106 protein-coding genes (1 of these 106 cut by a window edge) are annotated in these 114715 nt (G+C 68.9%); 57 read left to right on the plus strand and 49 right to left on the minus strand.

The window, feature by feature from the left end:
* The first annotated feature begins 105 nt into the window (after positions 1-105).
* Positions 106-1020 carry an alpha/beta hydrolase gene (locus NVU01S_RS39445; RefSeq protein ID WP_043681482.1) on the plus strand — a complete coding sequence of 305 codons (915 nt, stop codon included), beginning with the start codon at positions 106-108 and terminating at the stop codon, positions 1018-1020.
* Here NVU01S_RS39445 and NVU01S_RS39450 read toward each other — a convergent pair.
* The gene (locus NVU01S_RS39450; protein ID WP_043681485.1) at positions 1017-1616 is read right to left on the minus strand and encodes a TetR/AcrR family transcriptional regulator; all 600 of its coding nucleotides are present in this window, start codon (positions 1614-1616) and stop codon (positions 1017-1019) included. The two genes, NVU01S_RS39445 and NVU01S_RS39450, sit on opposite strands and share 4 nt — an antisense overlap.
* 76 nt (positions 1617-1692) lie before the next feature.
* Between NVU01S_RS39450 and NVU01S_RS39455 the strand changes: the two genes are divergently transcribed.
* The 4 genes from NVU01S_RS39455 (at position 1693) to NVU01S_RS39470 (ending at position 7474) form a co-directional block, all read left to right on the plus strand.
* Positions 1693-2451 (plus strand): alpha/beta hydrolase, encoded by a 759-nt coding sequence (locus NVU01S_RS39455; protein WP_052281366.1) that lies wholly within the window; start codon positions 1693-1695, stop codon positions 2449-2451.
* Between the two features lie 78 nt (positions 2452-2529).
* Positions 2530-4782, plus strand: coding sequence for a serine/threonine-protein kinase (locus NVU01S_RS39460; protein WP_043681488.1), 2253 nt, complete (start codon positions 2530-2532; stop codon positions 4780-4782).
* Between the two features lie 19 nt (positions 4783-4801).
* Positions 4802-5110 carry a hypothetical protein gene (locus NVU01S_RS39465; RefSeq protein ID WP_043681491.1) on the plus strand — a complete coding sequence of 103 codons (309 nt, stop codon included), beginning with the start codon at positions 4802-4804 and terminating at the stop codon, positions 5108-5110.
* 114 nt (positions 5111-5224) lie between these two features.
* On the plus strand, positions 5225-7474 hold the full coding sequence (locus NVU01S_RS39470) for a tetratricopeptide repeat protein (RefSeq protein WP_043681494.1): 2250 nt from the start codon (positions 5225-5227) through the stop codon (positions 7472-7474).
* Here NVU01S_RS39470 and ybiA read toward each other — a convergent pair whose 3' ends face one another.
* The gene (gene ybiA / locus NVU01S_RS39475) at positions 7475-8041 is read right to left on the minus strand and encodes a riboflavin biosynthesis intermediates N-glycosidase (protein ID WP_043681497.1); all 567 of its coding nucleotides are present in this window, start codon (positions 8039-8041) and stop codon (positions 7475-7477) included. It lies immediately after the preceding gene.
* Between the two features lie 35 nt (positions 8042-8076).
* Here ybiA and NVU01S_RS39480 point away from each other — a divergent pair, with 35 nt between their 5' ends.
* From NVU01S_RS39480 to NVU01S_RS39490, 3 genes are all read left to right on the plus strand, one after another.
* Positions 8077-8835, plus strand: a complete 759-nt coding sequence (locus tag NVU01S_RS39480) for a tyrosine-protein phosphatase (protein ID WP_052281370.1) — start codon at positions 8077-8079, stop codon at positions 8833-8835.
* A gap of 267 nt (positions 8836-9102) precedes the next feature.
* The gene (gene erm / locus NVU01S_RS39485) at positions 9103-9963 is read left to right on the plus strand and encodes a 23S ribosomal RNA methyltransferase Erm (protein WP_043681503.1); all 861 of its coding nucleotides are present in this window, start codon (positions 9103-9105) and stop codon (positions 9961-9963) included.
* Entirely contained in the window at positions 9960-11126 is a 1167-nt protein-coding gene (locus NVU01S_RS39490; RefSeq protein WP_043681506.1) for a lactate 2-monooxygenase, read from the plus strand. Before erm ends, NVU01S_RS39490 begins: the two co-directional genes overlap by 4 nt.
* A 52-nt stretch (positions 11127-11178) precedes the next feature.
* On the opposite strand, the gene NVU01S_RS39495 is transcribed toward NVU01S_RS39490, so the two are convergent.
* The 8 genes from NVU01S_RS39495 to NVU01S_RS39530 form a co-directional block, all read right to left on the minus strand.
* The gene (locus tag NVU01S_RS39495; protein ID WP_043681554.1) at positions 11179-13236 is read right to left on the minus strand and encodes an AMP-binding protein; all 2058 of its coding nucleotides are present in this window, start codon (positions 13234-13236) and stop codon (positions 11179-11181) included.
* 581 nt (positions 13237-13817) lie between these two features.
* Positions 13818-14723 (minus strand): ectoine hydroxylase, encoded by a 906-nt coding sequence (gene thpD, locus NVU01S_RS39500; protein WP_014985951.1) that lies wholly within the window; start codon positions 14721-14723, stop codon positions 13818-13820.
* A gap of 6 nt (positions 14724-14729) precedes the next feature.
* Positions 14730-15128, minus strand: a complete 399-nt coding sequence (locus NVU01S_RS39505) for an ectoine synthase (protein WP_014985952.1) — start codon at positions 15126-15128, stop codon at positions 14730-14732.
* On the minus strand, positions 15125-16402 hold the full coding sequence (gene ectB, locus NVU01S_RS39510; protein WP_043681509.1) for a diaminobutyrate--2-oxoglutarate transaminase: 1278 nt from the start codon (positions 16400-16402) through the stop codon (positions 15125-15127). Before ectB ends, NVU01S_RS39505 begins: the two co-directional genes overlap by 4 nt.
* Positions 16399-16995, minus strand: coding sequence for a diaminobutyrate acetyltransferase (ectA, locus tag NVU01S_RS39515; protein WP_244467532.1), 597 nt, complete (start codon positions 16993-16995; stop codon positions 16399-16401). Before ectA ends, ectB begins: the two co-directional genes overlap by 4 nt.
* Before the next feature lie 84 nt (positions 16996-17079).
* A complete protein-coding gene (locus NVU01S_RS39520) occupies positions 17080-18159 on the minus strand; it encodes an ATP-binding protein (protein WP_052281367.1) in 1080 nt (359 codons plus the stop codon).
* Entirely contained in the window at positions 18146-18859 is a 714-nt protein-coding gene (locus NVU01S_RS39525; protein ID WP_042253396.1) for a response regulator transcription factor, read from the minus strand. The genes NVU01S_RS39520 and NVU01S_RS39525 overlap by 14 nt, the downstream gene beginning before the upstream one ends.
* 403 nt (positions 18860-19262) lie before the next feature.
* Positions 19263-19670: a hypothetical protein gene (locus NVU01S_RS39530; protein ID WP_244467533.1), complete on the minus strand. Its 408-nt coding sequence runs from the start codon at positions 19668-19670 to the stop codon at positions 19263-19265.
* A 219-nt stretch (positions 19671-19889) separates the two neighbouring features.
* Here NVU01S_RS39530 and NVU01S_RS39535 point away from each other — a divergent pair, with 219 nt between their 5' ends.
* Entirely contained in the window at positions 19890-20129 is a 240-nt protein-coding gene (locus NVU01S_RS39535; protein ID WP_043681512.1) for a hypothetical protein, read from the plus strand.
* A gap of 20 nt (positions 20130-20149) precedes the next feature.
* Here the strand turns inward: NVU01S_RS39535 and NVU01S_RS39540 are convergent, their stop codons facing one another.
* From NVU01S_RS39540 to NVU01S_RS39555, 4 genes are all read right to left on the minus strand, one after another.
* Complete coding sequence (locus NVU01S_RS39540) at positions 20150-20935, minus strand: SigB/SigF/SigG family RNA polymerase sigma factor (protein WP_043681515.1); 786 nt, start codon at positions 20933-20935, stop codon at positions 20150-20152.
* The gene (locus NVU01S_RS39545) at positions 20925-21440 is read right to left on the minus strand and encodes an ATP-binding protein (protein ID WP_244467534.1); all 516 of its coding nucleotides are present in this window, start codon (positions 21438-21440) and stop codon (positions 20925-20927) included. Before NVU01S_RS39545 ends, NVU01S_RS39540 begins: the two co-directional genes overlap by 11 nt.
* Before the next feature lie 123 nt (positions 21441-21563).
* Entirely contained in the window at positions 21564-22238 is a 675-nt protein-coding gene (locus NVU01S_RS39550; protein ID WP_043681517.1) for a PAS and ANTAR domain-containing protein, read from the minus strand.
* Between the two features lie 98 nt (positions 22239-22336).
* Positions 22337-22750, minus strand: coding sequence for an STAS domain-containing protein (locus NVU01S_RS39555; RefSeq protein ID WP_043681521.1), 414 nt, complete (start codon positions 22748-22750; stop codon positions 22337-22339).
* Positions 22751-23026: 276 nt separating this feature from the next.
* Between NVU01S_RS39555 and NVU01S_RS43885 the strand changes: the two genes are divergently transcribed.
* Together NVU01S_RS43885 and NVU01S_RS39560 are read left to right on the plus strand one after the other, a co-directional pair.
* Positions 23027-23179, plus strand: coding sequence for a hypothetical protein (locus NVU01S_RS43885; RefSeq protein ID WP_156161974.1), 153 nt, complete (start codon positions 23027-23029; stop codon positions 23177-23179).
* 150 nt (positions 23180-23329) lie between these two features.
* Positions 23330-24553, plus strand: a complete 1224-nt coding sequence (locus tag NVU01S_RS39560; protein ID WP_043681570.1) for a glycosyltransferase — start codon at positions 23330-23332, stop codon at positions 24551-24553.
* 181 nt (positions 24554-24734) lie between these two features.
* Here the strand turns inward: NVU01S_RS39560 and NVU01S_RS39565 are convergent, their stop codons facing one another.
* Positions 24735-25316, minus strand: a complete 582-nt coding sequence (locus tag NVU01S_RS39565; protein WP_043681524.1) for a DUF6328 family protein — start codon at positions 25314-25316, stop codon at positions 24735-24737.
* A gap of 218 nt (positions 25317-25534) precedes the next feature.
* On the opposite strand from NVU01S_RS39565, the gene NVU01S_RS39570 reads away from it, so the two are divergent.
* The 4 genes from NVU01S_RS39570 (at position 25535) to NVU01S_RS39585 (ending at position 27660) form a co-directional block, all read left to right on the plus strand.
* The gene (locus tag NVU01S_RS39570) at positions 25535-26509 is read left to right on the plus strand and encodes a glycosyltransferase family 9 protein (protein WP_043681528.1); all 975 of its coding nucleotides are present in this window, start codon (positions 25535-25537) and stop codon (positions 26507-26509) included.
* A 65-nt stretch (positions 26510-26574) separates the two neighbouring features.
* Positions 26575-26916: a hypothetical protein gene (locus NVU01S_RS39575; protein ID WP_043681532.1), complete on the plus strand. Its 342-nt coding sequence runs from the start codon at positions 26575-26577 to the stop codon at positions 26914-26916.
* 71 nt (positions 26917-26987) lie between these two features.
* On the plus strand, positions 26988-27446 hold the full coding sequence (locus tag NVU01S_RS39580; protein ID WP_043681535.1) for a hypothetical protein: 459 nt from the start codon (positions 26988-26990) through the stop codon (positions 27444-27446).
* A gap of 19 nt (positions 27447-27465) precedes the next feature.
* Positions 27466-27660: a hypothetical protein gene (locus NVU01S_RS39585; protein WP_043681538.1), complete on the plus strand. Its 195-nt coding sequence runs from the start codon at positions 27466-27468 to the stop codon at positions 27658-27660.
* Between the two features lie 21 nt (positions 27661-27681).
* Here NVU01S_RS39585 and NVU01S_RS39590 read toward each other — a convergent pair whose 3' ends face one another.
* The gene (locus NVU01S_RS39590) at positions 27682-28773 is read right to left on the minus strand and encodes a DmpA family aminopeptidase (RefSeq protein WP_043681540.1); all 1092 of its coding nucleotides are present in this window, start codon (positions 28771-28773) and stop codon (positions 27682-27684) included.
* 129 nt (positions 28774-28902) lie between these two features.
* Between NVU01S_RS39590 and NVU01S_RS39595 the strand changes: the two genes are divergently transcribed.
* Positions 28903-30387, plus strand: coding sequence for an FAD-dependent oxidoreductase (locus NVU01S_RS39595; protein ID WP_043681543.1), 1485 nt, complete (start codon positions 28903-28905; stop codon positions 30385-30387).
* Positions 30388-30562: 175 nt separating this feature from the next.
* Here NVU01S_RS39595 and NVU01S_RS39600 read toward each other — a convergent pair whose 3' ends face one another.
* Together NVU01S_RS39600 and NVU01S_RS42970 are read right to left on the minus strand one after the other, a co-directional pair.
* Complete coding sequence (locus tag NVU01S_RS39600; protein WP_244467535.1) at positions 30563-31090, minus strand: AAA family ATPase; 528 nt, start codon at positions 31088-31090, stop codon at positions 30563-30565.
* A gap of 5 nt (positions 31091-31095) precedes the next feature.
* Positions 31096-31908, minus strand: a complete 813-nt coding sequence (locus NVU01S_RS42970; protein ID WP_167829465.1) for a GNAT family N-acetyltransferase — start codon at positions 31906-31908, stop codon at positions 31096-31098.
* Positions 31909-32065: 157 nt separating this feature from the next.
* On the opposite strand from NVU01S_RS42970, the gene NVU01S_RS39610 reads away from it, so the two are divergent.
* Positions 32066-32578 (plus strand): hypothetical protein, encoded by a 513-nt coding sequence (locus tag NVU01S_RS39610; RefSeq protein WP_156161975.1) that lies wholly within the window; start codon positions 32066-32068, stop codon positions 32576-32578.
* Positions 32579-34811: 2233 nt separating this feature from the next.
* On the opposite strand, the gene NVU01S_RS39615 is transcribed toward NVU01S_RS39610, so the two are convergent.
* The 12 genes from NVU01S_RS39615 to NVU01S_RS39675 all read right to left on the minus strand — a co-directional run bounded on the left by NVU01S_RS39615 (position 34812) and on the right by NVU01S_RS39675 (position 50747).
* Complete coding sequence (locus NVU01S_RS39615) at positions 34812-36710, minus strand: CocE/NonD family hydrolase (protein WP_052281446.1); 1899 nt, start codon at positions 36708-36710, stop codon at positions 34812-34814.
* Positions 36711-36792: 82 nt separating this feature from the next.
* The gene (locus tag NVU01S_RS39620; RefSeq protein ID WP_043682861.1) at positions 36793-37428 is read right to left on the minus strand and encodes a double zinc ribbon and FHA domain-containing protein; all 636 of its coding nucleotides are present in this window, start codon (positions 37426-37428) and stop codon (positions 36793-36795) included.
* Positions 37429-38715, minus strand: a complete 1287-nt coding sequence (locus tag NVU01S_RS39625; protein WP_043682864.1) for a vWA domain-containing protein — start codon at positions 38713-38715, stop codon at positions 37429-37431.
* Positions 38712-39803: a PP2C family protein-serine/threonine phosphatase gene (locus tag NVU01S_RS39630; protein WP_043682870.1), complete on the minus strand. Its 1092-nt coding sequence runs from the start codon at positions 39801-39803 to the stop codon at positions 38712-38714. The genes NVU01S_RS39625 and NVU01S_RS39630 overlap by 4 nt, the downstream gene beginning before the upstream one ends.
* Positions 39800-42184, minus strand: coding sequence for a serine/threonine-protein kinase (locus tag NVU01S_RS39635; protein WP_209444913.1), 2385 nt, complete (start codon positions 42182-42184; stop codon positions 39800-39802). The genes NVU01S_RS39630 and NVU01S_RS39635 overlap by 4 nt, the downstream gene beginning before the upstream one ends.
* The gene (locus tag NVU01S_RS39645) at positions 42181-43359 is read right to left on the minus strand and encodes a hypothetical protein (protein ID WP_043682872.1); all 1179 of its coding nucleotides are present in this window, start codon (positions 43357-43359) and stop codon (positions 42181-42183) included. Before NVU01S_RS39645 ends, NVU01S_RS39635 begins: the two co-directional genes overlap by 4 nt.
* A complete protein-coding gene (locus NVU01S_RS39650; protein WP_043682875.1) occupies positions 43356-44330 on the minus strand; it encodes a glutamate ABC transporter substrate-binding protein in 975 nt (324 codons plus the stop codon). The genes NVU01S_RS39645 and NVU01S_RS39650 overlap by 4 nt, the downstream gene beginning before the upstream one ends.
* Positions 44327-45586, minus strand: coding sequence for a GlnX family signal transduction membrane protein (locus tag NVU01S_RS39655; RefSeq protein ID WP_244467569.1), 1260 nt, complete (start codon positions 45584-45586; stop codon positions 44327-44329). Before NVU01S_RS39655 ends, NVU01S_RS39650 begins: the two co-directional genes overlap by 4 nt.
* 171 nt (positions 45587-45757) lie before the next feature.
* Positions 45758-47176 (minus strand): MFS transporter, encoded by a 1419-nt coding sequence (locus NVU01S_RS39660; RefSeq protein WP_063776083.1) that lies wholly within the window; start codon positions 47174-47176, stop codon positions 45758-45760.
* 90 nt (positions 47177-47266) lie between these two features.
* Positions 47267-48310 (minus strand): AraC family transcriptional regulator, encoded by a 1044-nt coding sequence (locus tag NVU01S_RS39665; RefSeq protein ID WP_052281450.1) that lies wholly within the window; start codon positions 48308-48310, stop codon positions 47267-47269.
* Between the two features lie 145 nt (positions 48311-48455).
* Positions 48456-50015, minus strand: a complete 1560-nt coding sequence (locus NVU01S_RS39670; protein WP_052281451.1) for an alpha/beta hydrolase — start codon at positions 50013-50015, stop codon at positions 48456-48458.
* Between the two features lie 84 nt (positions 50016-50099).
* Positions 50100-50747: a pentapeptide repeat-containing protein gene (locus NVU01S_RS39675; protein WP_043682878.1), complete on the minus strand. Its 648-nt coding sequence runs from the start codon at positions 50745-50747 to the stop codon at positions 50100-50102.
* A 1274-nt stretch (positions 50748-52021) separates the two neighbouring features.
* On the opposite strand from NVU01S_RS39675, the gene NVU01S_RS39680 reads away from it, so the two are divergent.
* Positions 52022-53188 carry a serine hydrolase domain-containing protein gene (locus tag NVU01S_RS39680; RefSeq protein ID WP_043675818.1) on the plus strand — a complete coding sequence of 389 codons (1167 nt, stop codon included), beginning with the start codon at positions 52022-52024 and terminating at the stop codon, positions 53186-53188.
* A gap of 1253 nt (positions 53189-54441) precedes the next feature.
* Here NVU01S_RS39680 and NVU01S_RS39685 read toward each other — a convergent pair.
* Complete coding sequence (locus tag NVU01S_RS39685; RefSeq protein ID WP_043675816.1) at positions 54442-57741, minus strand: acetyl-CoA carboxylase family protein; 3300 nt, start codon at positions 57739-57741, stop codon at positions 54442-54444.
* A 396-nt stretch (positions 57742-58137) separates the two neighbouring features.
* On the minus strand, positions 58138-59643 hold the full coding sequence (locus tag NVU01S_RS39690; protein ID WP_043675814.1) for a flavin-containing monooxygenase: 1506 nt from the start codon (positions 59641-59643) through the stop codon (positions 58138-58140).
* 322 nt (positions 59644-59965) lie between these two features.
* On the opposite strand from NVU01S_RS39690, the gene NVU01S_RS39695 reads away from it, so the two are divergent.
* From NVU01S_RS39695 to NVU01S_RS39720, 6 genes are all read left to right on the plus strand, one after another.
* Positions 59966-60703: an ABC transporter permease gene (locus NVU01S_RS39695; protein WP_043675888.1), complete on the plus strand. Its 738-nt coding sequence runs from the start codon at positions 59966-59968 to the stop codon at positions 60701-60703.
* On the plus strand, positions 60676-61473 hold the full coding sequence (locus tag NVU01S_RS39700; RefSeq protein ID WP_244467376.1) for an ABC transporter ATP-binding protein: 798 nt from the start codon (positions 60676-60678) through the stop codon (positions 61471-61473). Before NVU01S_RS39695 ends, NVU01S_RS39700 begins: the two co-directional genes overlap by 28 nt.
* On the plus strand, positions 61470-62474 hold the full coding sequence (locus NVU01S_RS39705; protein WP_043675811.1) for an ABC transporter substrate-binding protein: 1005 nt from the start codon (positions 61470-61472) through the stop codon (positions 62472-62474). Before NVU01S_RS39700 ends, NVU01S_RS39705 begins: the two co-directional genes overlap by 4 nt.
* Positions 62475-62487: 13 nt before the next feature.
* The gene (locus NVU01S_RS39710) at positions 62488-63633 is read left to right on the plus strand and encodes an LLM class flavin-dependent oxidoreductase (protein WP_043675808.1); all 1146 of its coding nucleotides are present in this window, start codon (positions 62488-62490) and stop codon (positions 63631-63633) included.
* 138 nt (positions 63634-63771) lie between these two features.
* The gene (locus NVU01S_RS39715) at positions 63772-65157 is read left to right on the plus strand and encodes an APC family permease (RefSeq protein ID WP_043675805.1); all 1386 of its coding nucleotides are present in this window, start codon (positions 63772-63774) and stop codon (positions 65155-65157) included.
* A 115-nt stretch (positions 65158-65272) separates the two neighbouring features.
* Positions 65273-65683, plus strand: coding sequence for a YybH family protein (locus NVU01S_RS39720; protein ID WP_043675882.1), 411 nt, complete (start codon positions 65273-65275; stop codon positions 65681-65683).
* A 47-nt stretch (positions 65684-65730) separates the two neighbouring features.
* Here the strand turns inward: NVU01S_RS39720 and NVU01S_RS39725 are convergent, their stop codons facing one another.
* Complete coding sequence (locus NVU01S_RS39725) at positions 65731-66309, minus strand: EF-hand domain-containing protein (protein WP_043675802.1); 579 nt, start codon at positions 66307-66309, stop codon at positions 65731-65733.
* Positions 66310-66669: 360 nt separating this feature from the next.
* Here NVU01S_RS39725 and NVU01S_RS39730 point away from each other — a divergent pair, with 360 nt between their 5' ends.
* The gene (locus tag NVU01S_RS39730) at positions 66670-68184 is read left to right on the plus strand and encodes a calcium-binding protein (RefSeq protein WP_156161743.1); all 1515 of its coding nucleotides are present in this window, start codon (positions 66670-66672) and stop codon (positions 68182-68184) included.
* Between the two features lie 384 nt (positions 68185-68568).
* Here the strand turns inward: NVU01S_RS39730 and NVU01S_RS39735 are convergent, their stop codons facing one another.
* The 3 genes from NVU01S_RS39735 to NVU01S_RS39745 all read right to left on the minus strand — a co-directional run bounded on the left by NVU01S_RS39735 (position 68569) and on the right by NVU01S_RS39745 (position 70913).
* Positions 68569-69036 (minus strand): SRPBCC family protein, encoded by a 468-nt coding sequence (locus NVU01S_RS39735; RefSeq protein ID WP_043675797.1) that lies wholly within the window; start codon positions 69034-69036, stop codon positions 68569-68571.
* Between the two features lie 489 nt (positions 69037-69525).
* Entirely contained in the window at positions 69526-69975 is a 450-nt protein-coding gene (locus NVU01S_RS39740) for an SRPBCC family protein (RefSeq protein WP_043675794.1), read from the minus strand.
* A gap of 59 nt (positions 69976-70034) precedes the next feature.
* The gene (locus NVU01S_RS39745) at positions 70035-70913 is read right to left on the minus strand and encodes a siderophore-interacting protein (RefSeq protein WP_043675791.1); all 879 of its coding nucleotides are present in this window, start codon (positions 70911-70913) and stop codon (positions 70035-70037) included.
* A gap of 142 nt (positions 70914-71055) precedes the next feature.
* Here NVU01S_RS39745 and NVU01S_RS39750 point away from each other — a divergent pair, with 142 nt between their 5' ends.
* Both NVU01S_RS39750 and fabG read left to right on the plus strand, forming a co-directional pair.
* Positions 71056-71661 (plus strand): HAD family hydrolase, encoded by a 606-nt coding sequence (locus NVU01S_RS39750; protein ID WP_043675879.1) that lies wholly within the window; start codon positions 71056-71058, stop codon positions 71659-71661.
* Positions 71637-72431, plus strand: a complete 795-nt coding sequence (gene fabG / locus NVU01S_RS39755; protein ID WP_052280942.1) for a 3-oxoacyl-ACP reductase FabG — start codon at positions 71637-71639, stop codon at positions 72429-72431. Before NVU01S_RS39750 ends, fabG begins: the two co-directional genes overlap by 25 nt.
* Before the next feature lie 16 nt (positions 72432-72447).
* Here the strand turns inward: fabG and NVU01S_RS39760 are convergent, their stop codons facing one another.
* A complete protein-coding gene (locus NVU01S_RS39760) occupies positions 72448-73167 on the minus strand; it encodes an SDR family oxidoreductase (RefSeq protein WP_043675785.1) in 720 nt (239 codons plus the stop codon).
* Between the two features lie 100 nt (positions 73168-73267).
* Here NVU01S_RS39760 and NVU01S_RS39765 point away from each other — a divergent pair, with 100 nt between their 5' ends.
* Positions 73268-74116: a helix-turn-helix transcriptional regulator gene (locus NVU01S_RS39765; RefSeq protein ID WP_043675782.1), complete on the plus strand. Its 849-nt coding sequence runs from the start codon at positions 73268-73270 to the stop codon at positions 74114-74116.
* A gap of 31 nt (positions 74117-74147) precedes the next feature.
* On the opposite strand, the gene NVU01S_RS39770 is transcribed toward NVU01S_RS39765, so the two are convergent.
* Complete coding sequence (locus NVU01S_RS39770) at positions 74148-76430, minus strand: ATP-binding cassette domain-containing protein (RefSeq protein WP_043675779.1); 2283 nt, start codon at positions 76428-76430, stop codon at positions 74148-74150.
* A gap of 185 nt (positions 76431-76615) precedes the next feature.
* Between NVU01S_RS39770 and NVU01S_RS39775 the strand changes: the two genes are divergently transcribed.
* Positions 76616-76903, plus strand: coding sequence for a hypothetical protein (locus NVU01S_RS39775; protein WP_029900499.1), 288 nt, complete (start codon positions 76616-76618; stop codon positions 76901-76903).
* Complete coding sequence (locus tag NVU01S_RS39780) at positions 76900-77307, plus strand: hypothetical protein (RefSeq protein ID WP_042262152.1); 408 nt, start codon at positions 76900-76902, stop codon at positions 77305-77307. Before NVU01S_RS39775 ends, NVU01S_RS39780 begins: the two co-directional genes overlap by 4 nt.
* Positions 77308-77385: 78 nt before the next feature.
* Here NVU01S_RS39780 and NVU01S_RS39785 read toward each other — a convergent pair whose 3' ends face one another.
* Entirely contained in the window at positions 77386-78270 is an 885-nt protein-coding gene (locus tag NVU01S_RS39785) for an LLM class F420-dependent oxidoreductase (RefSeq protein ID WP_043675775.1), read from the minus strand.
* A 161-nt stretch (positions 78271-78431) separates the two neighbouring features.
* Between NVU01S_RS39785 and NVU01S_RS39790 the strand changes: the two genes are divergently transcribed.
* The 4 genes from NVU01S_RS39790 (at position 78432) to NVU01S_RS39805 (ending at position 81592) form a co-directional block, all read left to right on the plus strand.
* Entirely contained in the window at positions 78432-79523 is a 1092-nt protein-coding gene (locus NVU01S_RS39790; protein WP_052280941.1) for a hypothetical protein, read from the plus strand.
* A 105-nt stretch (positions 79524-79628) separates the two neighbouring features.
* Positions 79629-79937 carry a nuclear transport factor 2-like protein gene (locus NVU01S_RS39795; protein ID WP_029900504.1) on the plus strand — a complete coding sequence of 103 codons (309 nt, stop codon included), beginning with the start codon at positions 79629-79631 and terminating at the stop codon, positions 79935-79937.
* A gap of 45 nt (positions 79938-79982) precedes the next feature.
* A complete protein-coding gene (locus NVU01S_RS39800; RefSeq protein ID WP_082032209.1) occupies positions 79983-81125 on the plus strand; it encodes an alkaline phosphatase family protein in 1143 nt (380 codons plus the stop codon).
* A gap of 143 nt (positions 81126-81268) precedes the next feature.
* On the plus strand, positions 81269-81592 hold the full coding sequence (locus NVU01S_RS39805) for a hypothetical protein (protein ID WP_043675772.1): 324 nt from the start codon (positions 81269-81271) through the stop codon (positions 81590-81592).
* 1 nt (position 81593) lies between these two features.
* Here NVU01S_RS39805 and NVU01S_RS39810 read toward each other — a convergent pair whose 3' ends face one another.
* A complete protein-coding gene (locus NVU01S_RS39810; protein WP_043675769.1) occupies positions 81594-82016 on the minus strand; it encodes an MmcQ/YjbR family DNA-binding protein in 423 nt (140 codons plus the stop codon).
* Between the two features lie 133 nt (positions 82017-82149).
* On the opposite strand from NVU01S_RS39810, the gene NVU01S_RS39815 reads away from it, so the two are divergent.
* The 3 genes from NVU01S_RS39815 (at position 82150) to NVU01S_RS39825 (ending at position 85397) form a co-directional block, all read left to right on the plus strand.
* Positions 82150-83385: a transcriptional regulator gene (locus NVU01S_RS39815; protein WP_052280940.1), complete on the plus strand. Its 1236-nt coding sequence runs from the start codon at positions 82150-82152 to the stop codon at positions 83383-83385.
* Positions 83386-83484: 99 nt separating this feature from the next.
* Positions 83485-85002 carry an acetaldehyde dehydrogenase ExaC gene (gene exaC / locus NVU01S_RS39820; protein ID WP_043675766.1) on the plus strand — a complete coding sequence of 506 codons (1518 nt, stop codon included), beginning with the start codon at positions 83485-83487 and terminating at the stop codon, positions 85000-85002.
* A complete protein-coding gene (locus NVU01S_RS39825; protein WP_043675763.1) occupies positions 85002-85397 on the plus strand; it encodes a DUF779 domain-containing protein in 396 nt (131 codons plus the stop codon). Before exaC ends, NVU01S_RS39825 begins: the two co-directional genes overlap by 1 nt.
* A gap of 98 nt (positions 85398-85495) precedes the next feature.
* On the opposite strand, the gene NVU01S_RS39830 is transcribed toward NVU01S_RS39825, so the two are convergent.
* Complete coding sequence (locus NVU01S_RS39830) at positions 85496-87049, minus strand: succinic semialdehyde dehydrogenase (RefSeq protein WP_043675760.1); 1554 nt, start codon at positions 87047-87049, stop codon at positions 85496-85498.
* Between the two features lie 379 nt (positions 87050-87428).
* On the opposite strand from NVU01S_RS39830, the gene NVU01S_RS39835 reads away from it, so the two are divergent.
* From NVU01S_RS39835 to NVU01S_RS39850, 4 genes are read left to right on the plus strand one after another with little or no spacing between them, the layout of a single operon-like run.
* A complete protein-coding gene (locus tag NVU01S_RS39835) occupies positions 87429-89780 on the plus strand; it encodes a sensor histidine kinase (RefSeq protein WP_043675757.1) in 2352 nt (783 codons plus the stop codon).
* Positions 89781-89782: 2 nt separating this feature from the next.
* Positions 89783-90208, plus strand: a complete 426-nt coding sequence (locus tag NVU01S_RS39840; RefSeq protein ID WP_036561466.1) for a roadblock/LC7 domain-containing protein — start codon at positions 89783-89785, stop codon at positions 90206-90208.
* Positions 90205-90579, plus strand: coding sequence for a DUF742 domain-containing protein (locus NVU01S_RS39845; RefSeq protein WP_029900513.1), 375 nt, complete (start codon positions 90205-90207; stop codon positions 90577-90579). Before NVU01S_RS39840 ends, NVU01S_RS39845 begins: the two co-directional genes overlap by 4 nt.
* The gene (locus NVU01S_RS39850) at positions 90560-91159 is read left to right on the plus strand and encodes a GTP-binding protein (RefSeq protein ID WP_014986023.1); all 600 of its coding nucleotides are present in this window, start codon (positions 90560-90562) and stop codon (positions 91157-91159) included. Before NVU01S_RS39845 ends, NVU01S_RS39850 begins: the two co-directional genes overlap by 20 nt.
* Before the next feature lie 13 nt (positions 91160-91172).
* On the opposite strand, the gene NVU01S_RS39855 is transcribed toward NVU01S_RS39850, so the two are convergent.
* From NVU01S_RS39855 to NVU01S_RS39875, 5 genes are all read right to left on the minus strand, one after another.
* Positions 91173-92012, minus strand: a complete 840-nt coding sequence (locus tag NVU01S_RS39855; RefSeq protein ID WP_043675754.1) for a fructosamine kinase family protein — start codon at positions 92010-92012, stop codon at positions 91173-91175.
* Complete coding sequence (locus NVU01S_RS39860; RefSeq protein WP_043675751.1) at positions 92009-92779, minus strand: helix-turn-helix domain-containing protein; 771 nt, start codon at positions 92777-92779, stop codon at positions 92009-92011. The genes NVU01S_RS39855 and NVU01S_RS39860 overlap by 4 nt, the downstream gene beginning before the upstream one ends.
* A gap of 169 nt (positions 92780-92948) precedes the next feature.
* Positions 92949-93617: a YdcF family protein gene (locus NVU01S_RS39865; protein WP_043675750.1), complete on the minus strand. Its 669-nt coding sequence runs from the start codon at positions 93615-93617 to the stop codon at positions 92949-92951.
* A 209-nt stretch (positions 93618-93826) separates the two neighbouring features.
* On the minus strand, positions 93827-95029 hold the full coding sequence (locus NVU01S_RS39870; protein ID WP_043675747.1) for a PucR family transcriptional regulator: 1203 nt from the start codon (positions 95027-95029) through the stop codon (positions 93827-93829).
* Between the two features lie 264 nt (positions 95030-95293).
* Positions 95294-95923 carry a TetR/AcrR family transcriptional regulator gene (locus tag NVU01S_RS39875; RefSeq protein WP_014986030.1) on the minus strand — a complete coding sequence of 210 codons (630 nt, stop codon included), beginning with the start codon at positions 95921-95923 and terminating at the stop codon, positions 95294-95296.
* Positions 95924-96044: 121 nt separating this feature from the next.
* Here NVU01S_RS39875 and NVU01S_RS39880 point away from each other — a divergent pair, with 121 nt between their 5' ends.
* On the plus strand, positions 96045-97406 hold the full coding sequence (locus NVU01S_RS39880; RefSeq protein WP_043675744.1) for an ABC1 kinase family protein: 1362 nt from the start codon (positions 96045-96047) through the stop codon (positions 97404-97406).
* A gap of 1 nt (position 97407) precedes the next feature.
* Here the strand turns inward: NVU01S_RS39880 and NVU01S_RS39885 are convergent, their stop codons facing one another.
* Positions 97408-97668 carry a phosphopantetheine-binding protein gene (locus NVU01S_RS39885; RefSeq protein WP_043675742.1) on the minus strand — a complete coding sequence of 87 codons (261 nt, stop codon included), beginning with the start codon at positions 97666-97668 and terminating at the stop codon, positions 97408-97410.
* Between the two features lie 162 nt (positions 97669-97830).
* Between NVU01S_RS39885 and NVU01S_RS39890 the strand changes: the two genes are divergently transcribed.
* Positions 97831-98946: an FAD-dependent oxidoreductase gene (locus tag NVU01S_RS39890; RefSeq protein ID WP_043675739.1), complete on the plus strand. Its 1116-nt coding sequence runs from the start codon at positions 97831-97833 to the stop codon at positions 98944-98946.
* An 11-nt stretch (positions 98947-98957) separates the two neighbouring features.
* Here the strand turns inward: NVU01S_RS39890 and NVU01S_RS44430 are convergent, their stop codons facing one another.
* Together NVU01S_RS44430 and NVU01S_RS39900 are read right to left on the minus strand one after the other, a co-directional pair.
* Entirely contained in the window at positions 98958-100202 is a 1245-nt protein-coding gene (locus NVU01S_RS44430) for a wax ester/triacylglycerol synthase domain-containing protein (protein ID WP_043675736.1), read from the minus strand.
* Entirely contained in the window at positions 100199-101134 is a 936-nt protein-coding gene (locus NVU01S_RS39900; protein WP_052280939.1) for an ACP S-malonyltransferase, read from the minus strand. The genes NVU01S_RS44430 and NVU01S_RS39900 overlap by 4 nt, the downstream gene beginning before the upstream one ends.
* Positions 101135-101299: 165 nt before the next feature.
* Here NVU01S_RS39900 and NVU01S_RS39905 point away from each other — a divergent pair, with 165 nt between their 5' ends.
* From NVU01S_RS39905 to NVU01S_RS39970, 14 genes are all read left to right on the plus strand, one after another.
* Positions 101300-102319: an AfsA-related hotdog domain-containing protein gene (locus NVU01S_RS39905; RefSeq protein WP_082032208.1), complete on the plus strand. Its 1020-nt coding sequence runs from the start codon at positions 101300-101302 to the stop codon at positions 102317-102319.
* 13 nt (positions 102320-102332) lie between these two features.
* Positions 102333-103649 carry an FAD-dependent oxidoreductase gene (locus NVU01S_RS39910; protein WP_043675730.1) on the plus strand — a complete coding sequence of 439 codons (1317 nt, stop codon included), beginning with the start codon at positions 102333-102335 and terminating at the stop codon, positions 103647-103649.
* Entirely contained in the window at positions 103646-104767 is a 1122-nt protein-coding gene (locus tag NVU01S_RS39915; RefSeq protein WP_043675727.1) for an FAD-dependent oxidoreductase, read from the plus strand. Before NVU01S_RS39910 ends, NVU01S_RS39915 begins: the two co-directional genes overlap by 4 nt.
* Entirely contained in the window at positions 104764-105381 is a 618-nt protein-coding gene (locus tag NVU01S_RS39920; RefSeq protein WP_043675724.1) for a hypothetical protein, read from the plus strand. The genes NVU01S_RS39915 and NVU01S_RS39920 overlap by 4 nt, the downstream gene beginning before the upstream one ends.
* A complete protein-coding gene (locus tag NVU01S_RS39925; RefSeq protein WP_156161741.1) occupies positions 105381-106154 on the plus strand; it encodes a class I SAM-dependent methyltransferase in 774 nt (257 codons plus the stop codon). The genes NVU01S_RS39920 and NVU01S_RS39925 overlap by 1 nt, the downstream gene beginning before the upstream one ends.
* A gap of 94 nt (positions 106155-106248) precedes the next feature.
* Entirely contained in the window at positions 106249-107616 is a 1368-nt protein-coding gene (locus NVU01S_RS39930; RefSeq protein ID WP_052280937.1) for an aminotransferase family protein, read from the plus strand.
* Positions 107617-107679: 63 nt separating this feature from the next.
* Positions 107680-108330, plus strand: coding sequence for a phosphopantetheine-binding protein (locus NVU01S_RS39935; protein ID WP_052280936.1), 651 nt, complete (start codon positions 107680-107682; stop codon positions 108328-108330).
* 3 nt (positions 108331-108333) lie between these two features.
* Positions 108334-109662 (plus strand): beta-ketoacyl-[acyl-carrier-protein] synthase family protein, encoded by a 1329-nt coding sequence (locus NVU01S_RS39940; RefSeq protein ID WP_043675722.1) that lies wholly within the window; start codon positions 108334-108336, stop codon positions 109660-109662.
* Complete coding sequence (locus NVU01S_RS39945; protein WP_043675719.1) at positions 109655-110962, plus strand: beta-ketoacyl-[acyl-carrier-protein] synthase family protein; 1308 nt, start codon at positions 109655-109657, stop codon at positions 110960-110962. The genes NVU01S_RS39940 and NVU01S_RS39945 overlap by 8 nt, the downstream gene beginning before the upstream one ends.
* Entirely contained in the window at positions 110962-111450 is a 489-nt protein-coding gene (locus tag NVU01S_RS39950) for a hotdog family protein (protein WP_052280935.1), read from the plus strand. The genes NVU01S_RS39945 and NVU01S_RS39950 overlap by 1 nt, the downstream gene beginning before the upstream one ends.
* Positions 111399-112745 carry a beta-ketoacyl-[acyl-carrier-protein] synthase family protein gene (locus tag NVU01S_RS39955; RefSeq protein ID WP_052280934.1) on the plus strand — a complete coding sequence of 449 codons (1347 nt, stop codon included), beginning with the start codon at positions 111399-111401 and terminating at the stop codon, positions 112743-112745. Before NVU01S_RS39950 ends, NVU01S_RS39955 begins: the two co-directional genes overlap by 52 nt.
* Before the next feature lie 14 nt (positions 112746-112759).
* The gene (locus NVU01S_RS39960; protein WP_052280933.1) at positions 112760-114097 is read left to right on the plus strand and encodes a B12-binding domain-containing radical SAM protein; all 1338 of its coding nucleotides are present in this window, start codon (positions 112760-112762) and stop codon (positions 114095-114097) included.
* The gene (locus NVU01S_RS39965) at positions 114094-114534 is read left to right on the plus strand and encodes a holo-ACP synthase (RefSeq protein WP_052280932.1); all 441 of its coding nucleotides are present in this window, start codon (positions 114094-114096) and stop codon (positions 114532-114534) included. Before NVU01S_RS39960 ends, NVU01S_RS39965 begins: the two co-directional genes overlap by 4 nt.
* Positions 114531-114715, plus strand: the 5' end (the start) of a protein-coding gene (locus tag NVU01S_RS39970; protein WP_043675846.1) for an SDR family NAD(P)-dependent oxidoreductase. It continues 577 nt past the right edge of the window; only the first 185 of its 762 coding nucleotides appear in the window; the start codon lies at positions 114531-114533; its stop codon lies beyond the right edge, outside the window. The genes NVU01S_RS39965 and NVU01S_RS39970 overlap by 4 nt, the downstream gene beginning before the upstream one ends.

Consider the following 114715-nt stretch of genomic DNA (forward strand, 5'->3'; position numbering starts at 1 on the left):
GGCCTGCCGGAACGTTCCGGCCCTGGTGCAGACTCGATTTCCCGTGCCGGATCGGCAGGCGAATGCGAGTTGTGGCCGGTGATCGGGTAATTCACGGTGGAAGGCATGGAACGCCCTGATTACGCGAGATTTCTGCCGGCCGAGTACCGCTCGGAACCCCTGATCGAGCCGCTGTCTACCTGGTGGCCGTGGCGAGGCAGACGGGTGCACATCGCCCGTGCCGTCGATCCGGCGGCGACGGTTCGCATGATGATCATTCATGGGGGCGGCGGGTATGCCGGAGCGCTCTGGCCTTTGGCGGCACTCGCCGCCCGCACCAGGATCGAGGTGCTCGCACCGGATCTGCCGCTCTACGGCGATACGGTCGAACCGGACCCGGGCTCCGTCCGCTACGGGGACTGGGTGGAATTGCTCGTCGACCTGGTGCGCGCCGAACAGGCGGCGGACACCCGCCCGCTGATGTTGTTCGGGGCGAGCATGGGCGGCATGCTCGCCTACGAGGTGGCCGCGCGCCACGGCGGCATCGCGCACGTGCTCGCCACCTGTCTGCTCGATCCCGCCGATCCGGTCGCGCGCCGCGCGGCCGTGCGGTTCGCCTGGACCAGCGGATTCGCGCCCACCGCCCTGCGCGCGGCCGATCCGCTGTTCGGCCGGCTGCGCGTGCCCATCCGCTGGCTGGCCGACCTGCGCAACATGAGCCTCGATCCCGCGCTGTCCCGGCTGTGCGCCACCGATCCGAAAGGCGGCGGTGTGCGGGTGCCGCTGCGCTTTCTTTCCGGCTTCCTCGACTATCGGCACACGTCCCCGGAAACGTTCGCGGCCGCGCCGCTCACCCTGGTGCACCCGGCGAACGATCGCTGGACGCCACCGGAATCGTCACTGCGCTTCCTGCGGCGCATCCCCGAGCGCACCGCGGTCGTGCTGTTGGCGAACTGCGGCCACTACCCGATCGAGCAGCCCGGCCTCACCCAGCTGGAAGACACCCTCCGCGCGGTGGCCGAGACCGTGCGCAGCGCCTAGGGAACATCAAGCGGCGCAAGGCGTTCCATCAGCTCCATCAGCTGGTCGACGTCGATCGACTGCCACAGCAGCACCCGGTGCAGGTGCGCGTCGACGGCGTGGAACAGCATGGCCGCGGTCAGCGCCGGGTCCGCACCGCCGCGGCCACAGCGGTGCAGGTGAAAAGCGATCTCGCCGATCGCGTGCGCCTCGAACTCCTGCAGCGCGACGAGGTCCGTCGCGGCCCGCGGCGCGAGCCGGTGCATCAGGCGGTGCAGGCCGGGGTGCTCCCGGTGCGCCGCCACGACCACGTCGAGCACCGCGCGCATCGACCGATCGAACGGCGGCCGCTCGGCGCGCAACTGCGCGAACACCACCTCGAGCCGACCGGCGGCGTCGCGCACGTGCCGCTGCGCCAAGGCGTGGACCAGCGCGTACTTGTTCGGAAAGTACTGGTAGAGCGTGCCGATCGAGACCCCGGCCCGCGCCGAGATCTCATTCGTGGTGGCCGCGATCCCGCGCCGATCGAAGAGCTGGGCGGCAGCCTCGAGCACGAACTCCACGGTCACCACGGACCGCGCCTGCTGCGGCCGCTTCCGCACCCCGTCGACACTCACCCCTTCACTCTCCCGCCCCCACCCCGATTGTCAACAGCAACGGTCGGCCACGCACTCGTCCGGTTACGATGCGGGCATGGGGGTGCATGAGCAGGTCACGTATTCGGTGCTGCGCGGTTTCCGGCCACTACTGTTGGATCTCTATGCGCCGGAAGGGATTACGCGGCCGCCGATCGTCGTCTGGATCCACGGCGGCAGTTTCTCCGCCGGTGATCGGCGCTGGTTGCATCGCACGTTTCCGGACAATGCGGTGTTCGACGAGTTGGTCCGCGCCGGGATCGCGTGCGCGTCCATCGACTATCGCCTGAGCATGGAGGCGACCTGGCCCGCACAGCGCGACGACGTGGCGGCGGCGATCGAGTTCTTGCGCACGCACGCCGACGAATACGGCTACGACGGCGAACGGTTGGGCACCTGGGGCGATTCGGCGGGCGGACATCTGGCCTTGACCGCGGCCTTGACGAACTCGCGGGTCAGCGCCGTGGCCGCGTGGTACCCGATCACCGATATCGCCGCGATGACCGCGGGCGACGAGTCGTTCTCCCCGTGGCTCGGCGGCTGGCCGTCCCGCATGCCGGAGATGGTGGCGCAGGCCAGCCCGATCACCCATGTCACCGCCGCCGCACCGCCCTGTCTGCTGGTGCACGGTGACGCGGACACGGTGGTGCCCGTCGCCCAGAGCGAGCGGTTGGCGGACCGTCTGCGCGAGGCCGGGGTCGCCGTGGCGTATCGCCGGATCGCAGGCGCCGGACACGGGTTCGAGGGATATGCCGATGTCGCCGGGCTGATCGGCGAGACCGTCGGCTTCTTCGGTGACCGGCTGAGCCGGCCCTGACGGGGTCGCGGACTGTTTCGCTGAGCTTTTGCGGGCAAACGTCCGGTTTCCGGGTGGGGGCGGGGATACCATGCGCAGATGGCGCACCCCGCCCCGCCGGTTCCGGGGGCGACGGTCGCATCGGACCGTCCGCCCGCACACTCGCGCGGCACCGGGGTGGCCGCGGTGGTGGAGCGCTTCGCCGACGCTTGGCGCGACAGCGACGAGCCGCCGGACCTACGGGCGTATCTGCCCGACTCCCCCGCCATCCGGCGGGTGTCGCTGATCGAATTGATCAAGGTCGATCTCGCCCAGCGCTGGGGCCGCGGCACGGCGCCGAAACGGCTCGCGGAATACGTCGACGAGCTGCCCGAGTTACGCACCTGGCCGCTACCGCCGGACCTCATCTACGAGGAGTTCCACATCCGGCGCCGCGCGGGCACCTCGGTCCAGGTGACCGAGTACACCGCGGCGTATCCCGAACAGGCCGAGCAACTTTCGGAAATGCTGGCGACCGACGACTATCACAGCACGCTGATGTCGGCGGCCGAGCCGGTGCGGCTGGACGACTTGGCGGCCGGGCAGCAGATCGACGACTTCGACCTCATGACGGGACTCGGCCGGGGTGCGTTCGCCCGCGTCTTCCTGGCCCGGCAGCGATCGATGCAGCGATTGGTCGCGGTGAAGATCTCCCGCGACAAAGGCACCGAGCCACAGACTTTGGCGCAGCTGGACCACGACTACATCGTGCGCGTGTTCGACCAGCGGGTGCTGCACAGTCGCGAACTGCGCCTGCTGTACATGCAGTACGTGCCGGGCGGCACCCTGTTCACCGTGCTCGAACGGGTGCGGGCGACACCGCCCGGCCAGCGCACCGGGGCGCTGCTCATCGAAGTGGTCGACGCGGTGCTGGCGGGCAAGGGCGAGATCAGGCCGAGCGAATCACCGTTGCGCGCGGAACTGGCCGCCCTGTCCTGGCCGGAGACCATCGCCTGGCTGGGCCGCCGGTTGGCCGAGGCGCTCGACTACGCGGGCAAAGCCGGTGTGCTGCACCGCGATATCAAACCCGCGAACGTGTTGCTCACCGCCGACGGCGTGCCCAAGCTGGCCGATTTCAACATCAGCTTCAGCGGCAACGTCTCCGGGGACAGCCCGGTCGCCTATTTCGGCGGCTCGCTCGCCTACATGTCGCCCGAGCAGCTCGCCGCCGTCCATCCGGACCGGCCCAGTTCGGCCGAAGATCTCGACACCAGAAGCGATCTCTACGCACTGGCCGTGCTGCTGTGGGAATTACTCACCGGCCGAAAGCCTTTCGACGACGACGGCGTGACCGGCGGCGATCGCACGGCATTGGACGGCATGCTCGAACGCCGGTCGGGCAGCCCGAAAGCCTTGCCGTATCAGGATCTTCCCGCCGACTGCCCGGCCGCCCTGCGCCGAGTCCTGGTCCGCGCGCTCGAGCCCGACCCGGACAAACGCTGGCCGAGCGGCGCGGACATGGCCCAGCAACTGGCGGTCTGTCTTGACGCGCGGGCCCGCGACCTCGCCGACCCGCCGCCCGGCAGTTGGCGCCTGCGCGCCCGGCTGCTCATGCACCCGATCATGGCGCTGGCCATCGCCGTGCCGAACGCGCTGGCCATCTGGTACAGCTACCACCACAACCGCACGCTCATCATCGGCAAGCTGGACGCCCCCGCACAGCATCGCTTCGACCAGATCGCGGTGACCACCTACGCCCTGTGCTTTCTCCTCGGCTTCGTCGTCACCAATGTGCTGCTGGCCGAGCTGTGGCGGATCTCGCGTGGTTTACGCCGCGGGAAGAACTACGACGCGCGGACGCTCGCCCGGGCGCGCTCGGACACCCTGTTGCTCGGCAAACGCAACGTGCTGACCTGTTTCGCGCTGTGGGTGATCGCGGGCGTCGTCGTCCCGGTTTCGGTGCAGGCCACGGGAAATCACCTCACGGCCGAGTCGTACGTGCACTTCTTCCTCACGCAGATCGTCTGTGGCGCCATCGCTATGGCCTACCCGTATTTCATGGTCAACTTCTACGCGGTGCGCTCGCTGTACCCGATGTTCCTGCCGCACGGCGGGCTCGGCGGCGCGGACGGTCGCCGCCTGCGTCAGCTCGACCGGCGCAGCACCTATTTCCTGGCGATCGCCGCCGCGGTGCCGCTGCTCGGCGTCGCGGGCGCGACTTTCATTCCGGGCGAAGACATTCCGTCGGTCATCGTGCCGCTGCGGGTGCTGTGCGTCGGCAGCGCGCTCGCCTTCGTCGGCGTCTACTGGTTGTTCCGCATGCTGGAGCAGGATCTGGCGGCGCTGCAGCGCATCGTCGCCCGCCGGGATTGACGATCCGGACGGGCACTGCGTGGCGCGGACGCGCCACCATACCGGTGCGGACATCACAGCCGTTGCGTTGCTCGCCGCACAATTTCCGGAACTCGCGCCCGTGTTGTCGGCGTTGCCTGCCGACCGCGGGCTGGTCGCCGGCATCGTGCGCAAGCGGGACGGCTCGCTGAACACCCCGGCGAACCGCGACACCGTGCGCTGTGAGCTGGACGGACGCGCCGCGATACCAAGATCCCGCAGCCACTGGGCGCAGCGGCGACTGGTGCAGGCGCTGGATCGCAGCGCCCGGACAACCGATGAACTGCTCGGTACCGGCGCACCCCGGTGACGTTGCGGGCGGGCAACGGATTGCTGCGCCATTCCCGGCGGGTCCGGGTACGGTATATCCGCCGCAACAGCACAGCGACGGCACGGCCGCATTCGGCGGAAAGGCGGACAGCACATGAACGAGACGTATTCGTCATGGGCTGGGCGGAATTCACCCGAGGACCTACCGCTGGCCGATCGCTATCAGAGCGCGGAACCCATCGTGCTACGCGGTAGCAAGATCTATCCGATGTACACCGAGCAGGTCGGCCCCGCGCCGACCGCGGTGACGCTGACGCTGCTCTCCGCCGCCCCGCCGCCGGGGTTGCGCGGGCTCGGGATGGGCGTGTCCGTGGTGAACGGGTACGTCGCGTTGAACGGGCGCCGGCTGGCCGGCGTCGACGTCTGGTCCGACGCGCTCGTCGGCGGCATCACCTTCGATATCGTGGGCACCGGCTCCGGCACCCTGGTCACCCTGACCCCGGTCTGGGTGGACGCGTTCGGCGAGCAGAAGTCCTGGGTCGGCAACTACGGCATCGTCATCGAGACCACCCCCGACGATCGAATCGTGCTGTGGTGCAGCATCGGCGAGGGGCCCGCCAACTTCGCCAACCTCGTACTCGAGGTGCAGAGCGCGCCCATCGCCCAATACGGCGGCGACTCGGTACCCGCCTCGCCGACCGACACCGCCCCCACCCGCCCGCTGCGGTCGATGCCCACCCCGCCCTCGGGCGAACTCCCCGCCATCCCCGCACACGCCCCGGACCCCGGCTCCATCCAATCGGTCCGCCCGCCCGCCCCCAACGGTCAAGGCCGGACCCTCGCCGAACCCGGCTCACCCCACGCCGCCCGGACCAACCCGCCGAGCGCACCCACTCCGGCCACGCAACCATTCACAGCGCCCCAGGCGGGAAAAGACCCCTTCACGCCCCCACCACTTGCCGAACCCCCGACCGGAAACACCCCGCCTCCGCGGTTGCCCCACCCCGACGAACTGGGGTGGAACACCTCGTCGAGCCGACAGACGCACGCGGGCGAGTTCCCCGGAAGTGTTCCGCCCACCCGCCCCTACACCGAGGCACCAGCCGACAACGGCGCACCCGCGCCGTCGCACACCGATGCGCCTGCCGGAAGCAGCGCTGCATCCCAGCAGTCCCACGCGCCCGGAATGCCCGAAACCCATTCTCCCGCCGAGCAGTTGCGCGCCGAGGGCTTCGCCGGAAGCCGATCACTCGCTCAGCAACTCCACGCCGAGGGGCTGTCCGCGAACAACTCGGCCGCCGCACCACCCCGCACCGACCGACCGCAGGCAAACGACACGTCCGCCGAGCAACGGCCCGCCGGAAGCTCCACCGGAACCGACGCTCCGGCACCACAGCCGTGGGCCGACAGTTCCATCGGAGGCAGCGCTCCCACCCGCCAACCCCCGCCCGACGGCTTGGCCTGGAACTCCTCGCCCGGCCAGCAGGTGCACGCCGCGGACCACACTCCACTCGCCCGACCCGGCACCGAGGGTCCGGCCGAAAGCGGCTTCCCCGCACCGCAGCAGCGAGCCGAAGGCTCCCTCGGCAACGGCTTCGCAGGCTTTGTGGGGTCGACCGGAAACGGTTCGCCCGCACCGGCGCGCTCCGAAGGCCTCATCGGAAACAGCTTCCCTTCGCGGCGCATTCAGCCCGACGACTCGGCCGGGAATGGTCCACCCGTGCAGCAGCAGCGCGACGCAGACCCCGCCGGTCAAAACTTCGGTGACCGGCAAGCACAGGCCGAACGAGCGGCCGGGCCCGCCGCAGCACAGATGCCCGCGACAGAGCATCCCGGAGGCAGTTCCTTTGCCCGGCAAGCGCACGGCGACGGACCCCTGCGCAACGGGCAGTTGCCGCCGAGTCCGCCGCTGTCGCGGGCGGCGCAGGCGCATCGGGACGGACAGGCGCGGAACACCGTGCAGCCGGCGAGCCGACAGGCGCGTGCGGAGGGCCAGGTGCCGCCTGCCATGCCCGCGGCTCAGGCGCAGGCTGAACCGCAGACCGCGCCGCCGCCGAGTCCACCTCCCCCGCCGGACGACGCCGTCACGGTGGACACCGGCTATCGGGCCGCCCTGTACGACTTGGGCGTCGCCATGTACAGCCGCGGCGAAGAGGACCAGGCGTGCGGCCTGTGGGCGCAGGCTGCCGAGGCCGGTCATCCGGGTGCCGCCTACGACCTGGGGGTCGTCCGCTTCCGGCGCGGCGATCTCGAGGACGCCGAGCGCTGGTGGCGCACCGCCGCGGATCGACGCGAGCCGCGCGCGATGGCGGGCTTGGCCGAACTGCTCGACCGGCAAGGCAATTACGCGGAGGCGCGGGTCTGGCGCGTGTGTGCCGAGGAGGAACGTTCGACGAACGCCTGATCAGTTGCCCGGCTGCCCGCCCCGCAGTTGGGCACGCGCGGCCATCAGCGCGAAGCCGAGCAGGTTGAGCCCACGCCACTGCGCGGGATCTTCGGCCCGCGGATCGTCGGCGGGCAGCCCGATCCCCCACACCCGGTCCACCGGACTGGCCTCCACCAGCACCCGATCGCCGGTGCCCAGCAGGTACGCGGCGAGTTCGGCGTGCTGTCCGAATTTCGCTACGTTCCCGCGCACCACGGTCTCGAACCGGTGCGCGCGCCACACACCGCTGTCGAATCCGCGCACCTGCCTGCCGAGTTCTTTCGCCTCTTTCGGGGTGGGCGCGGCCAGCACGCGGGCGGCGTTCTCGCTGTCCCCGAACAGCACCGCTTTGCCCCACATCATGTAGTGCTCGGCGGACTCGAAACGCGCACCACCCGCGGTGAATCGCACCGGCCACCATTGACTCAGGCAGCCGGGACCGAGCCGCCCGTCCCGCTCCGGCTGATGCCCCCAGAACCACAGGTAGTCCACCTTCTCCCCGGCCGCCGTCGCGCCGACCAGGTCTCCCACCGACCGCAGATCCATGATCGAAAGTGTGCCTTACGCATAAGGTCCGAGTGGTGAACAGACACATCTCGTTCGTGCGACTGCACAATTTCCGCGATCTCGGCGGGTATCAGAGCCGGGACGGCCGGATCGTGCGGTGGCGACGCCTGTTTCGCTCCGATTCGCTCGGCAAGTTACAGGGTGCGGACTGGCAGCGGTTCCTGGAGCTGGGCATCGATACCGTCATCGACCTGCGCTATCCATGGGAGATCGAGGCCAAAGGCCGCATCCCGGACCACGATTCGTTCCGCTACCACAATCTCAGCATCGAACATCGCCCATACGATCAGGCGGCCCTCGGCCCCGAGATCGAGGTGGGGCCGTTTCTCGCGGAGCGCTACCTGGAGGTCGCCTACGACGGCGTCGCCGAGATACGCGAGGCCGTGCACGTGATCGCCGCCGCCGAGGGCCCGGTGGTTTTCCATTGCGCCTCCGGCAAAGACCGCACCGGTCTGCTGGCCGCGCTGGTGCTGGCCTTGCTCGAGGTGCCGCAGGAGCAGATCGTCGCGGACTTCGCGGCCACCGGCCTGGCGACCGAACGGCTGGTCGCGGATTGGCGGGCCGCCCGCGCCGGCGCGATGCCGCGCTGGCCGGGTTTCGGGCAGGCGCCGCCGGAGGTGATGCAACTGTTCCTCGCGGCACTGGCCGCCGACCACGGCTCGCTGCACGGCTACGCGGTGCGGCTGCTCGGCGTCGACGAGGAATTGATCGCGGGCCTGCGCCGGAATCTGCTCGAAACGTCCGCATCGGCGGGCGTGCTAGCGCGCGAATAATTCGGTCGCGGGACAACGCGGCGGTGCGGTAGCTTGCCGCACGTGGGCACATTGTTGACGAACGGAGCGTGCGCGGTCGGCGCGTATTTCATCCGGCTGCGCGCGGAGGCCTGGGCTCTGCCAGCGCACCGCACCGCTCCGGTGTCCCGACTGTCCTGATCGGGAGCTACGCCGACGGTCGCTAGCGACCGTCGGATCTCTGTGCCCTGGCATGGGTCCGGGCGAATCACCTTTCCCTGATTCGACCACTCCGTTCGGAGGACACCCATGTCCCGCCATCGTTCCCTGCCGCGCGCCCGCCCCGCGCGCACCCGCAAACGCCTGTCCCAGAATTTCCTCACCGATACCGGCGCCGCCCGGCTCATCGTGCGCTCGGCGGCCTTGCGCGCCGAGGACCTCGTGCTGGAGATCGGCCCGGGTGACGGCATGCTCACCCGGTACCTGCTCGGCGTCGCCGGCCAGATCCGAGCCTACGAGAAGGACCCTGTCTACGCGGCCAGGCTGCGCGGCCGGTATGCGGGCGATCCGCGAATTCAACTGTTCCACAGAGATTTCCGCACCGTGCCGGCCCCGGCGGAGCCGTTCGCGGTAGTCGCCAACGTGCCGTTCGGCGTCACCACCGATATCGTGCGCTGGTGCCTGGCGGCACGGCAGCTCACCTCGGCGACCCTGCTCACCCAGTACGAGTTCGCCCGTAAGCACACCGGCGACTACGGCCGCTGGAGCAAGCTGACGATCACCCACTGGCCCACTGTCGCAATGGAATTGGGCGCCCGGGTGGGCCGGGCCAGCTTTCATCCGGTGCCGAGCGTCGACGCCGCCGTGCTGCGGCTGCGGCGCCGCCCCAACCCGTTGCTGCCCGCGGCAGAGCTGGCCGACTACCGCCAGGTGGTCGAGCTGGGCTTCTCCGGCGTCGGCGGTTCGGTGGCGGGTTCGCTACGGACCCGTTTCCCCACGCGGACCGTGCGGACCGCCTGCCGCGCCGCGGGCATCGCGCCCGACGAGCCGGTCGGACCGATCGACCCGCAGCGCTGGCTCGCCCTCTATCGCGGATTGCGCGGCAACTCTGTCCGCGACAGAAACGTATCGGATACATTTATGTATCAGACAAGGAAGGGCGGCCGGTGACCAGCAACTTCGGTGACTACCAGTTCGAGATCTACCTGCAGGGACTCAGCGGGGTGCAGCCGAGCTTCCCGATGACCCACAGCGAACTGGAAGCCCGCGCGCAGGCCGCGCTGGCACCGGGGATCTGGTCGTATGTGGCGGGCGGCGCGGGCGACGAACTGACCCAGCGCACCAACGTGACCGCCTTCGAGAAGTACGGCATCGTGCCGCGCATGCTGCGCGCCACCAAGGTCCGCGACCTCTCGATCGAGCTCTTCGGCATGCGGCTGCCCGCGCCGGTCTTCATGTCCCCGATCGGCGTGGTCGGCCTCTGCGCCCAGGACGGGCACGGCGATATCGCGACCGCGAAAGCGGCGGCGCGCACCGGCGTGCCGATGGTGGCATCCACCCTGACGGTCGATCCGCTCGAGGAGGTGGCCGGTCACTTCGGCGACACCCCCGGCATGTTCCAGCTCTACACGCCCACCAACCGCGACCTGGCCGAGAGCCTGATCCGGCGCGCGGAGCAGGCCGGGTTCAAAGCCATTGTGGTGACACTGGATACGTGGGTGACCGGTTGGCGGCCGCGCGATCTGAGCACCTCGAACTTCCCGCAGTTGCGTGGGCACTGCCTGGCGAACTACTTCACCGACCCGGTGTTCCGCGGCCTGCTGGCGAAGAGTCCCGAAGAGGATCCGAAGACCGCGATTCTCACCTGGGTCGCGCTGTTCGGCGGCGCGCCCACCTGGGACGACCTGCCCTGGCTGCGGTCACTCACGGATCTGCCGTTGATCCTCAAGGGAATTTGTCATCCGGAGGACGCGCGGCGCGCCAAGGACGCGGGCATCGACGGCATCTATTGTTCGAATCACGGTGGCAGGCAAGCCAATGGCGGGATCCCGGCGATCGAGCATCTGCCCGAGATCGTCGAGGCCGTGGACGGATTGCCGGTGCTGTTCGACTCCGGGGTCCGCTCCGGCGCCGACATCATCAAGGCGCTCGCGCTCGGCGCGACCGCGGTCGGCATCGGCCGCCCGTACTCGTACGGCCTCGCGATCGGCGGGGTGGACGGCATCGTGCACGTGCTGCGCACGCTGCTCGCGGAGGCGGATCTTATCATGGCGGTGGACGGCTACCCGACCATCGCCGACCTGGCCGACGACGCGATCCGGCGACTGCACTGATCGATTGCGGCCGAGTTGTTCTGCCGCACAGGGCAACTCGGCCGCGCCGAGCTCAGCTCGGCTGAATCAGCGTGCGCTTGAGGATCTTTCCGGTCGCGTTGCGCGGGAGTGCGTCCAGGAAGGTCACGTCGCGCGGCACCGAGAAGCGGCTCAACCGGTGCCGGATGTAGTTGCACACCATATCGCGATCCAGGCCGAAGCCCTCTCTGGTCACCACGAACGCGGCGAGGCGCTGCCCGTACTCCTGGTCCGGCACGCCGACCACCGCCACCTCGCTGACCTGCGGCAGATGCGAGAGCGCCTCTTCGACCGGGCGCGGGAAAACGTTCTCGCCGCCGGAGATGATCATCTCGTCGTCGCGACCCGCGACGAAGAGCAGGCCGTCGGCGTCGAGGTAGCCGAGATCACCGGTATCGAGCATGCCGCCCCATTCGGTGGGCGGCTTCGCGTCGGTGTAGCCGTCGAACAGCATGTGGTTGAGCACGAAAATGCGGCCGGTCACCCCGCGCGGCACCGGGCGCAATTCTTTATCCAGCACAGCGAGTTTCGTGCCCAGCGGCGGGCGCCCCGCGGTGGTCGGCGCGGCCCGCAGATCGGCCGGATCGGCGATGGTCGCCCAGGACACCTCGGTCGAGCCGTACACGTTGTAGAGCACGTCGCCGAAGGCGTCGAGAAACTTCACCACCGTCGGACCGGCAAGGGGCGCACCACAACTGGCCACCACGCGCAGACTCGACGTGTCGTAGCGATCGCGCACGTGCGCGGGCAGATCCAGGATCCGGTTCACCATCACCGGCACCACGATCAACGCGGTGACCCGGTGCTCCTCGATCAGCCGCAGGCAGTCCTCGGCGTCGAACCGTTCCGGCAGCACCACACTCGCCCGGATCGGCGTGCTGATCTGCAACGCGGCCAGGCCCCAGGTGTGGAACAGCGGCGCGGGGATGAGCATCGTCTCGTCCATCCGCATCGGGATGCGCGAGAGCAGCGCCGCCACGGTGCCGAAACCCTTCGGCTGCGGCCGCTGTGCGCTCTTGGGTGTGCCGCTGGTGCCCGAGGTCAGCACGATCAGCCGGCCGGGATGGCTGGGCCGGGCGAAGGTCGGCGCGTCGAGCGCGATGAGGTCGTCGACGGTGTTGCGGTCGTAGCGGGTCAGCTGACCGGTCGCGAAGCGGGGGACGGACGCGGCCAGATATTTGGTCAGCGGCTCGTATTCGTCGTCGAGGAAGACGGCGGATAGGCCGTGCCGGTCCGCGACGTCCTCGATCTGCCGGGCCGAGAGGCCGGTGTTCAGCAGCACCGTGTCGACGCCGAGTTTGCCGGTGGCGACCATGCATTCGACCATCGTGACCCGGTTGCGCGAGAGTAGCCCCACTTTGTCCCGCGCGCCGATGCCGAGCATTGCCAGCGCCGAAGCGAGTTTGTGGGTGCGATCGTGCATTTGACCGAACGTGCGCGCGGAAACGCCGTCCACTACCGCGAGCCGATTAGGCGAATGCCCGGCAGCGGCCGCGTAACCACCCGCCAGCGTGAATCCCCAGCGGGCCAGCCCGCCCACCTGTTTGAGCGCGCGGTCGGGCCGGTAGGTGCGCACGACACCGGTGGTCACCATCTGCTTCAACGTGCCGACCTGCTGTTTCGTCGGCGATTCCTCGCCGTTGACGAGCACCGAGGTCGGCGTGCCGAGGACCGCGTCGACGATCCGGGTCAGACCGGCCGTGGTCCAGGCGATCACGTCCGCGTTGTCCTGCTCGGCGATCCAGGGATGAATGCGCCCGGCGCCGAAGTAGGTGATGGTGACCCGCGTCGGCTCCGCCTCGTCTTCCCCGCGCAGCCGCACCGCGGCGAAACTGCCCAGGCCAGGGCATTGCAGCTCGAAACTTTCCAGCTCCTTGCCGACGACCAGCCGCAGCGCGGGCACGGTGAGTTCGGTCTGCGCGTACCGCGCGCGGATCAGCAGCACCGGGTGGGTATCCGAGGTTTCCGCGCGCTCACAGTCGCCGATTCCCTGGAACATGCGGGCGTAGGTCTGCGGGTCCATGAAAAAGTCCCACAGCGCTTTTCGTGCGGCTGCGAACTCCGCGTCTATTGTGATGACATCCGTAACCAACTGCGTGCTTTTCTGCATGGGCCGACCGAGCGGTCTGCGTCGGCATGGTCACGTAGTTGTACCCATCGGTAACAATTAGGTCAAGTACGCAACGCATTGCCATCGATTAGCCAATTAGCTGGTCAAATGCCCATTTTTGGCCGAATCACCTATCGGCCACAGCACAGTGCACAAGGTTCGCGAAATGCCCGCGCGATTGCCGAAACCCCGCTATGCGACCGAGAACTTCACGCGCGCAATGCCGGTCGACCTGCGGTTCGGCATGCGGCACCCGCCGAGCGCACGACGGCATCCCCGCCGACCTTGTTCGGCGCACCAAGACAGCAGTGTTGGCCGAGATTTTGCCGGGGTCAGAAGATCTTTCGGCGCGTCCGGGCCGGACACGAGTGCCCTGGCTGGTACGGACTACCCCCGCGCTCACCTGAGTAACCACTGGCCCCCGCGTCGAAACACGCTCGCGCAGCGGATCGTACCGCCGATCCGGCGACCGCGCGCGGCGAGCGGAACCCGGCCGGATCCGAAAGGCGCCCTTCGCCCGCGCGAACGCGGCGAAGAGCGCCTTCGGTCGGCGATCGGCCAGGTCAGGCGGACAGCGGTGTGAAGTCGCGGCTGCCGATATAGCCGGGCCGCGGCGCGGGCGCGCCGAACGGCTCGACCAGGGTGTTCTCCACGCTGTTGAACACCAGGAAGATATTCGAGCGCGGGAACGGGGTGATGTTGTTCGACGAACCGTGCATCAGGTTGGAGTCGAACAGCAGCGCGGAGCCGGCCCGCCCGGTGAACTGGCTGATGCCGTACTGGTTCGCCAGCGTGGTGATGTCCTCCTGGGTCGGCACGCCGATCTCCTGCTCCTGCAAGGACTCCCGGTAGTGCTCGGCGGGCGTGCTGCCCAAGCACGGTACGAACGTGCGATGCGAGCCGGGCATCACCATCAGGCTGCCGTTGATCGGGTAATTGTCGGTCAGCGCGATGGACAGGCTCACCGCTCGCGGCGCCGGCATGCCGTCCTCGGCGTGCCAGGTCTCGAAATCGGAGTGCCAGTAGAAACCCGTGCCACGAAAGCCCGGCATGTAGTTGACCCGGCTCTGGTGGATGTACACCTCGGAGCCGAGCACCTGCCTGGCCAGCCCGGCGACCCGGGACTCGCGGACCAGGTCCGCGATCGCCGCGCTGAGCCGGTGCACCTCGAAGACCGACCGCACCCGGTTCGACGCTTTCTCCACGATCACGCGTTCGTCGTCGCGCAATGCGGGATCACCTGCCAGCCTGCCGATCTCGGCGCTGAAATCAGCGACCTCGGTGGGCGTGAGCAGTTCGTCGATGCTGGCGAAGCCGTCGGTGTCGAAGGCCGCGAGCGCCGGGCTCTCGACCCGGCCCCACACCGTCGGATCGGTGCGATCCAGGTGCGTGGCCGGTGCATCGATCCGGGTCGGGTAACGATCGATCCGGTCCGTCGAGGGTCGAGTTTCAGTGTGCTGCAAAACCATTACCGCCTATCCCCCGATCGTCGCGGCAACGAGCGGGTACGCGCCGGTGCTGTCGTGGACCTCCTGCCCGGTGACCGGAGGATTGAACACGCACATCATCCGCATCCGGGTGCGGGCCGAGAGCTGGTGGCGCTCGTTCCCGTCCAGCAGATACATCGAGCCGGGACCGAGCTCGTAGGTCACGCCGTTGTCGAGATCGGTGAGCGTGCCCTCACCCTCGATCAACCATACCGCTTCCACATGGTAGCGATAGTGGAACTCGTGCGTGCTGCCCGCATCGATGGTGGTCTCGTGGAAGGAGAAGCCGACGCCGTCGCCGCCGAGGATGATGCGCTTGCTGCGCCAACCCTCCCCGGCCACATCGCGTTCGGTATCGGTGATCTCGGCAGTGGTACGTACGATCATGCGATCGCCCCCATTCCATTGCAGACGGTGTCCACGGCGCCGGTGAGAATGCTCAGGCCGTGGTCCAGTTCCTGGTCGGTAATCGTCAACGCGGGCAGCAACTTCACCACCTCGTCGGTGGAACCCGAGGTCTCCACCAGCAAGCCGCGTTCGAACGCGATCTGGCACACCTTGCTCGCCTGCGACGGGTCGTCGAACACCACGCCGTGCACCAGGCCGCGGCCACGGGTCGAGACGCCGGAGACGTTGCCCGCCAATTCCGTCAGCGTACTCGCGATGCGTTCGCCCTTGGCGAGCGTCGCGGTCTGCAGGGTGTCATCGGACCAGTAGTGCCGCAACGCGACATCGGCCGTGACGAAGGCCGGGTTGTTCCCGCGGAAGGTACCGTTGTGCTCGCCCGGCGACCACTGATCGAGCTCGGACTTGAACAGCACCAACGCCATCGGCAGTCCGTAGCCGCCGATCGACTTCGACAGCGTGACGATATCGGGGGTGATGCCCGCGAGCTCGAAGGAGAAGAACGGCCCGGTGCGGCCGCAGCCCATCTGCACGTCGTCGACGATCAGCAGGATGTCGCGGGCCTCGCAGAGCCCGGCGAGGTGCCGAAGCCATTCCGCGCGAGCGACATTCACGCCGCCCTCGCCCTGCACCGTCTCCACGATCACGGCCGCCGGGCGGTCGAAGCCCGAGGAGGTGTCGTCGAGCACCTTCTCCATCCACTGGAAATCGGCGGTGGTGCCGTCGAAGTAGCCGTCGTAGGGCATGTGTGCCGCGTGCACCAGCGGCACACCGGCGCCCGCACGCTTGGCCGCGTTGCCGGTGACCGAGAGCGCGCCGAGGGTCATGCCGTGGAAGGCGTTGGTGAAGCTGACGATCGTCTCCCGGCCGGTCACCTTGCGGGCCAGCTTGAGCGCGGCCTCGACCGCGTTGGCGCCGGTCGGGCCGGGGAACTGCACCTTGTAGTCCAGCCCGCGCGGCGCGAACACGGTGTCGCGCAAGGTTTCCAGCAGGCTGCGCTTGGCCGAGGTGGACATGTCGAGCCCGTGCGTGATGCCGTCGCTGGCGATGTAGTCCAGCAGCGGCTGCTTGAGCACGTCGTTGTTGTGGCCGTAGTTCAGCGCGCCCGCGCCTGCGAAGAAGTCGAGGTAGTCCTTACCGTCCTCGTCTCGTAACCAGCTGCCCTTGGCCTTCGAGAAGACCGCGGGCCAGGCGCGGCAGTAGCCGCGCACATTCGATTCCAGACTCTCGAAAATGCTCGTGTCGGCGGTGATCATCGGTGGTCCTCCTGCGTTGTGCGAGCGATCGGTGCGATGAGATAGAGGTCCTCGGACTCATGGCTGTCCGGGAAGACGCCCGTATCGAACAAGGGGCGCTTGGTCATTCGGGCGTCACGCTGCCGGGCGACCGAGCCGAACAACGCGATGGACGCGGCGTTGTCGGGCGAGATCGTCGTCTCCAGCGTCGTAACACCCTGGGGTGCAACGGTGTTCAGCAAGGCGTGCAGCAGTTCGGCTCCGGTGCCCCGGCCCCGCTGCGCTCGGTCGACCGCCACCTGCCAGACGAACACGGTGTCCGGTGCCTGCGGCCGGAGGTAGCCGATCACGAAACCGACGACGCGGCCCTGCACTTCGGCGACCACCGTGGTCTCCGCGAAGTCGCGGCACCACAGCAGGTAGGCGTAGCTCGAATTGACGTCGAGGACCTCGGAGTTCTTCGCGATCCGCCACAGCTGGGCGCCGTCCTCGACGCGTGGCTTGCGCAGAACCAACTCGGTCCGGTGGCGGCCGGGGTCCGGACCCAGCGCGGCCGCGGCCTGCTCGACACGGGATCGTTCGATCTCCGCGGTATTCAACGTTGGCACTGACATACAACTCCCTGGTCGGGCCTGTAGTACTTATCCAGGCTTACGAATCAACTTTGAGCTGACCTGGTCGAGTTCATTACGGTTGTGTTACGGCTCGATTGCGCCGACGCCCGGCAAAGTGGCGACGAACCGGGCGCCGCCGCCCGGCCGGCTCACGCATTCGACCTGGCCACCGTGCTTGGCGACGGTCTCGGCGACCAGCGCGAGGCCGATGCCGGTCCCGGTCGCCGACCGACGACCGCTGCGCGCGGTCGCGAAACGTTCGAAGATGCGCACCCGGTCCGCCGGCGGTACACCGGGGCCCGCGTCGTCCACGACGATCACCGCCGCGTCGCCCAGTCGATCCGCGGCGACCGCGACCACGCCGCCACCGTGCAGGTCCGCGTTCTGCAGCAGGTTCACCACCGCCCGCTCCAGTTCGAGCTTGCGGCCGAGCACAACGACATCTTCGTGCACGGTCAGCAGATCGGGCGCGTAGCGACGCTCGGCGAGCGTGTGCCGCAACAGATCTCGCACCGACAGCGGTTCCTGGTCGCCGCGGTGCATGCCCGCCTCGACCCGCGCGAGCGCGAGCAGGTCGTCGAGTAGCCGCCGCAGATGATCGACCTCGTCGGTGACCAGCACGAGCGCCCGCTGGGAACGCTCGGGCAGATCGTCGCGATGCCGGTTGAGCACGTCCACACTGGCCATCAAAGTGGTGAGCGGCGTGCGCAATTCGTGACTGACATCGCCGAACAGCCGGTGCTCGCGCTCGATCCGCCGTTGCAGCGAATCGACCATGGAGTTGAACGACTCCACGGTGGTCGCCAGGTCTTGATCGTGGGTGGCGGACAGGCGCAGATCCAGATCGCCCGAGGCGATCCGGGCGGCGGTTGCGGCCAGCTGGTGCAGCGGGGTGAGCACGCGCCTGCTCGCCCACCAGCCCACGGCCGCGCCGATCGCGGTGACCGCGACCGCGCAGGCGACCAGCACATTACGCAGCAGATCCAGGTTCGCCTGCAGGTCGGCGGCACCGGTCTGCGCGTGTTCCAGATAGCTGCGGCTGATGGTGAACACCGAGACCACCAGCACCAGCGACATCAGCGCGCTGATCGCGGTGAACACGGCGGTTACCCGGCCGCGCAGACTCCAGCGTGTCGGATCGAGCCAGCGTTCAGCGCTGGACATCGAGTCGATAGCCGAGCCCGCGCACCGTCACCACGACGCGCGGGTCGGAAGCGTCTCGTTCGATCTTCGTGCGCAGCCTGCGCATGTGCACGTCGACGATCCGCTCGTCACCGAAAAAGCCTTGGTCCCATACTCGTTCGAGCAGAACGGTGCGGCTGAGCACCCGGCCCGGCGTCTCCGCGAGCTCGCACAGCAGGCGGAACTCGGTGAGCGTCAGCCGGATCTGCTCCTCGCCGCGGCGCACCACGCCCGCGTCCTGCGCGAGCACCAGCGGCGCCTCGGGGTCGGCGTCGAGCACCACCTCCTGCGGTGGCGCCTCGCGTTCGGCGGTGAGCCTGGCCCGGCGCCGCACCGCCCGCATCCGCGCGGTGATCTCCTTGATCTCGAACGGCTTCGCCACGAAATCGTCGGCGCCCGCCTCCAGCGCGGCCACCACGTCGTGGGTGTCGTCGCGCGCGCTGACCACGATGATCGGCACGTCGTGCTCGCGGCGGATCTCCCGGATGCAGTCGAAGCCGTCCATATCGCCGAGCATCAGATCGACGATCATCACATCGGGCACGCCGTTGCTGCGCAGATGGGTGAGCGCGTCCTCGGCCTCCTCGGCCTCGGCGACGTCGTAGCCTTCGTCCTCCATGGCGAGCCGCAGCGCACCCCGGACCCGGTCGTCGTCCTCGACGATCATCAGGTTCGCCGTCATCGCCGCACCTCGCCGACGCCCGGCCACACTGGGGCCGCCAAGGCGGCGGTGCCTCTGGTTCGCTCGCTACGCTCGCTCAAATACCTATCCTTTGCAGACACGCAGGACGTCTGCCGGTGCGGAGAATCGCATCCCCATACCGACGCGACATTCCGCTTGTTCGAGCCACCTTGCCGATCTATCGGATACCCGAACAGACCATTCGGTAAACGCCGTGTGGACGCTTGATCAGCTGTTGCGCCGCCCCGCACCGGCCGCAACGGGTGCGGTGTGCGGGTCGGACGCAGGCGGCTCACGCCTGTCTGGTTATCCATCCACCCTGGCCGCATGAGCGTCGTTATGCAACCGTTACGTGATGCCCGACACACGGCGGCCACCGTGGCCGCGCGCCCGCGCGGACGGTTCAGCGCTCGTCGCGAGTCGAATGTTCCAGCCGATTGAAGTTGCTCGGCGTGCCGTCGGGAAGCTGCTCCTGGTAGCGAAAGTGCAGGTGCCGCTCCTCGAAGGTGGCGAACCACTCGTCCCAGTCCACCGGCCGCAGCACCGCCCCGCCGTAGCCGGGGAAATCCAGGCGCAGCGACCCCATGGGGCCGCCGTACGCGATGCCGGGCATCGTCGCCGGTGTGGCGCCACGCCGCTCCGCCCACTGCCGGATGGTGTCGTGATCCCTGGTGACCCGGGTGCGCTCCACATTCCCGGCGCGGGTGCGCTCCCGCCGCTCGGGTGCGGGCTTGTCCTGCTGGTACTTCGTCGACCTCGAGCTCCCCGGTCCGGCGTACGGATTCCGGGTGCCTAGTCGGTGGTCGTTCATGACGATCTCCTGAGCCATCGGCATCGTAAGTCCGGTTCCCTTTCACGTACCCGACGCCAACTTCGCGCAAACCGGCACTACGTCACAAAGCCCCGGCCGATGCAGCAGAAATGCCCCGAAAACGCTGCCCGCCAGCCACTCTGTGAGGGGAGTCACCGGTAGCCACGCGGTGGTTGGGTCCGGTCACGATGGGTACCGCTGCCTCGAGGAGGCAATCCCATGACCACTCCAGTACCGCACGAACCGAGTCCGATTCCCCCGATCCCGGAACCCGATCCGGTGCCGCCGGTACCCGGTCCGGACCCGGCGCCCGCACCCCCGCAGCCCGGGCCGGATCCGCTACCGCCGGTACCCGAACCCCGCCCGGCGCCCGACCCGGGCCGGCCGCTGCCGCCGGTACCCGAACCGGGTGGGCCGCTGACCCCGCCGCACGATCCGACGCCGCCGAATCCGCTCTGAGCGCACAGGGATTCGTGTCGTCAGTCCCGTAGCGCGTCGTTGCGAAGCTGCTGCAGGGTCTTCGACAGGATGCGCGAGACGTGCATCTGCGAGACGCCGAGCACGTCGGCGATCTGGGACTGGGTCTTCGATTCGAAGAACCGCATGATCAGCACGCGACGCTCGCGCTCGGGCAGCTCCTCGATCAAGGGGCGCACGGCGAGGTAGTCCTCCACCAGATGGTAGGAGGGCTCCTCGCTGCCGAGGCTTTCCAGCAGCGGCAGCGGCGCGTTGTCGATATCGTCGCCGGCCACCGCGTCGATCGAGGCGGACTGATAGGCGTTGCCCGCGATCAGCGCCTGGGTGACCTCGACCACGTCCACTTCCAGTTCCGCGGCGATCTCCCTGGCCCGCGGCATCCGGCCGAGCCGCTGCGACAGCGCCTCCACCGTGACCCCGATCGTGAGCTGAATCTCCTTGGTACGCCGGGGAACTCGCACCGACCAGGTGTTGTCCCGGAAATGCCTGCGCACCTCGCCCATGATGGTCGGCACGGCGAAGGACAGGAACGAAGAACCCCGCTCGACATCGAAGCGGTCCGCGGCCTGCACCAGACCGAGCCGGGCCACCTGCAGCAGATCGTCGAAATTCTCCCCACGCCCGGCGAATTTGCGCGCGATGTGCTCGGCCAGCGGCAGGCAGCGTTCGATCAGCTCGGCACGCATCGGCTCGCGCCGCGGATCGCCCTCGGCCAGCGCCGCGATCTTCTCGAACAGGGGCTCGATATTCTCGTAGCTGTCGCCGCGAGTTCCTGAGCTAGCCGCCATCGGATGCCCTTCGCACCCAACTGAAGTCGACCACCGTGGGATAGCCGGCCACGCCTGGGTCGAAGGGCGCCTGCGACGCGGCGATGGAATGGGTCAGCGTGCGCACGATATGCCAGCCGAAGCCTGCCTGGCCGACCACCTGCTCCGAGGTCGCCACCGACGCGACGTGCACGAACATCTGATCGGTGTCATAGGTGAATTCGCAGTCGAGCTGCGAGCCCGGCACCGCGTCCAAGATCAGCGAGGTGGCCACCTCGTCCAGGGCCAAACGGATGTCGGTGACTTCGTCGAGCGCGAAATCGGCGATGAGGGCCACGGTTTCGGCGAGCCCGCGCAACATCGTCAACTGTTCCAGCCGAGCGGGGATTCGGACGCCGATTGTCGTTGTTTCCGTAGAGGATCGGGAAGTCCACTCCCCCATGCCCATCACCACCTTGCTCTCGCAGCCGACCCGGAGCCGCCAGGTTGTCGGGATCCGGTTCTCGCGGGCCGCCCGTCTGCCCACCGCCGCGGCTACTCGCCCACCACGGCCGAACCCAGCGCCGCGAAGGCTGAAGATCCGAAACCGCGGCGCTTTTCTTCCCTACCGTCGTACCCGCCGCGGCTGGACCGAAACGTGGCGGGCGGGTCAGCCCGCGTCGATCCGTTCGTGCGCGGTGAGCAGCAGATGGTCGAACTGGGTGCGCAGTCCCACGGTCGAATTGGTGAGCGACTCCAGATCCGCCACCAGCCGCGAGGCGAGCGTGCGCAGCTTGATGTTCGTCTCCTGCGAACGCCAACTGAGCACCCGGAACGCCTGCTCCGCGTTGACGCCGTAGACCAGCATCACCGCACCCTTGGCCTGCTCGATCACCGCGCGCGAGGCCCACAGTTCCGGCAGAGCGTCGTCGAGGGCCTCCTGGCGATGTTCCTCGAGGGTCTCGGTGACGTCGATGTAGTACCCGGAGGTACCCACGACCGCACCCGTGTGATCGAAGAGGTGATCGGCCACGACGATGACGTGGTGCACCCGGCCCAGCGTGTCGAGGATGCGATGGCGGCTGGAGAACGGCTCGCCCTCGTCGATGGACTTGGCCAGTGCGCTGGCCACCTGGGCGCGATCATCGGGGTGCTTGTGCGTCAGCAGCAGTTCGGTCGTCGGGGTGACGGTGCCCGGCGCGTAGCCGTGCATCGCGGCCACCTCGTCTGACCATTCCCACCGCTGATCGGCGAACCAGAAACGAAAACTACCGACACTCTGTGGTGTCCCTAATCCGATCACCCGATCCAGCGCGAGAGCGTTCTCGGGCTGGACCGGCCCCATTTCAGTCACAGCGCAAGTATCCGTCGAATGGGCACGCCACGCGAACAGATCCGGCTGCGCCACGCCGATGTCGACCCGGCGTGTCGGTCTACTCCGCCTCACCCGTCCAGCGCGGCCCGCATCGAGGGATAAGGGCTGAACAACGGCCTGACGCCGGCCACTTCGAGCGAGCGCTCGACCTCCGGCCTGCCACCCACGAGCCGCAGGTCCACGCCGTCGCACGCGGCTCGCTGCCGGGTGGTGCCGAGTGTCGCGGCGGCCCGGATGCTGAGGAATCGCGCCGCGCGCAGATCTATCACCACCGCCGCGCAATTCGCGCGCACCGCGCGTTCGACCGTGGCGAAGAATTGCGGGCAGACAGTGGCGTCCAATTCGCCTTCCACCCGGACCACCATGCATTCGTGGCGGCGGTCCACGCGTTGTGCCCAGGCCCGGCGATTGCGCGGCGCGGGCCCGGAACCGTTCCGATGCACACCTTCGGCGTACTCGTGTAAAGCGGAACTAGCGGACATAAGAGAGCCTCCCATACGGGGGGTTTCCAGTTCGACGCCACTGACTGGAACGATGAGAATCTCAGGTGAGCAGGTATCGCGCAATGGGGCGATCGGTTGTCGCCACGATCCCATCGGCCGGTGTGTGGCGGGTGTGATCGCCTGCGTCGAACCGGGGTCGGCTGTCGTCTCAACCTCACTACAGTGTGGCACGCTCGGCTGCCACTGTCACAGATTCCTCCGACGCCGCTGATCAGGCCGAGGGTTACCGAACCGGCCAGCGGGTACGCCTTTACCATGAAGGCCACGAAGACGCCCGGCTCGGCCACCCGTCCGCCGTTGATTCGCCACCAATCCCCGGTCACCGCAACCCTCGCGATCATCGCGACGACGGTGCTGGTGGCGGTGCTATCCGTGGTCGCACTCAGTATCGTCGTCTCGACCATGTGAGACCCGAGCCGTAACAGCAAGCAGGCCCGATGGTTTCGTTCCCGCTCACTCGGGCATTCCGGCAATTATCCGAAATGCATTGGGTCACGCGCCATCTGGTCGCGGGGCGGTGCCGCACGCCGCGCAGCAGTGGAGAGAACGGAGCACATCGTGAAGATTGCCATGGTTTCCGAGCACACCTCCCCGCTCGGCGAGCCCGGCGGCACCCATTCGAGCGGTCAGAGCGTCCATGTCGGTGAGTTGGCGGCGGCCTACGTTCACCGCGGGCACGATGTCTCGGTCTATATCCGGCGGACCGACCCGACCAGTCCGACCGAGGTGGTCACGGCCGCGGGTTACCGGCTGGTCCGCGTGCCCGCCGGACCGCCGCGAGCGCTGCCGTTGAACGAAAGTCTGCCGCACCTGGGCGATTTCGGTAGTTTTCTACAGCGGCACTGGGGCCGGGACAAGCCCGATATCGTGCACGCGCACTTCTGGATGTCGGGGCTCGCGGCGGAACTGGCCGCACGGGCGCACGGCATTCCGGTCGTAGTGACCTTCCACGCCCTCGGCACCGTACGCCGCCGTAATCAGGGCTTGGCCGATACGAGCCCGCGTTCGCGCATCCGTTTCGAGCGGCTGATCGCCGGGCGGGCCGCGCACATCGTCGCGACCTCCGCGGACGAGGTGGTCGAGCTGACCAGGATGGGCGTGCCCCGGTTCCGGATCTCGGTCGTTCCGTCCGGGGTGGATCTCGCGGCGTTCACGCCGGAGGGCGCCCGCGCCGAACGCGGGCAGCGCTACCGGCTGCATCGCCTGCTCTCGGTCGGAAAACTGGTCCCGCGCAAGGGTTTCGAAGTGGCGATCAAAGCACTCCAGGAGCTGCCCGACACCGAACTGGTGATCGCGGGCGGGCCGGTCGGCGACGATGTCGAGGACGACGGCGAAGGCAGGCGGCTACGCCGGCTGGCGATGGAATACGGTGTGCAGGACCGGCTTCGGATGATCGGCCCGGTGTCGCGGACGGAACTGCCGCGCTGGTACCGCTCCGCCGACGTGGTGCTGTGCACGCCCTCGTACGAGCCGTTCGGCCGCACCGCACTAGAGGCCATGGCGTGCCGGAAACCGGTGGTGGCCACCGCGGTCGGCGGCCTGCTCGACACCGTGGTGGACGGCGTGACCGGCCGGCTGATCGCGCCGCCGGACCCCCTCGCGGTGGCCCGTGCCGTGCGTCCGCTGCTCGACGACAAGACCCTGCGCGAAACCTGGGGCGCCGCAGGGTATCAACGCGCCGCGGGTCGCTACGCGTGGGATCAGGTGGCGCTGGAGACCCTGACCGCTTACCACCGTGCCGCGCCCGCGCACGCCGCGGAAGTCGTCTCCTCGGCGCACTGAGCCGGGTCCGAGTGCTGCACCGGTCCCATCGCTGCGGCGGGTCCGAGTGCTGCGCCGAGTCCGATCACTGCGGCGGGTCCGATCACTGCGGCGGGTCCGATCACTGCGGCGGGTCCGAGTGCTGCGCCGGGTCCGAGTGCTGCGCCGGTCCGACCACTGAGCATGCGTCGGATCGGCGAACTCAGCGTGCGGCCCCGTCGCTCGCGCGGTCCGTCGCGCCGTGCCTGCGGCGCGGCGAGCGCCACCACCACGGCACGATCAACCACGCCGCCAAGAACAGCACGGCGACGACGACCCCCGCCACCACGCCGCCCGTTGTCCCGGTGACCAATTCGACGACCAGGATCATCGCCCCGGTCAGTGAGACGCCGAGCAGGCCGATCCCGATCATCGCGCAGCGGTGCGCCGCCGCGACGACGTTGCCCAGCCGGTGACGCCGGAACAGGATGCGGTGCCACGAAATGGGCGCGACGAGAAAGACGGTGGCCCCGATGGCCGCGGTCAGCGTGATCAAGTACAGCACCCGTAACGGTGCGGACAACGTCGGGAACGAGGCCTGGAACGGCACGATCAACAGCGCCGAGATCAGGAACTGCACACCGGTCTGCACCACCCGCAGTTCCTGGATCAGGGTGCCCCAATTGCGGTCGAGCCGTTCGGTTTCGGTCTCTCCGCGCGCGTCCCAGTTCCACTCGCGATCGTTGCGGCACCGATCGAATTCGCGGTTGTGCTCGACCGCTGGCTCATTGTGTTGCTCGACCATGCCGCTCGTCCCTCGCCGGCTCGACGCTGTTGCACGGCCGCGGCGCGGTGCCGCGGCAACTCCGGCACCTGAGCGCTTACCCGGCCCCGCCGAAACGAATCACCGAGTCGGACATTCGACCAGCACAAATACCGAACCGCCGCAGATCGGGCGTTTCGGATGACCGGACACGGGCACACGGGCGGTATGAAAACCGCGCACCGAAAGATGCCGACCCGATGACCGGCCATGTGCTGGTGGCCCGGTTGGACAGCGCGGGTGATGTCCTGCTCGCCGGTCCCGCCGTCCGAGCCGTCGCACGCAAAGCCGACACCCTGACCTTCCTCGCCGGGCCGCGCGGCAGTTCGGCCGCCGCCCTGCTGCCCGGCGTGGATCGGGTGCTCGAATTCGAAGCCGCGTGGATCGGGGCCGACCCGCCGCCGCTCACCAACGCCGGCGTGCGCGCGCTCATCGAATGCGTGCGGCTGCTGGCACCCGACGAGGCCATCATCGCGACCTCGATGCGGCAATCCCCGTTGCCGCTCGCCCTGCTGCTGCGGATGGCCGGGGTGCCGCGGATCAGCGCCATCAGCCCCGACCAGGCGGGCACCCTGCTCGATGTCCGCCATCGCGTGGACGACGCACTGCCGGAACAGATCCGGGCGCTCTCGCTGGCGGCCGCGGCGGGCTACCCGCCCGGCGACCACCGGTTGCGGGTGCGCCAGGACCTCCCCGAGGTCGACGAATTGACCGGCGGCCCAGGCTATATCGTGCTGCACCCGGGTGCGCCGGAGCCGGCCCGCCGAATGTCGGCCACGCGCAGCCGGGAGGTCGCCGCCGCGCTCGTCGACGCCGGGCACCGGGTGGTGGTGACCGGCAGCCCGGCCGAGCAGACGCTCACCGGGACGGTCGCCCACGGCTTGGCCCGCGATCTCGGCGGCGCCACCGACCTGGCCGGTCTGGCCGCCGTGCTCCGCGACGCCGATGCCGTGGTGGCCCCCAACACCGGTGCGGCGCCGTTGGCCGCGGCCGTGGACACCCCGGTCGTCTCGTTGTTCGCGCCGGTGGTGCCGGATCGGCGCTGGGCGCCCTACGGCGTGCCGACCGTCGTGCTCGGTAACCGCAGCCGACCGTGCGGCACGCACTGCCTGGATGCGATCCCCGACACCGCGATCATCTCCGCGACCGAGTTGCTGCTCCGTAGCGCCGGTTGAGGGCCGAATGCCGGGGTACCCGCCGGATAACCCTCTTGGGTGAGGTGGACTAGAAAGGACCCTCCATGCTTCCCGGACCGAACGAATCGACCACGGGACACAGCGGTGCCGAGCACCACGGACGTCCCGAAGAGAACTTCCCGGACTACACCCGGACCTCACGCACCCACGTCGGTGAGTCCATCGCCGACACCCGCAACTGGCCGGGCATCGTGCTGGTGGCGCTCGGGCTGGTCGGCCTCGGGCTGACCCTGACCGCGGCGGGCTACGGCTTCGAAGGCTGGGCGATCATCGGCGCCATCGCGACGGTGCTGTGCTTCGCCGTCGGTGTGCTTGTGGTGGTTGCCGAGCACCGCAGGCTCAAGGCGAAGGAAGGCAAGCAGCTCAGCGACCCCGCCGGACACTGATTGCCGGTCGCGCACCCGGGTATTGCGCAAGGGACACCGCCACAGGCGGTTCCAGCACTGAGGAGAACGACATGACTCATCATCGCCGTCGGTCCGGGTTGCGCGTCCTGCTGATCGCCGCGGCGCTAGCGGTCACCCCGCTGGCCGCCGCGTGCTCGGACACCGACAACAAGGAGGCGACCCCCGCGACGCCCACCGACTCCTCGATCACGTTGTCCATGCCCTCCACCACCGCGCAGGTGCCCGACCCCGACGAGGTCGGCCCCGCGGCCGGAAAGCAGTTGTGCGACATGATGAGTCCCGAGATCGACAAGTGGCGTGCCGAGGGCGCCGCCGTCGCGCGGGTCACCTTCAACGGTACCGTGCACAACTGGGCCGCACGCAACGGCGGCCTCAACGACACCGTGCTGAAGGACCGCAGTGTCATCGACAAGATCACCTCGGCGCACTGTCCCGACGTCCGCAAGCAGGCCCTCGAAGTACTCGACGCCACCGACCTCGCCGCCGCGCTGGTCGGCTTCGGCGGTTGAGCGTGGACAGGCCGGACCGATGACCGAACGCCATCACCGCAACGTCGTAGAACTCCTTGTCCTGCAACACAACCGAATGCGCGAGCTACTGGAGGAGATGCTCGCCTCGGTAGGCCAGGAACGCCGGGCGTCGTTCGAAGAGTTCGTGCGCTGGCTCGCGGTCCACGAGGCCACCGAGGCGGAGCTGATGCAGGGCACCGCCGCCGGGCGCTAGGAGACAAGGGGCCCGGCGCTCCTATGCCTCCGATTCGCCCCTACGGCCCAGCAGTTGTAGCACCGTGTCCACCGGCATGGCGGGTACGTGGTGTCCGTTGCGGCCCACCATGGTTCGGCCCGCGAAGAGGGCGTTGAGCACCGCCTCCTCGACCACTTCCACTGCGGCTTCGTAGAACGGATTCAGCTGACCCCAGGGAATGAATCTCAGGTTCTCGTAAGAGGTTTCGCCGTCGGGGAAGGCACTGGTCAACGCGCCCTCGTTGGCGGTGGAGAAGGCCAGGAAGATGTCGCCGGAGAAGTGTGAGCCCGTGGTGCCCGTACGCGCCAACCCCAGCGGCACCCTGCGGGCCATTGCGGTCAACTGGCCCGGTAGCAGGGGTGCGTCGGTCGCGAGCACCACGATGACCGAGCCGGAACCCGCAGGCGCGGTCCAGGTTCCGAGCGGATTGTCGGCCAGTAGTTGCGTGCCGACCGGGACGCCGCGGATCACGAGTTCCCGGCGCGCCCCGAAGTTCGCCTGCACGAAAGCACCCACCGTGTAGGTGTCCGCGCCGTAACCCACACGGCGCGAAGCGGTCCCGTTACCACCCTTGAAGCCGTAGCAGACCATGCCGGTGCCACCGCCGACGCTGCCCTCGGCGACCGGCCCGCCCGCCGCGGCCGCAATGGCGGAAACGGCGTCCGCCGTGGTGATGTGTGCGCGGTTGATGTCGTTCAGGTAGCCGTCCCAGGTCTCGGCGACCACCGGCAGCGCCCAATCGTCCGGCGCGTCCGGGAACGCGCCGACCAGCCAGTCGATGATGCCGCGGTGGCAGGTGCCGACGGCATGGGTGTTGGTGACGAGCACGGGCAGCGACAGCGCCCCGGTCTCGGTGAGGAAAGTGGTGCCGGTCATTTCACCGTTGCCGTTCAACGAATACCAACCCGCGGCGCACGGCAGGAACACACCGTCGCGGCCGCGCGGCAGGATCGCGGTGACGCCGGTGCGCACCTCGTCGCCGCGGATCAGCGTGGTGTAGCCGACTTCGACGCCGGGCACGTCGGTGATCGCGTTGAACTGCCCCGGGACGCCGGTGAATTCGAGGCCGTGGGCTCGCGCGCGCAGAGTCATGGGACGAGCCTAGGGAACAAACTCGACTGCCGCGCGGCAATTTCGGCGAACATCCTTCGGCTCGCGGACCCGCGCCCCGGACATCGATCGGCCGCGTTTGCGCAGCTCCGGACCGGCTATGCCGGGGACATGAGGTCACTATGGTTGAACGACGCCGAGGTTCCGGCGCGGCTGCGGCTGACACCGGGCTCGCGCTTCGACACCGTTGTGATCGGTGCGGGACTCACCGGTTTGGCGACCGCGTTACTGCTCGCCGAGAACGGCGTCCAGGTGGCCGTGGTCGAAGCCAAACGGATCGGCAACGGGACGACCGGCGCCACCACCGGGAAGATCAGTCTGTTGCAAGGCATCCGCGCCCAGCGGATCCGGCGGCAGCACACCGCGGGCACCCTGCGCGACTATATCGCGGCGAATCACGAAGGCCGGCAATGGTTGTTGCGGTTCTGCGCCGAACACGCCGTGCCGGTGCAGCAGGCCGATGCCTTCACCTACGCGCAGCGCAAGTCCGAAATCGACCTGGTCCGTGCCGAATACGAGGTGACCCGGCAGGCCGGACTGCCGACCGAGCTGGTCCCACAGCTCGACCTGCCTTTCCCCGCATTCGGCGCGGTACGCCTGGCCGATCAGGCGCAGGTGGATCCGATGGCGGTGCTCGCCGCGCTTGCGGTGGACGTGGAGGCGCACGCGGCGCCGATCTACGAATCGACCCTGGTGCACAATGTGCGGCGCGGCTCGGACGGGGACCTCACGGTCGAGACCGAACACGGTGATCTCGGCGCGGGCACCGTCGTCTTGGCCACGGGCACACCCATACTCGATCGCGGCGGCTTCTTCGCGCGGCTCACCGCGCAACGCTCGTACCTGGCGGCCTATCGGGTCGCCGACGACCTTCCGCGCGAAATGTACCTCAGCGCCGGGCAACCCACCCGTTCGCTGCGCTACACCCCGACACCCGACGGGGAACTGCTGTTGGTCGGCGGCAACGGACATCCCGTCGGGCGCACCCGCTCGGAGCGGCAGCAGCTCGACGACTTGACCACCTGGACCCGAAAATGGTTCCCCACCGCGGAACTCGTGCAGGAATGGTCGGCCCAGGACTATGTGCCGGTCGGCGAGCTTCCCTACGTCGGACCACTGCTGCCCGGGCAGGACAGCATCTTGGTCGGCACCGGATACGCGAAATGGGGGCTCACCAACGGTGTCGCCGCAGCCTTGGCGCTGGCCGGGCGGATCACCGGTAAATCACCGAGCTGGGCGGGCGCGCTGGCCAGTTGGCGGCCTGGCGAACTGAAGTCGCTGCGGTCAGCGGCAGCCACGAATGGCGCTGTGGCACAACGGCTCACCGCCGGATGGTTACGCGCCGCCGCCCATGGCGCGCACACCGTGCCCGCCGAAGGCTGCGGGGTAGTGCGGCGACACGGTCTGCGCCCGACCGCGACCAGCACGGTCGACGGCGTCACGACCACTGTGTCCGCGGTGTGTCCGCACCTCTACGGCATCGTCCGCTGGAACGATGCCGAACGCTCCTGGGATTGCCCGTTGCACGGCTCCCGCTTCGCCACCGACGGCACCCTGCTGGAGGGGCCCGCCACCGAATCGCTCGGCCCGCTGTAGCAGCGCTTGCCAGTTGCCGAGCCGGCGCGCATAGCAAGTTCCTGCTGAAAAGCCGCGCTGTCGGGATCTGTTCAGCGCACGTTGGCTAGCGTTGTTGTCGTGGTCCTCGACCGGCGCCGGTTACCCAACACCGCGGCGGCGCACCACCATTGAGCGGCGGGGAGTCCGCGCGGAGTCATCGGCACACCGGCTCCGCGCGGGCGAGGATCTCCTCGACCGTCTGCTCGACGGTGAGATCCGAAGTGTCCAGCCACAATCCGATGCGCGGCGTCTCCGCCCGCAGCACAGTATCCAGATCCTCGACGGTGAACGAGCCGTACGCGACCTTGCCGCGCCCGGCCTCGCGCTCCGCGACCGCCGCCGGTCGCGGAGCCAGCACCACCACATACAGCGGGCGGGTCCGGAACTGCTCGATCGTGTAGGGCAGCAACTCCCCGAGCACCGTGTCCTGCACGATCGCGGTGAAACCCGCCGCGGCGTACGTGTCCGCCGTCTGGGCGGCGAGGCGGTGCCGCAACCGCAACTGCTCCATCGCGTCAGCCGTGGGCTCCCTGCTCATCTCGGCTCGCCCGCCGACGACGAACCGCCGGTAGGTGTCGCCGCGGACATGCGCCGAGCGCGGCAGTCGCGCCGCAAGTGCCTGCGCCACCGTCGATTTGCCCGCCGCCTGAATACCGGTGATGAGATAAGCCGATGCCGTCATACCGATCATGCTTCCAGCCCCGGCAATCGATTTTCCGCACCCGCTAGCCACTCGTCCCGGCACAACCCGTACTCCACCTCCCCGTGCTCGGTACCCGGCAGCGGATCCTCGAAGTCGAGGTGAAACGTGCGGACGTACCGCAGACCCACTTTCTCCAGCACACGACGCGAACCGAGATTGACAGCCATGGTCTGTGCCCACACCCGCTGCACCCCGAACTCGGCAAACCCCTTGTCCACCAGCGCCCGAGCCACTTCGGTCGCATACCCCCGCCCCCACACCGACGCCGAGAATCGATAGCCCAGCTCGACCTCCCGACACCCACCCTCCACCGGCGGCTGCAATGCGACCCAACCCACAAACGCGCCCACCGGTTCCGCGTCGACCCCTGCCGCCACCACACCCACTCCCTCATCCAAGTCCGGCGCAGTGGTGCCGGACGAACTCGCGATCACCGCCGCTTCGTCGGCCGAGTTCGGCGACACGGTCCCCGGCGAACTCGTCAGCGCACCCTTTCGGGTGGCCGAATCCGGCGACCAGTGGGCCGACCGCGCGCCGCGGTCCATCGCGCCACCGTCGGCCATGGCGGAGGGCGGTATCGTCGACCGCTCCAGCACCGCGAAACGCCCCAGCGGACTCCGTGCATAGTCACGCAGAATTCGAGGCAACACCTCGCCCTCGATTTCGGCGCGCGGCGTCGGCTCCCCGGTCAGGTACTGCATCACCGCCGGATCGCTGTCCAAGCACACCAGGTCGTCGACGTCGTCCGCGTCGAACCGGCGCAATACCAACCGTGGCGTCTCCAGAAAAATCCGCACCGGCCATCCTGTTCCGACCGCCGCCCACCCGTCCAACCCATTTCGCCCGGCGGGCGGCTCGCGCCACCGGACTTCGGGGCTGGCAGGGTGCCCGGGGACGGCTCTACTGTGGCATTCTGTCCTGCGCAGTGGGCTGGGATGAGCAAGGTGGGTTGTGGTGCTGAGTCAGGATGTCGAACTGGCCGGGCGGTGGTGGCAGTGGGCGATGTCGATACCCACCGAACGTAACCCCGTCTGCGACGAGACCGGTCGGTTTGCTGGCGCGAATCAGCCCGCGGACGTCTGGTTCCTCGCCGGCACATTCGGCGGCAAAGCGAGTCGGCGCTGCGAGATCCCCCATGGCAGGCCGATCTTCTTTCCCCTGTTCAACATGATGCACAGGACCACGCTGCGTAACCGACGCATCCCCTACGTCGCGAGCGCGAGCGGTCACGCCGAACTCAACGGCGTACCCCTGCCGGTCCGCGAGGTCGCCAACCGCAAACCCTTCCCCGTCGAAGCCGTCGAGGGCGGCCCCTTCGGCGAACACGGCCGCTACAAAGCAACCGCCTGGGGCCTCTGGGCCGCCCTGGAAGACCTCGCCTACGGCAACTACATCCTCACCTTCGGCGGCGAATACGAACCGGGCGGCTTCTGGGTAGAAGCCACCTACGACCTCGAAATCGTCTGACCCGCACCCACACCCGTTCTGGTCCGCCAGACCTGACCAACGGAGCTGGTCCGCCAGAGTAGAGCCGCCAGAGCTGGTCCGCCAGGCAGAGCCGCCAGGCAGAGCCGCCAGTCCGGGGCCCCTGGAACCAGTACGCCAGGGCAGAGCCACCAGATCGGGACCCCCGAAACCAGTACGCCAGAGCAGAGCCACCAGATCGGGACCCCCGAAACCAGTACGCCAGAGCAGAGCCACCAGATCGGGGTCTCCGGAACAGGTCCGCCAGAGCTATGCCGCCAGAGCTGGCCCCTTCGGAACTGGTCCGCCGGGGCTGGTCCGCCGGGGCTGGTCCGCCAGAGCTATGCCGCGGGGATGGGTGTGGATCCCGAGAACGGGTGCAGAGCTTAGCTCGCGCTGTGACGGCAGGGCCGCTGGTTCGAGCGGTGGCTGGGTCTTGTTGGGGTTCCTTGCGTTTGGGCTTGTCGGCTGGCTCCCGCAGTGCGACGAAACCAGTTTCGTGCACCTGCCGCGGGAGTTACATGGATAGCGCTGAGCACGTCAGGTGCCGTACCCGGCTGTAGGAGCACGTCAGGTGCGCGGTGTCATGTCACTGCGTGGTCATCTTGCTGTGGTGGCGTCTCGAGCGGCTTGGGAGAAGAACCCGCGTGAGTTGAGCAAAAGGCGTAAGTGGTGCAGGGGGTAAGTGATGCGCGGCGCGCGTGGTGCAACGCGGGTGCGGCAGAGCAACGCGGGCGGGCAAGTAGCAGCGGGGCGGGTGGGTAGCAGCAGGGCGGGTGGGTAGCAGGGCGCGCGGTCGTGACCAAGCGACAGATAGGTGGAGGTCACAGAGTGTTCCTACGGTTCACAGCAGCCGTAGCTGCTGTGAACCGTATAGAAGGTCTGTGAGCTCCAACTCGCGCAGCGAAACACGCCGGGGGGCAACGACACCCGCTCGACAGCGCGGATGGCGCAGCGCGGATGGGGTGGGGCGGGTGGGGTGGGGCGGGTGGAGTGGGGCGGAGCGACGCGGGAGCGCCGAGCAACGCGGGAGCGCCGAGCAACGCGGGAGCACCGAGCAACGCAGGAGCACCGAGCAACGCAGGGGCACCGAGCAACGCAGGGGCACCGAGCAACGCGGGGCGCGGCGCAACGCGGGGCGTAACAGCAGGGATGGCTCGCCGGGCGGGCAGGTAGCAGCGGGGGCGGGTGGGTAGCAGGGCGTGCGGTCTGGACCAAGCGACAGATAGGGAGTTCGGGGCAGGAGCTGCACCACTTTTAGGGAGTCGCACCCCTTGTGGCCTGCTACAGCTAGTGCGTATCCGTAGAAGTGGTGCGGATGCGCAGAAGGGGTGCGTTGATCGCGAGGGGGCGGGGTGAGTGAACCAAGCGACAGATAGGTGGAGGGGTCACAGAGGGTTCGTACGGTTCACAGGGGTTGTAGCTGCTGTGAACCGTAGGGAAGGTCTGTGAGGACCGGACTCGCGGAGGGAGACACGCCGAGGCGCAACGACACCCGCTCGATACCGCTGATACCTCGTCAAGGAACTCTCGAGAACGGCAACACAGCCAGATGACCACGCTGGGACAGGACGCCACCCTCCTGACGTGCACCTACAGCCGGGAACCCCACCTGACGTGCTCAGCACCATCCATGTAACTCCCGCGGCAGGTGCACGAAACTGGTTTCGTCGCACTGCGGGAGCCAGCCAACAGGACCAAACGCACGGGCACCGAACCGAACTCGATCACATCGAGCCCAACGGCAGGGAACCGAACGTGGCGGGGCGGCGCTTCGGCAGCAGGCAACGACCCAAACGCGATGAACCCCCACCGAACCCGAACCAACCAGGGCAAATTCGAGCACGTAGGCAGCCGAGTAACCAGAACTGCCCCGGCTAACGGCCAGCCCGACCGAAACCGCAACCGCACCAGCCAGCCAGCCAGCCGAAACCGCAGGCGCAGCCGCAACCGCCAGCCAGCCAGCCAGCCAGCCGCAACCGCAGGCGCAGCCGCAACCGCCAGCCAACCGAAACCGCAGCCGCAGCCGCAGCAGTACGCCCCACCGCAACCACAACCGCACCACCCGACACCCAGCCCCACCACAACCGCGTTCGAGGTCTTTGAGCCGGGCCGCGAGGATATCGGTGCTGATGCCGGGCAGCACCAGAACCACCCCACCAGAGCACAACCGCAGCCGAACCACCAACCGCTACGACCAGCGGTCAGCCCGAGCATCGGCAGTCGAACGCACCCCCTACTCCCCCGCACGGGCAAGGAACGTGAGATAGCTCGGGCTCTCGGGGTCCAGAACGATGGTTTGGCCGGTGATGTGGCGTTGGCGCCAGGGGGCGAGGAAGTGGCGGGGGAAGCTGGTGCGGCTCACGGCTACGCGTAGTCGGTGGCCGGCGCGGATCAGGGCTTCGGTGGGGTTGATTTCGATGTCGATGGTGAACGGGGTGCCGGGTTCGATGGGGAGGACCGTGTCGGCGGTGAGGGTGTGTAGCGGGAAGAGAAGTTCGCCGTCGACGTAATCGCTTGCGGCGGTGTCGATCGCGCGGTGGGTGGACAGCAGGGCGCCGCGGGTCAGGGGCACCGAGGCGCCGTCGGGTTCGACGTCGCAGACGGTGACGGACCAGAAAGCGTCAGAGCCTTCGGCTTCCGCGTTGAGGTGCAGGTTCATGGTGCCGGAGAGCACGGTGTCGGCGGGGAACGGCGCGCTGGTGAAGGTGACCGCGCCCGCCTCCGCGTGCCGGTCGTCGGTGCCGAACCGCCGGCCGAACAGCAGGGTGACGCCCATGCTCATCACGCCGGTGTTGTTGGACGCCATGCGGGTTGGGCCGGCGGGCAGCGGCAGCCTGGATTCGATCTCGACCGGTTCGAGGGCGAGCGCGGCGTCGGTGCCCGCGTGTGGCGCGGTGCCGCTGCTCGCGGGGTCGAGGTAGAGCTTGCGCACGGTCGCTGCCGGATCGGGAAACTGCGTGTGCTGCAACCATTTTCCGTCGCCTTGCCGACGCACGGTGACCGGCCCGTATCGGTCGATGCCGTTGTCGATGTCTTTGGCCCAGCGGTCGAACCACGCGCACTGCAATTCGTCGATCGGCTGCGGGCTGTCCGCGGCGCCGAAGCCCGATCCTGCGGTCAGATGGTACGAATCATCGACCAGTACCTGTTTCGCCCCGCCGGACAGCGGAATCCGGTCGAACATCCGGAAGTTGGATCGGTTGTAGACGTCGTGCCAGCCGCCGTGGATCCAGGTCGGCACCGTGATGTCTTCGAAGCGCGCCAGTTTGGTCGCCCACATCGGGTTGAGGAAGCTGTCGGGATGGTTCTCGGTGAGTCCGATCTCGACGGCGTGCCGCACCCAGCTGGCCGGATCGGCGAACCGGTCGCGCAGGAACTGCTTGGTGATTCCGGCTTTTCGCAGGCCCGACACCGACGGCAACCATTTGAAGCCGTTCACGGCCAGGATCCACAGCAGCATGCCCGGGGTCGGCACCCCGCCGGTCAGTCCCAGCTCACGCACCTGGTCCTCGCCGGCCTCGATCGCGAACACCGCGCGCAACCCCTCCGGCTGCAACCCCGCGGTGATCAACGCCGAGATCGCTCCGTAGGAGATGCCGGTGACCACGAATTCGCCGTTGCACCAGGGCTGTTCGCGGACCCACGCGACAGCCTCCAGATAGTCCTGTTGTTCCCTGGGCTGGAAGAAGTCCCAACTGCCGGTCGACGTGCCGGTCCCCCGCACGTCGATCATCAGCCCGACATAGCCGCGCAACACCGCGGTGCGGTTGATCACGAACGGTTCGAGAATGCCGCCCGCGGGCGTGTACAGCACGTCTCGCGCCGTGAACCGCTGCCGGTCCGAGCCGCCGAGCCGGGCGCTGAGCGTCCGTAAGGTGTTGTGCCAGCGCATACCTCGGCGGTTGAGCATCTTGTTGTACGCGGTGAAGTTGATGATCGCGGGCAACGGCTCCCGGGCGGGCCCGGCGCCGTCGCCGGGTCGCAGGATATCGGCGGTGAGGACGGCGCCATCGGACATCGGGATGGGAACCGTGTTGGCGCCGAACAGTTTCGGGTAGCGCACCGGGCCGATCTCGAATCGGTGGTTCGGCGGTACCGTCGTCGCCGCGGTGCTGAGTGGCTGGGCCGTCATAGTGCACGACGATAGGCGTAAACGAACACCGCCGTCCACGAAATCGGCACTGCTGTCCCAGACGCGACGGTTCCGTAGGTACTCAGGCAGGTTCGGCGCTCAGCACGATGGTGGTCCAACCCCCGAGGTGGATCCGATCCCCGCTGCGCAATCGGACCGGCACCCGGGCCGGGATGCGGTCGTCACTGCCGTTGACGCTGGTGCCGTTGGTGGAACCGAGATCGGTGACGGTGAGCCCGTCGGCATCGAGGTGCAGGGTGGCGTGCGCACGCGAGACACCGACATCGGCGGGGGCGATGCCGAGGTCGATATCCGGGCTGAGCCCCTGCGAGGCGCTCCGCTTGCCGATCAGGATGTCGTTGCCGTGCAGCACGATTCGACGTTCGGGATAGAACGCCGGAAACCCGACCTGGTCGGCGTCGGGCCCCTTGCGGGCGATCACCCGATCGTAGAACTCGCGATCGGCGGTGACGGTGGCGACCCAGACAACCGCGGGCGGGACCACCGTCTCCGTGGTCTCCTGCGCGGCGACGGGCGGCGCGGGCAAGGCCGAATCATGTCCGCACTGTTCGCAGAAGCGGCCGCCGGCGGGCGCGCCGCACGCGGGACACAGCGCGCTAGGTTCGACCACCGCCGCAGCCGAACCGATCGGCGCACCACAGCTGTCGCAGTAGTCCGTCGCGGTCGATTCGTGCCCGTCCGGGCAGGTGACGGTCATCTACCCCTCCTTCCGCACCCGGGCCGTCTTGGTCGAGCGCGCGTCCAGCGCCATCTCTTCCGCTGCCGCGACACCGGCACGCAACCGGACCGTCCCGTTCTGCTCGTCGACCTCGACTACACCGCGCAACAGTTTCGCCGTGCCCTCGTTTCCCGATTCCGCGGCGAGCTCGACCGCCCGCCGCAGCTTGGCCGTCGCGGTCTCGGTGTCGCCGCTCTTGCGCGCCGCCAGACCTTCCTGCACCGCCTGGGCCAATTCGGCCTGCCCGGTGTAATGCGCTACGCGCCTGCTGATCCGGGCGGACAGCTCGGTGTCGGTGGTCCAGACCGCTTTCACCAAACCCTGTCCGAGCACCTCGCCGCCGCTGACCACGCTGACCCGGGCGGCGAGCTTCTCCCGGCCCGGCGCACCAGGTTCCACCTGGACCTGCACGTGATAGTCACGGTCCTCGGCGCCCCACGCACCGAGCGGGTACTCCCCGACCTGCGCGGCGGTGTCGACCCGGCGGGCCGTGAGGTCCTCGATGGTCGGCGCCACCTGCTTGACGAACCGCACCTGCGCCCCGGCCGGAGTCCACACCCGCAGGGTCAGTTCCGGAATCGCCTTGGCCATCGAGCCCCGCATCATGGCGGTGAAGTCCGCGGCCAGCTCGGCCGGGTCGGCGACGATGTCGACGGTGCCGTGCAGCGCCGAGGCGATGGCACGCAATTCGTCCACCCGCCAATCGGTGCCGACGCCACGGCAATCACAGGTGAACACGCCCTCGGACTGTGCGATCTCCGCGGCGAGCGCGGCGGGTTCCTCGTGCTCGTTCTTGCCGTCGGTGAGCAGGATGGCGTGCACCATCGCGCCGGGGTGCTTCTTGGCCAGCTGTCTGGTGAGGCCGAGCCAGGTGCCCATCGCGGTGCCGCCGCCCGCCTTCAGCTTGTCGAGTTTGCGGCGCGCGGCGGCCCGGGATTCACGGTTGGCGGCCAGCGACGGCACGTCGGTGGGAAAGGCCAACCGAGCGATATGCGTGCCCTCGATGATGGCGAACCTGGTCCCGTCGGCCATCGCGTCCAGCGCGGCCAGGGTGGCCTGGCGGGCGCCCGGGAATTTGTGCCCGGTCGCCATCGACCCCGAGCAGTCGACGATGATCACCTCGAGCCGCTCCTGCGGCGGCGCGGTGATCACCAGATCGGCCGCGGTTTCCACGGTGACCACGGCATCGACCGTGCCGACCCCGTCGGCCAGATATTCGTTCTGGTCGACGGCGACCGAAACACCGTTTCCGGCAAGAGAACTCACTGTACTTCTACTCCTGACTCACCGGACCACGGAATGGGTACGAGGGCGACGGTGATGTTGTCGCTGCCGCCGCAGCGCAGCGCGAACTCGACCAGTTCGCCGGCGGCGACCGCCGGTGGGTGCGCGGTGGCGAGCTCCGCCAGCGCGGTCGCGTCCGACAGGTAGTTCCACAGGCCGTCACTGCACAGCAGCAGCACACCGGGTCCGGTGGTGCGCAACGTACGAACGCAGTTGTCCGACCACGGTTTCACCGGTCCGTCCGCACCGAGCCAGCGGATCAGGGTGTGCGCGCGCGGATCGTTCATGGCGGCCTGCTCGTCCAGCGCGCCCGCGTCGACCAGGGCCTGCGCCCACGAATCGTCCACGGTCAACCGCTGCGAGGGCGGGTTCGCGGGGTCCTCGGGCGCGTCCGCATGCAGCCAATAGGCCCGGCTGTCACCGACATTGGCGACCGTGAGCAGCACGCCGTCCGCATCGGCCTGCACCACCGCCGACACGTAGGTGCACGACGGCGCGTGCCCGTCGGTGATCGCGATCCCGCGCACCGCGGTCGCCGCCGCCTCGAGCCCCGCCATCACCGCCTCGCCGGCGGGTTGTCCGGCCAGCAGTGCCGCTCGGCAGGCATCGACACCGGTCCTGGCGGCGGTCCCCGACGCCACCTGCGGATCCTCGGAGGTCGATACCCCGTCCGCGACCGCGATCACCACCGCGCCGGCGGCGTCGAGCACCGCGGCGGCCACCGCATCCTCGTTGCGCGCGTGCGCGATTCCGCGATCGGTGACCACCGCGACGGCGCCGAGGTCGGCGGCGAAGCGATCCGGCGCCCCGCGCAATTGCCCACAGCCGGTGCAATATCCGTCGGGGTCGTAGCGGGTGCCGCCGCAGTTCTCGCAGTCCCCGGGCGGGCCCGGCTCGTTGTTCGGCAGCACGACCTGCTTGCCGTCCAGCTCGTGACCGCAGTTCTCGCAGAAGCGATCCCCCGCGTGCACCGCGGACGCGCAACCCGGGCAACGCGATTCGGGTGCGGTCGGCGCTACGGCGGACACCACCGGGGTCGGCAGCGTCGTCTCCGGATCCGGGTCGGTCATAGCGTGGTCCTCGGGCGGATGGTGTTCGCCTGCTCTACCAATGCGAATCGCTCCCACATGTCGTCGGTTTCATGGGCAAGGTCCCGATAGCAACGCTCCAATCCGGTCCGGACACCGTCTTGATCGAGCGGTACGCCGAGCAGCCGCCCGTGCTCGGACGGCACGCCGCCGGCCTGGAGCCAGTCGAGCGCGGCAGCCAGCACCCGCAGCCGGATCTCGGCGGCACGGCGCCTGGAGTCCAGCCGCAGGCGGGTGATCCGCTCCCCGGCGTCGCGCAGGACCGGCTCGGTGAGCTCGGCAGGCGCGCGATCGTGCAGCACCGTGCGCACCGCGGCGAGCCCGGCCTCGGTGAACAGCACCGAGCCCGCGTCGACCTGATCCAGCGCCGCCACCGCACCGTCCCGGTCACCGACGGCGGTGCGCAGCCGAGCCAGGCCGAAGACCGCGCTGAGGTAGCCGCGATCGGTACGCCAGACCGTCTCGTAATACTGTGCGGCCCTGCGCTTGTGCTGTGCGGCGGCGAAGTCGGTGGTCGCCGCCGCGGCACCGGACAGCTCCGCGACGGCGGCCAGCGCGAGTTTCGGCGCCGCCTCACCGGGCAGCCCGGCGTACACCGCCTCGAACTCGATCGCCGCCTCCGCCAGATCGCCTGCGAGCAAACGGGATTGGCCGCGATACCAGCTCAGCCGCCAGTCCCCCCACCGCGTCGCGGCCGCCGCCGTCAGCCGCCGGTCGGCCTCGGCGCTGTCGCCCACCTCCAGCGCGGCCCGGATCAGCCGCAGCGGAATCTCGGTCGACTCGCCGCGTCCGGTGACCACCGAGCGCAGCCCCGCCTCGAACGAGCGCTCCAGCTCGGCCGGTGTGGTGCCGCCGGTCGTCGCGAGCAGGGCGGCCGCGCTGTCCGTCGGGTCGACGAGCGGAACGGGCAGGGCGGCAATGATTTTCGCCGCGTCCACCGACGCGCCGACGCCGAACACCCCACGCGGGGGCCCGAAATAGGTCGACATGCCCGGCCGGGGCACCCCGTCGTCGAGGGACAGGACTTCGCGCAGCACCCCGGTCAGCTGGTCGGCCATTTCCTCCATCGAGGCGAACCGCGCGTCCGGCGCCTCGTCGGTGGCCCGCAACAGGAACCGGTGCAGCGAATCGTAGGTGGCGAGCAGCGGTTCGGTCTCCGGGCCGGGCATTGCGCCGAAATGACCGTTGTGCTGGGGCACGTGCATCAACAGCACGGCGAGGGTGCGGCCGACGGTGTACACGTCGGTGGCGACGGTCGGACCGGTGTTGGCGATCTCGGGCGCACGGTAGCCCGTGGTGCCGTAGATCGGGCTGTCCTCGTCGTCCATCGCGATCACCGCACCGAGATCGATGAGCTTGAGTTGCTCGTCGGTCTGCATCACGTTGTCCGGCTTGAAATCACAGTAGGCCAGGCCCAGGGAATGCAGGTATCCGAGCGCGGGCAGCATCTCCAGGATGTAGGCGATCGCCTGCGCGGGCGGCAGATAACCGCTGTCGGTCTCGCGACGAGACCGCAGGATCTGTTTCAGCGATGTGCCGCCGACGTACTCCATCACGATGTAGCCGACCGGCACCCCGTCCGCGCCCGCGTGCTCGACGAAGTTGTGGATCTTGACGATGCTCGGGTGCTCGACCTCGGCGAGGAAACGCTTTTCGGCCACCGCGGCCAGCATGGCATCGCTGTCGCCCGAGTTGAGCAGACCCTTCAGCACCACCCAGCGATCGCTGACGTTGCGGTCGGTCGCCAGATAGATCCAGCCGAGCCCGCCGTGCGCCAGGCACCCCGCCACCTCGTACTGGCCGGCGACCAGATCGCCCTTGAACAGCTTGGGGGTGAACGAGAATCGGGTGCCGCAGTTCGGGCAGAACCCCTCGGTCCGGCCGGGTTTGCCGTCGCGGCCGCGCCCCACCGGCTTCTCGCATTTGCCGCAGAACCGTTTGTTCTCGGCCACTTCCGGGTCGGTCAGGATGGCGGTCGCCGGATCGATACGCGGTACCCGCGGCACGTCGACCATGCCCGCGCCCAGCCGGCCGCGGCGACTCGAGCGGGACGAGGACCGGCCGGTGCGCACCGAGCGCGAACTGCCGCGGGTGCTCGGGGTGGACGCGATCGCGGCCGTCGGCGGGGCCGGCGCGGTGCCGCACACCTCGCAGTACCCGTCGATCACCGTTCCGGCACAACCGGGTTCGGTGCAGCGCTCGGGGGTGGCGGCCGCGGTGGTTGCTTCGGCCGTGGCGGCCTCGTGCGGCTGCGCGGTCGAGCGGATCGTCGTCGCCTCGGCCGGGGCGGTGCCGCACACCGTGCAGTAGCCGTCCTCGATCGCACCGGTGCATCCGGGTTCGGTGCAGCTCTGGGTACTCATGATCGCCTCCCCGATTTCGCCGCGACGAGTTGCTGGTAGTCGGCGACCGCGCGGGTGACGGCCGCGAGATCGCAGGGTTTGCCGGACAGCAGCGCCGCCGCGGTCTCGTGCGCGGCGAGCAGATCCCGGTCTTCGCTGACGCCCAGCCGGGCCGCTTTGGCGTGATACGCCGCCAGCCTGCCGCGTAATTCGGCCCGCCGGTCGAGCAGGCCCTGGGCCAGGTTCTCTGCCGCGACGGCCGCCGCGAGCGCACTGTCGATTCGACCGCGCAGCGCCGCCAGCGCCGCCGCCCCGGGTTCGTCCGCGACAGCGTCGAGTTCGGTACGCAGCCGGGCGGATTCGTCGACGAGCGGCGGCAGCGGACCCGATCGTATGGTGCGCTCGACTTCCGCCTTCGCCTGCGCGGCGCGTGCCACGGTCGACTCGAGTTCGGCCAACCTGGCGCGCAAGGCGGCCACCGCGGCGGGCCGATCCGCCACCAGCGCAGCCAGTTCGGCGAGGACCGCCGCCTGCCGCCGCAGCGCGCTGCCGAGTTCGGCCAGGCGGGCATCGATGTCGGTGTTCGTCAGCGCGAGCGGATCGGTGGCCGAGCGGCTCAGCAATTCCGCGATGCCGTCGCCGATCGCGCGCAACTCGGGGGTCGCCGCCCCTGCCTTGTCCAAGGTCTCCTGCAGCGGGGCCAGACCCGAGAGCACCCGGGTGTTCACCTGGTCTACCGCGTCGAGGAATTCGGCGATCGGTGGGAAGGTCGAGCGCATCCGGTCGACCGTATCGGCGAGGCCGACGAACAGCACGTGCTCGCTCGGACCGGTCAGCGAACGCTCGGCCAGCGGAATCGGCGTCCGCGACACCTCATACGGCCGCCCGCGCAGCAGCTCGGTGAGTTCGGCGCGCCGGCCGTCGTCGAGTTTGGCGCGGGTGCCGCGCACGGTGCGCGCGGAGTCCAGGATCGCGCGCATCCGCCCGAGGTCCTCCCACATCAGCGCGAGCGCGTCCCGCACCGGCAGCCAGCGGGTCGCGGTGACACCCGACGGCGGATACCGGCGCACCAGGGTGAGTCCGGGATGCTTGTCCAGTTCCAGCATCGTGTTCGTGATCGCGTCGAGTTCGGTTGTCCGACGGGCCAATTCGAGGTCGATCTCGACCAGGCCGAGCAGCTGCATGGTCCGGCTCATCCCACGTACCGGGCGACCGGTTGCCCCGGCGAGGGACCGAGCACGGACAGTTTGTCGGTGTAGATCCGCTGCCAGGTGCCGTCGGTGCGCATCCGCTCCAGCACACCATTGACGAACCGGACCAGATCATCGCTGCCCTTGGGCGCGCCGACCGCATACGCCCCCGTGCCGATCGGCTCGCCGACCACCTGGAGATTACGGTCCTGCGCAACCAACCCGAACAGGATCGGATCGTCGCCGCTGACCGCGTCCACATGTCCCTGCTGCAGCGCGACCAGGCAATCGGTCCAGTTGGTGACGCCGATGACGGTGGGGCGCTTGGCCATCGCGAACAGCGGGGCCGCCGCCGTGGTGCCGCGTGCGACGCAGACGCGTTTGCCCGCCAGATCGGCGCCCGTGCTGATGCCGGACTCGCGCGGCGCCAGAATGCGCTGGGCCGAGCGGTAATAGACGGCGGAGAAGTCCACTTCCCGGCGCCGCTCGCACGTTGCGGAGAAGGTGCGCACGATCAGGTCGACCTTCTTGTCGTGCAGCGCGGAGATGCGCTCTGCGGCGGTCACCGAGCGCAGTTCGATCTTGTCGGGATCGCCCAGGATGTCCTTGGCGATCTCACGCGCGATATCGATGTCGAAACCTTGCAACTGGCCGGTGCCCGGATCCCGGAAACCGAACAGGTAGGTGTTCTGGTCGACCCCCACCCGCAGCCTGCCGTTCGCGACGATCGCCGCCATCGGCGAACCCGGCGGCATCGCACCGGGTTTCGGCTGCACCGCGGCCGGCCGCAATGTCGCCTCCGAGTCACAACTGTTGTCGCCCTCGGCCTGCGACGGCGCCGCGATCTCCGCTGCGCCCGCCGGCTGCGGGTTCACCGCGCCCAGGGTGCTCGGCGCGGGCAGGTCGCCGGAGCCGCAGCCGGACACCAGAGCCGTGGCGCCGACCAGCAACGCGGCCAGGATCAGGCGTGATTTCACAGGAACTCCTTCAGCCGCGGCCACAGGCCGACCACCACCGCGGCGGCCGCGAACACCAGCAGGGCCAGCGTGCCGAACGGGCTCAGCGTCAACGCCGCACCCGCGGTGGACAAGTCGTCACGCAAAGCGCGACGCTCCTGCCCGAGGTTGTCGTTCATCGCGCGGTCCAGCGCCGCGAATCGGTTGGCGGAGGACTGCGAGCCGGTGCCGATGGCCTGGCGCACCGCCGCTCGATAGTCGGCGGCCTGGTAGGCGGCGACCTGGGCGCGGTGACCCGACAGCCAGTTCGCGAGTTCTTGGGCCGCAACGGAATCGGGGGCGACGACGGTCGCGAGGCGCTCGCGCAGGTCGATCGAATGCTGGGTGTAGCGATCCTCACCGGCCGCGATATCGCCGCGCGTGATCAGTTGCAGCGTCTCTTCGGTGCGCGCCTGCTGCGCCGCGATCCGCGCCTTGGCCAGCGTTTCGAAGCGGCTGCTCGCACCGGATGCACTGGTGTCCAAGGCTTTCGACGCCACACCCGGTGCGACGATCAGCCACAGCAGCGCCAGCGCAGTCGCACCCGCCGCCAGCACGACGCCGAGGTTGGCCCTGCGGTTGGTGCGCTGCAACAGGATCCAAGAGGCCACCGCCAAGGCGAGCAACACCAGCAGCACCAGCACGATGCTGAGCACCGGCCGCGCGCCGATCGCCCGCTCGTCCGTGCGCACCGCGGCGAACCGCGCAGTCGTGAGCCGTTCGGCGTTGGGCAGCAGCGAATCCTGCATCAGGCCCGAAGCCTCGCTGAGGTACGACGAGCCGACCGGGAAGCCCTGCCGATTGTTCGACCTGGCGGCCTCGACGAGCCCGGTATAGGCGGGCAGGTCGGCCACGATCCTGGCTACGATCTGCCGCGTTTGCTCGTCGGATGCCCCGACCGTCGCATCCGCCAGCGCGGCCGCGGCGTCGGCGAGCGACTGCTGGTACTGCTGCCGTACCGCGGGCGCCTCGATCCCGCCCGACAGGAACGCGGTCGCCGCCGTCGCGTCGGCCGCCGAGAGCGCGACGTACAGCCGCTGGGCGGCGAAGGCGAGCGGCTCGGTGCGGTCCAGCGCGCTCTGCTGGCGGGCGTTCTTGCCGCTCATCTGGTTCATCGCGGTGAACCCGGCGAGCAGGCTCAGCACGACGGACACGACGACGACGCCCACGATCACCCCCGGCGTCGTGCCGGCAAAGCGTCGCAACCACAGGGTCCCGTTGCGGATGCGAGGTCCCACACCGTCCTCCTTCATCTCCCCGGCCGGTGTCTTCGATCGCGATAGTACGGGAGGAGGATTCGGTGCGCCGACCGATTGCCCCGGTCCTGGACGAACGCCGCTGACCAGGCAAGTCGGGGCTTGTCCGGCGGCGATCACCCTGCTCGGGCGCGACGACGTGCGCCGCGACGCTCAGCTGGGTGGGCGAATCACCTTGGGCGCGGTGCTGATTCGCGCCACGACCAGTGCCGCGACGCACATCCCGGTGATGGTGAGCCAGCCGAGCCGGGCGGGTGGCTGGAAGGCCGCCGCCGAGGTCAGCGCGTCGGGATGGCTCGCGATGAGCGAGCCGATCACCGCGACACCGAGTGACTGACCTATCTGTCGCGAGGTGGTGGCCACGCTGGCCGCGACCCCGGCCTGCGCGGCGGGCAGCCCGGCCACGGCGGTGGCGGTGATCGGCGTGTAGATCAGTCCGATTCCCGCGCCGAACAGGGCATAGCCGATGAGCAGCAACGGTTTACCGCTCGCGTCGAAGGTCAGCGCCAGAACCACCGACGCGAGAATCGCGGTCAGCGCACCGGCGCTCAAGGCGCTACGTGCGCCGCGGTGCGCGACGATCCGGCCCGACATCGGCCCGAACACGAACATCGCGGCGGCCATCGGCACCAGCGCGAGACCCGCCGTCAGCGGTGAATCGTGCCGAATCTCCTGGAGATAGTAGGTGTTGAGGAACAAGAAGCCGCCCATCGCGCCGAACGCCAAGATCGCGATCACCACCGCGCCGGTGAACGGCGGGGACCGGAAGACCCGCAGATCGATCAGTGCCTCCTCGTGCTGCGGGGCATAGCGCGCCAGCGCGGCCAGGCACACCGCCGCGCCGGCGAAACAGCCGAGCGTGACCGGCGCCGCCCAACCACGATGCGGCCCTTCGATGATCGCGAACACCAGCAGCCCGATCATGCCCACGATCAGCAGCTGCCCGCGCGGATCCAGTGACCGTGGCCGGTCCGACCTCGACTGCGGTACCACCAGGAAGGTCAGCGCCAGCGCGGTCACCGCGATCGGCACGTTGATCCAGAACACCGCGGACCAGCCGATCGAATCGACCAGGAACCCGCCGATCACCGGCCCGGCCGCCATGCCGATCCCGATCGACCCGCTCCAGATGCCGATCGCCCGCACCCGCCGGTCCGGATCGGCGAAGACGGTGGTGAGAATCGCCATCGCGACCGGATTGAGCATCGAACCGCCCACCGCCTGCAGCACCCGGAAAGCGATCAGCCAGCCGATCGACGGCGCGAGGCTGCATGCCAGCGAACTGGCCGCGAACACCGCGAGCCCGATCTGGAAGACGGTCCGGCGGCCGATCCGATCGGCCAGCGAACCCGCGAAGGTGAGCAGGCAGGCCAGGGTCAACGTATAGGCGGCGACCACCCATTGCGCCCCGGACAGCGACCCTTCGAGGTCGCGGCCGATCGCGGGTAGCGCGACGTTGACGGCGGTGGTGTCGACGTTGGCCATCACCACGGCGGTGCAGCACACGGCCAGCACAACGTAGCGTTGCAGGGTACCCGGCGTATTCGGCGCGACGGCGGCGCTGATCGACATGGCAGCATACTTACCGCATCCTGGCGGTTTTCCGACGTCCGACACGATCGACGCCGAGCACGGCGGGCCCGCCCGACGACCGGATACCGCTCAGCGAACCCCCGCCGGTACCGGCTCCTCGCGCGGCAGCGACCGTCCCTCGTGCAGGCGGAACTCCTGCGGCGGGCAGCCCTTCCAGCGCCGGAACGCGCGGATGAACGACGCGGCTTCGGCGTAGCCGAGGCGCGCCGCGACCTGCTCGGTACTCATATCGGTGTACGCGAGCAGCTGTTCGGACAGCAGCTGGCGCACCTCGTCGAGCAACGCGCGAAACGAGGTGGCCTCCTCGTTGAGGCGGCGCGAGAGCGTGCGCGGGCTCATGAACAACTCGTTCGCGACCGCGATCTGATCGGGCAGCTCGCCCGGATTGCGGACGAGCAGGTCGCGGACGCTGCCCGCGACACCCGAGCGGGGCTGCCTGCGGTGCAGGAGGTCCCGGCAGAGCTGGGCGCAGTCGCCGCGGGCGCGTTCATGGTTGCGCGGCATCGGCGCGTCGAGGCCTCGGCTGTGGAAAGTCACAACGTCGGCCCGCGCGCCGAAAAGTGGTTGCACGCCGCAGATCTCGCGGTATCGCTGGGTGTCCGACGGTGCCGCGTGCCGGAATTCGATCCGGATCGGTGACATTTCTCCGTCGAACAGTTGGGCGCACACGGTGGCCGCCCCCGTGAGAATTCGCTCGGCGAGAAAAGCACGGATATGCGCCGGGTTCTCCGCATCGTCGAAGCGTAACCGGGTCTCACCGCCGACCTGCTCGACGGTGAGCCGGCCGGAGACGAAAACGCGGTCGAGATAACGAGCTGCCACGTCGAATCCGTCACGCAGCGTACGGCTGCTGAGCAGCGCCAGCCCCCAGGGCCCGGCCAACGGCAGGCCGGTCCGGCTGCCCGCTTCCGCGCCGAGCGCGGCTTCGGTCCCGAAGCGGGCCAGCAGGTTACGGATCACCACCAATTCCTGGTGCACCGTGCACTCGGTATCGCCACGCGTGAGCGTGGTGCCTGCCAGGCCCTCGGCCGCGGCCATTCCGCGTTCCTCGGCCAGCGCGAGCAATACGCGCAGGCCGGCGGTGGTCGTACGGCGCAGATCCCGATCGAACATTCGCTCGCATTCCTCATCGAATTCGCCATGCCAGCTGGCTTGGCGAAATGTATCAATGCGCGCGCTCGCCGATGGGCGAATTGCCGAAGTTCTCTCCTCGTCCAGTATTGCGACCGAGCCCTGTTGGGAAGGAACACAATTGGTGTCAACGCTCGGGCTCGGCGGCGCAGACCGCGCCCTGCGCCGAGGCCGGATCCTCGAAGTAACCCACTACGCGTTCGTCGATGCACCTGTTGACGTCGCCGAACACGAACGTGTGCCCGTCGCTCTCCCGGATCAGCAGCGGGCTGTCGAGATAACCCGCCATCCGCTCGGCGTTGCCCACCGGCGTGGTCGGATCGTGCCTGGTGCCGATGAACAGCACCGGAGCCGCGCCCTCGGCGCGGTGCGGCCGAAACGCCTTCGCGGTACCGGGGGTCGGCCAGAAATCGCAGGTATCGAGCGGGAATTCGGCCGGGCGCGGCTCGTAATCGTCATAGGTGGCTGCGTCGTACAGCGCCGCCTCGTCGGCCTGCCGGGCCGCGCGGTCCGCTGTCGGCTCGGCGACATCGGCACAGGTGATCGCGGTCAGCGCGTTGTCTTCGGTGTCCTTGGCCGACGGCGCCTGCCGTGGCGGCTCGTCGGGCGTCGCGTTCGCGAGTTTGCGCATCGCGGTACCGTCACCACCCCGGACCGCCGTCAGCGCGTCGAGGAACGGCGCCCACCCGGTGGGCCACAGGTAGCTCGTGCTGATCGCCTGCAGGATATCGCCCGGTTCCACCGGCGCGGCCGCCCCCGCCGGGGCCGGGTGCGCCTTGACGGTCCGGAGGATATCCCGAAAGACGTTCTCCGCCTGGGCCGGATCCGCACCGAGCGGGCACTCGGCCCGGTATCGCTCGGCGCAGAACGCGGCGACCCGGTTGAACGTGTCCTGGTAGCCCTTGCCCTGGCCGACCCGCATCTGCGTGTGGTCCTCGGTGACATCCACGACGCCGTCCAGGGCGGCGGCGCGGTAGCCGTGCGGGTACCGGTCGACGTACATGGCGGCGACCTGCGTGCCGTAGGACGCCGCAAGCAGATTCAGCTGCTGCTCCCCGAAAACCCCGCGCAGGATGTCGAGATCGTCGGTGGCCTCGTCGGAGCCGATGTGCCGCAACGCATCCGGACCGGTGCCGCGGACACACGACGCCACGAACCCGCGCCGCGCGTGCTCCGTCGCGGCCACCGATTCCTGCTCCTCGGTCAAATCCTCGCCGTCGGGGTCACAGACGATGGCGGGCGTCGACCGGCCCACGCCCCGCGGGTCGTAGGCGACGATGTCGAACTGCTCGCGGATCCGCTCGGGGAACGGCATGTCCAGCATCCCCAGCCCCGGATCGCCCGGCCCGCCGCTGATCAGCACCAGCGTGCCGCGCTTCGGCGCGGTCGCGGGCAGGCGGGCTACGGCGAGCGATACCGTGCCCGCCGAATCCGGGCTCGGCGTCGCGGGGGCGCGGTAATCGAGCGGGGCCAGGACACGAGCGCAGGTGCGGTTGTCCGCCACCTCGGGGAACCACGAGCTCGTCTCCCCTTCCGCACACGGCGCCCAGGCCACCTGCTGACTGTAGAACGACGCCCGCGAACTCTCGGCAGGCTGTTCCGGTCCGTCCTTCGAACATCCGCCCGCCAGCAGCGCCGCCGCGCTGACCGGCACGACGCCCAGGGTGAGAACTCGCAATGCCCGCATGGATCGTCTCCTAGCTGCTGATGGCTACAAGATCTGACATCCCGCTGGCGACACGCTAGCAAACCGAACCTGCGATATCGCCGATCAGGAATCGCGGACGACGACGCCCAGATGCCGGGCGAACGCGGGGGCAAGCTCCATCAACTGGCCGTTGTCGATGGTCGCGCCGCGCAGTGCGTCGAGGCCCTCGGTGATATCGAGCGAACGAGCCCCGCGCAGGTCGACCTTGGTCAACGTGGCCCGGTGCAAGACCATGCTTTCCAAGGTCGAGCCGGGGAAGGTCACGGTGTGCAGGGCGGCATCGCCGAAATCACAGTCCCGCAGCACACATTCGACGAACGACACCTCCCGCAGCTGGGCGGTGCGGAAGTTCACCGAATCGAACTTGCAACCCTCGAACCGGACCCGGCGCAGGCGCGCGCCCGCGAAATCGACGCCCGACAGCGCGCCCGCGACGACTTCGCCGTCCAGCCAGTTGGTGTCGGCCAACTCGGTGCCCACCCAGCGCACATTCCGCATCCACACGTCGGCGAACCTGGTGTGGCGCAGGCTGCCCCGGTGCCAGGCCACCGAGGTGAACACCGACTCCCCGAACCGAGCGTTCTGCACGTCGGCGTCGTCGAGGTCGAGGGCGTCGACATGCACGCAGTCGTAATCGCCCTCCGATTCGAGCGCTCCCGCCTGCGCCGTCAGGTACCGCGCGTACGACAGGTCCTCGAGCTCCCGAGCCATGCACTTTCCTCCCGGTATTTCGCGCTGCGTGGGTCGGCAAACGAGTATTCCCTGCCCTACCGACAAGCGAAGCGACGCGGGTGGTTCGACCAACCGCCGTCCGTCCGGCGGACGGTGGGACGGCGGCGGTAGCGCCGCTCCGGAATGCTGGTTGCGCGGTGGGCGGCAGGCAGATACACGGTTCCCGTATCGCCGATCGTTTCCGCGCGGGCGGGCGCGAACAAGCCGACTGCGGGCCACTGCGGCGGTGACAAGGCCTCATGCACGGTTCGGGCTCGGCAGGGCGACGCGGACTTCTCCTCGGCACTGTCAGGTACGAGCGGCGCCGAGGGCGGCGCCAGCGTGTTTCGGCCACCCCACCTCGTCGTGTCCTGACCGACACGCCGCGTCGCGTCCTGGTCGACTGATCACGAGGTAATGGTGGCGGCATCGGCCGAGAGACCACCGCCACCATTACCTCCTGATCGACCGACCAACTGCGCTAGCTGTACTGCCCACCTCGGCCGTACCGGATTCACGGTGTCGGCGGCGTCGACCAACGCCATCCGCACCCGCACCGTGTGCTGCGCGCGTTTCGGAGCGCGGGGCGTGTGCGCACTCATGCTCGGAGGATGAGTGTCCTGCGAGCGTTTTGGAACGCGGGACGTACGTGCACTCATGCCCGGCGGATGAATGTGCTGCAAGCGTTTCGGAACGCGGGACGTACGCGCCCTCATGCCCGGCGGATGAATGTGCTGCAAGCGTTTCGGAACACGGGGCATGCGCGCCCTCATGCCCGGCGGATCAGTGCGCTGCGAGCGTTTCAGAACACGGGACGTACGCACCCTCGCGCTCGGCGGACCAGTGCGCTGCAAGCGTTTCAGAACACGGGACGTACGCACCCTCGCGCTCGGCGGACCAGTGCGCTGCAAGCGTTTCAGAACGCGGGGCATGCGCGCGGTCGTGCCCGGCGGATGCGTGCGCTGCGCGCGTTTCGGAACGCGGGGGGTACGCGCGCTCGTGATCGGCGGATCAATGTGCTGCGAGCGTTACGGAGCGCGGGGCGTACGCGCCCTCGTGATCGGCGGATCAATGTGCTGCGAGCGTTACGGAGCGCGGGGCATGCGCGCGGTCGTGCCCGGCGGATGCGTGCGCTGCGCGCGTTTCAGAGCGCGGGGCATGCGCGCGGTCGTGCCCGGCGGATCAGTGCGCTGCGCGCGTTTCAGAGCGCGGGGCGTGTGCGCGGTCGTGATCGGCGGATGCGTTGCCTGCGAGGGTGATGACATGCTGGGGGCATGATGGTCGACGGCGTGGTGGCACCTGGGTACGAGGCGGTGCGGGACGCGTTCGCCGCGAACTTCGCCGAACAAGGCGAGATCGGTGCCGCGGTGTGCGTGTACCGGGACGGCGAGCCGGTGGTGGATCTGTGGGGCGGCATCGCTGATCCCGATACGGGCAGGCGGTGGCAGCGTGACACGTTGCAGCTGGTCTATTCGGCGACCAAAGGTGTGACGACCACCCTCGCGCACCTGCTCGTCGAGCGCGGTCTGCTCGACCTCGACGCGCCTGTCGCGCGGTACTGGCCGGAGTTCGCGGCGGCGGGCAAAGCCGAGATCCCGGTGCGCTGGCTGCTGACCCACCAGGCCGGCCTGGCCGCGCTCGACAAGCCGGTCCCGCTCGCCGACGCGCTGGCGTGGACACCGATGGTCGAGGCGCTGGCGGCACAAGCGCCGAACTGGCCGCCGGGGACCGCACACGGGTATCACGGGCGCACCTTCGGCTGGTTGGTCGGCGAGGTCATCCGCCGGGTCACCGGACGCAGCGTCGGACAGTTCCTCGCCGACGAGATCGCCGGACCGTTCGGCGTCGAGTTCTTCATCGGCCTGCCGCCCGCCGCACAGCAGCGGGTGAGCCGGTTGGTCTTCGCGCCGAAACCGGACCTCGCCGCGGTGCCCGATGAACTGATCCCGGAGCCGCTGCGCGAGATGGTGGCGGCGCTGCGCGACCCGGAGTCGTTGAGCAACCGCGCCTTTCAGGTCACCGACCCGGACGAGATCGACTTCAACTCGGCCGCTGTGCACGCCGCGGAACTGCCCGCGAGCAACGGTATCGGCACCGCTCGCGGGCTGGCCCGGCTCTACGCCGCGCTCGTCGGCGAGGTGGACGGTCGGCGCCTGCTGCGCGCGGACACCCTCGCCGCCGCCGTTCGCGAACAGGTCAGCGGCACAGACGCGGTCATCATGCTGCCGAACCGCTACGCCACCGGCTACATGCTGCCGCGCGACGAAATCCCGCTCGGCGGACCGGGATCCTTCGGCCATCCCGGCCGCGGCGGCTCCCTCGCCTACGCCGATCCCGCGCGCAGCATCGCCTTCGCCTACACCCCGAACTACATCATCGAACAGGCCATAGACCTGCGCGCCCGCAATTTGGTGGACGCGCTGGAAACCACGCTGAACTGAGCATCCGGCCGAGACGGCCACTAGGAACGGGCCGGGGAATGCCGTCGGGCTTCGGTGCGCCACAGGCGGACTCGCCGACGGCGAGGGGCGACGGACGCCCCGGTGGGCAAGGACCGACCCGACGGTCGCAAACCCGTTCGCGCACAAAGGATTCGCCCCCCGCGGTGCGGGGGCAATCGCTCCCCGGTGAGCGACCAGGCGCACGCGGAGCCGCGCCCGGCGCGCGGCAGCGGTGTTCTGCCCGCCAGACGCACCCTTTCTGCCTTGCCGCACCCCCTATGGCACGCCGCAGCGGGTGCGAAGCCGCAGAAAGAGTGCGTCGTCCTTCGAACGGCTTCGCGTCCGCTCGCCATCAACCGGCGCCGTGCGCATCGCCACCTCGCCATCCTGCAGGCACATAAGAGTCGGCCTCATGGTCAGCGGCTCCCGGTGGGCGAACAGGGAGCCGGATCTGGTCCCGCGCTAGCCTGCACGCGCACAAGGATTCGCCCCGGCGGTGCACCGCTTCGAGTGGGCGAACAGGTGCGCGCAGTGCCCGATGCCGCGCAATCCGGTCACGCACAAAGGTTTTCGCCGGCGACGGGGTCAATGGGCGCCGATGAGAAAGGCCCGATTCGGCGTCCGTAATCCTGTTCGCGCACAAAGGATTTGGTACCAGCGGTCCAAAGCGACCGCTCCCAGCGGGCGAACAGCGATACGGAGGCCCGGACCACTCACCCGCAACCCCGCCCCAGAACGACCGCTCCCAGCAGGCGAACAGCGATACCGAGGCCCGGACCGCTAACCCCGCAACTCCGCCCAAAAGCGACCACCCCCAGCAGGCGAACAACGATACGAAGGCCTCGACCACTCACCCGCAACCCCACCCAAGAACGACCGCTCCTAGCAGGCGAACAGCGATACCGAGGCCTCGACCACTGACACGCAACCCCACCCAAAAGCGACCACCCCCAGCAGGCGAACAACGACACGAAGGCCTCGACCACTCACCCGCAACCCCACCCAAAAGCGACCACCCCCAGCAGGCGAACAACGACACGAAGGCCTCGACCACTCACCCGCAACCCCACCCAAGAACGACCACTCCCAGCAGGCGAACAGCGATACCGAGGCCCGGACCACTGACACGCGCAACACCACCCAAAGCGACCACCCCCGCAGGCGAACAGCGGTACGGGCCCGGACCGCTGACACGCAACCCTGCCCAGGATCGGCCGCTTCCGGTGGGTGTACAGGGTGCGCGAAAGGGGTGGTCAACCCAGGGTGCGGATCCAGCGGCGGGTGTCGGCGGGGTCGATGACGTCGTCCAGTTCCAGGGCGGTGGCGGCGGTGAGGGCACGGCCGCTGGCGTAGGCGAGGGTGACGAGGTTGTCGAAGGCCTGCTGTCGGGCGGCCGGATCCTCGATGGCCGCGAGTTCTTTCGCGAACCCCAGGCGGACCGCACCTTCCAGACCCATGCCGCCGATTTCCCCAGTGGGCCAGGCGATGACGAAACGCGGCGCGCGGAAAGAGCCCGCCGCCATGGCTTGTGCGCCCAGGCCGTAACCCTTGCGGAGGATGATGGTGCCCCACGGCACCGACAGTCCCGCCGCGTCGATGAACAGGCGGCTGAATTTGGTGACGGTGGCTTCTTTCTCGGCGTCCGGCCCGACCATGAAACCCGGTGTGTCACACAGGGAGACGATCGGCAGCCCGTGCGCGTCGCACAGCCGCAGGAAGGCGCTGAGTTTGTCGGCCGCGGGCGCGTCGATGGCGCCGCCGAGATGATGGCAGTTGTTCGCGATCAGCCCGTAGGGTTGCCCTTCGACGCGGATCAACGCGGTGACGATACCGACGGCCCATTCGGCGCGCAGCTCGAGCACGGAACCCACGTCGGCGACCGCCGCGATGGCGGCCCGGATATCGAAGGCGTGCAGGCGGTTCTCTGGCACCACGTGCCGGGACAGCCGCGGATCGGGTGCGGCCCAATCATCCACCGGCCCTTGAAAATAGCCGAGGTAGCGTTGCGCGAGCCGGGCGGCCTCGGCTTCGTCGGCGGCGACGATGTGCACGACACCGTTGCGCCGCTGCACCTCGATCGGGCCGATGTCCTCCGGCGCGTAGACGCCCAGGCCGCCGCCCTCGATCATCGCCGGACCACCCATCCCGATATTGGCATCGGGGGTGGCGATGACGACATCGCACATGCCGAGCAGCGCGGCATTGCCGGCGAAGCAGCGACCGGAGACGAGGCCGAGCAACGGCACCCGGCCCGACAGCGCGCCCATGGCGCGGAATGTCGTGACGTCGAGGCCGGAGATGCCGCCGTGGTCCGTATCGCCGGGTCGGCCGCCACCGCCCTCGGTGTAGAACACGACCGGAAGCCCTTGGGCGCGAGCGAGTTCGAGTAGCCGATCGGTTTTGGCGTGGTTGCGCATACCCTGTGTGCCCGCCAGCACCGTGTAGTCGTAGGACATGACGACCACCCGGGCGCGGTCCGCGCCGAACCGGTCGGCGTTGACGGTGGCCACGCCCCCGATCAGCCCATCCGCCGGGGTGTTCGCGATCAGATCCTCGGCGGTGCGGCGCAAGCGTTGCGCGGCGACCGCGAGGGCACCGTATTCGACGAAGCTGTCATCGTCGACGAGATCGGCGATGTTCTCGCGGGCGGTACGCCTACCGAGCCGGTGACGTTTGGCGACGGCCTCGGGACGGGCTTCGTCCCGGCCGACGCGGTGCCGTTCGTAGACCTCGGCGAGGTCGGGCCGGATGGCGTCGAGGTCGATCACCTTGTCGGCGGCGGCGGGTCCGTCGTGCTCGGCAGGTGTCCAGATCAGCAGCGGCGCATGCGGATCCACCGTCGCGCCGGGCGCGACCAGGTGCCGCCGGACCCGCAGCGCCTGTTCGGCGCGCAACACATGCTGCATCTTCATCGCCTCCAGCACTGCGACCTCGGCGCCCGCCGCCACGACGGTGCCCGGTTCGACCAGGCTGACCAGCGTGCCGCCCAGCGGCGAACGCACCACGGACTCGTCGTCGCCCAGTTCGACGGACGCTACGGTCGTCACCGGACTCGGCTCCGAATGCGGCACGGACGCATAGCCACTCACGCTGCCTGCCAGCTCGGCCAGGTTCTCCTCGAACCACGAGGTGGACACCGGCGCACCGTCGGCAAGTGACTCGAGCACGGCGCGCAGCAGCGCGAGATTCGTATCGATACCGCGCACAACGGTTTCCGACAGCGCGTCCGAGCACCGCCGCAGCGCAGCCGGATACGACGCGCCGCGCGCGATCACCTTGGCGAGCAACGAATCGAACTGCGCCCCCTGCCGCATTCCAGTGTGGGCGGCGGTGTCGACACGCACACCCGAACCGGTCGGCGCCGCGAATTCGACTACCGTCCCGGTACTCGGCAGCACTTCCCCACCCGCCGTGACCAGCTCCGCATTGACCCTGGCCTGCACCGCGTAGCCGCGGGCCGCGCGCGCTCGATCGGCGAAACCCTTGCCCGGCAGCATGTCCGGCGCACCGTACTCCACTCCGCCTTGCGCCCCGTTCGCCGCATGGACATCGGCGCTCGACGGCACACCGCCAACAGGCGCGGTAGCCGCCGGATCGAGGTCGGCCAGCGTCGCGCCCAGCGCCAGGTCGAGTTGGAGTGCCACCAGGTCGAGGCCCGTGACCTCCTCGGTCACCGTGTGCTCGACCTGCAGGCGCGGGTTGACCTCGAGGAACCACGCTTCCGTATCGCGCACCAGGAATTCGACGGTGAGCACGCCGCGGCAGCCCACCGACTCGGCCAATCGGACGGCGTCGCGATGCAGCCGTTCCCGCAGCGCCGCATCGAGATTCGGCGCGGGTGCGATCTCGATCAGTTTCTGGTGCCGCCGCTGCACACTGCAGTCGCGGTCGCCGAGCGGGACCGCGTGCACGCCGTCCGCGACCACCTGTACCTCGATATGCCGGGCCGCGGAAATCAGCGCCTCGGCATACACCGTGTCATCGCCGAAACCGGCCGACGCTTCCGCGCGGCATCGCTCGTAAGTCTCCTCGAGCAACGCGGCGTCGCGCACCTCGCGCATCCCGCGTCCACCCCCACCGGCAACGGCTTTCACCATCACCCCGTCCGGATGCGTCGCGAGCAGCGCGGCGATCGCCGCGACATCGGACCCGGCCGAGGTAGCGGCAGGCACCGGCACACCGGCGCGTTCCGCCGCGGCCCGTGCCGCCACCTTGTCCCCGAACACCCGCAGCACGTCCGGTGCCGGACCCACGAAGACAAGCTCAGCCGCGGCACAGGCGTCCGCGAGTTCCGCACTCTCACTGAGGAATCCGTACCCCGGATGCACCAGCGCACCAGGTCCTGCCTGCTGCGCCGCCGCCACCACCGCGGCCACGTCCAGGTACGCGCCCGCACCGGTGCCGGGCAACTGCACCACTTCGTCGGCGAGCCGAGCAGGCATCGCCCCGGCCTCCGCTGCGGTACACACCGCCACCGTCCCCCACCCTCGCTCCCGAGCCGTCCGCAGTACCCGAACCGCCACTTCACCCCGGTTGACCACCACCAAGCGCATCCCGCCAGTCTCCCCGACCGCTCGTTCGCGCCCTACCAGGTGGTGCTCGGCCTCAGCTCGCCAACCGTCACTGTCCGGACGACGCCGAACTCTGCGCCCTACCCAGATGCCATTACCGGCGAGGGTTTTGCCGATGCGCGACGAACTCCCCAACGACGAATCCGGTCCCGATCGCCAGAGCAACGAGAGGACCGCGGCTACGCCGCTGCGAGCATCGGCCTAGCACGACCGCATCCCCGGGCCCGCGCGCGAGCCGGGCCGACCTCGCTCGCAAGAAAGTCGCGGTTGGCCTGCCGCGGTGGTACTTGTCGCCGCGCCGGGGACTGCTCGTCAACGGATAGACGGATAGACGGGTCGACGGGTCGACGGGTCCGGGGACAGGGACGGCTGGTGGGACTATGCGGTCCGGCTGGTTTCCAGGGGGCGCGCTTCGGCGGTGTGCGGGGAGCGGGTGAAGGTGAGGACACCGTCGTCCAAGGGGGACTTGCGGAGCATTTTGCGGTCCCGGAAGTAGTTGTTGATGACCTGCCAGGGACCGTGGGTGCCCTGGCGGGGCATGACGGCGTCGCCGCGCTGGATGTAGCCCGAGGTGAGCGCGCCGCCCATGACGGAATCGGACGAACGGTCGGATTCTTCGGCGATCGCTTCCACCCGGGTGAAGCCGCGGTCGCGCATGTGGTTGAGCGTCCGGCAGAAATACTCGGCGGTGAGATCGGCCTTCAGGGTCCACGAGGCGTTGGTGTAGCCGAGCACCATGATCGCGTTGGGGACGCCGCTGAGCATCGCGCCCTTGTAGACGACGCGGTCCCGGGTGACGACGGGCTCGCCGTCGACCTCGAGGGTCGCCCCGCCGAGCATCTGCACCCGCAGGCCGGTCGCGCTGATCACGATATCGGCGGGCAGTTCTTCGCCCGACGCGAGCCGGATGCCGTTCTCGGTGAAGGTCTCGATGCGGTCGGTGACGATGGACGCCTTCCCGCTGCGCAGCACTCGGAACAGGTCGCCGTTGGGCACCACGCACAGCCGCTGATCCCACGGATCGTAGGACGGCGTGAAATGCCGCATGTCGATCTTGTTGCCGATCTGGGCCCGCACCGCGGCGAGCAGCACCCGGCGCGAGGCCGCGGGATTGGTGCGCGAGAGCTGGAAACTGGCGCGCTGCAAGGCGATATTGCGCGCCCGCCCGATCCGGTAGGCCACCTTCTCCGGCACCTTCGCCAGCTTCATGCCGACCGCGACCGGATCGTTGGCGGGCAGCGTGGTGATGTAGGTCGGCGAGCGCTGCAGCATGGTGACGTGCGCGGCGTCGCCGCTCATCGCGGGAATCAGGGTGATCGCGGTCGCGCCGCTGCCGATCACCACGACGCGCTTGCCGCGATAGTCCAGATCCTCCGGCCAGTGCTGCGGGTGCACGATCTGCCCGCCGAAGTCCGCCTCACCGGGGAATTCGGGGCGGTAGCCGTTGTCGTAGTCGTAGTACCCGGTGCAGCCGGCGAGGAAGTTGCTGGTGAATGTCTCGACCGCGCCGGTCTGCTCGTCCAGCGCCTCGACCGTCCAGGTCTCGGTCTCGCTGGACCAGCGAGCCGTGGTCACCTTGCGGCCGAAGTGGATGTGCTCGGTGACGCCGTATTCCCGCGCGGTGTCCTCGACGTACTGCCGGATGTGCGGACCGTCGGCGAGCACCTTGGTGCCGTTCCACGGGCGGAAGCCGTAGCCGAAGGTGTACATGTCCGAATCGGAGCGGATGCCCGGGTACTTGAACAGATCCCAGGTGCCACCGATGGCGGCGCGGCGCTCCAGGATCGCGTAGCTGCGTCCGGTCTGCTCGCGCGTCAGGTGGCAGGCCATACCGATTCCGGAAAGCCCGGCACCGATGATCAGTACGTCGACATGCCGCGTCATTGGGGAACTCGTTTCGTCTGGTCGGTCGAGCTCTGGTCACCTTCGCCCAGAGTTGACGCCAGGTTACGTGTTATCGACAGTTACGTCTAGTCGGGTTGCTGAATCGCTGCTGCCGGATGACGCCGCAATTAAAACCTGACTGGTTGCAAACGATGACGCCGCGACGCCGGACGCTCAGCATGGATGACTGCGGCGCGCCCTGGTGCGCACCGCGGGTCCTGTCCCCTATCCGAGGTGTCGCGTGTCATCAATTGTCTTGGAGCCGACACCGATTCGGGTGCGGTCGGCCGCTCGGTGGCGGCCGCGCAAGTCCTGGCTACGGGTGGTGAGCCCGCTCGTCCTGGTGCTCGCGTGGCAGCTCGCCAGCGCCACCGGCGTGCTGCCGGAACGACTGCTCGCCGCCCCGATAACGATCCTGCACACCGCGGGCGAGTTGCTCGGCGAAGGCACCCTGCAGGAAGCGATCGCGGTGTCGCTCGGCCGGGCGGCGACCGGGTTCGCCATCGGCGCGGCTTTCGGCATCGGCCTCGCCGTACTGGCCGGGCTGAGCACGATCGGTGAGTACGTGGTCGACCCGCCGATGCAGATGCTGCGCACGGTGCCGTTCTACGGATTGATCCCGCTGCTCATCCTGTGGTTCGGCATCGGTGAGCTGCCCAAGGTGGTGCTGGTCGCGTTCGGCGCGGCAATTCCGTTGTATCTCAACACCTTCGCCGGAATCCGCGGCGTGGACGGCAAACTGGCCGAACTCGCCCGGGTGCAACAACTCGGCCGCTTCGCCCTGCTCGGGCACATCGTCCTGCCGGGCGCGCTGCCGCAGACCCTGGTCGGCCTGCGGCAGTCCCTCGGCGTCGCGTGGCTGGCACTGATCGTCGCCGAACAGGTGAACGCCGATGCGGGCCTCGGCTTCCTGATCAACGACGCCCGCGAATTCCTGCGGACCGACGTGATCGTCGTCGGCCTGCTGGTGTACTGCGTGCTCGGTCTGCTGACCGACGCGCTGGTCCGATTGATCGAGCGGAAGGCGCTGGCATGGCGACGCGGGTTCCTGGGGCAGTGATCACCGACGAACGGGTCATCGCGCCCGAAACACCAAGCCCGGAAACCACTTCCGCGACCGATCCGGCGCCCGTAGCCCAAGTCCGCGGCCTCGTCCGGGAATTCGACGGGCGACGCGTGCTCGACGGCCTCGATCTCGATATCGCGCCGGGTGAATTCGTCGCGCTACTCGGCCGCAGCGGGTCGGGCAAGTCCACCCTGCTGCGCGCCCTCGCGGGTCTCGACCAGGGAGTGCAGGGCGAATTGCGCACGCGGGGCACGATCGCCGTCGCGTTCCAGGAACCGCGCCTGGTCCCGTGGAAGCGCGTGCTGGCCAATGTGTATCTCGGTCTGCGCCAACCGGATCCGAAACGGGCAGCGCGGGCCGCCCTGGCCGAGGTGGGCCTGGCCGAGCGGGCTCAGGCCTGGCCGCTCACCCTTTCCGGCGGCGAGGCGCAACGCGTCAGCCTGGCGCGCGCCCTGGTGCGCGAGCCGGATCTGCTGCTGCTCGACGAACCCTTCAGCGCTCTGGACGCACTCACCCGGATCACCATCCACCGGCTCGTCATCGATCTGTGGCAGCGCCGCAAACCCGGCGTCCTGCTGGTCACCCACGACGTCGAGGAGGCGTTGCGGCTGGCCGACCGGGTGCTGGTGCTCGGCGACGGCCGGATCGCCCACGAGTCCCGCATCGAGCTGCCGCGTCCGCGCCGCAGCGAACACCCCCGACTGCTCGCCCTGCGCAACACCTTGCTCGCCGAACTCGGCGTGGCACCGGAAGGAACCGAATGAACGCCAGAAGGCTGCTGCTCGCAACGACTCTCGCACTGGTCGTGGCGGTCGGCACCGCCTGCGGGTCCGACCAGGCCGACGATGCCGCGGTGCGCCCGGACGGTTCAGTAGACCTGGCCAAAGTGACGCTGCACCTCGGCGATCAGAAGGGCACGGGGCTGCAGGCGCTGCTCACCGCCGCGGGCGAGCTGGACAAGACGCCGTACCAGATCGAGTGGTCGCAGTACCAGGCCGGGCCGCCGATGCTGGAGGCGATCAATTCCGGCGCAGTCGATTTCGGCGGCGTCGGCAACTCACCGCCGGTGTTCGCGGCGGCCGCCAAGTCGGCGATCAAGATCGTCAGCGCGTATCAGTCGGGCAAGGACGGGCAAGGCATCGTCGTGCCCAAGGATTCCCCGCTGCGCACGCCGGAAGACCTGCGCGGCAAAAAGATCGCCGTCACCAAGGGCAGCTCGGCGCACCATCACCTGCTCACCGTGCTGAACAAGGCGGGGATCAAATGGGATCAGATCGAGCCGCAATACCTGCAGCCGCCGGACGCGCTGGCCGCGCTGTCCACCGGCCGAGTCGACGCCTGGGCGATCTGGGACCCGTACACGGCGCAGGCCGAACAGCAATCGAACGCGCGAATCCTGGTGGACGGCAACGGATACATCCCCGGCGACGCCTTCTACGTGGCCGGGACCAAGGCGCTGGACCGCAAGGGAACGGCCGCCGCGCTGCGTGATCTGCTCGGCCGCATCGGCCGCGCGCACACGTGGGTGAACGAGCACCCCGAGCAGTGGGCGAAAACCTACGCCGAACTCACCGGCCTGCCCTATGACGTGATCCTCACGGTGGTAAAACGCGGGCGCTACCTCGACCATCAGCTCGACGCCCGCACCATCGCGGCCGAGCAGAGCGTGGCCGACGCGTTCGCCGAGGCGGGGCTCATCCCCCGCAAGGTCACCATCGCCGACTACATCGACACCCGTTTCAACGACCTGTTCCCCGCTGCCTGAGGAGTTGGCTCCCATGACTTTGTCGTTCCACTGGTTCCTGCCCACCTACGGTGATTCCCGCGGCCTGGTCGCGGGCGGGCACGGCACCTTCATGTCCGGCGATCGTCCGGCGACGCTGCGCTACCTGAATCAGATCGGCGCGGCCGCCGAGCACAACGGATTCGAGGCGGTACTCACCCCGACCGGCGCCTGGTGCGAGGACGCCTGGCTCACCACGGCGATGATGGTCGACACCACCGAGACGCTGAAGTTCCTGGTCGCGTTCCGGCCCGGCCTGGTCAGCCCCACGCTGGCCGCGCAGATGGCGGGCACCTTCCAGCGACACTCGCAGGGCAGGCTGCTGCTGAACGTGGTGACCGGCGGCGAACCGCACGAGCAGCAGGCCTACGGCGACTTCCTGGACAAGGAACAGCGTTACGCGCGCACCGGCGAATTCCTGCACGTGGTCCGCGAGCTGTGGACCTCGCAGGAACCGATCTCGTTCGACGGTGCACACGTGCAGGTCCGGGACGCGCTACTGAGCAACCGGCCCGATCCGATCCCGCCGGTGTTCTTCGGCGGATCCTCCGCGCCCGCCGGGCCGGTCGCGGCCCGCTACGCCGACACCTACCTCACCTGGGGCGAACCGCTGCTCGCGGTCAGCCGGAAACTGGAATGGATCCGCCACCTCGCCGTCGACGAGGGCCGGGTGCTCGACTACGGCCTGCGCATCCACGTGATCAGCCGCGACACGTCGGAAGAGGCCTGGGCCGAAGCCGATCGGTTGCTGCAGGGCATCGATCCCGCCGATATCGAACGCGTACAGGCCAGCCTGGCGCGCAGCGAGTCCGAAGGCCAGCGGCGGATGTCCGAACTGCACGGCGGCAGCACCGACCGGCTCGAGATCGCGCCCAACCTGTGGGCCGGTGTCGGGCTGGTGCGCGGCGGCGCGGGCACCGCGCTGGTCGGCTCGCATGCCGAGGTGGCCGAGCGCCTGATCGAATACTCGAAGCTGGGCATCAGCCACTTCATCCTGTCCGGTTACCCGCACCTGGAAGAGGCGTACTGGTTCGGCGAAGGGGTGCTGCCCATCCTGGAGCGCAAGGGACTGTGGCGGCATCCGTCGCGTCCGGCCGCGCCGCGTGCCGCCACGCCGTTCGCGGCGTCGTCGAGCAGCTGACCTGACAAAGTCGCAGGCAAAACGAGGTGCACGAGATCGGCTGGGGATCCCCAGTTAACGATCACTGACTGACTTCGATGAGAATGGCCTTCGGTCCGGCGCACCGGCGGGACCGCTGGACGAGCTCATAAGGGAGTCATGACCACCGCACCCGCTCAGCGCTGGCGCCGCCGCGTCCCCGACACCGCGACCACCGACGGAGCGCCGAAGCTGGCGCGTAGGCTCGGCCGCATCGACCTCACGGCGATGGGCGTCGGCACCATCGTGGGTGCGGGCATCTTCGTGATCACCGGCGTCGCCGCCGCGGAGAAGGCCGGGCCGTCCATCGTGCTGTCGTTCGTGCTGGCCGGCACGGTCTGCGTGCTCGTCGCGCTGTGCTACAGCGAGCTCGCCGCGATGGTGCCGGTGTCCGGCAGCGCCTACACCTATACCTACGCGACACTCGGCGAAGGTCCGGCGTTCCTGGTCGGCTGGAATCTGCTGCTCGAATTCGTCATCGCCGGCGCGGCCGTCGCGATCGGCTGGTCGGGCACGACGGTGTCGGCGCTGGATTCGATGTTCGGCATCACCGTGCCGCACGCCATCGCAGCGGGCCCGGGCGAGGGCGGCATCGTGAACCTGCCCGCGGTGCTGATCATCGGCGTGATCGTCGCGGTGCTGGTCGGCGAGGTGTCGCTGACCGCGAAGATCACCAAGGCGCTGGTCGGCGTGACGATCGGGGTGCTCGTGCTGGTGGTCGCGGTCGGTGCGCCGCATATCGACGTGCAGAACTGGACTCCGTTCGCGCCCTTCGGTTTCAGCGGCATCATCGGCGGCGCGGCGATCGCCTTCTTCGCGTTCCTCGGCTTCGACGTGGTCGCCGCCTCGGCCGAGGAGGCGCGCAATCCGCGCCGCGACGTGCCGTTCGCGATCATCGGCACGGTGCTCATCGCCACGCTGCTGTACGCGCTGGTGAGCGCCGTGCTCACCGGTATCGCGCCGTTCGCGACGCTGAACAACGGGGCGCCGATCGCGACCGCGTTCAGCGGCTTGCACATCGGCTGGATCGGCAACGTCATCGTGATCGCCTCGGTCATCGCGCTCACCAAGGGCCTGCTGCTGATCGTGTACGCACAGGTGCGGCTGAGCTTCGCGATGTGCCGAGATCGGTTGCTGCCCTTCGGCCTCGCCCAGACCGGCAAGCGCTCGACCCCCGTCCGGCTCACGCTGATCCTCGGCGTGTTCTGCGCCGCGATCGCCGGGCTGCTGCCCATCGACATCGTGGTCGAGCTGGTGAACATCGGCGCGCTGTCGGCGTTCGCCGTGGTGTGCGTCGGCGTGCTGGTGCTGCGGCGGGCCGAACCCGACCGGGAGCGGCCGTTCCGCACGCCGCTCGTCCCGTTCGTGCCGATCCTCGCACTCGTCGGCTGCGTGCTGCTTGCCACCACGCTGGACGGGCTGACCTGGGTGCGGTTCGCGGTATGGGTGCTCATCGGCATCGCCGTCTACCTGGGTTACAGCCGCAAACGCTCCACTCTCGCCTGACCACCTCGGGAAATGTCACATATCCCCCGGAATCCATTGCGTCCCATGCGCGTTTTCGGCAGGCTCACAGATGCCGATCGGTGCCGGTGAGGCCCAGACGAAGGGACGACTGACGATGTCGGACGACGAGAAGCAGATCCGGGTCTTGATCGAACGGTGGGCCGCGGCGGTGCACGCCGGCGACCTCGACACCGTCCTCGCCGATCACGCACCCGACATCGTCATGTTCGACGTCCCGCCGCCGGACGAAGGGCTGCGCGGTATCGACGCCTACCGCGCGGCCTGGCCCGGCTTCTTCGAATGGCAGGCCCAGGGCGCGACCTTCGAGATCGTCTCCCTCGACATCACCGCGGGCGCCGACGTCGCCTTCGCCCACGCCCTGCTCCTGTGCGGCACGCCGGAGGAATTCGCCGAGAACCCCGCCCGCCGCCTCCGCCTGACGCTGGGTCTACGCAAAGAGAACGGCCGCTGGACCGTCACCCACGAACACCACTCGTTCCCCGACGCCACCCTGCCCCCGGTCTGAAAGTGGGTGGGGCGCAACGATGCCGGGGAAGTCCCTCGCCCACCCGCTCAGGTAGGCGGAGCAGGGGCGAAGTCGGGACGACCCATCCACCAATTGCCCGGGGCGTCCGGGTCGGCGCTGGACCAGAACTCGATGATCGCCTGCGTGAATTCCGCGGCCGAGAGCCGTCCGTCACCGTCGAGGTCGAGGTGCGTGAACGCCTCGTGTGCTTCGTCGTCGGTCAGGCCGGGAAAGTGGCCGCGCTGGAACGCCGCGAACTCACCCGGATCGACGCTGCCGTTGCCGTCGGTGTCGGCGATCGCGAGGAACGCCTCGGCCAGCGCGCCGACGGTCGCCGCCGCGGCGCCCGGGTCCGCGGCCAGGGTCCGGGTGGAGGTGATGAACTGTTCCCTGGTGATCGCGGTGCCGCCACCGGGAATGTGCGGCAGGTGCAGATCCCGCCAGACCGCCAGGTAAGCGTCGATGATGCGTTGCTCCGCAGCGGAATTCGGTGGATAACCGAGCGACGCGGCCACTCGCTGTCCACAGAGCACATGATCGTGCTCGGTCAGCCGGCCGTCGCCGTCCACGTCGAGATGATCGAAACCGTGACCGATCTTGGCGGTCAGTAGATCCGGAACCGACACGACTCATCCCCTCCTGATCTTCGGACAACGCGACGAACCGGAACAAGCGCGGCCGATGCCCGCACCCCAACCATGTTAGGCAGCGCGCGGCGCGGCCGTTCGGGATTCGGCCGACACGCCAACCCCACCATCGCTACCGAGTGGAATGAACGTCGCGGCATAGCGTGACACCGGATTCGTGTCAGGTCGTACAGGGTCCACTCGCGTCGACGAGACCTGTGATGGGGGGCCGAGCACGGATTGCTCGCGTCCGCGCTGGGCCGCTGACTGCTCTTCGAGATTGCTTCGCGCCCGATCCCGTCCGCCGATCATCCGCATCGACGGTCACGGGACAGGCCTGACGGTGTGGAAGGGATCGATATGAATCGCTTGCGCAGTGCCTCGCTCGTCGCCGCGTCCCTGGTGCTGGCCGCGGGCATGATGTCCGCGGCCGGGCAATCGGCTGCGGCGGAAGCAATCGCCACGTGCACGGTCAACGGCACGTTGGTGACCATGACGACCGAGGACGCGTACATCAGGGGCACCGACGGCGACGACGTGGTCACCTGTCGCGGCGGGGTCGCCGGTGAGACCGCACTGCCGGAACGTACCTATCTGCAGACCTTCGGCGGAAACGATCACATCACGGTGATCGGCGGTTCCGACCAGGTCGCGAGTATGGCCACGATCGAAGCCGGGGAAGGCGATGACACGATCGTCGTGACCGGTGGCAGCGGTAAGACGGGGGCACCTGCGGTCGACGCCGGGTTCGTTTCCGTGGCTACCGGTGTGGTGCGAGGCGGTCCCGGTAACGACACCATCACCATCACCGGCGGCACCGCCAGCGAAGGGACTTCCGGCTACAACGCCGGTTCGCTGGGCTCGATCCAGGGTGAGGATGGTGATGACAAGATCACCGTGGTCGGTGGCGCGGGGACAGATAGAGGCGATGCCGGCGCCGCCGTGCTCGGTGGGGTCTCCGGCGGCAACGGCGATGATGTGATCGATGTGCGCGGCGGGTCTTCCCCGTCGTTCGGCGGCGCCGGTGCCATCCGTCCGGTGGGCGGTGGCCCCGGCAACGACACCATCACCATCACCGCGGGCTCGGCGACGAGTCCCGACGACGCGGCGTTCGTCTACGCCGCCCTCGGGAGCTACGGGCGCGTATACGGCGGCACCGAGTCGCGCCCGGACCGCCCGGACACCGATCCCGGCAACGACATCATCACCATCGTCGGCGGCTCCGCGATCGACCCTTCTGTTGCCGGCGGTGACGCGATCACCGGCGATGACCGCAATCCGAATGCGGTGATGGTCGACGGGGGCGGGGGCAACGACGTCGTCACGGCGATCGGCGGTACAGGCCCCGCAGGTGTCGGCCAGGGCAACACCGGAACGATCCAAGGCGGCTCCGGCAACGACATCCTCGACGGCGGCAACGGAAACGGCCGGTTGATCGGCGGCGAAGGCGACGACATCCTTCTCGGTGGCCCCGGCGACGACACCCTCGAAGGCGGTCCGGGCGCGGATCGGATCTGCGGCGACGAAGGGGCGTTGCAGGACAACGTGCTCGACTGCACCGCGACCACGTCCAGCGGCAACGACACCCTCACCGGCGATGAGGGTACCGACAAACTCATCGGCGGCCCCGGCAACGACACCGTCGACGGCGGCCCCGACCTCGACTACCTCTGCGGCGACCGAGCAACCGCCGCAACACCATTGGACGACACCTGCGCCGGAAACGACGCCTCCGACGGTGACGACACCCTCAACGGCGGCCCCGCCGCCGACACCATGGACGGCCAAGGCCACACCGACGGCGACACCGGCGACGGCGGCCCCGACCTCGCCGTCTGCCGCAACATCGAAAACCCCACGCGCTGCAGGTCTTGACGGTCTCGACGAAACAAGTCAGGTCTCCCTAGGACAGGAGTGAGAATGCGACCTGGGCGTCGCCGTCTTGACCGTCGACGCCGCTGCCGACTTCCCGCACGCTTTCCGTGTTCGCGCACCCGTCTCCGCATGGCATAGCGAGTGCGAGAACTCAGATGGGGTGCGACTGCGCAGAGCGGGTGTGGCAAGGGCGCAACGCGGCCGGTTCGGACGAGCCACCGAAGCCGCCGACCGGTTCGGGTTCGATGACGCCGCAGGCCGGCCCGATGGTTGCAGCCGTTGCGAACTCGCACTCGATGCAGACTTGCGCTTGGTGAACATCATTGGGGCGCTTGGCGTTACGTTCCACGTGAATCATTGCGATGCCGGAAACGAGCGGCGTGGTCAGTCGGGGTGCGGGCGGGACTGCCGGTAGCTGGTCTCGATCTGCTCGCGGAGGTGTTTCTCCGTATGCCGGATGGCGGGGCCGATGAAGGCCTGGATCACTCGATCGAGGAACCGGCCCGCGAAACCACCGGGGACTCGATAGTCGGCGGTGGCGCTGACCTCGGTGGTCTCCGGGGTCAGCGCCTCGAAGTCCCAGCGGATCGAGCCTTCGATGCCTTTGATGGCCCGCATGGTGACCCGGGAGCCGTCGATCCATTCGGTGGTGTCGGCGCGCAGGTGCAGTGTGGTCGGGCCGAGATGCAGTGCGGTATCGAAAACCGCTCCGACACCGGAGGTTTGGTCACCTACCGGGGTGAAGTGCCGGATGCCGAACATCCATTTCGGGACGTTGCGGTAGTCCGCGACGTAGGTGAAGGTGAAGTCCACCGGCGCTTTACACGCCGCGCTGTGCTCGACATGCCCCATGCTGCCCTCCTGCCGCGCCCCGCCTCCCCCGGTGCCGGCCCGACTCCCACGCCCGCACGTCGACGCGCTGTCTCATCGACTCGCCTCCCCGCCTCCGACCCTAGAGCACCGCACGGACCTTCGCCCGCGAACTCGATTGCCCGCCATTCATTTACCGGCGGCAAGCACCGCACCAGAGACAGTCGGCCGCGCGACTCACCACGCTCGTTTGCGCCAGGGATCGAAGAACAAGCTCGATCTCGACACCGAGGACCACCGATGCACCGGCCCGAGCGATACCTGCACCCAGCGCATTACGCGCCCGAGATACGTATTGGACGCCGTCCACTCGAGGCGGCACCGCGAGTCCCCCGAGCGCAATTGGGGGCCGGACGTCAGCAACCGGCGCCACGAGAGCCTTCGCTTCGCCTGCCGCGTGCTCGCGTAGTCAACCAGGCACTCTTCACGAACCTAGTTGCGTGCCAGGCATTTACAGCCCGCCGTCCACTCTCACTCGGCCAACTCGTCCAGCACCGCACCCAGCCGGGTCAGCGTGGTCCGCCACCCACGCTCCAGCGCATTGCGTGCCATCTTCTGCCTGCGGTTCTCGATGTCGAAACCGGTCTGGGTCAACACGAGTCGGGTGCCGCGGCCCTGCGGCCGGATCGTCCAGTCGACGACCCACCGGGCCGGGTATTCGGCTCGCAGGTCCACCCAGCTGACGGTCAGCTGCGCGGCGGGCTCGGCGACGAGGACCTCGCAGGCGACCTCGCCGGGCGTTCGAGCGGGAACCTCGAAGATGAAATGGGTGCCGACGGTCGCGGCGAACCCGATCGAGCGGAGTAGCCAGCGTTCGATGAGGTCCGGTTCGGTCAGCGCGCGCCACACGTCCTGCGGCGGCACCGGAAAGAAGCTGCCGATCTCGACCGCCGCTGGATCCAGTTCCGCATCCGAGGTCACCGGCGCACCGCCGCAACGAATCCCACCATGCCACCAGCATTACATACGCCGGTGCGCGGTCAGTCCTCGTCGACGAGCGGCTCCCCGGCCGCGGCCCGCCGCACGTTCTCCCGGCCGTTGTCCTCTTCGGTGCGCCCGACCCGCCAGTAACCGGTGAAGGTGATCGAGTGCTTGTCGATGCCGCGTTCCCGGACGAGATGCCTGCGGGTGAGTTTCACCAGGCTCGCCTCGCCGGAAATCCACGCGTACGGTGCGCCGTCGGGGAACTGCGCGCCCTGCACCGCCGCCACCACCGCGTCACCGGGTCGCCGGTCGCCGCGGTGGATCCAGTCGATCCGCACATCGCCCGCGGTGTCGAAGCGCTGCTCCTCGTCCGGACCGGAGACCTCGATGAACGCGCGGAGCACCGCGCCCGGGTCGAGCCCTTCGATGATGGAACCGATTGCCGGAATCGCGGATTCGTCGCCGACCACCAGCTGCCACGCCACTGCGGGTTCGGGACAGTACAGCGCGAACGGCGGGCACAGCATGCCGATCTCGGCGCCGGGCACCGCCTTGGCCGCCCAATCCGACGCGGGCCCAGCGTGTTCGGTGTGCAGGACGAAGTCGATGTCGAGTTCACCGAGTTCGGGTCGTTGCGCGCGCACGGTGTAGGTGCGCATCGGCGGCCGGATCGCGTCGGGCATGGCGAGATACCGGTGGTACCAGCTCATCGCTTGATCGGCACTGTCGAGCGGGGGCGGGACGACGGGGCGCCGCTGACCCGGCAGCGGGAAGAAGACCTTGGTGTACTGATCGGGTCCGACGTTGATCAGCGCGTCCGGGTCCTGGCCGGTGAGCGTGATGCGGACCATGTGCGGTGTCAGTTGAGCCACCCGGCTGACCTGTAGCGTCGCGTAGGCCATGGTCGGGCGGTTCGTGCGCGTCGTGGTTGCCATAAGGTTAGGCTAACCTGATCGACCGCCTCCACGCGAGGGGCTTCGCCGGATCGAGCCCCCAGTCGCCAGGCCACCCGGCCCGACCCGGCGGCCGCTTTGATGCTCGGGTGCGGGCGTTCGGCACGGCCGTTAGGGTCGGGTGGTGACCTGGACGGTGGGCTTCGACCTCGATATGACGCTGATCGATTCGCGGCCGGGCGTCGGCCGGGCCGTCGACATTCTCGCGGCGGAATTCGACGTGCCGTTGCGCGGCGCCGATTTCGCGGATCGACTCGGCCCGCCACTGGCCACCCTGCTCGCCGAAGCAGGCGCACCCGAAGAACTCGTCCCGGCCCTGGTCGTCCGATACCGCGAACTGTATCCGTCGATCGTGTCGAGCATTCCGGCCATGCCCGGGGCCGAGGCCGCGCTGGCCGCGGTCGACGCGCGCGGCGGGCGGGTACTCGTCGTCACCGGCAAGCACGGTCCGCTCGCCCAGTTGCACATCGACGAACTCGGTTGGCGGATAGACCATCTCGCGGGCGACCTGTGGTCCGCGGGCAAGGCGAGCGTGCTGCGTGCGGAAGGCGCCCACCTCTTCGTCGGCGATCACGCCGGCGATATGCGCGGGGCGCAGGCCGCGGGTGTGCTCGCGGTCGGGGTCACCACCGGCCCGTGTGACGCCGCCGAACTGCGGGCCGCGGGGGCCGACGTCGTCCTCACCGATCTCACCGAGTTTCCCGAATGGCTTGCCGAACAGGCATTTTGAGAGAGGAGAACGCAGTGCAGGACCGGTTCACCGACAAGATCGCCGTGGTGACGGGTGCGGCGCAGGGCATCGGCGCGGCCACCGCGCTACAGCTGGCGGTCGAGGGCGCCGCGGTCGCCGTGCTGGACCGCAACGCCCCCGCGGACACCCTCGAACAGATCACGCGTGCGGGCGGCACCGCCCGCGGCTACGTCTGCGACGTCACCGACCGCGCGTCGGTCCAGTCGGTCTTCGACCAGATCGCCACCGATCTCGGCAGTCCGCAGATCCTGATCAACAACGCGGGCATCACGCGCGACGATCTGTTCTTCCGGCTGGCCGAGGACGATTGGAACGCGGTGCTCGCGGTGAACCTCACCGGCGCCTACCACTGCGCGCAGGTCGCGCAGAAATACATGGTGGCCCAGCGCTACGGGAAGATCGTCTCGCTGTCCAGCCGGTCCGCGCTCGGCAATCGCGGCCAGGCCAACTACGCCGCCGCCAAGGCCGGCATCCAAGGCCTGACCGCCACCCTCGCCATCGAACTCGGGCCGTACAACATCAACGTCAACGCCGTCGCGCCCGGCTATATCGCCACCGCGATGACCGCCGCGACCGCGAACCGCGTCGGCATGTCGGCCGAGGAACATCAGCAGTCGGTCGCCGAACGCACCCCGCTCGGCCGGGTCGGGCAGCCCGCCGAGGTCGCCGCGGTCATCGCGTTCCTCGCCAGCGACGCAGCGTCTTACGTCAGCGGCCAGACGCTCTACGTCAACGGCGGCGCGAGGTAGGCACGCGGCCGCGACGTCACCAGGGCAGCCGGCCCTGCCGGTCGAAATATCCACCGGTGGGGCCGTCCGGTCCCGCGGTGGCCAGCTCGACGATGGCGTCGGTGCCTTCGGTGACGGTCTGATAGCCGCCGTTGTTGTTGAAATCCGTTGCGGTGTAACCGGGATCGGCGGCGTTGAAATGGATCTCCGGCAGCGCCCGCGAGTATTGCGACATGATCATGTTGAGCGCCGCCTTCGACGGGCTGTAGTTCAGGTTCGGCAGCGAGGATTCCAGTCGCTCCGGGTCCGAGGTGACGGCCAGCGAGCCCATGCCGCTCGACACCATCACGACACGCGGGTGCGCCGCCGCGCGCAGCAGCGGCAGGAACGCATTGGTCACCTGGACCGGTGCGAACACATTGGTCTCGAAGACCGGACGCAGATCCTCGGCCTGCGTCTGCTCCGGAGCCCGGAAAGCGCCGGGGATACCCGCGTTGTTGATCAGTACGTCCAGTGCCTGCGTCCGCTCCCGTACCGCGGCGACCGCCGCCTCGATCGAGGCGACCGACGTGACATCCAACGGCACGAACTCGACGTTCAGCCCCTGCCCGGCCAGTTCGGCCGCCGCTTGCTTGCCGCGCTCGGCGTCGCGTGCGCCGAGGAACACCTGCCAGCCCAGTTCGCCCAGCCTGCGGACGGTCTCCCGGCCGAGGCCCTTGTTCGCTCCGGTCACCAGAGCCGTTGTCGTTGTCGTCATACGTTCAGCTTTGGCGCCCGGACCCCACCTGAACAGGGCGGGTTCGTCATGGGATCAGCGGTACCACCCCGTGCCACGCCGGGTGCGGGATGATCGAACAATGGACCGCGCCGAACTCGCCGCCCTGCTCCGGCAGGCCCGCAGCCGGACCCAGCCGCGCGATGTCGGCCTGCCCGCGGGTCTGCGGCGGCAGGTGCCCGGTTTGCGCCGCGAAGAGGTGGCGCAGCTGGCGGGTATCAGCGTCGACTATGTGGTGCGGCTCGAGCAGGGCCGTGGCCCGCACCCGTCCAGCGCGGTGCTGGCCGCGCTGGCGCGGGCGTTGCGGCTGAACGACAACGATCGCAACCTGCTGTTCCAACTCGGCGGGGCCACCCCGCCGCAGGCAGGCCATATCGCGATGGTGGTGCGGCCCAGCGTTTTACGGCTGCTGGATCGAATGTCCGACCTGCCCGCGCTGGTGATGTCCGCGAAAAGCGATGTGCTGGCCTGGAACTCGATGGCCACCGCACTGCTCGGCGACTTTTCCGCGTGGCCGGTCCCGCAACGCAACATGATCTGGCAGTGCTTCCTCGGTACCGAGATGAGCCGAGTCCGGCACACGCCCGAAGAGGTCCGCATGATCGGCGCGTACGGTGTCGGCACCCTGCGCAGCGCGAAAGCCCGCTACCCGACCGACCCGGATCTCGATCGCCTGATCACCGAACTGCGCACGCGCAGCGCGGACTTCGAGCAGCTCTGGCGCGAACGGCCGTCCAGCCTGTGGCGCACTGCCACCAAGACCGTCGACCACCCCGAACTCGGCCTCCTCGTCATCGAATGCGACACCCTCCTGGTCCCCGACGCCGACCAAACCGTGGTCGTCTACTCCGCCGAACCGAACACCCCCGCCGCCTCCGCCCTCGACCTCCTCCGCGTCACCGGCACCCAGCAGTTCAGCGAGCATCGCTGAACTGCCGGACACGGGTGCGGCCTCTGCAGACCTATGCCGCCTTGTACCGGCGCAGGTATTCGCCGGTGAGGGAGCGGGGGTCGGTGAGGAGGTCGGCGGGGGTGCCGGTGAAGACGACCTCACCGCCGGCCTTGCCGCCGTCGGGGCCCAGGTCGATCACCCAGTCGGAGTGGGCGACGACGTCGAGGTTGTGTTCGATGACGACCACAGTGTTGCCGCGCTCGACCAAGCCGTCGAGCAGGGCGAGCAGGGTGTCGACATCGGACATGTGCAGGCCGGTGGTGGGTTCGTCGAGCACATAGACGCTGCCGGTATTGCCCAGTTGGGTGGCGAGTTTGATGCGCTGACGTTCACCGCCGGACAGGGTGCTCATCGCCTGGCCGAGGCTCAAATAGTCCAGGCCGACCTCGTTCATGGTGCGCAGCTTGGTGTTCAGCGCCTTCTCCGGGAAGAACGCCAGCGCTTCCTCGGCCGTCAGCTCCAGCACGTCGGCGATCGACTTGCCGCGCAAGGTGAGTGCGAGCACGTCGTCGGAGAAGCGCCGTCCGTCGCAGGCATCGCAGTGCGTGGTCACCGGATCCATGTACGCGATCTCGGTGATGATCACACCGCGCCCCTCGCACTGTTTGCAGGCGCCCGCCGAGTTGAAGCTGAACAACCCCGGCGACTCCCCCGTCGCCTTGGCGAACAATTTGCGGATCGGGTCCATCAGCCCCAGATACGTTGCGGGCGTGGAACGCGACGATGCGCCGATGGCCGACTGATCCACGAAGATCACCTCCGGGTGCTCGACCACGAAGACGTCCCGGATCAGGCTGCTCTTACCGGAACCCGCCACACCGGTGATCGAGGTCAGCACGCCGGTCGGGATGCCGACGGTCACGTCCTTCAGGTTGTGCACGCCTGCGTGCTCGATCAGCAACTCCCCCTTGGCCTTCCGGAAGTCTTCCTTCACCGTGAACGGCCGGCGCAGGCCGGCCCCGGTCGGCGTATCGGCCGCGCGCAATTCCTCGAAGCTGCCCTCGAACACCACCCGGCCGCCGTGCAGGCCCGCCCGCGGGCCGACATCCACGATATGGTCCGCGATCTGGATCACGTCGGGATCGTGCTCGACCACGAGCACCGTATTCCCCTTGTCCCGCAGGGCTTTCAGCAGATCGTTCAACCGGCCCACGTCGCGCGGATGCAGTCCGACGCTCGGCTCGTCGAAGATGTAGGTCATGCCGATCAACGTGCTCGACAGGTGCTTGATCATCTTGAGCCGCTGCCCTTCACCGCCGGACAGCGTCGAGGTCGGCCGGTCCAGGCTCAGGTAGCCCAGCCCGATATCGGCCACCCGCTGCAGCGCGGTGCGGATCGCGGCGGCCAGCCCGACCGCGGCCGGGTCGGTGATCTCGTCCAGCACGGCCATCAGATCGGTGATCTGCAATGCGGCCCAGTCGGCGATATTGCGGCCATCGATCTTCGTGGCCAGTGCCGCCGCGTTCAACCGGGCGCCGTGACAGGTCCCGCAGACGCCTTCGGTGAGGAACTGCTGGATCTGGGCCCGGGTCTTCTCGCTGAGGCCGGAGGTGTCGCGTTGCAGTTTGGTGCGGGTGAACTTGGCGGCGATGCCCTCGTAGTCCGCTTTCCAGGTGCCCTTGGCGAAGGTGAGTTCCACCTTGCCGCCGGTGCCGTGCAACAGATCCGCGAATTCGGCCTCGGTGTAGTCGGCGATCTTCTTGTCCAGATCGAATCGGCCCGAATTGCCGTACAGCTGCCAGTCGCCGCTGCCGACGCCGTAGCCGGGCAACAGGATCGCGCCCTCGTTGAGGGATTTGGTGCGGTCCAGCAGGCGGTCGGGGTCGACCCGCACCGAGACGCCGAGGCCGTCGCAGTCCGGGCACATGCCCTGCGGCACGTTGAACGAGTAGTGATAGACGAATCCGGCCGACGGGGCGCCGAAGCGGGCGAACATGGCACGCACCATGGAGAAGATGTCGGTCATCGTGCCGACGGTCGAGCGCGGGCCACCGCCCACGGGCTGCTGGTCGATGATCACCGGTGCGGTCAGGTTCTCCATCGCCTCCGCGTGCGGACGCTCGTAGCGCGGCAGGAAGTTGAGAATGAAGGCGGGGAACGTCGCGTAGAGCTGCCGTTGCGATTCCACGGCGATGGTGTCGAACACGATCGACGACTTGCCGGAACCGGACACCCCGGTGAAAACGGTGATCTTGTTCTTGGGGATGTCCAGCGACACATTGCGCAGGTTGTGCTCACTGGCTCCGAGCAACCGGATGACATCGGTGCCGGGAGCGGTTTCGGCGAAAGGCATACGAACACCATGCCACCCGACACCGACAAAACACCCACGGCATTGTGACGTAGATCACATCAATTCGCGCCCATCCGGGCGGTCGTTCTGCTCACCACCCCGACAGTGAAAGACGCTCCCGCGCGCGAACTTCCGCCCCCGCCGGACCCTTCCCGTCCAGAACGATCTCGGGATAAGGTTCCAGAATGGGCCAGCCTCGCGCGCATCGCACCCGGAAGGTGACCGTCACGTTGCCCGAGGAACTGGTCAGTACCCTCGAACGCTGGCGCGCCGAAGGGCGGATCGAGTCGGTGGCCGCGTTCGTCGCCGAATCGGTGTTCGCGCGGCTCGGCACGGCCGAGTCGCTGGCCAAGCTCGAAGAGGTGTTCGGCGGCAGACCGCCGCTGGATCTGATCAACCGCGCCCGCGCCATTCAAGGGTTACCGCCGTTATCCGAGGAGGAGGCAGGCGGGCCACACCTCGGCGCCGCGTGAAAACCCCCGCCCTGGGCGGTGTCGTCTTCGATACCGCAGCCGTCGTCAGCTGGGCCAATCAAGCCAACTACGCCCAGGCCGTGGTCTGGGCGACGGTCGGCGCGAACAACACCATCGTCGTCCCCGCCACCGCACTGGCGGCCGCCCGCGCGCACATCCCGCCGCACCGCCTCGACATCCTCGACGTGCTGCTGGAACTGCCGCACACCATCATCACCGCGCTGGACCGCGGCGCCTCCGAACGGCTCGGCGCCGCCTTCGCCGGCAACCCCGACGCCGAACTCCTGCTGCCCGCCGGACACGCCGCCGCCGAGGCGGTGGCCCGCGACTGGCCTTGTCTCACAGCGCGACCCAAGAAACTCCGCCAACTCGACCCCCGGGTCATCATCGACCTGCTCCCCTAGGACTTCGCGCACCAGTTCCGCGTTCCCGCACCCGCTGCGCGACGCCATAGCGGGTGCGGGAACGCAGAACCGGTGCGTCTAGCGCAGCAGGTCGATCACCGGGGCGAACTGTTCCATGCTGTGCTCGAGCACGGTGATATAGCTGAAGCCGTAGCGGTCGCGGTGGGCGCGGACGTGGTCGGCGATCTCGTCCGGGGTGCCGATCAGCAAGGTGGGCAACTCTTCCGGGCGATCGGCGACATCTTCGGGGAGGGCGGGGCCGAACAGCTCGAGCACGGCGGCGCGCTCCTCGGGCGGCACCACCCGCTGCACGAGCAGATTGAATTCCACACTGCCCGAACGCTTCCCGAGAAGTTCGCGGACGTACTCGACCCGTTCGCCGATCTCGGCCAACCCGGCCAGATGCAACGGACCGCCGTGCTCGGTCGCGGAAGCGCCGGGAAAGGCGATGATATCGGCGTTTTCGGCGGCCAGGCGCAGCAGCCGGTCACCCCAGCCGGCGATCAGCAGCGGCGGGCCCGCCGGTTGTGCTGGGCGCGGCTGGTATTCGGGATCGGAGAACAGGGTCCGTAACGTGCTGACCGTCCGCTCCAGGTGCGCCACCCGCTTGCCGCCGGACTCGAAAGGGATTCCCGCGGACTCGAATTCGGTTTGCACATAGCCCGCACCGAGCCCGATCTCCACCCGCCCGTCGGTGAGCTGATCCGCGCCCGCGATATCGCGCGCCAGCAGTACCGGATTGTAGAACGAGGTGTTCAACACGAACGTGTTCACCCGCACCCGCTCGGTCGACTCGGCGGCCAGGATCATCGACGGAAACGGTGCCGGGCAGCCCAGATGATCGGCCACCCCGATCACGTCGAACCCCAGTTCCTCGGCCCTGCGGCACTTCTCGATCCACAGGGCTCGCGAATCCGGAGCCACCATGTTCACACCGAATCGAAATGCCCGCTGCGCCGTCACGATCCCCTGTCTACCAGCCCCCCGATTCCCGTTTTCCACAGGCTCTGCCCTCGCCTTGCTCCCAGGTCCCAGTCGACGACAGAGCGCACCCGTCCGTGATCAACTTCCCATTGCGCCGGATGTTCTGACAAACGACGATCGCTGACGAAAGGAACACGACCATGGCGGGTGTGGCGCCGGTTCAGGTCGACCACCATCAGTTCAGTGTGGGGGCGGTCGACGCCGACACACTGGACACTCGGGACGAGGGCACCCTGTTGTGTCCGGGCCCAGGATTCGTGACCGTGCTGACCGGAATCGCCTACGGGCCGGTGAGTGTCACGGTGGTGACCACCGACGCCGCACCCGAGGACAACGACCTCGCCGAATGGGAGGCCGTCGAGGAGACCGGGCTCGAATCCGCCGGAGAACTGCGGGTACTGCGGTTGGACGGCGAGGTGGTGCCCGGCTTCGAGCCGATACCGCCGGGGCGGTATCGGATTCGCACCTATGCCCGGGGCCGCGACGACAACTGGGATCTGGAGGTGGCCGAACCGTCCGAGACCTATCGGCTCGTGCTGTGGCCGACTACCGAGGCAGACAACGGAATTCGGCAACTGCACAAGACCGATACCGCGTATTCGGCACCGGCGAAAACGCTGCCGATACCCGATTACGACCGGTCCTACATCCGCGACGCCGACGGCCTCGTACAGCGGGTCCCGCACGATCACCCGGACGTCAAAGCTTTTCACGAGCGGGTGGCTACGTGGGGCGGGCGACCACCAACACATGTGCTCACGGCAGGATTCGGCAATTACGACGCACAGTTCCTCTCCGGTCTGGACCGAGATCTGGTCGACGGCATCGTGGCGCTGTCCCCCGCACGGCAGCGGGAGCTGGCCCGCTGGTGCGTGCATCGCGCATTCGAACGCGCGGGACTGACGGAGTTCGCCGATTTCCGGGCCGGTCTCGCCGCGCTGGACGCCGGGGACCCCGCGGCGGCACCGCCGGATTTCGGCAACGGCTCCCGAATAGTGACGCGGATCGACACCGATCCCGAGATCCCGGTCACGATCGTGTCCGGTCTCCCCGGCAACACCGAGCAGATCCAGCAGCACAAAGCTGTTTGGGCGTACTCCGCCGCGACCGATATCGACGACCCGCTCAAAGCCGCCTGCTGTGCGGTGCGGGCCGCCGCGACCACCTATGGCATGGACTACCCCGAACTGTTCGACGCGCTGCGTACCGAATTCCACCTCCCCACACCGTGACGAGCGCCGTCCCGGCACGGATACCGGTTCTGCCCTAGAGTGGACGCCGAAGGTTTGCCGCCCAACCGCTCATGTGCTGTCACCTGATCCGAGAGGGGTAACCGGATGACTCAGCTAGATCCCGTGGTGCAGGAATTCGTGGACGCGCTCAACGCCAACGACCAGGATCGGTTCTTCGCCGCGCTCACCGACGACGCGACCATGTCCGACGACGGCGTGGAACGCAATATCGGCCAGTGGACCGACTCGGAGGTCTTCGGCAGCAACGCACGGATGCAGGTCGAGTCGGTGGACGACGGCGGTACCGAACTGGTTGCCGATTACACCAATTCGCGCTGGGGTTCGATGCGCACCAGCTGGCGGTTCACCGTGCGCGACGGCAAGGTCAGCCGGTTCGAAACGGGCCAGGCCTGACCCCGCCCTTGCCCGCACCGCACCGGGCTTGACATCCTGACGATCGTGTTCGCTGCGCCCCGTTACGGTACGGGCTCCCTCGCCGACCTGTTCCCTTCGCTGCTCGCCGGTTTCGGCGTGCCGGGCGAGCGGGACCGGCTCGGCCTCGATATCGCCGCCGACCGGGTGTGCGTCCTGTTGATCGACGGGCTCGGCGCGGCCGCGCTGGCCGCGAATCCCGGTGTGGCGCCGTTCTTGTCGAGCCTGCCCGCGGTGGCGCTCACCACGGGGTTCCCGAGCACCACGGCGACCAGCCTGAGTTCGCTCGGCGTCGGTGTGCCGCCCGGCGAGCACGGCATCGTCGGCTATCTGATGCGGGTGCCCGAGCAGGATCGGCTGGTGAACTCGCTGCGCTGGCGGCTGCACGGCGAGGGGGCGCGTGTCGATCTGCTGAGCGAGCTGGTGCCGGAGGATTTCCAGCCCACCGCAACGGTTTTCGAACGCGCGGCCGCGCAGGGCGTCGTGGTCACGCAGGTGGCGCCGAACTATCAGAACGGTTCGGGCCTCACCCGAGCCGTGTTGCGCGGGTGCGCGTTTCGTCCCGCGTTCTCGGTCGGCGACCTGGTGGACGGGGTCGGCATCGGCCTGCGCGCCGGCGATCGCACGCTGGTCTACGCCTACTACGGCGATCTGGACACCACCGGGCACGTGCGCGGTCCGTCCTCGGACGCGTGGCTGCTGGAGCTGGCCCATGTCGACCGGATCGCCGCGGATATCGCCGAGCGGCTGCCGCGCGACGCCGCGCTGTGCGTCACCGCCGATCACGGCATGGTCGAACTCGGCGAGCGCATCGACTTCGACGAACACGACGGACTGCGCGCCGGCGTGCGGCAATTGGGCGGGGAACCACGCGCCCGGCACGTGTACACCGAACCGGGCGCGGCCGCCGACGTCACGGCGGCCTGGACGGAGATCCTCGGCCCGGACTACGCGGTGCTGTCCCGCACCGAGGTGATCGAGCGCGGGTGGTTCGGCCCGATCGTGGCGCCGCAGGTCGCCGCGCGCATCGGCGAGGTGGTCGTGGCGCCGCGCGGCACCGGCGGCATCATCCGCAGCGGCGCCGAACCGCTGCAGTCGATGATGGTCGGCCACCACGGCTCGCTCACCCCCGCCGAACTCGAAATCCCGTTGCGCATCTTTCGCGCCTGACGGGGTACAGCGGAGGCGGGGAGCCGGACCGCCACCGGTTCCCTGACTCGCCCGCGCGCCCGCCATGCGGCGCGCGGCGTGGGCTCTAGGGTGGTGACGATCGCCGCGGACGGCCGCGGCGCCGAAGTATTCAGGAGGAGCACATGAACGCCACGCTGTCCCGGACCGGACAGGCCGGCCTCGCGATCGCGGCGGTCGCACTGATGCTCGCCGGCTGCAGTGACGTGGAACGCGCCGTCAACAAGGGCGGCGACACCAAGTGCAGCGACTACGTCAAGCAAGACCAGGACAAGAAGCGCGTCACGATCACCAAGTTCGTCAAGCAGCAGACCAACGACGAGCACGAGCCCGCGGGCACCGTGGTGGATGCCACGATGGTCTCGGTCGACCTGCTGTGCGGTGGTCAGCGCAACGCCGACACGCCGATCAAGAACGCCGACGTGGCGGGCATCTTCCTCAACAAGTGAGCTAGCCCGGTGGGTTGGCGGCCAGCCAGTCGGCCGCCCGCCTGCCGGAGGCCCGGGCCAGCCACGCGTCCTGGATCGCCTCGGCCAGCTCCTGGTGCGTGAGTTCGCCGATCCGGCTGCCGCGCACCAGCACCGAGGGGTGACCGTTGAAGTGCGTGGTGGTGAAGAATGGTAATCGCGGGTCCTGCACCAGGGCCTGCTTCTCCGACTCCGAGGACACCCAGAAGACGATGACGTCGGTGTAGCGTTCGCCGCTGTCGGGGTCGAAGGCGTCGGGGCGCGGTGTCCGGAAGAACACGAACGATTTCCCGCCCACCTGATAGATCGGGTTGCCCCGCGGGCCATCGATGCGTGTCACATACGGCATGCCGGAAGCCAGTTCGTGCACGTCGGCCAGCTGGGCCCGCCGTGAAACGGTCGCCATCCTCCGAGGGTAGTCCGCCACGCCGGGTGCGACACGGAGATACGCCGCAAGGACCGTTCGGTATGTCGGCAAACCCTCCCCCCGCCGTCTTGCATACGCCAGAATGAGAGAGCGAATGTGAGCTCACACGACGATGGGGTTCTTCGAGGTGGCACAGTTCCGCACCCTGACCCAGCGGCGGGCCGAACTGGAAAAGGAATGGGAGCGCTGGGCTACGGCTCCGAATACCGCCACGCCACCGCCGTCGCGGCCCACCCTGCTCCGCACCGACGTGGCCCAATCCTGGCAGCGCTCGCTGCACACGGTGGATCCGGGTCGCACGGTCGCCCCCGGTCTGGACGATGTCGCCGACCTCTGGTCGGAATCCCCGCTGCGCACGCCGATCACCGAACTGTCCGGTGAACTGCGCGGAATCGCCGAGGACGCAGGCTATCTCGCCGTGGTCACCGACGAGGCGGGCACGATCCTGTGGTCGGCGGGCGACCGTGCGCTGCGCAAGCAGGCCGAGCAGGTGAACTTCGCGCCCGGCGGCTGCTGGAACGAAAGCAACATGGGCACCAACGGTTTATCGCTGGCCCTGCACGACGACCGCCCCTGTTCGGTGTTCTCCGCCGAACATCTGATCGCCGCGCTGCACGGCTGGGTGTGCTACTCGGCGCCGATCCACGCGCCCGACGGCAGGCAGCTCGGCGTGCTCGACCTGTCCAGCTCCTGGGATCGCTCGCACCCGCTGGTACTGACCTCGGTGCGGGCGCTGGTCACCGCCGTGGAGACGATGTTGCGGGCCGCCGAGCCCACGCCGACGCCGGGCGTCCGGCTCGAATGTCTGGGCACCGCACGGCTGATGCGCGACGGCAGGCCGGTCCCGCTGCCACCGCGTCAGCTGGAGATCCTGGCGCTGCTCGCGCTCGAGCCCGACGGGTTCACGCCCGAGCAGCTGCACGCCGCCGTGTACGGCGACCGCACGGTCTCCGCCAGCACGCTCAAGGCCGATGTGTCGCATCTGCGCCGCGCCACCGGCGGCGAGATCACCAACCGCCGCTACCTGCTGACCGGGCCGGTGGCCTGCGATGCGGTCGACTTGCTGGCCGCCGTGGCGGCGGGCGACACCACCTCGGCGGTCTGGCTCTATCGCGGCCCGCTGCTGCCCGGTTCGGACACCCCCGGCGTGGTGCAGTGGCGCTCGTATCTCGATGTCGGCGTGCGCAATGCGGTCTTGGCCAGCGATCGCGTCGAACACGCCGTCACCTTCGGCGAGCGCGCGCCCGGCGATATCGCGGTGCACGAGCACGCGCTGCGGCTGCTACCCCTCGACGACGTGCGTCGCGCTGTGGTCGCCGCCCGATTGCACACGGCCTTGCGCTCGTGAATGCACGTGCAGTTGCACGCGCGTCGGTCACACCAACCTCGCACCAACCTTGGCGGGTCATAGTGGCCCGACCACAGTGATTCTGCGAGGAGCGAGTGCATGATCTACGCGAGACCGGGGTCCGACACCAGCATCGTCAGTTTCGCCGGCCGTTACGACAATTTCATCGCCGGTGACTGGGCGCCGCCCATGACAGGACGGTATTTCGACAACCCCTCCCCCGTGGACGGCGAAAACTTCTGTGCCGTGGCACGATCCAGTGCCGCCGATATCGATATGGCCCTAGAGGCCGCGCACGCCGCTGCCGAACGCTGGGCGCTCACCTCGGCGACCGAGCGGGCGAACATCCTGTTGCGGATCGCGGAGCGCATCGACGCGCACCGCGAGCGGCTCGCGGTGGCCGAGACCTGGGACAACGGCAAGCCGATCCGCGAATCCCTGGCTGCCGACCTGCCTTTGGCGGTCGATCACTTCCGCTACTTCGCGGGCGCGATCCGGGCCCAGGAGGGCAGCATCGCCGAGATCGACGGCGACACAGTCGCTTACCACTTCCACGAACCGGTCGGTGTGGTGGGGCAGATCATCCCGTGGAATTTCCCGATCCTGATGGCCGCGTGGAAGATCGCGCCCGCCCTCGCCGCGGGCAACTGCATCGTGCTCAAACCCGCGGAACAGACCCCGGTTTCGATCCTGCTCGTGGTCGAGCTGATCGCCGATCTGCTGCCGCCCGGAGTCCTCAACGTGGTCAACGGTTTCGGTGTGGAGGCGGGAAAGCCGTTGGCCGCCAGTCCGCGGGTGGCGAAGCTGGCGTTCACCGGCGAGACCACCACCGGGCGGCTGGTGCTGCAGTACGCCAGCGAGAACATCGTGCCGGTGACGCTCGAGCTGGGCGGCAAGAGCCCCAACATCTTTCTGCCCGACGTGCTCGCCGCGGACGACGAATACCTGGACAAGGCGATCGAAGGCTTCACGATGTTCGCGTTCAATCAGGGCGAGGTGTGCACCTGCCCGTCGCGCGCGCTGATCCACTCCTCGATCTACGACGAGTTCCTGGCCCGCTGTATCGAGCGCACCAACGCCATCGCGGGCGGCGACCCGCTCGACGAGCGCACCATGATCGGCGCACAGGCGGGCCCGGAGCAGTACGAAAAGATCTTGTCCTACATCGACATCGGCCGACAAGAGGGCGCTCGGGTGCTGGCCGGCGGGGAGGCCCGCAAGGTGGACGGGCTGCCCGGCGGGTACTACATCCAACCCACGATCTTGGCGGGCAGCAACACCATGCGCGTGTTCCAGGAGGAGATCTTCGGGCCCGTGGTCGCGGTGACCCGGTTCGACACCGTCGAGGAAGCGGTGCGCATCGCCAACGACACGCTCTACGGTCTCGGGGCCGGCGTCTGGACCCGGGACGGCAGCACCGCGTTCCGGATGGGCCGCGCGATCAAGGCGGGCCGGGTCTGGACCAACTGCTATCACGCCTATCCCGCGCACGCCGCGTTCGGCGGCTACAAGAAGTCCGGCATCGGCCGGGAGAACCACAAGATGGTGCTGAATCACTACCAGCAGACCAAGAATCTGCTGGTCAGCTATGCGCCCAACAAACAGGGGTTCTTCTGATGCAGCAGCGAGCGCAGCGGGTCGCCATCACCGACGGGGCACGAAATGTGTTGCGGCAGTTGATCGATTATCACGGCGCTGTGCTGTTGCACCAGTGCGACGACTACGGCGACGCCGCCTCGCCGCGCTGGTTCCCGGTGCGCGAATGCCCGGTGGGCAGTGCCGATGTGCTGCTCGGCTATCTGCCCTGGCACACCGAATTCTGGATGTGCGCCGAACAATACGAGGTGTGGAAGCACACGCATCTGACGGTGGACGTGGTGCGCGGACGCGGTAGCGGCTTCCCCCCGGCGGCGCCCGACGACGTGCGCTTCCGCATCCGATCCCGGCTGCTCACCGATGCGGAGGTGGCGACATTGCCGCCGCCGCGCACGGGGGCCGATCGGATGACCTAGAACCTCCGGGCCTGCGGACCCCGTTCGCACCGACCGGTGCGGGCGAGGCCCGGCGGCAGTGTCCGCCAGGTGGCGCACGACCACCTGGCGGGCGCTGATCAACGGCCGGGCAGGAACCGCAGGCTACGCGCGACCGACATCAGGAACCGCTGCCACTTGTCCTGCGAAACCAGCGGGGGTGCATCGAGATTCAGGAAACGGGTGACGACGACGGTCTGCGGCTCGGTGAACTTGAGCAGCCCGTCGGGGCCGTGCCTGCGCCCGACGCCGGAGATGCCCATGCCGCCCATCGGCGCAGCGGTGCTGCCCCAGGCGGGGGCGTAGCCCTCGTCCACGCAGACGGTGCCCGCGTGCAGCTGCTCGGCGATCCGCTCCCCCGCGGACTTGCTCTCGGCCCAGACACTGGCGTTCAGGCCGTATTCGGTGTCGTTGGCGAGCCGGATCGCCTCGGCGACGCTGTCGACCGGATAGATCGAGACCAGCGGGCCGAACGTCTCGTTGCGGCCGCATTCCATCTCGTCGGTGACCTCGGCCAGGACGGTCGGCTCGTAGAAGAGCGGGCCCAGGTCCGGCCGGGCCTTGCCACCGGCGAGCACCTTCGCGCCCTTGGACGTGGCGTCGGCGACGTGCTTGGTCACCGTCTCCAGCTGGGCCTCGGAGATGAGCGAGCCGATATCGGCCGAATAGTCGTAGGCCGCACCGAGTTTCGCCGCCTGCACGGCGGCGACGAACTTCTCGGTGAACTCGTCGGCGATCGACCGTTCCACGTAGAGCCGTTCGATCGAAATACACAACTGGCCCGCGTTGGAGAAGCAGGCCCGCACCGCCGCCTTGGCGACCTTGTCCAGGTTCGCGCCCTGGGCCACGATCATCGGGTTCTTGCCGCCGAGTTCGGCGGAGAAGCCGATGAGCCTGCGTCCGCACTGTTCGGCCAGGGTGCGGCCGGTCGCGGAGGAACCGGTGAACATCAGGTAGTCGCAGCTGTCCACGATCGCGGTGCCGACCACGGTGCCCGGGCCGGGGATCACCGCGAGCAGGTCCCGCGGCAGGCCGGCGCGGTAGAGCAGTTCGGCGTTGGCCAGCGAGGAGAACGGGGTCTGGCTGTCCGGCTTGACCACCACGGCGTTGCCCGCGATGAGCGCGGGGATCGAATCGCCGATGGACAGCAGCATCGGGTAGTTCCACGGCGCGACCACGCCGACGACGCCCTTGGGCTGGTGGCGCACCGAGGTGCGGTTCAGCACCGGGAACGCGCCGGGCACGCTGTGCGCGCCGAGCAGGCCGGGTGCGGCCTTGGCGAAATAGCGGGCCGCGAACATCAGGCCCATGATCTCTTCCTGCGCCGCCCAGCGCGCCTTGCCGGTCTCGGCCTGCACCACGTCCATCAGGAACTCGCGATGCTCCACCACCAGCGCGCGATAGCGTTCCAGCACCGCGGCGCGATCGGCGGCCGAACGCGCCGCCCAGCGCGGCTGCGCGGCCCTGGCCTTCTCGAAGGCGGCCGCCACGTCGTCGGCGGTGCCGACCGGCACGCTGCCGAGCGGCTTACCACTGAACGTCTCGGCGATCGTCTTACGCGCACGCTCGTCCGGATTGTCGATCGCGGCGAGCCCGCTCAGACGGTCGAAGACGGCGGCTTCCGGCGCGGGCATCGTGGCCTCCTACGTAGTCGATGCGATCTCGTGTTACCGCGAGGTACACACAATCTACGCCGTGCGCGGACCACGCAGTACCGCGACAGCGCGCATTGCCTCGGATTGCGCCCGACCGGGCCCCGGTCCCGGTCCCCCTCAGGCGGTCAGCCAGTCCTGTCTGAACTGCTCCCGGTGCACCGAAGCGGCGGACAACCAGATCGACATAGACCGCCGCGGCCGCAGATCCGCTCGAGACGAAGTCCGTTTCCTTCGGGCCGGCCAACCGACATCAATCCGACCCGGGCCGGACAGGCGCCGTTCACGGGAAAGTCAACTCGAGTCTCATTCAGCGGGACACTGGTCCCGCCCAGTCCATTTTGTGGTTTAGGTTGTGCCGATGTTCAGAGCGAGGCTCGGGGTTCGTACGCGGATCCTGGCAATCGCGCTCATTCCGAGCCTGACTCTGCTTGTGGTCGGCGTGGGCGCAGCGGGGTACCTGGTAGCCGAGGGGACCAAGGCGAAAGAGTGGGCGGTACAGAATCAGAACGCCATCCCGCAGACCAGAGAGCTCATGGAGGCGGTGCAGCAGGAACGCCGCCTGACCCTGGCCCAGCTCGCCGGTGACGACACCGTTCCGCCCGCCCTCGCCGCGGCCCGGATCCGCCTCGACGGCGCGATGCGCGGACTCATCGAGGTGTCGAACGGCCTTCGCGAAGTGGACGATTCGAAGATCGGCGACGACGTCGCGGGCTTCAACACACTGCTCAGCCAGATGACGCAGGTGCGGATGGCGACCGACGCGGGCCAGCTCCCGCCCTCGGACGCGTACATGTTCTACAACCGGCTGCTCGACGTGATCTCGGTCGGCACCGGCATCGCCGAACAGACCGCGCCGGACACCGAGATCGGCGTCGCGATCGCCGACGGCATGCGGTTTCTCAATGCGGCCGAAGCGATGTCGCGCAGCAACGCGCTCGGCGTCATGCTGTCCACCAGCAACGGCGCCACACCCATCCCGGTGGAGGAATTCCTGCGCCAGGTCGGCTTCTATCACGCCGAGATCGGCAACCTGACCACCGAACTCAGCGCCGACAAGGCGCAGCACGACCGGCTGCAGGCACTCACCGGCAGCAATGCCTGGCAGCAGCTCTCGCTGATGGAATCGGCTGTCGCCCAGCGGCATCTGACCACGCAGGCGGCCGCGAACAGTTCGAGCAGCTCCAGTAGTTCGAGCAGTTCGAGCAGCTCCACCAGCTCGAAGCAGCCCGCCCTGCCGTTGTCGAACGCGGAGTGGCAGAACGCCGCGTCCGAGGTGAACCGCGGCCTGATCGACGTGTGGATCGCGCAGAACCGGCACTCGCAGGAGCTCGCCGAGGACAAGGCGAACAATTCCGCAGCCAACTCGCTGTACGCGGGCGGCGGCGTGCTCGTGGTCAGCATCGTCGCCTTCCTCATCGCGCTGGTGCTGGCCAACCGAATCATCCGCAGGCTCAAGCGTTTGCGCCGGCAGACCATCGCGATGGCGGACGAGCGCCTGCCCGAGACGATGCGCAGGCTCAACGAGGGCGAAACCATCGATCCCGCGGTGGAAACGCCGGTGCTCGACTTCGGTCACGACGAAATCGGCCAGGTGGCCAAGGCTTTCCAGCACGCGCACGCCGCCGCCATCGGCGCCGCGGTCGCCGAGGCCCGCACCCGCGAGGGCGTGAAGTCGGTCTTCCTCAATATCGCGCACCGCAGCCAGATCGTGGTGCACCGGCAGCTGGAGATCCTCGACGAAGCCGAACAGCGGCAAGAGGATCCGATCCTGCTCGACACGCTTTTCCGGCTCGACCACCTGGCCACCCGGGAACGCCGCAACGCGGAGAACCTGACCATCCTCGGCGGCGGTCAGCCCGGCCGGCAGTGGCGTAACCCGGTGCCGCTGCTGGACCTGGTGCGCAGCTCGGTCGGTGAAACACTGGACTATGCCAGGGTCCGGGTGGCCCGGCTGCCCGAGGTGCACGTGGTCGGCACCGTGGTCGCCGACCTCATCCATCTGCTCGCCGAACTGGTGGACAACGCCACTGCGTTCTCCCCGCCGCAATCGCGGGTCGAGGTGAGCGGCAACGTGGTCGGCAAGGGCGTGGTCACCGAGATCAGCGATCAGGGCATGGGCATGCCCGAGGGCGAACTCGCCCGGCTCAACGACATGCTGCGCACCCCACCCGATTTCGGTGTCGCGGCGCTGTCGGCGGACTCCCGGCTCGGCCTGTTCGTCGTCGCCCAGCTCGCGGGGCGCCACGGCGTCACGGTGCGGCTATCGGAGTCCGACTACGGCGGCATCAAGGCCATCGTGCTCATTCCGTCCGCGCTCATCGTCACCGATTCGGTACCGCCGCAGACACCCTCGGAACTGACCGACCCCGGCCGGCGCCGGCGCCTGCCCGCCGCACCCGTCGCCGAATCGACGGCCGCGCCGCAGCCCGCCACCGGGGCCGTCGCCACGCTGGCGCTCGAATCACCGGCCCCGCAGCCGCCGCAGTACGCCGCGCCGCAGCCCGACGGGGACACCAGGCCGGCCCTGCCGCGCCGCAGCAGGCAGGCCAATCTCGCTGCGCCGCTGGCGGAACCGACCCCCGAACCGCCCGCTTCGCCCGCCCCGCAGGCGCGGTCCGCGGAGCAGGCTCGTGATCTCATGTCCGCCATCGAGAACGGGACAAGGCAGGGCCGCCGCTCCGCTATCATCCCGGACGAACAGGAAGGGTAGGCGTGTCCGCTACTCCCACAGGTGATCTCAATTGGCTACTCGACGATCTCGTCGACCGGCTGGCCGGAGTACGGCACGCGGTGGTGCTGTCCACCGATGGACTGCTGCTCGGCCGCTCCAGCGCGATGACCCGCGAGGACGCCGAACATTTCGGCGCGATGTCCTCCGCGCTCTACGGTTTGGCCCGCAGCGCGGGCAACCGCTTCGACGGCGGCGGCGTGCGCCAGGCCGTCATCGAACTGGACCGGGCGGTGCTGTTCGTCACCTCGGCGGGCGACAACGCCTGTCTCGCACTGCAAGCGATCGAGTCCGCGAACCTCGGCATGGTCGCCTACGAGATGAACCTGACCGTACAACGGGTCGGCACCTATCTGTCCACCACGCCGAGACACGATCTCGTCGGGCAGGCAGAACCGCATCTGCCATGACCCAACCGCGTGAGCCCTGGTTCGACGAGGCGGCCGGCCCGCTGGTCCGGCCCTACGCGCTCACGCGTGGGCGCACCACCGGAGCAGGTCCCGAGCTGGACATGCTCACGTCGGTCGTCACCGACGAAGCCGCGGGCCCACTGCGCCGAACCGAACCCGAGTACGCCGATATCCTTCGGGTGTGCCGAGTTTCGCAATCGGTGGCCGAAGTCTCGGCACAGTTGCGTTTACCGCTCGCGGTGACGAAGATCCTCGTCGGCGACCTGATCGGCGACGGGCAACTCATATTCCGGGCTCCCGTTCCGACGGAAGCCGGGCCCGAAGACCTCAACATATTGCGAGCGGTACTGGATGGAATCCGAAAAATTTGACCCGAGCGGCACGCCGCACCTGGCCGCCTCGGTCAAGATCCTCGTCGCCGGCGGGTTCGGCGTCGGCAAGACGACCATGGTCTCGGCCATCAGCGAGGTCGCCCCGCTGCGCACCGAGGAACTCATCACCGAGGTCAGCACCGGCGTCGACGATCTGTCCGGGGTGGAGTCGAAGACCACCACCACGGTCGCGCTCGACTTCGGCAGGCTCACCATCGACCGGGACCTGGTGCTGTATCTGTTCGGCACGCCCGGACAGGACCGCTTCTGGTTCCTGTGGGACGAGCTGGCCCGCGGCGCGCTCGGCGCCGTCGTGCTCGCCGATACCCGGCGGTTGGGCAATTCGTTTGCCGCCGTGGACTTCTTCGAGCGGCGGCGGCTGCCGTTCATGGTCGGCGTGAACTGTTTCGACGGGGCGCCGGTGTACACGGTCGACGAGGTGCGCGACGCGCTCGACCTCGACCCGCACACCCCCGTGCAGTTGTGCGACGCCCGCGATCGGGGATCGTGCAAGACGGTGCTGATGACGTTGGTGGAGCATCTGATCGCGCGGGTGCAGCAGCCGATCGTCACCAGCTGAGCCACCGCGCGATTCAGAGAGCCAGCGCCGCCGCGGCGGCGGCGAGGGTCTGCGCGCGGTAGCCGCCGCCGAACAGCACCACGTGGATCAGCAAGTGGTGCAACTGATGCAGTGGGATACGTGCGCGCCAGCCCGCGGCCAGCGGATGGAACTCGTGGTAGGCCGCGCGGATTCGGTCCAGGTGCGGGGCGCCGAACAGGGCGAGCACGGCCAGATCGGTTTCCCGGTGCCCGCCGTGCGCGGCCGGATCGATGAGCACGGCCCGCTCGGCGGTCCAGATCAGGTTGCCCGACCAGAGATCACCGTGGATGCGCGCGGGCGGCTCCGGCGGGCCCGCCAGCAGGTCGATACGGTCGATCACGCGCTCCAGCAAGCGAATTCCGTCGGAGCCGAGATGCGGTGCGGCACCGGGCAGGTAAGGGGCAAGACGATATTCGGCGTACCAACTCCCCCACGGGCCGGGGGAAGCGGTGTTGTCCAAGGGCAGTTCGGCGATCCACCCGGGCCAGGGCGCGCCAAAGGCCTGCGGTGAATTCGCGTGCACCGCAGCCAGTTCACGGCCCAGACGTTCCGCGGTCATGGCCGTTGCGCCGACATCGTCCAACCAAGGCAGGGCGATGAGATGTTCGTCGACGGCCAGCACGTCGGAAACCAGGGCATCGGTGGTGAGCCAGCGCAGACCGTTCGCCTCGGCGGCGAAGACCGTGGTCGGTTCGGCGGACGCCTTCACGAAAACGCTACGGTCGTCGGCCAAGTCGGCGCGGTGCAGGGTCCACGCGTGACTCGCCCCGAGATCGGTCACGGTGCGGACCGGGGTATCCAGCAGAGCGCCGAGGTGCTGGGCGAGGTTCATGCGGTGAGCCGCTTGCGTGTCTGCTCGTCGGCCGGGAAGAAGGATTCGATGGCGAGTTCGGCGACGGTGACGTTCATCGGCGTGCCGAACACGGTGGTGACGCTCAGGAAGGACAGCTCCGCGCCCTCGTGCCGTAACCGCAACGGGACCACGGACTGATCGGGTTCGGGCAGCATCGGATCGATCTCGCCGCCGGGGTACGCGCGCAACTCCTCGAACAGTTCGGCCAGCTGCGGCGAACCGGTGACCTCGACCTGCCGGGCCAGCCGCGCGAACAGATGACCGCGCCATTGCGCCAGATTGACGATGCGGCTCGCCAGCCCGTCCGGGTGCAGGCTCAGACGCAGCGCGTTCACCGGCGGTCGCAGCAGGGCCGGGTCGATGCCGGTGAGCAGCAGCGCCACCCCGGAATTCGCGTCGATCATGGTCCAGTTCTGGTCGATCGCCAGCGCCGGATACGGCTCGTGACCGATCAGGATCTGCTCCATCGCACCGCGGATCGCGTCCATCGCGGGCGTGTCCAGCGCCGGTTCCGCATAGGCGGGCGCATACCCGGCCGCGAGCAGCAGCCGGTTGCGCTCACGCAACGGTATCTCCAGGTGCTCGCTCAAATGCACCAGCATCGTCCGGCTCGGCGTCGCCCGCCCCGTCTCGATGAAGCTGAGATGCCGCGCCGAGGTCTCCGCCCGCCCCGCCAGCTCCAACTGACTCAGCCGCCGCTCCAGCCGCCAATGCCGTAACAAATCCCCCGCCGTCCGCCCAGTCACCCCCCGATCCTACGAACACCCCCACCCCCAAACCATTACCTCCCAGGTAATGGCCCCGTCGCGCGCACCCTTCCGATCAAACGCACGCGTTCTGTGCTCCCGCACCCGCTGTGCCAGGCCACAGCGGGTGCGGGAACACGGAACGCGTGCGGCAACTGACGTGGCGGGCTCACGCACCCCTGGCTCGCAACAGACGCACCGCCGGTTCCGGCACCTGCTCGGCGGCGACGGCCGCGGTGACCTTCACCCCGGCGGCGGCGAAATCTGTGGCGGCTCGGTCTATGTGGTCGGCGGAGGTGACGATCACGGCGGTGGTGGCGCCGATGTCGCGCATGAGGCGGGCGGAGTGGGTGGCGTTTTCGACGGTCGAGCGGGCCAGGGGCTCGCGGTGGATGCGGTCGGGGGCGATACCGTGCGCGATGAGCCACTGCGCCATCGCGTCCGCCTCGGTGACGCCGTTGTGCGGGTTGCCGCCGGTCACGATGACCGGCGCGGCGGGGGCGAGCACCGCCTCGAGCCAGCCCGCACGCAGGCGGTCGACCAGGGTCGGGCGCATGGTGCCGTCGGGCAGCAGACCGTAGCCGAGAACCACGATCGCGGTGCCGGGCGCGTAGCGCGGCGGCGGAGGCGAAACCACCAGCGGTGCACGGTTTTCCAGTGCCGCGAGCACCGCGCCGACCAGTTCGGCGAGTGGCGCGGGCAACGCCTGCACCGCGTCCACCGGCCGGATCGGTTCCGCGTGCGCGGGACACTGCGCGACCGCGACGGCGAGCCCCGCCAGCAGTCCCGTGGCCGGATATAAGATTCGCCGGAGCAGAGCGGAATTCTTGTTGCGCATAATATCTCCGCGGCATCATGTGCGAGACGACAATGGCCTCGGCACAAAGGGAAGAATACGCAACAAGATTCGCCCGATTACCGGCGAAAAGCACTGATTCCGTTCCGTTCCTGGATAATTCACCGTCGTCGGCCACACCCTGCTGTGATGCCACTCCTCGGGCTGTGACCTCGGTATATATTCGCGCGGCTGTTACTCGAGACCGATCACTATTGCGGGCCGTCCGATGGGACAAATCCCAATCGCGCCACCAATGCCGAACGCAGATACCACAATCCACCGGCCCGGGCCGGGTCGAAGCCGGTGAGTTCCCCGATACGCCGCAGTCGATAGTCGACGGTATTCGGATGCACGCCGAGTTGTTCGGCGGTGCGCTGCCTGCTCAGATCGCTGTCGATGTAGAGCTGCAAGGTTTCGCGCAGATCCGGGTGTTCGTCCAGCGGCGCGAGATGGTGGCCGAGCACGTCGCGGCCGATCCCCGGACGACTCAACTGATGCTGCAACGCCAGTTCGGCGAAGCGGTGCAGGCCGGGCCCGCGACCCAATCGCTGTGCGGTATCGAGCAATTCGTGCGCCTGCCGGGCCGCCGCGGGCACCCCTTCGGGACGGGCGAGCACGACGGTGGCGGTGATCGGCACGCACGCCGCCGCGGCCAGCGCCTGCACCAGATCGTCGAGTTCGGCGTCGGCGCGCACAGTACCGGGCACGAGTATCGTGCCCCCGTCGACCGAGAGCAGCGACAGCGCCTGACCGCCGAGTTCGGTCGCGAGCGCGGATTGCAGGCGGCGCAGCTTACGCCGGGCGACCACCTGCCGGTCCAGCCCGGGCCGTCCTTCGTCGGGGTGCGCGGGCAGCGCGATGGCGAGCACGAAATACTCTGCGGCGAAGGACAACTCGCCGCCTCCCAGCTGCCCGCCGAGCAGCGCCGAGGTCAGGTTGTGGGTCTCGGTTTGATGTTCGGCCGCGTCCGCCTTGTGTTCCCGGACGTAGGCCTTGCTCACCTCGACGGTGACCAGTTTGGACAGCTCGACCACCCGGGCGATGCCGGTGACCACGCCGAGCGCGTCCGCGGGGCCCGGCCGGGCGATCAGGTCCAGGCCGAGCTTGCATCCTTCGTTGACCGCGTGCAGCACCGTGTCGATGGGGATGCCCGCGCGGGCGCACTCGCCCGCCGCGGATTCCAGCCGGTCGGTGACGGTGGGCACCGGATGCCCGTTCAACCGCTGGATCAACCACTCCAGGCAGATCCGCACCACGGTCTTGACCTCGCCGCGCCGCACGGTCTCCGCCATCGGGCCGACCGCCAGATGAGTGATGACGGTTCGCGTCAGCACGTCGAGATCGCGGGCGGACGACGAGATCTGGCGGCGTAGCACACCACATTCGGGGCGATCGAGACTGTCGATGGTCACCGGTGGCCTCCTGGTCTCCCTACTCCGCAGTCGCTGCGGCGTTGGCGGCAAGTAACCGAGGACTTCTGCCACGCCGAGAACTTCGTCGTTACCGGGGTTTTTGTTCTTGGCAGCAACGGTAAACCGAGCGCCCGCTCACCTTCTACTCCTCTTTAACCGGGCGGTGTCGAGCCCGCCGACCGCCGCTCACCAGGCAAAATGCCAGACCGGGGCACGCGGTCCGGGGTATCGCGCCGTACCGCAGATAGCGAGGTGCTCACTTTTTCAGGCCTGGACCCGCTTGATCTCGGTATCCATCCAGGCGGCCATCATCCTGGCCGTCATCCGGACCGCCTCGGCCCGCTCGGCGCTGTCCACCTCGAGCGCCGAGGCGCGCAGTACCGCGGCGAAACCGGTGTTGATCAGCACGAAGGTCATCACGTCGTACTCGTGGTCGTCGCCGGGGCCGAGCACCTGGATGACCATCACCTTCACCAGCAGTCGCAGCCGCGGTTCGAACTCGGGGATGCCGCTGTTGTAGAACTGCACCCCGGCCACCAGCGCCCGCACCAGCAGTGCGTTCTCCACCAGTTCGTCGGTGATCACCTCCAGGATCTCGGTGATCACCTCCAGGCTGGGCTTCTCGCCGAGCCCGAACACCCGCTGGGAGAAGCGCCGCTCGATGTTCTCGAGCAGGCGCCGCAGCAGTTCCTCGACCATGACCGAGCGATCGGTGAAGTACCGGTACACCGTGCCGATGCTGACCCCGGCCTCGGCCGCGATCCGGTTGGTCGAGGTGTTGGCGATCCCGCGTTCGCCGAACAGCCGGGCGGCGGTATCGAGGATGTGCTCGCGCGTCGCCCGGGCGCGTTCCTGGGTAGGACGCCTGCGCTCCCCCACGGCTTTCGACGGCATCGGGTACTCCTGCCTGCTGTCGTGCAAAAAATGAGCTTCGCTCAGTTTAGACCCGGGCGGAAGTATGCGAGAGTGGGTGCCACCGCGTCACGCGGCATGTTGGGCCAACGGAGGTACGACAGTGGGCGATCGGGTGCCGAAGGGCCGTCTCGCGCGCGGCAGCAAGCTCGGCCGCCTGGCCGCGGGCCAGGCCCTGCGGGGGGTCGGCACCCGGTTGTCCATGGTCGGGAAGCCTGAAGCGGCCCGCCAGGTCCTCGCCGAACGATCGACACTGCAAGCGGCGCAACAGCTCGTCACCGTGCTCGGCGGCCTGAAAGGCGCGGCAATGAAGCTCGGGCAGATGCTCTCGGTGCTCGACGTCGATCTGCTGCCGGAATCGCATCGGGAGATGTTCCGGGTCAAGCTCGCCGAATTGCGCGATCAAGCTCCCGCCGTAGCGTTTCCGACCATGCGCGCGGTGATCGAGGACGATCTCGGGCCGCTGGCACGGGTTTTCGCCGACTTCGACGAAACGGCGATCGCCGCGGCCTCGATCGGCCAGGTGTACCGGGCTCGACTGCACGACGGACGCCAAGTCGCGGTCAAGGTCAAATATCCGGGGGTGGACGCCGCCGTCGAGGCGGACATGCGTAATCTGGCGATGTTCAGCAAGCTGTGGAAGTCCATGCTGCCCAGCGCCGCCGACGCCGAGGTGCTCGACGAGATCGCACGCAATATCGGCAGCGAACTCGACTATCTACGCGAGGCGCGGACCCAGCATCGGGTGGCCGCGCACTACCGCGGACACCCGTTCGTCACGGTGCCCGACAGCGTCGAAGAGTTCTGCGGTCCACAGGTTTTGGTGACCGAGTACCTCGAAGGGCAGCCCTACCAAGAGATTCGGCGGCTGCCGGCCGCGGATCGGGACCGGATCGGCGAGCTGATCTACCGCTTCTACGTCGGATCCCTGTTCACCGATCTCGAATTCTGCGGCGACCCGCATCCCGGCAATATCCTGCTCGCGGCCGACGGCAGGGTCGGTTTCGTGGATTTCGGCCTCTACCACCGGATGGATCCGGAGCACGTCGAGGTGGAACGCGCCTGTTTGCAGGCGGCGGGCGAATGTCGCGCCGATGATCTGTTCGCGATGTGGGTCGCGCGCGGCATCATCGATCCCGACTCCGGTGTCGACGCCGAGGAGGTGCTCGATTACGTGTGGGCCGCCGCGGGGTGGCACCTGGTGGACGAGGAGATCACCATCACCCCCGAACTCGCCACGGGCGCTTTGATACTCGCCGTGGACCCCAGGGCCGCCGAGTTCCGCGGCATGCGCAAACAGCGCCTGCCCGCCGAGCACGTCTTCTCCCGCCGCGCCGATCTGTTCACCTTCGCCGCGCTGGGACAGCTGGAGACCACCAACAATTGGCACCGGATCGCTCGGGAGTGGCTCTACGACGAGCCGCCGGTCACCGAGATCGGACGGGTCACTCGGCAGTTCCGCTGACCTATTCGGCCGATCCCGCGGCCGGGCGCAGCGCCGCGTCGATGAGTTCGACCATATCGGCGATCGTCCAGCAGGAGAGCAGCTCTCGCTCGGTCAGCCGGACGCCGAGGCGTTCTTCGATGGCGACGAGACCGATCGCGACCGCGACCGAGTCGAAGCCGAGATCGCCGACCGCGATATTCGTGGGCTCGTCCTGCGGCACCACCATCCCGAGGTCGGTCTCGACGATGTCGAGCAGCACGTGCAGGGTGGACTCGGACACAGCTCCACGTTATCCAGCGGCCGGGCGGCGGTCGTGGATCGAATGATCCGGCCGCGCTCAACGAACGGCCCGGTGCGGTGCGGAGATCAACTGTCGGACGATGATCCGGCCCCCGCCGCGGAAATAGACTCGGAGCGTGCACAAGGCACGTAAGGACCGGCCATGACGCCGCGCATCCTGGTGGTGGGCGGCGGTATCGCCGGCCTGACCCTGGCCGCGGCGTTGCGGCGCAACGGCATCGAGCCCACGGTCGTCGAACGGGTCGCCCGATACGGGGATGTCGGATATGTGATCACGCTGTGGCCGATGGGCCGCGCGGTGGTGCGGCACCTCGATCTCGGCGACCGGTTCGACGCGCTGACCGTGCCGATCAACACCTACGCCACCCACGTCGACGGCGGCAAACCGCTGCGCACGTTCGACTTCGGCGGTCGACTCGGCGACGGTGTGCCCCGGGCGCTGCGGCGTGCCGAACTCATCGAACTGCTCGGGTCCTATGGGGGCGGTACCCCGGTACGGATGGCGCGCACCGTCACCGGTCTCGAGCAGGACGAACGAATCGTGCTGGCGCGCTTCGACGATGGCACGACGGGCGAATTCGATGTGGTGGTCGGAGCCGACGGCATCGATTCGGCGGTACGCGGGTTGGTCGCGGGACCCGTGCGCATGCGCCGCAGCGGCCTGCGGCTGTGGACCTGGTGGACGCCGGGTCACGCGGTGGCGGCCGACGAATCGCACGAATTCTGGGGAGTCGGACGGTATTTCGGCTACAACCCCACCACCGGATCGGTGGGCTGCGCGGCCGCGCTGCCGGCCGCGGGCGCGCCCGCCACTCCGGCCCGGCTGCGCGATCGGCTGGCCGGGGTGGCCGGGCCGATGGAGTGGATGATCGACGCGCTCGACGCCGTCGATCGCGTCGGGTGTTTCGACCTGGACGATCTCCGGTTGCCGCGGTGGCGGTTCGGGCGCGTGGTGTTGCTCGGCGACGCGGGCGCGGCGTTTCTGCCGACCGCGGGGGTCGGGGCATCGATGGCGATGGAATCCGCGCTGGTGCTCGCCGAGGAATTGTCGAAGGTGGATGCCGCCCAGGCCCCCGAGGCGTTGCGGCGATACGTACAGCGCCGCCGGGCCAGGGTCGACGCGGTGCAGAACCGTTCACGCTGGTTGATCCCAGTGATGCAGCGCCGCACCAGGTTCGGCAGCGCGCTGCGCAATGCCATGCTGCGGGCGCTGCCGCAGCGAATGGTGATCTCCGAGATCACCCGCTGGAATCCGTAGCCCGCACGGCGCTACCCCGGGCTCAGCACCAGCGCGCGCAGGGTTTCGGCGAAATCTCCGACGGCACAGGGCAATACCCTCGGGTCGGCGACTACGCCGACGGTCAGCCGGTCGCGCAGGATCAACGCGGTCACCATCAACTCGTCGGCCATCAACGGCGAGAACGGCACCGTCGCATCGACGCTGTGCCCGAATACGGTGCGCCGCATCGCGAATCCGGGGGTGACGCTGACGCTCAGCCGACAGGTGTCGCGCACCATCCGTGCCATCAACCGGGTCTGCGCCCGCCACGGCAGGTATTGCAGATCCACCCCGGCCGAGGCCAGCGCGCGGCCCTGGTCCACCGGGTCGATGGCGGTCAACCGCTCCCGCACCATCCGGACCTGATCCGTCATCCGCGGTCCCGGCGGATCGACCGCGAAAAACGCGGAGACCGTGGCGTTTCCGGTGTGCCGCGCCGCCGCATCGAGGGTGACCGGCACCATGACGCGCAGCCCGTCGCGATCGGTTCCGGGGATCATCTGCCGATAGGCCGCCGCGGCCGCCGCCAGGAGGTATTCGGTGCTCGAGCCCAGCGTGTCCGTCGCGTGCCGCCGCAGCGACCGGATCGGGATCGAGAACTCGGCGACCTGCCGGGCGCAGTCCGCGGGCGGGAACGGCAGCACCCGGCCCGCGCGGCGCAGCGGACGCGTGGCGCGATACTGCCGGGGCACCTCGGTGCAGGTACGCCAGGTGAGTGCGCGTTCGAAGGGAAAGCGTTGCGCGGTAACGAATCTGTCGTAGTCGTGCGCGGTGGCGGTGTCGACGACGAGGGCCGCGAAGCCCGGTGCGGCCAGTCCATCGCTCAGGCAGTGGTGCACGCGAAGCAGCACCGTCTGGCCGCCGCGGTCGGCCTCGTCGACCAGGGTGATGTCCCACGGCGGCACGCCGCGCGGCAGCGCGGTGGCCATGCGCTGCTCGATCAACTGGAGCAGCCCGCTGTGGTCGGGCACCGCGGTGTGCCGCACCCGCACAGCCGGATCCACGGCCGCGGCGAAAGCCGGTCGGCGGCGCGGCCGCTCAGGCAGGCACAGCCGATACAGCGCGTGCGCCCCGGCGCGCGCGGTCACCCGAGCCCGCAGCCGGTCGACCGTGATCGGGGCGCCCGGCTCCAGCCGGAGCGCGAGCATCCAGTGCATCGGATGCCCGGCGCTGTCGAGACGTAGATGGACGCAATCCAATTCGGTCAGCCGCAGTCCGGCCCGATCCCCCGTCACGGCGCGAACTCCCCTGGATAGCCGAAGTACCGCACCGTCGGTGCAGGGTCGCCGCGGCCGATGGATTTCGCCAGTATCCGGCTCGGCCCCACCTCCACCAGTCGCGTACAACCCAGGCGCGTCAGCGTCGCGAGCACGGCAGTCCACCGCACCGGCGCGGTCAGCTGCCGTTCGGCCAGCGCCCGCCAGCGCGCGGCGGTGTACAGCCCCGCATCGGCGTTCGCGACGACCGCCACATCGGTCCGCTCGAACTCCGCCGCCGCCAAGGCCCGCCGCAGCAGCGGTACCGCGGGCCGCATGAGCGGGGTGTGGAACGCACCGCCGACCGGTATCCGCACCACTTTCAGCCGCGCCAGCTTCGCGTCCTGGGTCACCGCGTCGACGCCCGCGACGGTGCCGGACACCACGACCTGGCGCGGCCCGTTCAGGTTGGCCACCCAGACCCGCGCGCCACCGGCGCGCGCCGCGGCGGCGAACGCCTCGACCACTTCGCTGCTCGCGCCGAGGATCGCGGCCATCGTGCCGGGCCACCGCAGTGTCGCGGTGCGCATCGCCGCACCTCGCGCGGCCACGAGTTTCGCACCGGTTTCGGGTGTCAGTGCGCCCGCCGCCACCAGTGCGGTGTACTCCCCCAGGCTGTGTCCGGCGCAGGCGTGGATCGGGCCGATCGAGCGATGCTCGGTCAGGTAGTCCAGCGCCAGCAACGACATGGTGAAAATCGCCAGTTGCGCGGAATCCGTTCGACGCAAATCCGATTCGCCGGTGCGCAGGAGCAACTCGGCGATATCGCGCCCCGTCCAGCCGGAGACCTCGTCGACGATCCGCCACTGCGCGGTGTCGCGCCATCGCTCGCCCATCGCCGGACGTTGCGCACCCTGGCCGGGAAAGATCAGGGCACAGCGCGGCGGCCCGGCGGGCCGTGAATCGAGCACGGGACGAGCGTAACGCCCGCTGCGGCACCGGTATTCGGTCAGACGTTGAGCGCGGTTCACCGAACGCACGATGATTCACGCCGATCGGCGTCGATACGCTCCCGGTAGCCGGGCCCCGCGGCCGCGTCGCCGCAGTACCGGCCCGCTCCTCGACGAGAGGCCACCGTGGACACGACCGCAACAACGACTCGTCCTTCGTCCGATGGCAGCCGAAACGCACTGTCGGAGTTACGCTTCGAGCAGACCGTGCCGCGCTCGACGGTGCACCGCAGCGCCGTCAACGAGGTGTTCCTCACCGACGCCGCGGTGCTCGGCAAGCGCGAATGGGCGGTGGCCGCAATGCTGCCGCGCAGCCACGTGCTGTTCAACGACGGCGGCAATCCGGACTATCTGGATCCGATCGCGATCATGGAGGTCACCCGCCAGGTGACCGAGTACGTGGCGCACGCGTTCGTCCAGGTGCCGGACAATCAGTTCCTGGTCTTCCGCGATATGCGGATCGAGGTCTTCGCCCCCGAGTTCCTGCGCGCCGGGCCCGCGCCCGCGCGGGTGGTGACCATCGTCAACGCTCGTACCTCCGAGCGGCTCGCGCAACACCCCGTGACGCTCATCGTCGACGGCAACGAGTGCGCCAGAGCCGGCGGCCGGTGGCTGCCGCTTCCCCAGCACTACTACGACTACATCCGGGAGAAGGCCCGCAAGAAGACGCTCGCGCGCGGGCCCGAACCCGCGGAACCCGTCGACCCCGCCGCGCTGCTCGCACCGCAGCGGGTCGGCCGGGAGCACCCGAAGAACGTCCTGCTCGCGCATGGCGTGACGACCACCGCAGGCGGCATGTCCTTCCGGCTGGTCTTCGATCCGGCGCACCCGTTCTTCTTCGACCATCCGATGGACCACGTGCCCGGCATGTTGCTGCTGGAGGCCGCCCGCCAGGCGGGTCTGGCGACCTTGGCCGAGCACCGGGGCGTGCCGCCGCAGCGCTGTCTGCTCGTCGGGTGCGACGTCGACTTCGGCAACTTCTGCGAGCCCGACCTGGTCACGCACTGCACCGCCGCGATCGACGAAACATGGTCCGGCGCTGCCGGTTCCCCGCGGCGGCAGCGGGTGCGCGTCGGTTTCCAGCAGGCGGGCGTGGCGCTCGGCGCCGTCACCCTCGACCTGCTCGACGAAACCGGTTCGGGCTGAAGGGGGTAGGACCGTGACGACACCGGAACGAGTCGCGGTGGTGGGGTCCGGTGTCTCCGGGGTCTCCGCCGCGTTGACGCTGCGCCGGGCCGGCTGTGCGGTGGAGATCTTCGAATTGACGGATCGGGTCGGCGGCCGCGTCGGCGCGGCCGAACTCGACGGACGCGCGGTGTTGCTGGGCGGCAAGAACATCGGGCGCCGCTACACCCGGCTGCGGGCGATGCTCGAGCTGCTGGGCGGGACCGGATACGAGCCGTTCGGCATCAACACCGCTCGCCTCGTGGCGGGCAAGCTGGTCCCCCTCGACAGCGCGCACCGGACCGAGACCTTGCGCGCCATCGCGCGCATGTGTGACTGGCGCGACCTGGGCAAGCTCGACGGGCTCGCCAGGAAGGTCCGCGCGACGGACTCGGCCCGCTTCCTCGGCTCCGAGCTCGCCGCGAAGCTGGCACGCCGGGACGATCGGCCGCTGTCGGCACATTTCGGCCGCTATACCACCGCCAACTTCCTCCGGCCGATCACCGTGCGGATGAACGGCGCCGAGCCCGAGGAGAGCTACCTCGGCACTTTCGCCGTCAACATGGGCATGCTGCTCGACCGCTTCGACCAGCCGACCACCGGCCTTGCCACACTGCTGGCCCGGGTCGAGGCGTGCGCCGAGATCCGTTACCGCACCACGGTCACCCGCATCACGCGGTCCGAGAACCGGATATACGTCGAGGCGATCGATGCCCACGGCCGGTCCAGCCGGACCCGGTATGACGCCGTCGCCGTGTGCACGCCCGCCTACGCGGCGGCGCCGTTGCTGGCCGAGCTCTCGGAAACGGCTGCGGGACTGCTGCGTTCGGTCCGGTACTTCCCGGCCACGGTCGCGGTGGTGGGTTATGCGCACGATGTCTTCGCCGCCGATGTGCGCGCCCTCGCACTGGACGACCTGCCGTGCAGCAATGTCGGCAGCTACGGCACAACGACGAGAAACCTTGTCCGGTACACCTTCTCCGGTAAGCACGGCCGCCTGCGCGAACCCACCGAGGCCGACGTGCTCGAGCTGGTCACCGAGGCCGAACAGCGGCTGCGCGCCCACCTCGGCGCCGCGCCGCAGCCCAGAACCGCGGCGGCGATCCGGCATTGGCCGCGCGCGTACTGTGCCTACCTGCCGCACTACGGCACCTTCCTGACCGCCCTCGCCGCCGCGCTCGCACCGCTGCCCGGCATCGCCCTGGCCGGTGACTATCTGCTCGGCACCTCGCTCGAGGCCTGCTGCCGTTCCGGCGAAAGCGCGGCCGCGGCACTGCTTCCGGCACCGCTGCCGCAGGGAGCGGGCAGGTGAGAATCCTGATCGTCGGCGGCGGTATCGCCGGGCTGACCCTGGCCGCGCGGCTGCGCCAGCGCGGCGTGCGCCCCACCGTGATCGACACGATCAGCAGTTACAGCCGCCACGGTTCCGCGATCACCCTGTGGCCGGCGGGCAGCCGGGTGCTGCGTGACCTCGGCCTGTGGAACTCGTTCATCCACACCAGCGCGCCACTGCGGCGCTATGTCGTGCACGATCGTGACGGCGCCGTGCTGCGCACCTTCGATCTCGAACGATTGGGCGCGCGAACGGGTTTGCCGCGGGCCACCCCGCGTGCCGAGTTGCTCGCGATCCTCGAATCCGCCAACGGTGGTACACCGGTCGATCTGGAGACCGAGGTCGCCAGGATGCGCCAGATCGGTTCCACCGTGCGGGTGCGCTTCGCCGACGGGCGCGAGCGCGATTTCGATCTCGTCGTCGGCGCCGACGGCCTCCGCTCGCGCACCAGGCAGCAGGCGCGGTTGCACACTGCCGAACGCCGCTTCGGCTGGCGCATCTGGTGCTGGTGGGCCCGCCGCGGCAGCACGCCGCCGGGCGAGCTGCACGAGACCTGGGGCCTGCGACGCATCGTGGCGGCGTACCCGACCCAGGACCGGGTGGCCTGTTTCGTGGCGATCTCGGGGGCATTCGACGGCACGGCCCCGCATCACTGGCCACCGAGCGACCGCCGCCGCATCGACGACTGCGTGATCCTGCGCACGTTACGCGACGCCGACCGGGTCGAATGTCTGGACCTGGTGGAAGTCACTGTCCCGCAGTGGGTTCGGGGACGCGTCGTACTGCTGGGGGACGCCGCGGCCGGGCTGGTGCCGACCACCGGCATCGGGGCGTCCCTGGCGATGGAATCGGCGGCGGTGCTCGACGACGAACTGGTGCGCGTCGACGCCGCGCATATCGATATCGCGCTCACCAGATTCGCGCGCCGCCGCATGCCCCGGGTGGATGCGGAACAGCACCGCGCCCGGGTGGTCGGCGACGTCATGATGCTCGAATCCCCTGTCGCCCGGCACTTCCGGGACCTCGGGTTGCGCTATTTCCCGACGCCCGTGCTGTGCCGCGAGCTCGACCGCTGGAACCGAGGGAGAACACCATGACCATTCCGCTCGACGATATTCCCGGCCTGTTCCGATGCGAGACGGTCTCGCGTGCCGCTGCCACCGGCGAATTGCTGGCGTTGACCAAACGCCTGCGCAACGGCCCGCTCGACCAGGACGTGTACACCGTGCATCAGCACGTCGATTGCCCGCCCGAAGTGCTCTACGACTATCTGCTCGATATTCGCAGCGTGGAGGAGTTCACCTACAGCATGCGCAATTTCCGCCCCGCGGGCGGCACCGGGCGCTACGTCGGCGAGGACGCCACCGATCCCGGCACGAAGATCCACCTGCGCATCAACGGTAACCGGGAGGTCGGCACCGTCGATTACGAATCGGCGTTCGATCAGGGCGACGATCTGTGGATGGTGTTCTGCGGGCGCGTGTTGTCCGCGCGCCGGGTGCAGCGGCGCAGCGGCGCACTGGTGTCGTGGACGATCTGGCGGCATCCGTATTACGACCGCAATCCCTATCCGCACCTGTCCCCGCGCCGCGGCCGGGTCTGGCCGGGATCGATGTGGCCGCTGTTCCACGCCTGCGATGTGCTCGAACTACGCAATATGCGCCAGATTCTCGAGCACCGGCTGCCCTCCGCCGCGCGGGGTACCGCGTGATGACCGATATCTACGGTGCTGCGGCGGAGTTCTACGATATCGCCGGTCGCCCGTACTGGAAGCCGCGCACCGCGGCCCTGACGACCGCGATATCGCCTGCCGCACAGGCCGATTCGCCCATCGTGGACGTCGGAGCGGGCACCGGGCTGGTCGTCGAGATCCTCGGCGCAGCGGTGCCCGGCGTTCCAATCCTCGCGATCGAGCCCTCGCCCGCCATGCGCGCGGCGCTCGCCAGCCGCGTGCTGGCGGATCCGGCACTGGCCCGGCGGGTGACCATCGCTGCGACCACGCTCGAAAACACCCCTTTGCCAGCGCGATTCGGCGGCTTGGTCGCCTGCGGCGTGCTCGGCTACTTTCCACCGGCGGACCGGCGGCGGTTGTGGCGGTTGCTCGCCGAGCGACTCGCCCCGGGCTGTCGCGCGGTCGTGGATGCCGCACCGTTCCCCGCCGATCGCACCGTGCGTCCGATCCGGGTCGGCGTCGCGCGCATCGGCCGGTGCCGACACGAACTGTGGCTCGGATCGCGCCCCGCGGACACGCCGGGACGGATCGAATTGACCACCCTGTGCCGGGTGACCCAGGACGGGCGAACGCTGCGGGAGTCGACCAGCACGCAGCAGTGGTGGGCGGTCGACATGCGCACGATCGCCGCCGAGACCGCCGCGGCCGGGCTCGAATGTCGCCGCGCGGGTTGGGATCTCGCGACCCTGCGGACAACGGCACCGGCCCTCGATGGTCTGCGGAGCGCTACCGCGGACTCCATCGAGCGTTGAGTCAGGTGTGATCGATCGGCCGAGGAAACACGGCCGTACCCAAGGCTATCGTCAATGCACTCGGACGGATCGCACCCAGCACACAAGGAGTGTCATGCCGAATCAGATTGCCTCGGAACCGGATTCGACATTCTGGCACGGATTCACCAATATGCGCGGCTTTCGCAGGCGCGGCATCAGCATCGCCGCCGCGGACGGCGTGTGGGTGGTGGACACCGAGGGCAAGCGCTATCTCAACGCCTTCGGCGGTCTGTGCAATCTGAGTCTCGGCGGCGCGCATCCGGAAATCATCGATGCCATCCGCGAGCAGGCGGGCAAGCTGCTCTACTTCCCGATCGAACGCGCCACCCATCAGGCGGCCGACGAATACGCCCGTCGTCTGGCCGCGGTGACGCCGGAGGGGCTGAACACCGTCTTCTACGCCTCCACCGGGTCCGAGGCCAACGAGACCGTGCTGAAGATGATGCGCCAGTATCAGCGGCTCCGCTTCGGCGACGACACCACCAAACTCGGGGTGATCGCGCTGGATCGGGCGTATCACGGCGTCACCTACGGCGCGTTGAGTGCCACCGGATCCGCGTTCCGCCGCTTCCGCAAACAATTCGAGCCGTTGACTCCCGGCTTCCATCACGCGCCGTCGCCCTACGCCTACCGCTGCGCATCCGGTTGCGCCGGAACGTGCACGCTCGCGTGCGCGGACACGATCGAGCTGATGATCGAGCGGCTGGGCGCGCACACCATCGCGGGCGTGCTCGTCGAGCCGGCGCTGGGCGTCGGCGGCGCGATCGTGCCGACCCGCGAATACCACGAACGGCTGCGCGAGATCTGCGACCGCAACGACCTGCTGCTCGCCTACGACGAGGTGATCACCGGATTCGGCAGGCTCGGTGAGTGGTTCGGCGCCGACTATTTCGGGGTGCGGCCGGACTTCATGGCGCTGTCCAAGGGCATCAACAGCGGCTATCTGCCGTTCGGGGCGGTCGTCGTGCGCGACGTCGTCTACCGTGAATTCCTGTCCGCCGTAGACGGTTTCATCGCAACCGGGAGCACTACGAACGGCAATCCGCTGTGCTGCGCGTCGGCGCTGGCGACGCTGGACATCATGCAGCGCGACGGCATCGTGGATCAGGTGCGCCAGACCGGTAAGTACCTGTTCGACAAGTTCGAGAATCTGCGCGAGCATGCCATCGTCGGCGATATCCGCGGCGCCGGGCTGCTGATGGGTATCGAGCTGGTCAAGGACCGCGCGACCAAAGAGCCCATCCCGCAACAGCAGTGGCAGGTGATCGAGGATCGGCTCGCCCTGAGCGGGCTGATCATCGGCAGCCAGGGCGCGGAGGGCCTCGGCGGCACCATCGGCATCGTCCCGCCGCTCACCATCACGACCGACGAGGTCGACGAACTCTATCGCCGCCTCGACGGCGTGCTCGCCCGCTATGCCCGGCTCACCGCCAAGGGCTGACATCCGCGCCGCAGACAGAACAACCACATGTACACCGATCCGAGGAGGAACGCCGTGGGGTCCATGCTGAGTCCGGACGAATTGTCCGACATCGTGCGCAACGCGGTCGCGTTGGCACTGGCCGTCGAACTCGACGACGTGACATCGGACAAACTGCTGATTCCGGAGCTCGGCGCGGAATCGATCGACTTCCTGGACATCACGTTCCGGCTCGAGCAGTTCCTGCCGATCTCCGTGCCGCGCGACGATCTGAACGAACAGGCCGAGGATGTGTTCGGCGCGGGCGCCGCGGTCGACACCCTGCGCAGGCTCACCCCGCTCGGCGCATACCTGGTGCGCGAACGCCTGCTCGGCGTCGATCTCAGCAAGGTCGAGCCCGGCATGCGGGTCGAGGATGTGGCCGCGCTCTGGACGGTGCAGACCTGGAGCGGTCTGTGCCGACGGCTGCTGGACACGATCCCCGAGCAGTGCCCGTCCTGCGGCGGCGCTCGGGCCTTCCGCCGCAACGACGACGGTGAGTTCCACGCCGAATGTGACAGCTGCGGAACCGAACTCGTGGCGATCCCCGGCGACGAGCTGAACCAGAACTGGTTCGAGGAGATCCGCGAGCTCGACGAGGTCGCACGGCTGCTGGAGCAGAGCCGGGCACAGGCGGCCGCGGCCGAGGCCGCCACCGCACAGTCGGGCGCACCCGCCGGCGCGATCGCGGAGTGAGCGGTGTCCGGCGAAGCACCCACCCGCCGGGTGGTCGTCACGGCGGCGGAGATGGTGACCCCGCTCGGCTGGGACGCCGAGACGACCTTTCGTGGCTTCGTCGACGGCCGCTCCGGCATTCGCCCGACTTCGCGCTTCGATGCCTCCGGGCTCGGGTCCCGGGTCGCGGGTGAGGTCGCGGACGGATTTCTCGCCGCCGCGGCCTCCGCCGGGCACCTCACCGACGCCGGCCACGCGTTCGGCGCGGCGCTGCCCCGGGGCGTGCAACTGGGGCTCGCCGCGGGCGCCGCCGCGAAACACCGTGCCGGGCAGGTCGATACCGCACCCGAGCGGTTCGGCGTGTGCGTGGGATCGTCCGGGCAGATGTACGACATCGACGCGTTGGACGGGCTGCTGCACACCCGGCAACGCGCCGGAACGGCAGTCCCTGGAAAGGAATTCGTCGACCTGCTGGCCGCGCAGCGGCACAGCATGCGCAAGAACGCCGCCGCGGCGGCCCTGGCGCACGTCTGCGGCGCGGCCGGGCCCACCATGACGGTCTCGGCCACCTGTGCCTCCGGCACCCAGGCCATCGGCGAGGCCGCCCTGTGGATCCGCGAGGGCGATGCGGACATGGTGCTGGCGGGCGGCTGCGATTCGCTGCTCACCTTCCTCGGCATCTCCTCGTTCGACCTGCTCACCGCGCTGGCCACCCGGTTCAACGACCGGCCCGCCGCGGCCAGCCGCCCGTTCGACCGCAGGCGCTGCGGTTTCGTGATGGGTGAGGGCGCCGCGTTCGTCATGCTGGAAGAACTCGGGCACGCGCTGCGGCGCGGCGCGGTACCGCTGGCCGAGGTGGCCGGCTACGGCACCTCCTGCGACGCGTACCGGATCACCGACAGCCCGCCGCACGGGGAGGGGGCCGTACTGGCGATGTCGGGCGCCCTCGTCGACGGCGGGCTGCGGGCCGAGGACATCGACTACATCAGCGCGCACGGCACCTCGACGCTGATCAACGACCGAGCCGAAACCCGGGCCGTGCACAAGGTTTTCGGCGATCGGGCGGCCAGCATCCCGATCAGCTCGCAGAAGTCGATGATCGGCCACTCGATCGCGGCCGCGGGCGCGATCGAATGCGTCACCTGCCTGCACGTGCTGCGCACCGGTCAGCTGCCGCCCACCATCAACTACGAATACCCGGACCCGGATTGCGATCTGGACTATGTGCCGAACACCGCTCGGACACACGAGGTGCGCGTCGCGATGAGCAACTCGTTCGGGTTCGGCGGCCAGAACGCGAGCATCGTGCTGCGCCGGTGGCCCGGCCCGGCCGACGGTGACGGTCATGGGTGAACGCGTGGTGGTGACCGGCCTGGGCGCGGTGTCGGCACTGGGCAACGACCCGCGCACCCAGTGGCAGGCCTTGCTGCGCGGGGAATCCGGGGTGGCACCGCTGCGCGAGCTGGCCGAGCGCCTCACGCTGCGCGCCGGTGTCGACCGGCCCCTGGCGGCGGGCCGGGTGCACGGGATCGACCCGCGGGACTGGATCACCGATCGCAAGGCCGCCCGGGCCATGCGGCTGCACACGCATATGGCCTTCGCCGCCGCCGGTCAGGCGCTGACCTCGGCGAAACTGCATCGCGGCAACATGGACGGGGACGCGACGGGAATCACGCTCGGCGTCACGATGATCGACTACGACGTCGCCGATCTGGAGCCGGCCGCACGCCGATCCCGGCGCGAGAGCGGCGGATTCGACATCGATCGGTTCTGCGGCACCGGCTGGCGCGCGATCTCGCCCATGGTGTCGATCGTGATGCTGAACAACGCCACGCTGTGTCAGATCGCCATGCAGTACGGACTGCACGGGCCGAACGCCTCGTTCAGTCCGTTCGGGGAGGCGGGCGGGCAGGCGATCGGGGCCGCGGTGCGCATGCTCGCCGAGGGCGACGCCGAGGTCATGCTGGCCGGTGGTGTCAGCCCGCGGCTGAATCTCGCTGCGCTGCAACGCCTGCTCTACTTCGGTGTGGTCGCGCGGACCATCGATCCGGCGGCGGCCTCGTGCCGGCCGTTCGACCGCGACCGCACCGGCACCGTGCCCGGTGAAGGCGCTGCGGTACTGGTACTCGAGACCCTCGGCCACGCAAGGTCAAGGGGCGCACACGTGCTCGCCGAGGTGCTCGGCCACGGCGCGGCCCTCGGCGGGCCCGGCGGCCCGGAACCCTCGCCGCCGCGCCACGCGATCGAAGGTGCACTGGCCGCCGCGCTCGACGACAGCGCGCTGCCACCGCGGCGGATCGGCGCGGTGTACGCCGACGCGCCGGGCCTGCCCGCGGGCGATGCCACCGAGGCGGCCGCGATCGAGGCGGTACTCGGCGGGCACGTGCCGGTGACGGCGACCAAAGGAGCGACCGGACATCTGCTGGCGGCGGCGCTGCCGTGGCAGAGCGTCTTCGCCGTGCTCAGCCTGAACGAGCGCCGCATCCCCCCGATCGTGAATCTCCGGTACCCCGAACCGAATTCGGCCGTGGACCTGGTGCGGGACAAGCCACGGCGGCTACGCGGTGGCACCGCCGTCGCCTGTCTGGCCGCCGGGTTCCAGGGACAGAGCGAATGCGTCGTGTTCGGCGAGTTCGAGGCGAAGGGGACGTGATGCGGTTCCTGCTCTACGACCGGGTGCTCGAGGCGACCAAGGGCGAATCCATGGTCGCGGTCAAACATGTCACGCTCACCGAGGACCACCTGGGCGCCGGTTACGCGGGGCGCAGACTGCTCAGCGGTTCACTGCTGCTCGAGTCGATGGCCCAGGTGGCGGGCTGGCTGGTGCATTTCAGCACCGACTTCACGGTGTCGGCGTTCCTGTGCCTGATCGATCGCGCCGAGATCGTCGGCGAACTGCCGCCCGGCCGGGCCATGCGGGTGGAAGCACGCCTGCTCGGGCTGAGCAGGCGGTGGGCCCAGCTCAGCTGCGCGGCCTACGACGAGACCACGCCCCTCGCGCGCATCGCGCGGCTGAACTATGTGCTGCAAGACATTCGGGATCCGGCCGAGATCGCGGCCGAGGAGAACCGGTTCCGCTACTACTCCGGGTGGCCGGTGGAGCGGATCCGGTCCACGCCGAACAAGCCGGTGACGCCGTGAACCGGGTGGTCGTGACCGGGCTCGGCGCGGTCACCCCGATCGGGCTCGGCCACCGCGAGTTCTGGGCCAACCTGGTCGCGGGCCGCTCCGGGGAGGCGCCGATCACGCTCTTCGACGCCTCGTCGCTGCCGACCCGAATCGCCGCCGAGGTCGCCGATTTCGCGCTATCCGACTATTGGGACGGGCCGTTTCCGGCGGCACTGCACGCGGACCGGCAGGCGCGCTTCGCCCTCGCCGCCTGCGCCATGGCACTGGCCGACAGCGCCCTGACGAGCGCGGGCCGGTCGAGGCCGGTCGACACCCGCCGGGTCGGCCTGGTGCTCGGTGCCGGGCTCGGCCTGGTGCGCATGACCGATATCGCGAATCATCTCGACCACAGCGGCCGGTTCGCGCTGCCCAGCCCGCTGGCCGACGCGACGGCGATCGATCCGGTGTCACTGATCCGTGACCCGCAGGACCTGGTGGTCGGGCTGCTGGCCGCGCACCTCGGTGTCACCGGCCCGGCCACCGTGGTCACCTCCGCCTGTGCGGCCGGCGCGCACGCGATCGGCACCGCGTTCCGGCTGCTCCGGGGTGGCCGTCTGGACGTCGTGCTCTGCGGCGCAATGGATTCCATGATCAACCCGCTGGGCATGGCCGGGCTGGTCGCGCTCGGCGCGCCCTCCACCGACAACCTGCCCGGCCGGACCGGCCGGCCGTTCGACGCCACGCGCACCGGATTCGTGGTCGGCGAGGGCGCGGGCATGGTCGTGCTGGAGACCGAGGCGCACGCCCGCGCCCGGTCGGCGCCCTGGTACGCGGAGGTCGCGGGCTTCGGCAGATCCCTGGACGCACATAGGTTCACCGAACCCCATCCGGCCGGCGCGGGAGCCGCGCTGGCGATGCGTGCGGCAATGGCCGACGCGGACGTGCGCCCCGAGCAGGTGCAGCTGGTCAACGCGCACGGCACCGCGACACTGCTCAACGACCGCGTGGAGACCATCGCCATCAAACATGTCTTCGGCAGCGCGGCAGCCGATCTCGCGGTCACCGCGAACAAATCGATGACCGGTCACCTCATCGCCGCCTGCGGTGCGGTGGAATTCATCAGCACGGTGCTGAGCGTGCGCACCGGCACGGTGCCGCCGACCGTCAACTATCGCCATCGCGACGCCGAATGCGATCTCGACTACGTGCCGGGTACCGCGCGGCAGTTGCCGGTGCGGGTGGCGCTGACCAATTCGTTCGGCCTCGGCGGCCAGAACGGCACCTTGGTGGTGCGCCGGGCCGCCGACGACGTGCTGACACCAGTCTGAGAGGGGCGGCGCATATGCACGTGCTGTTCGTGAATCCCGACGTCCGGGACAAGAGCGTGATCTACGGCAACCGCATGCTCAATCCGGTGCCGGTGAACCTGGCCTACCGCGCCGCCATGACCGCGGTCGAGCACCGGGCCACCGTGCTCGACGAGAACGCCACCCCCATCACCGATTTCACCCGTTTCGCCGATATCGATCTGGTGGCGGTCACCTCGAAGTTCTTCGGCGAGCGACGCACCGGCGAGCTGGTGCGCGGATTCGGCGCGCTGGGCATACCGGTCGTCGTCGACGGGTACTTCCCCAGTTACGACCCGCAGGCCGAGCGGATCGGCGCGGCCTCGGTGGTGCGCGGCGAGGTCGAGCAGGTGTGGCCGCGGATACTCGAGGACGCCGGCCGCGGCCGGCTACGGCCCGTATATGCCGGCGGGCCGGTGGATCTGGCGACGCTGCCGCGCTACGGGCCCGAGCATCTGCCGCCGCACGACTACGTGTTCCCGGTCGAAGCGACCCGGGGCTGCCCCTTCTCGTGCAATTTCTGCATCGAGACCCGCTATCACCACGACCGCTTCCGTACCCGCCCGATCGAGCACGTGCTCGCGCAGATCGACGCGCGCAGGGGCGATTTCGTGCAGTTCTCCGATATCAACATCGTGGGCAACCCACGCTACGCCCGGACCCTGTTCACCGAACTCGCACCGCGACAGGTGCTGTGGGGCAGCCAGGCGACGATCACCATCGCCCAGCGTCCGGCGCTGGCCGAGGCGGCGGGCAGCGCCGGGTGCATGCTCGTCTTCCTGGGCCTGGAGTCGGTCCGTCCGCAGAACCTGGTCGCCTCGGACAAGAGCTGGAGCCGCCCGGCCGACTATCGCGCGCTCCTCGCCAGGCTGCACGACGCGGGCATCGGGGTGATCGGGTCGTTCGTCTTCGGCTTCGCCGGTGACACACCGGATGTGTTCGAACGGACCCTGGAGTTCGTTGTCGAGAACGAGATCGAGATCTGTCATTTCAACCCGCTCGGCAGCGGTCCGGGTGTACCGCTGCACGCGGAACATCTGCGCGCGGGCCGCATGATCGACCCCGGCCCCGGCGGGCCCTCGCATCTGCGGGCCTCGGTGGCTCCGGTGTCCATGACGGTCCGGCAGCTCGAGGACGGCCTCGAATACCTGTACACCCGAACCTATTCCCGGGAGCTGACCCGGTTGCGCCTGCGCCGGTACCGGGCGGACGCGGACCTGCCCGGCCCACGCGCCACCGCGAAGAAGCGGGCCGTCGTCGGCCTCAATCTGGCCTACCGCAGGGCGGTCGAGCGGCACTACGGAGCGACCGTCGGCGCGGAGCGACTGCCATGACCCGCACCGCATCGAATTCGGTGCTGCTTCCGGCGATTTCGGGCCCGGCGTGGTCGGCCGGGGTCGATATCGCGGCGGTCGGCCGGATACGGTCCTTACTCGCCACGGGAAATACGTTCTGCGAACGAGTGTTCCGACCGGACGAGATCGCCTACTGCACCGCATTCAGAGATCCCGCACCGCATTTCGCCGCCCGGTTCGGGGCCAAGGAAGCCACGCTGAAGGCCTTGCACCTCGGACTCGGGGTGCCCCCGGCGACCCGGCGGCTGCGCGATATCGAGGTACGCCGTACGACCGGCGCACCGCACCTGCTGCTGCACCACCGCATGGCGACGCTCGCGCGTCGGCGCGGACTCACCGGCGCCGCAGTGTCGTTGAGCCACGACGGCGACTATGCGCTCGCTTGGGTGCTGCTCGCCGGGCAGGGGTGCCGATGAACCGGCTGAACGATTCCGTCGCCCTGGTGACCGGCGCCGCGGGCGTCTTCGGTACGGCCATCGCCACCCGGTACGCCGAGGAGGGCGCCACGCTGGTGCTCACCGATGTCGACACGACCCGGTTGCAGGCGGCGGTGAAGGCTGTCGAAGCCGTTGCCGCCGCGCCGGTTTCCGCGTTCGT

It is taken from the genome of Nocardia vulneris, assembly GCF_001613425.1.
Lineage (GTDB): Bacteria > Actinomycetota > Actinomycetes > Mycobacteriales > Mycobacteriaceae > Nocardia > Nocardia vulneris.

Coding starts and splice junctions, on each gene's coding strand:
- NVU01S_RS39620 (WP_043682861.1), bottom strand. CDS start 37,428: ATGACCGTCACCTGCCCGGACGGGCACGAATCGACCGCGACGGACTAC.
- NVU01S_RS39745 (WP_043675791.1), bottom strand. CDS start 70,913: ATGGCAACCACGACGCGCACGAACCGCCCGACCATGGCCTACGCGACG.
- NVU01S_RS39675 (WP_043682878.1), bottom strand. CDS start 50,747: ATGGCTCGGGAGCTCGAGGACCTGTCGTACGCGCGGTACCTGACGGCG.
- NVU01S_RS39775 (WP_029900499.1), top strand. CDS start 76,616: ATGGGCCAGCCTCGCGCGCATCGCACCCGGAAGGTGACCGTCACGTTG.
- NVU01S_RS39660 (WP_063776083.1), bottom strand. CDS start 47,176: ATGTCGATCAGCGCCGCCGTCGCGCCGAATACGCCGGGTACCCTGCAA.
- NVU01S_RS39830 (WP_043675760.1), bottom strand. CDS start 87,049: ATGCCCGCGCCGGAAGCCGCCGTCTTCGACCGTCTGAGCGGGCTCGCC.
- NVU01S_RS39960 (WP_052280933.1), top strand. CDS start 112,760: ATGCACGTGCTGTTCGTGAATCCCGACGTCCGGGACAAGAGCGTGATC.
- NVU01S_RS39790 (WP_052280941.1), top strand. CDS start 78,432: ATGGCGGGTGTGGCGCCGGTTCAGGTCGACCACCATCAGTTCAGTGTG.
- NVU01S_RS39530 (WP_244467533.1), bottom strand. CDS start 19,670: ATGAACGACCACCGACTAGGCACCCGGAATCCGTACGCCGGACCGGGG.
- NVU01S_RS39700 (WP_244467376.1), top strand. CDS start 60,676: ATGGCGACGCGGGTTCCTGGGGCAGTGATCACCGACGAACGGGTCATC.
- NVU01S_RS39795 (WP_029900504.1), top strand. CDS start 79,629: ATGACTCAGCTAGATCCCGTGGTGCAGGAATTCGTGGACGCGCTCAAC.
- NVU01S_RS39445 (WP_043681482.1), top strand. CDS start 106: ATGGAACGCCCTGATTACGCGAGATTTCTGCCGGCCGAGTACCGCTCG.
- exaC (WP_043675766.1), top strand. CDS start 83,485: ATGATCTACGCGAGACCGGGGTCCGACACCAGCATCGTCAGTTTCGCC.
- NVU01S_RS39590 (WP_043681540.1), bottom strand. CDS start 28,773: ATGACTCTGCGCGCGCGAGCCCACGGCCTCGAATTCACCGGCGTCCCG.
- NVU01S_RS39965 (WP_052280932.1), top strand. CDS start 114,094: ATGACCCGCACCGCATCGAATTCGGTGCTGCTTCCGGCGATTTCGGGC.
- NVU01S_RS39770 (WP_043675779.1), bottom strand. CDS start 76,430: ATGCCTTTCGCCGAAACCGCTCCCGGCACCGATGTCATCCGGTTGCTC.
- NVU01S_RS39565 (WP_043681524.1), bottom strand. CDS start 25,316: ATGGTCGAGCAACACAATGAGCCAGCGGTCGAGCACAACCGCGAATTC.
- NVU01S_RS39865 (WP_043675750.1), bottom strand. CDS start 93,617: ATGCGCAACAAGAATTCCGCTCTGCTCCGGCGAATCTTATATCCGGCC.
- NVU01S_RS39950 (WP_052280935.1), top strand. CDS start 110,962: ATGCGGTTCCTGCTCTACGACCGGGTGCTCGAGGCGACCAAGGGCGAA.
- NVU01S_RS39645 (WP_043682872.1), bottom strand. CDS start 43,359: ATGAGCCGGACCATGCAGCTGCTCGGCCTGGTCGAGATCGACCTCGAA.
- ectA (WP_244467532.1), bottom strand. CDS start 16,995: ATGTCAGTGCCAACGTTGAATACCGCGGAGATCGAACGATCCCGTGTC.
- NVU01S_RS39935 (WP_052280936.1), top strand. CDS start 107,680: ATGCTGAGTCCGGACGAATTGTCCGACATCGTGCGCAACGCGGTCGCG.
- ybiA (WP_043681497.1), bottom strand. CDS start 8,041: ATGGATCTGCGGTCGGTGGGAGACCTGGTCGGCGCGACGGCGGCCGGG.
- NVU01S_RS39925 (WP_156161741.1), top strand. CDS start 105,381: ATGACCGATATCTACGGTGCTGCGGCGGAGTTCTACGATATCGCCGGT.
- NVU01S_RS39735 (WP_043675797.1), bottom strand. CDS start 69,036: ATGGGGCATGTCGAGCACAGCGCGGCGTGTAAAGCGCCGGTGGACTTC.
- NVU01S_RS39525 (WP_042253396.1), bottom strand. CDS start 18,859: ATGACGGCGAACCTGATGATCGTCGAGGACGACGACCGGGTCCGGGGT.
- NVU01S_RS39730 (WP_156161743.1), top strand. CDS start 66,670: ATGAATCGCTTGCGCAGTGCCTCGCTCGTCGCCGCGTCCCTGGTGCTG.
- NVU01S_RS39850 (WP_014986023.1), top strand. CDS start 90,560: ATGGAATCCGAAAAATTTGACCCGAGCGGCACGCCGCACCTGGCCGCC.
- NVU01S_RS39805 (WP_043675772.1), top strand. CDS start 81,269: ATGAACGCCACGCTGTCCCGGACCGGACAGGCCGGCCTCGCGATCGCG.
- erm (WP_043681503.1), top strand. CDS start 9,103: ATGTCCCGCCATCGTTCCCTGCCGCGCGCCCGCCCCGCGCGCACCCGC.
- thpD (WP_014985951.1), bottom strand. CDS start 14,723: ATGGTTTTGCAGCACACTGAAACTCGACCCTCGACGGACCGGATCGAT.
- NVU01S_RS39505 (WP_014985952.1), bottom strand. CDS start 15,128: ATGATCGTACGTACCACTGCCGAGATCACCGATACCGAACGCGATGTG.
- NVU01S_RS39815 (WP_052280940.1), top strand. CDS start 82,150: ATGGGGTTCTTCGAGGTGGCACAGTTCCGCACCCTGACCCAGCGGCGG.
- ectB (WP_043681509.1), bottom strand. CDS start 16,402: ATGATCACCGCCGACACGAGCATTTTCGAGAGTCTGGAATCGAATGTG.
- NVU01S_RS39600 (WP_244467535.1), bottom strand. CDS start 31,090: ATGACGGCATCGGCTTATCTCATCACCGGTATTCAGGCGGCGGGCAAA.
- NVU01S_RS39615 (WP_052281446.1), bottom strand. CDS start 36,710: ATGACGGCCCAGCCACTCAGCACCGCGGCGACGACGGTACCGCCGAAC.
- NVU01S_RS39920 (WP_043675724.1), top strand. CDS start 104,764: ATGACCATTCCGCTCGACGATATTCCCGGCCTGTTCCGATGCGAGACG.
- NVU01S_RS43885 (WP_156161974.1), top strand. CDS start 23,027: ATGAAGGCCACGAAGACGCCCGGCTCGGCCACCCGTCCGCCGTTGATT.
- NVU01S_RS39630 (WP_043682870.1), bottom strand. CDS start 39,803: ATGACCGACCCGGATCCGGAGACGACGCTGCCGACCCCGGTGGTGTCC.
- NVU01S_RS39585 (WP_043681538.1), top strand. CDS start 27,466: ATGACCGAACGCCATCACCGCAACGTCGTAGAACTCCTTGTCCTGCAA.
- NVU01S_RS39810 (WP_043675769.1), bottom strand. CDS start 82,016: ATGGCGACCGTTTCACGGCGGGCCCAGCTGGCCGACGTGCACGAACTG.
- NVU01S_RS39890 (WP_043675739.1), top strand. CDS start 97,831: ATGACGCCGCGCATCCTGGTGGTGGGCGGCGGTATCGCCGGCCTGACC.
- NVU01S_RS39575 (WP_043681532.1), top strand. CDS start 26,575: ATGCTTCCCGGACCGAACGAATCGACCACGGGACACAGCGGTGCCGAG.
- NVU01S_RS39855 (WP_043675754.1), bottom strand. CDS start 92,012: ATGAACCTCGCCCAGCACCTCGGCGCTCTGCTGGATACCCCGGTCCGC.
- NVU01S_RS39685 (WP_043675816.1), bottom strand. CDS start 57,741: ATGCGCTTGGTGGTGGTCAACCGGGGTGAAGTGGCGGTTCGGGTACTG.
- NVU01S_RS39945 (WP_043675719.1), top strand. CDS start 109,655: ATGGGTGAACGCGTGGTGGTGACCGGCCTGGGCGCGGTGTCGGCACTG.
- NVU01S_RS39580 (WP_043681535.1), top strand. CDS start 26,988: ATGACTCATCATCGCCGTCGGTCCGGGTTGCGCGTCCTGCTGATCGCC.
- NVU01S_RS39835 (WP_043675757.1), top strand. CDS start 87,429: ATGTTCAGAGCGAGGCTCGGGGTTCGTACGCGGATCCTGGCAATCGCG.
- NVU01S_RS39460 (WP_043681488.1), top strand. CDS start 2,530: ATGGCGCACCCCGCCCCGCCGGTTCCGGGGGCGACGGTCGCATCGGAC.
- NVU01S_RS39535 (WP_043681512.1), top strand. CDS start 19,890: ATGACCACTCCAGTACCGCACGAACCGAGTCCGATTCCCCCGATCCCG.
- NVU01S_RS39710 (WP_043675808.1), top strand. CDS start 62,488: ATGACTTTGTCGTTCCACTGGTTCCTGCCCACCTACGGTGATTCCCGC.
- NVU01S_RS39680 (WP_043675818.1), top strand. CDS start 52,022: ATGATGGTCGACGGCGTGGTGGCACCTGGGTACGAGGCGGTGCGGGAC.
- fabG (WP_052280942.1), top strand. CDS start 71,637: ATGGCTTGCCGAACAGGCATTTTGAGAGAGGAGAACGCAGTGCAGGAC.
- NVU01S_RS39670 (WP_052281451.1), bottom strand. CDS start 50,015: ATGCGGGCATTGCGAGTTCTCACCCTGGGCGTCGTGCCGGTCAGCGCG.
- NVU01S_RS39635 (WP_209444913.1), bottom strand. CDS start 42,184: ATGAGTACCCAGAGCTGCACCGAACCCGGATGCACCGGTGCGATCGAG.
- NVU01S_RS39760 (WP_043675785.1), bottom strand. CDS start 73,167: ATGACGACAACGACAACGGCTCTGGTGACCGGAGCGAACAAGGGCCTC.
- NVU01S_RS39595 (WP_043681543.1), top strand. CDS start 28,903: ATGAGGTCACTATGGTTGAACGACGCCGAGGTTCCGGCGCGGCTGCGG.
- NVU01S_RS39555 (WP_043681521.1), bottom strand. CDS start 22,750: ATGTCCGCTAGTTCCGCTTTACACGAGTACGCCGAAGGTGTGCATCGG.
- NVU01S_RS39825 (WP_043675763.1), top strand. CDS start 85,002: ATGCAGCAGCGAGCGCAGCGGGTCGCCATCACCGACGGGGCACGAAAT.
- NVU01S_RS39690 (WP_043675814.1), bottom strand. CDS start 59,643: ATGACGCGGCATGTCGACGTACTGATCATCGGTGCCGGGCTTTCCGGA.
- NVU01S_RS39845 (WP_029900513.1), top strand. CDS start 90,205: ATGACCCAACCGCGTGAGCCCTGGTTCGACGAGGCGGCCGGCCCGCTG.
- NVU01S_RS39930 (WP_052280937.1), top strand. CDS start 106,249: ATGCCGAATCAGATTGCCTCGGAACCGGATTCGACATTCTGGCACGGA.
- NVU01S_RS39765 (WP_043675782.1), top strand. CDS start 73,268: ATGGACCGCGCCGAACTCGCCGCCCTGCTCCGGCAGGCCCGCAGCCGG.
- NVU01S_RS39550 (WP_043681517.1), bottom strand. CDS start 22,238: ATGGGGCCGGTCCAGCCCGAGAACGCTCTCGCGCTGGATCGGGTGATC.
- NVU01S_RS39875 (WP_014986030.1), bottom strand. CDS start 95,923: ATGCCGTCGAAAGCCGTGGGGGAGCGCAGGCGTCCTACCCAGGAACGC.
- NVU01S_RS39570 (WP_043681528.1), top strand. CDS start 25,535: ATGACCGGCCATGTGCTGGTGGCCCGGTTGGACAGCGCGGGTGATGTC.
- NVU01S_RS39455 (WP_052281366.1), top strand. CDS start 1,693: ATGGGGGTGCATGAGCAGGTCACGTATTCGGTGCTGCGCGGTTTCCGG.
- NVU01S_RS39715 (WP_043675805.1), top strand. CDS start 63,772: ATGACCACCGCACCCGCTCAGCGCTGGCGCCGCCGCGTCCCCGACACC.
- NVU01S_RS39470 (WP_043681494.1), top strand. CDS start 5,225: ATGAACGAGACGTATTCGTCATGGGCTGGGCGGAATTCACCCGAGGAC.
- NVU01S_RS39520 (WP_052281367.1), bottom strand. CDS start 18,159: ATGTCCAGCGCTGAACGCTGGCTCGATCCGACACGCTGGAGTCTGCGC.
- NVU01S_RS39720 (WP_043675882.1), top strand. CDS start 65,273: ATGTCGGACGACGAGAAGCAGATCCGGGTCTTGATCGAACGGTGGGCC.
- NVU01S_RS39665 (WP_052281450.1), bottom strand. CDS start 48,310: ATGTTCGATCGGGATCTGCGCCGTACGACCACCGCCGGCCTGCGCGTA.
- NVU01S_RS39705 (WP_043675811.1), top strand. CDS start 61,470: ATGAACGCCAGAAGGCTGCTGCTCGCAACGACTCTCGCACTGGTCGTG.
- NVU01S_RS39540 (WP_043681515.1), bottom strand. CDS start 20,935: ATGGCGGCTAGCTCAGGAACTCGCGGCGACAGCTACGAGAATATCGAG.